This is a genomic window from Algicella marina (assembly GCF_009931615.1).
Lineage (GTDB): Bacteria > Pseudomonadota > Alphaproteobacteria > Rhodobacterales > Rhodobacteraceae > Algicella > Algicella marina.
On record NZ_CP046620.1, the window covers coordinates 1,880,966 to 1,996,308 of the forward strand.

Genomic DNA, 115,343 nt, shown 5'->3' on the forward strand with positions numbered 1-115,343 from the left:
GGCGGCCATCTGCAGGTTGGGGAAGAAGTCGTCAACGAGGCTCAGGGTGCGGCGGATCTCGACCCTTTCACCATCGGGCAGGATCAATTCGTGATGGGTCAGAACGCCGCCCACTTGAATGGTGGTTTCAGGCTCGCGACCCGCAAGACGCCAATTGAGGCACGGATGCGCGCCAATGGTTTCGTTCCCGATCACACGCGCCTGCCGCGTGACCTTGTCGCGGTGCGGGATATCGTCGGAATCATGGAAAGTGATCGCGTCCGCCGTACTCAGCGCGATGCCTACATTCTTAGCCTGCGCGGTGCCGACATTCTCGGCGAGACTGACACCAACAAAGCGCGGATGCTTTGCGTAGCGCGCGATTATTGACCCGGTTTCGTCGCGCGATCCATCGTCAACAACCATGACCGTGGTTTGAGGATGCGACTGGCCCAGCGCTGCATCGATGGCCTGAGGCAGAATGTGGGCGCGATTATAGGTCGGAATGACGATCGTCACGCTCGGTATCATTTGGGCTCTCCTCATGCAGGGTAAAGGGCGGTGCGGTAGGCAACCAGGCGTCGCCGTGTGGCAAGTGTCAGCGGATAAGGCAGGGCGATAAGGACGGCGCCGAGGGTGCCAGCGGCCGGCATTTGCGGGACGATCAGCAGAGCGGTGCCGGCAAGAGCGAGTGCAGGCAGCATAAGTCCGACAGCATCCGTGGCCTGGTTCACATCCTTGGAAGTCCGCTGGAAACTGCCGGACCGGCCGAGAAGCGCGTCCACTGTCCCAAGCGCCGAAGGTAGGATCATCGCAACCCGCGCCGTCAGAGCTACGTGCAGTGCCTTCAGTGGCGGGCGACCGCTGATGACCATTCCAACGACCATGGGCAGGCAGACTGACAAGTAGACCAAGACCAAGCCGATACCAGACAGTGTCACCAGATGGCGGCTAGCCTCCTCCTGATGGCTCAGAGCAAGCGCGACTCCGCCGCCGATCAGCCCGGCGGCACAGGGGAGTGCTAGGTTCGCCCAAGCAGTGAGCTGCGCGAAAACCTGGAGCGTCGCACGGGCCGGAAGGCCGTCCAGATTACCGCAGACCGTGTCCGTGTTGCCCGCAGCCCAACGGTACCGCTGCAGGCTGAGACCGCCAAGGTCGAGAGGCAGCAAGCCGCGTCCAACGATCCGGTCCACGAACCGCCCGCGATAGCCCATTTGACAAAGGCGCAAACCAAGCTCCGCATCCTCGGTGATGGTCCGACCGCTCCAGCCGCCGGCGGCTTCGAGCGCGTTTCGACTGATTACGCTGAGCGTACCGGTCAACAGCATCGCGCCCGCCAAGTCCGCATGCCGAGCGTGGCGCAGGAAATAGTCCGCCAATTCAAGTGACAACCCCTGCGCCGCCCCCCCGTCGCCGCGGTAGGCCTGCGGGAACTGGACGAAGTCCGCATTGTCGCGTCGAAGTTCGTGCTCCGCAATGGCGAGGAAATCCGGCGCAACCTCATAGTCGGCATCTACAACGACGACATGGGTCACCGCAGGAGCGGTCCGTGCAAGTGCGATATTGAGCGCTCCAGCTTTAGCCCCAGTGACGCCCTCTTCATGATAGAACCGAAATTTTGGGCCGAGCGCGTCGCAGAGCGCCGCAATCGGGCGCCAGAGGACCGGATCGGAGGTGTTGTTGTCGAGCACGATGACCTCAAACTCCGGGGCGCCAACCTGCGACGCGAGGGCCCGCAGCGTCCGCTCTACAACAGCGGGTGGCTCATCATGGGTCGCCACGTGGACCGAGAACTGCAGCCGACGCCGCACAGCCAGCGACGGCACGACGGAGTGACTAGCTCTGAGGCCTAGTCCAGCATGGAGGTTGATCGCCCCTAGTATGGCCTGAATCACCGCGGCAAGTGCGATCGCCGGTATTGCAAAGGCGGGCAGCAGGACGGCCAGCGCTGTCATTGCGATGAATACGCCTCGGCCATCGGGTCTTAACATGGGTAGCTTCCTTACCTGACAAGTCGCTCTCCGGACTGCATGTCAGGAGAACCACGAGCTCGAGTCTTTGGTTCCCGCAACATTTGTTATCCCGCGCGACCATTTCGGCGCGCCCAACGCCTCCGGAACAGTCAACGCAGAACGCCAGCTGAACCCGCCGTTCGTGCTATGCGACGCGCGAAAAGACGAAACTGTGGATACGGGGACTGCGGTGGGGAGGCTTTAATTTTGAGCCGACAGTGGCAGTGTCCTCCCGGATGCGGTCCGGGTTGTTTTCGATGACCGAAATCCGCGCGCCCCGCGCCAGCAGTATTTGCAGGGCCGTCTGACCAAACCGCCCAAAGCCGATCATCAGGACCTGCCCGTGCAAGCCGTTTGGCGGCGATCAGGATGAGTGCCGTGAACGCATGAACAGGATCACGACAGTCGAGAAGATCGCATTTTCGCGCGCATCGATGACGTCTACCGCCACCGCCGCCGTGTAGAGCGCGAAGGCAAACTCGCCGCCCTGCGCGAAAATGTAGGTGCGGCGCAAGGCGGGCAGATTGGCCCCGTCGAAGGTCCGTGCCGTGGCATAGATAGCCATCGCCTTGACCAGCACATAGACCACCAGCACGAGTACGATCAAGAGATCCTCGAATTGCAGGATCGAGACGGACTTCTGACTTTCATGGCTTGCGATCTCGCCGCCCTCCAGCAAGGTCGACATGATGATGGAGGTGGAGGACAGCACGAAACGGCCGCGGCGATGGCGGCCGTCAGCGGCGGCAGACTGAACACCACCACGCCCGCCAGCGTTGGTAAGGCAATCGCAAGGCTCACCTGCACCAGCCCCAGTCCGAAGATCTGCCCCCCGCATCGCCCAGAGCTTCCGCGTTCGCAATGCCAGCCCGATGACGAACAGGAACATCACTACACCAAGCTCGGCCAAAAGCAGGATCGTGTCAGGGTCGGTAAACAGACCCAACACCGATGGCCCGACCAGAGGCCCGGCAGCGAAATACTCCAGCAAAGACCCCTGCCCCAGCCGCTGGAAGAGCGGCGCAGCAATCACCGCGTCCCCCATCAACGCGACCGCCGGGTCAATAACGAGCCCATAACGCTCTGAGGCCGTTGGCTCTTCCTTCTATAATTGCGTCGTGGGCGGGCCGTATCGCCGGGCGTCGTTTCCATTGTGCTGCCTGCCGCCGGAGCAATTCGGCAGCGGGCGATGGTAGCTCTGGTCCCGGCGGTTTCCGCCGATTGCCAAGGGTCGTCAGGTCTTGGGCTGGCGCAACACGTCGTGCCATTCCGGATGGCGGTCGAACTGCGCCTTCGCAAATGGACAAAGCGGTATGAGGATGACGCTGTCCCGCCGCGCATCCTCGACCGCTTGGCGCACGAGCCGTTCTCCCACCTTGCGTCCCCGCAAGGCGGCGGGTACTTCGGTGTGGTCGATGATGATCTGGCTTTTGCCGACGCGGCTGTAAGTCATCTCGGCCTCGACGCCATCGACGACAAGCTTGTATCGCCCCTTCGAGGGCCCGTCTTCCTGCTCGACCGTGCCATCCGCAATCGAGGCCGCAAGCGTCGGTGCGGCTGTCGGCGCGCGCACTTGGCGCGGTTGCCCCTGCGCACATTCCAGAAGATCGCGGTCCCATTTGCCGAGGTCGGCGGCGGCCTCATAGGTGGAGGTAAGGAAAGCCATCAAAGCCTCGTCGGGATCGGCCGCAGCCTGCACGGCATCGTAGGGCAGCATGAACTCCGACAGATCCTCATGCCAAAACGCGGCCTCGGGCCGGACCGTCGCGGCACGATATGCCGCCGGGGTCGGGTAGGCGTAGGCATAGAAGGCAGGATAGTCGATACCGTTCCCCCCCGGCCAAAACCCCGCCGAAGAGACTTCGCGGTCATAGGCTTCCTGCGCCACGTTGTCTGGCAGCGACGGGATCCCGGCAGGGTGGAGAGGCGCGCGCCGCCCCGAAAAACGGGTCACGGCGAGATCAAGCGCGCCCCAGAAGAGGTGAACGGGGCTGGCCTTGCCCAGGAACCCGGTGCGGAACCTGTTCATGACCCTGTCCATTGCCACCAGCGCCTGATGGTATCGCTGCACAGCATCCCGGTCATAGGGGCGGTCGCGATGATCCTCGCTGAACGGGACGGGGTGCGGTACCTCGTTCGGGGTGTCGTTGAAGGTCGGTGTGCCACCGAGATCGGCAATCATTCGCACGAAGCTCGTGCGAAACTCTGCAACCGTCGACGGTCCCAGCGCGAACCTCGCTTCGCGGCCGTTTCCGCAGCTGCCGATGATCTTATGTTCGCGGAAATCGAACCTGATCTCCATGCCCGCACCATCGGGGATGGGCGAGGAGGTCAGCCCGGTCGGCGTGACATAAAAGGTCGCGTTCCAAGAGTGGTTGAGCCAGGGCGTATGTGCCAGCCGGTACTTTCCGACGATCTGCAGATATAGGTGCAGGGCGGAACAAGTCTCGCGCCATCCGAGGTAGTCCAGTCGGGGCCAATCGGTGCTCATTTCGGCTCGCCTCCATCCAGCATCGCTCCCCTGGCAGAGCGGGTCATGGGGTTGGGAGCCCCCCTTTTGCGTCCCAGCATTACCGATCAGCCCGGCAGCGGAATATGTTCATCGCGGTCGTCGACCGGGAGGTCGAAGCGCCCCTGCCCCCAGTTTGCGGCGCGCCATTCGGCCTTTGCCGCTTCGATGCGCTCCTGCGATGAGGCGACAAAGTTCCACCAGATGTAGCGAGGGCCATTGAAGGTGGCGCCGCCAAGGATCATCAGACGTGCGCCCCGATCGCCGGCGGCCACCGTGATCTTGTCGCCCGGTCGGAAGACCATCATCCGGCCCGCTTCAAAATCCTGCCCAGCCACCGATATGGAGCCATCGACGATGTAGATGCCCCGGTCCTCGTGGTTGTTCGGCATCGGCAGGCGGCTTCCAGGCTCAAGCTTCACATCGGCATAGAACGTCTCCGAGAGCATCTTCGCCGGCGCGGTGGCGCCATAGGCGCTGCCGAGGATCAGCCGGACGGACGCACCGTCATCCTCAATCATTGGCAAGGTCTCCTTGCCATGATGTTCGAAGCTGGGTGCCACATCTTCGTGGCTGTCAGGTAGGGCCAACCAAGTCTGGATTCCGAACAATCCGTTAGGACCGCTGCGCGCTTCCGCCGAAGTGCGCTCGGAATGGGTAACGCCGCGCCCGGCGACCATCCAGTTCAGCGCACCGGGTTTGATCACCTGATCGGCGCCTGTGCTGTCGCGGTGGTGGAAGTCGCCGCGGTAGAGATAGGTCACAGTGCCAAGCCCGATATGCGGATGCGGTCTCACATCGATGCCCTGGCCGGTCAAAAGTTCGGCCGGCCCGGCCTGATCAAAAAAGATGAACGGCCCGACCATCTGCCGTTTGGGCGCGGGCAATGCACGCCGAACCTCGAAGCCGCCCAGATCACGAGCCCGCGGAATGATGAGCGTTTCAATGGCGTCGATACCCACCTCATCGGGGCAGCCAGGGTCGAGTGCGGGGTTCCAGCTCATGCGCTTAATCCTCTCTGATGCTCGCGGACGGGCAAGTGGTTGCCGATGCGAGTGTCTGATCTCGATGCAACCGGATGGCCCGGGTTGTCTGGGCAATACCGTCGCGTTCGAAGCGAAGTTAGGGGACACGCCACGCCGGCGACTAGTCGTGACGCGCACAAAGCTGTGTCGCGGATAGCGGAACGCGCACACCATCTCGCAGGTCGTAGGCCTGCAGGGGCATCTCGACCTTCTAGCCTCACCCGTCGCCGCCGATGGTGTCGGGATTTCGTTCGAAATACTCGATCAGGGTTTCGGTGAGAACCCTGATCTTTCGCGCAGGATGCAGGCCCGGCGGGCGGACGACATAGGTGCCCGCCGGAGGCGGGGGATAACCCGTCATGATCCGGACAAGAGCGCCGCTCGCCAGATACTCATGCAGGATGCAATCGGGGAGCCGGGCGATGCCGAGCCCCGCCGCAGCAGCGGCCGCGAGCGCCGCACCGCTGTCGGCCTTGAACCTGCCATGCGGCTGCACGGTGAGGATCCTGTTGCCGTCCAGGAACTGCCAGGGTTCGGTTCCCTGCATGAGCGCCTGATGGGTGACGACCTCGTCCGGCGTCCGGGGCGCGCCGTGCTCCTTGATGTAGTCCGGGCTGGCAACGAAAGATCCAAGGACCGCACCGATACGCTTTGCGATCAGATTGGAATCCGGAAGCGTTCCAACCCGGATCGCGCAATCAAACCCCTCCGCGATGAGATCGACGAAACGATCGCTATAAGAGGCTGAGATCTGGAGCAGCGGGTGGCGATGTGCCAATTCCGCGAGGGCGGGGGCAAAGCGGGTCGGGCCGGAGGTGAGCGGCACCGCGACCCTCAGGCGACCACGCAGACCGCCCGTCGGCAGGATCGCCTCCCGCGCCGTGTCGATCTCGGCGCTGGCCCGCGCGGCATGGTCGCGGAAGGTCGAGCCCGCTTCCGTTAGCGCGGCGCCGCGGGTCGTCCGCGAGAGGAGCTGGGTGCCGAGTTCCGCTTCGATCCGAAAGAGCCGGCGACTCACGATCGACTTGGAAACGCCGAGTCGCCGCGCTGCGGCTGAAACTCCCCCGGCATCGGCCACGACCACGAATGTTTGAAGATCCTCGATGTTCATTCCGGCGTTCCCCGTTTAGCGACACAGATTGCCCCACTCTGGCACTATCGTGCAGCTCAAGGGAACGACAAGTTGCGAACAACCTCCATGTCAGTGTCGAAGGACAGGAAAATGGAACTCCCAGCCTACCTGACCTTTCTGCTCGTCAGCGCCACCCAGGCCGCGACGCCCGGTCCCTCCACGGTGTTCATCGTGAACAACGCCATTGCCCACGGATGGCGCCGCGCTCTCGCCGCCCTCAGCGGCGATCTGGTTGCGATCGCGTTGCTGGCCACAGCGTCCATCATCGGGCTCGGCGCCCTGCTCATGGCCTACCCGGTCGCCTTCCTCGTCCTGCGTCTTGGGGGAGCGGCCTACGTCATCTGGCTGGGATGGACGTTTCTTCGCCCGTCCGCGCCAGAGGCGGACCACATGACCCCAACGGCAGATCTTGGACAAAGCGGGTTGGGACTCTGGCTCCGTTCCTTCAGTGTAGGGATCAGCAACCCCAAAGCAATCCTGTTCTTCGCTGCACTGTTCCCCCAGTTCCTGCCCGTAGGGAGCGGACCGTCCGTCCTCGCGCTTCTTGTTGCGACCTTCCTTGGCGTGAAGCTCATCATTCTCGGCAGCTACGCCTTCGGCGCCAGACACCTCGCCCGACGGCTCCGCAACCCAAAGCATGCGAGGCGCGGACGCGTGCTGACCGGCCTCATCTTCGTGGCGTTCGGTGCCCTGATGATCTGGTCCGCCCTGGGCGCCACGCAGGGCGCCGCGATGTAACGAACCTCGACCCAAGACCATCCAGAAGGAGAACCCACCATGGGCTTTACCACCACCAACGACGACGTGCAGATCTTCTACAAGGACTGGGGCCCAAAGGACGCCCAGCCCATCGTCTTCCACCATGGCTGGCCGCTCAGCTCCGACGACTGGGACGCGCAGATGCTGTTCTTCCTGTCGAAGGGCTACCGCGTCGTCGCCCATGACCGGCGCGGCCACGGCCGTTCGAGCCAGATCGACAGTGGCCACGACATCGACCACTACGCGGCCGACGCTTTTGCCGTCGCCGAGGCGCTGGATCTGCGGAACGCAGTTCACATCGGTCATTCCACGGGGGGGGGCGAGGTCGCGGCTTACGTCGCGCGGCATGGGCAGGATGCGGGCCGGGTGGCGAAAGCCGTCCTCGTCGCCGCCATCCCACCGCTGATGCTGAAGACCGACGCCAACCCCGAGGGCACGCCGATGGAGGTCTTCGACGGCTTCCGCTCGGCACTCGCCGGCAACCGAGCGCAATTCTTCCGCGATGTTCCCGCTGGCCCGTTCTACGGTTTCAACCGCGACGGTGCGGCTGTCCATGAAGGCGTGGTTCAGAACTGGTGGCGGCAAGGCATGATGGGCAGCGCCAAGGCGCATTACGACGGCATCAAGGCTTTCTCGGAAACCGACCAGACCGGGGACCTCAAGGCGATCACCGTGCCGACGCTGGTCCTGCATGGTGAGGACGATCAGGTCGTTCCGATCGCCGCTTCGGCGCTGAAGGCCATCGAACTGCTACAGGACGGCATGCTGAAGACCTATCCCGGGTTCTCGCACGGCATGCTGACGGTCAATTCCGACGTCCTGAACGCCGACCTTCTGGAGTTCGTGACCAGCTGAGACGCTTGTGGGCCGCGGCGCGCAGCCGCGACCTGCAAAGCCAGTGCCTCCCCCCTCCGCGCTCTGGTCTGTGTTGACGGCACCGTATCTGATAGATCGTGGGGTCACCGGAGATCACCGCCGGCCAAAAAGATGACTGAATGCGCGGTGTATTCGGGCGCAGCAGCAGCAGGCGACCGCTCTGTCCCAACAGGCCGTCCGATCGCTGATCCTGCCGTTTCACCGAAGGAAGATATCATGGCCAACCGTATCCTCGTCCTCTATGGCTCCTACCGCACCGACCGGCTTGGCATCCGCCTCGCGCGGTACGTAGTCCGGGAACTGAACAACCTCGGCGCAGATGCCGAACTGATCGACGCCAAGGCAATCGATCTGCCCATGATCGATCGCATGTACAAGGAGTATCCCGCCGGCGACGCCCCAGCTGCGATGGAAGAGCTTGCGGAAAAGACCCGCACGGCCGATGCGTTCGTCTTTGTCGCCGGCGAATACAACTGGGGTGTCCAGCCGGGGCTGAAAAACCTCACCGACCATTTCCTTGAGGAATGGTTCTGGCGGCCCGCCGCAGTCGCGAGCTATTCCGCAGGCCGTTTCTCCGGGGTTCGGGCCGCCCTCGCCTGGCACGGAACGATCTCCGAAATGGGAATTGTTCCGATTTCCAGCTCACTCGCAGTGGGCGGCATCGGCAGTTCGCTGGATACCGACGCGCAGCCCACGGGCGACGGCGGAGCAGCCCTCGTCCGGGCCTTTCCACGCTTCGCAGCAGATCTCGGCTGGTGGGCCGAAGCGGCCCGAGCGCAGCGACAGAAGGCGGGCACGCCCTACTGATTCAGTCCAACGCGTTCCGGCGACGGCCCTCAACCGCACCCTCCAATCCGGCAGTTGCAGGGGCCCGTCGGCAGGCGGTGTCCCGCCTCACATAAAAGGGTGACCTTAAGGATACTATCGTATGACAACGTATCGAGGCGGCGATCATGTTCGTCACCGCAATCGCCATGTTTGCCAGCGTGGATTATGGCCTCGGGGGTGATGGCGGAAAGCGGTAGTACTCGGCGGTTTGCGTAGACGTGCGAATAGCTGACCGAGAAAATTATCGTGTTTAAAAATACGCCAACCAGCTGAAATGACAGAGATATTGCAAAAACAGTGTTTTTTAGCATACTTTCAAAGAGAATTACAAAATCAGCTAGAACCGCTTCATAGAAGTGACCGCATAATTCATGAAACTCAACGAAATGAAAACCTACCTTGCAGCCCACGGTGCCGAAGAAGGCGTAGCATACTCTCATGGCGGGCTTGGCGGAGGCGAGATCACAGGTATCGAAAAAATTGATGGTGTCTGGCACACCTATTCCAGTGAACGCGGCAAAAAACAGGGATATCGCGCATGGCCCAGTGAAGAAGAGGCTGTGGCTGATGTCATGAAATATGCAGAAAAATTTGCCCGAGCCTATAAGCTTTGGCGAGATTGAACATACATCGCGGTCGGCACTGAGCATGGCCAAGACCGCTGTCCGACGGCACGTATAGGCAAACTTATTACGCCCCCTCAAACGACATATGTGCCGCGTGCGACTATGCAAATTTTGGCGAGGCTGCACACCGGACGGATGAAGCGGACAAGGTGTTTCAGAGAAGCGATTGAGCGGGATCGAAACCGACCATTCAGCGCTCCGAAACACAGCAGCCGCTACAGACGGATCAAGTCACCAGCATCAATCAAATACTGAAAACACGAGAAAACCTGCTGCGTCGCCGCCATTTTGCAAGAATTCACTGATCGCGCAAACTTCGGTATCTTTAGTTTAGCGGTGTGCCGCATATAGTTTCGGCTCTTGGCGCGCAGGCACCGGTACCGCCAATGCGCCAGCATTGCGTTTCCGGCGCCCTTGCCTCCCAGTAATGTTTTCGGGTTTGAGGAGGATAGGATGCATTTTGTTTTCGCAACGAACTATACTCTTCATTCGAAATAGTCTCACGTAGCGGCACCTGTTCTATACTGACAAAAGTAAGTCTGGATACTTCCCCGCGGCTCGTTTTTGACTTATCGCCAAGATAGCAAACGAGCGACTGATCCTTCGCAACGATATCCGACCAATGGTAATCATCTTGTGTCACATGTGGGAGTGGCCATTCGTCGCCGTGCATAAGGATATCCCAGCATACGGATCGTAAAGAGGTGATGTGCATTGCCTCGGGACCAAAGGGAATGCCGAGATTGTCAGGCCCATCAGACATGGTGGTGATCCCAGAAGAGGGCGGGCCGTTGGCGCTGTGCGCAGTAGCAAATCGCTTGCCATAACAGTTCATCACAACCGTCGCCGTATTCCCGCCGAGCATTTCATCAGAGGTCACTTGCACGGTGACCCGCGAGGCGTATCCAGTTTCCCAGTATTCCTGATTCCACATTTTCGCTTCGGTCTGAAGTCGTGCGTATTGGTTCGGGTAAAAAAACGTGAAATCCAAAATGTACCGCGCAACAAATAATATAGACAAAATAATCGGCGTCGAAATCAGAACGAGCACTATTTTCGACAATTTCGACATTCTACTCCTGCAAGACTCTGAATTTTACGAGGGCACTCTTCATTTTAGTTGGATCAGCCAATAAATCAATAATCGGTCCCACGCGCCAAGAAGGGCACTTTTATTCGCGAGAGAGCATAAGAACAACCGAAGTGCATAGTTAAAATGTCGGTTGACTGTGAGTTCTCTTTTGCTGTGATTTTGCAACCGCAGCGGATGGTGGCTTTGACGGTCCGCGCCGCAGCATCGCCGGGGAAGAGAGAACGACGGTTGCGGGCCGAATTCACCTACTCTTGAGATTGAGGGGCCTTTACCTGCCGGGCCGCCGCATGTCCGGTTTGAGCCCCTTTTTGCCAATGTTCTGTGACGCGGCGAAAGTCGGCGATTGGTCGGGCGAACCGAAAACCGACATAGCTGCGCGAGGATCTTCGAATGTTCATCGTGGTGGTTTGCCAACTTTGGCCATCTTGAGATGTATAGCTGGGCCTATGATCGGATCAAGGATCACTAAGCTTGTATTTCCGACCCTAAGAGACTATGTCAGAGATACCAAAGTTGCGGTTCTCTGCGGCATAGGCGCATCAGCCTGTTAGAGCGGACCACAATAGTTAACCACGAAAATTAAGCTGTCGCGTCCTGTATCAAGGATCTGATGTTTGGGAAGGTTGCCGATGTTTTCGCGCACGACCACGTCAGTTGTGCCATTTCTCCATCCGTTTGTGGTCGCGGGACACACCTATGAACTGCCCGCGGCGATAACAAAGTTTTGGCAAACAGCGAAGTCATGCAGAGCCTCAGCTTTAAGGCATACCGACGGACTGTGACGTTTCCATTGATCAATTGGCAAACAGGAAAGTCAGAGCTGCGCGCATTGGATCACCGAGACCTGAAGTTGGCTCTGGCAAGGATCAGACCAACGCAAACACTAACGTAATCAAAAAAGTGCGGCGGCGCTTTCTCCGTCAGAGGATCAAAAATGACAATTCCCGAATGGACGAAACCCGCTGTTTTCGGCGCCCTGGTTGGCGCAGTTGCTGTCTCTATTCTTGGCTTCACTTGGGGCGGCTGGACAACTGCAGGAAGTGCAGACGAGATGGCTCAGAGCTTTGCTGCCGACGAAGTTACTTTAGCGATGGTGCCGGTTTGTTTGAACCTCTCGCAAGTTGATACAGAACGCGCCGCAAAATTGGCCACACTTCAGGAAGCTACTAGTTTTCAGCGGCGCAACGCGATGATGGAAACCGGCTGGGCCACATTGCCGGGCACTGATACTCCAAGCCGGGATCTGGCAGACGCGTGTCTCGCGGGGCTCAAGTTGGATGGATCGTAAATCAGGAACAATGAAACCGCTAGCTCCGCACTCTGTCGCAGCCCCGGCACCCACAAACACATCAACGGTCATGGCCCTGTTAATGGGTTCATTTGTTGCAGCCATGCTGCTTGCGCTCCCTGCATTTTCTCAAACCACCGCTCAGGCAATGCCTGCGAACGCCAGTGCCAAAAGTTACGGTGATGAATGGGAATGCAATATTGGCTTCCGACTAGACGAAAATACCTGCGTCGCTGTTGTTGTGCCGCAAAACGCATACGACACGAACCGGTCCTACGGGTCCGGTTGGGAATGTCTGCATGGATTTCTCAGAACCGATGACGCTGCGTGTGTTGTAGTAGAGGTACCGGAAGGTGGGTTTTTGGACCCGTCGGGCGAACGCTGGCAGTGTTTGCGCGGTTACATCAAGGTCGATGACACGTGTCAGGAGATCGTGCTGCCAGCGAATTCATACTTAGCAGATGCCTCAAATGGCTTCATGTGGACGTGCGAACGCGGGTTTGAAGCAACTGACGGTCAATGTACTGTGATTGCGGTTCCAGCCAACGCCTACCTGAATGGATCAGGATTCGGTCAGCCCTGGACATGTGAGCGCGGCTTCTTTGAACAGGCTGGCCTGTGCGAAGCCGTTGCAATCCCCGCGAATGGATATTTTGACGATGCAACCTTCGGCACAGGGTGGAAGTGTGATCGTGGATATACCGCCTCTGCCGAGACATGCGAATTCATAAACATTCCCGAAAATGCGCATCTGGACAGGTCGGGCAACCGCTGGGAATGCGACAGGAACTTTCAAAATTCAAAGGGGCTGTGCGTGCTTATCAACTAAGCGCAAAGCACGGCTACACGGACTTCAAATTGCGCAGGTAAGGACAGTTCTGTCCTCCGTGCAGATCTTAAAAGGGAACTACAATGGAAACGAGTTTTGAACCTGTCGATACCACCCGCCGTCCCGTCAGAGGCGCGCAAGCGCCACCAATGTCCCGCAGAGAACCCAAACATGCGACTTCATTCACGCAAGTCTCAGCGCCACCATCGGCGGTCGTTTATTGTGAAGGGAACTTCGCTCAGATCGATGGCAAAACTGCAAATGGCCTTGTGCGTCATTCAGAGGCCTATCGCATCCTTTCTGTCATCGACAGCACCTATAGCGGACAAGACAGCGGATCCGTTCTCGACGATACAGTGAACCACACCCCAATCTTTGGTGATCTGGATACTGCAGTTACCCATGAAGCCGCTGTTCCCGATACCTTGATCTATGGGATGGCCCCCTCGACAGGGCGTCTTTCGACTGCGGATCGGGGCGTTGTTCTGCAAGCAATTGAGCTTGGTATGAACATCGTGAGTGGGCTACATGAATATCTGAGCGATGACCGAGAAATAGCCAAAGCTGCTTTGGGGCGAAATGTCACAATCCGCGACATTCGCAAGCCGAAACCCAGCAAGGACATGCGCCTGTTCGATGGCAGTGTCGCTGGTGTCAAAGCCCTGCGCATTGCCATCCTTGGGACAGACTGCGCGATTGGCAAGCGCACAACGGCAACCGTTTTGGCGCGCGCCCTGAATGCGAAGGGCATCAAGACTGTGCTTGTCGGCACGGGCCAGACCGGCTTGATGCAGGGGGCCAAATACGGCATCGCAATGGATGCCGTGCCACCCCAATTCTGCTGCGGCGAACTTGAAGGTGCGATTATTGCGGCTTCTGAAGGTGAACAACCCGATGTTATTTTGATTGAAGGTCAGGGCGCATTAAGCCATCCGGCGTTCTGCACATCCGCGTTTATCCTGCGGGGTAGCCAGCCGGATGCTGTCATCCTTCAGCACGCCCCTAAACGCGCACATCGCTGCGACTTTCCCAATATGCCAATGCCTTCCCCCTCAAGTGAGATTGCCTTGATCGAAGCCTTTGCCGACACAAAGGTCATCGGTGTCACGCTCAATCATGAGGGGATGTCCGAAGCCGAAATCACCGACACGATCGTGGCACAAACACGCAAACTCGGCTTGCCTGTCACCGATGCATTGGCCCGACCGGCTTCACATTTGCTAGCGATGGTGGTCGCCGCATACCCCGGCCTGACGCAAAGGACCTCGGTGGCCGCGATATGAGCTGCCCACGCATCGAAGTGGATCTGAGTAAGATACGTCGCAACACAGAAACTGTCGTTCGGCGGCTGGGTCCGCGTGGTATTGGCGTCACAGGCGTTACCAAGGCTGTCTGCGGTCATCCTGCGATCTCTCAGGCCATGCTCGACGGTGGGGCAGCCGGACTTGCTGATGCACGTGTCCGCAATGTGCAAAGGCTACGTTCGGCAGGCATGACAGGCCCTATCACTCTGATCCGAACGCCGATGTTAAGCCAGGCCGAGCAAGTCGTTCAATCTTGCGAACAGAGCTATAACACAGAGCTCTCGGTCATATCGGCGCTGGCTGCGGCCGCGATCCGCTCCGGCAGGGTTCACGGCATCGTCTTGATGGTCGAGATGGGCGATCAGCGGGACGGGATACTACCGGAGAACTTGGCAGGAATTGCACAGCAAGTCATGCAGATGACTGGGGTTGGGTTGAAAGGTATCAGCGTGAACTTTGCCTGTCTGAGCGGGATTGCCCCGACCACTCGGCAAATGGCCGCTTTTTGCGACCTTGCAAATGAGATTGAGGGGGTATGCAGCCCGTCTCTCAAGATTGTGTCTGGAGGCAACTCTGCGAATTTGCCCTGGGCGCTTGACGAACACGCGACGGGTCGAGTCAATGATCTCCGTCTGGGTGAGGCTATCCTTCTGGGCGTTGAACCGGTGTCTGGTGACCATATTGGCGGAATGCACACAGATGCTTTCACTCTTGTTGCCGAAATTATAGAAATGGCTTCAGTACCTCCACCGATCCCTGTTGCCCTGATCGATCCGACTACGGAACGACTTCGCCTTGTGACAACCAGTGGGGTCTCTTCACGCATGATCCTCGCGATGGGTCATCAGGACACCGACATTCTGGGTCTTTCAATACCTGTTGGAAGCACATTGATCGGGGCGACCAGCGATCATCTTATCATCGGAACGCCTCGATCCCGGTTAAAGGTGGGCTCCGAAGTGAGATTCCAGATGAATTACAATGCGTTGATGCGTGCCATGGCTGCGCCAGACATCGAAGTGAAACTGCTGGGCGATCCACCCACACGACCATCAGGGCGCACCCAAGGCGAGGTCGAACACTTGGCGTTGGTTTGAAAGACCTCGTTTGGTTCGGTCGACGTGCAAAACAAAGGAAACCCAAAATTGACGGAACTCACAAAAACCAATCTGTTTAAAGTGAATGACTCTAAACCGGAAACCCCAATGGATAAGACGACGCGTGTTGTCAGACAAATGGTCGACGAAGAATCGGAACAACGACAAGCCAAGAATTCCCGACTGCGCAATGCTCGCCTCGAAAGAGAAGCAAATACGCCACCTGAAACCAAAGTTTCAGCAGGGTCAAAGCCGCGTCGCTCCAAGGCGGTTTCGACCCAGTAGATGAACTTTGGCGGCGATGTTTGCGTGATATGCGCCGCCGGGCAATGGTCTCTTCAATTAGTCGGAAATCGGCCAGAGTTTCTCCCAGAACTGCCAATCGCCCCTGCCGACCACAAGGAACCATCCATGACAGATGCAGAGCGGTCCCCAGGAAAGACCCACTATATCTGCCAGACTTATGTTGAAACGAAAGCTGGGCGCGACGGGCAAACCGACCTTAAAATTGCCAAGCAATTTGAACACTCCACAGCGTCGGAAGCGCAAAAAAAGCCGAACGAGAGGCCTTATCCGAGAATTGCGCAGGTGCCGACGCCTACATGGTCATCGATGGTCCCGCCAGTGGAGAAGTTGGCGACCCTAGATTCTTTGTAAGGTGTCTGACGTCAGCGCCATGACCGTTTGGGCGCGATTACCGCACTGATGGCACCGGCCAAGCCTGAGGTGGCGTGATGGCAAAGCCAGAAACCCTCCGCGTCCGCATCCCGCTCACCCTGCGCAATCGCGGCGGACGCCCCCTGCATTCTGCCTCCCAAGGAGATCGAGGTGGCCATGGATCGCGGCCAGGATGCCCGCCTCCTGCGCGCCATCGGCCGCGCGTGGGACTGGCGGCGCAGGCTCGAGCGCGGCGACATCAACACCATCGCCGATCTCGCCCGAGAGGAAGGTATCTCTGACCGCTATGTCAGCAGCGTAATCCGGCTGGCATGGCTCTCGCCAGCGGTGCTGGAGCGACTGGTCCTGCTGCGCGAGCCCACGGTGCTATCGATCTTGGACCTCTGCAGCGTGGCCGAACTGCCGTGGGTCGAGCAGCGAGAGAGGGTGTTTGACTGAGGGTCAGCCCCTCTCAAGTCCAGACAAAGATAGAGTGATAGCGATAAAAAATTTGGCTAAAATGCCGCAGAATTCCCATTGAATCCGCGCGGCGAAAGACAGCTCAGGGCCAATTTGTTACAATGGTGAGTAGCGGAGCATGTGACAATTTGGGTGGCTCTGCAACAATTGCTGCGAGTTCTCACGAGTTGTTTTTTAGCCGACACCGCGATGGCTAACTTTCTGTTTGCGCATGACCAAGCGTAGATCTAGGCTTCTGCTCATGATGTTGGATGACTTTTTTGCGGCAGGAAACCGGCCGTAGAGGCAAATTGAATTACAGACATGAAGGGCATCAGGCACTCAACATGCGCCCGCCCGTTCCTGAAACCCTATTAGAGAAACCCCTGATCAGTGGCCCAGACACAGGGGGTTAGACAGTTTGGCGTCCGTCATCGCCAATCCGACAGAGAGCTCGCTCACCTTTTACCTCACACCTTAGCTAAAAAAAACTCCGCCGTTGATGTCCACATTGGCTCCTGTAATAAAGCCAGACGACGCATCTACCGCGAGAAAACAGACCAATTCCGCCACGTCCTTTGGGATTCCCTGACGCCTAACGGGCGCCGAAGATTCAAGTGCACGACGTGCTTCATCCGCCGTATGTACATTGTGAAAATCAGTGTCGATCATTCCGGGGCAGAGTGCATTGACGCGGATTTGCGGCCCGAGTTCCTTAGCGAGTCCGCGCGTCATGGTCATCACTGCACCCTTGGAAGTGGCATAGGCGACGGCACCGGGGCCACCGCCATCGCGACCGGCCTGGCTGGCGAGGTTGACGATGGTGCCGGTCTTCATGTGCGGCAGGCATGCCTTGACCATCAGGAAGGTGCTGGTGAGGTTGAGATCCATCACCGCCTGCCAGTGCTCGAGGCTCATCTCGGCGATGGTCTTGCGCGCGATCAGGCCGCCCGCGTTGTTGACGAGGATGTCGACGCCGCCGAATTCCGCGACCGTGCGGGCCACCAGCGCCTCGACATCCTGCGCGGCATTCAGATCGCCCTGCTGCGCGAAGGCCTTGCCGTCCGCGGCGCGGATATCGGCCACCGTGGCCTCGGCCCCGGCGCTGCTGGCGAAATAGTTGATCGCGACATTCGCGCCCTCGGCCGCCAGCCTGATCGCGCAGGCGCGCCCGATATCGCGGCCGCCGCCGGTGACGATTGCGGTCTTTCCCTGAAGTTTCATTGTCGTTCGTTCCCGTGCTTGCTGGATGCCGTGTCACCGCGCGATGGGGTGCGCGCGCCGCCGCGGCCTAGGTTTCGAGTCTGAGGAAATATTCGAATATTTCCGGGACGTTGCCTTCGCCCATGCCGGCCGCGACGGCGGCCTGAAGGTTGGTGGAGGTGCCTTCGGCAATCTCGGCGCGGGTGCCCAGATCCTCCGTCATCTTCAGGAAGTAGCCCAGATCCTTGTTGGCGTTGTTGATCGAGAAGCCGAGATCGCTGACACCATCCACCGCGTAGTTCTTGCAAAAGCCCATGAAGGGCGAATTGGAGGGGCCGGTGGACATGATCTCGTAGAGCTGCGCCCGGTCCACGCCCGCACGGTCGGCCACGGCGAAGGCCTGGCTCATCGTGCAGACGGTGGTCATGCCCATGAAGTTGTTGATCAGCTTGGTGGTGTGGCCCGCACCCAGCGCGCCGAGATAGAAGACATTCTCGCCCTGCTCGTCGAGCACGGGCTTGACCTTGTCGAACGTGTCCCGGTCGCCGGCGGCCATGATGTTCAGAAGACCGTCTTTCGCGTGCGCGGGCGTGCGGCCGAGCGGCGCGTCGATCATGCCGGCACCGCGTGCCGCGAGATCGGCACCGATCTTGCGGGTGGAGGCCGGGATGGAGGTACCGAAGTCGATCAAGACCGCGCCTTCGCGGATACCGGCGAGGATGCCGTTATCGCCGTAGACGATTTTCTCGACGACCTCGGAAGTGGTGAGGCAGAGCATCACGATATCGCTCGCCTCGGCCAGTTCGCGGGGCGAGGCGGCGGCCCGTGCGTTGCCGCGGGCGAGAACGGCCGCCACGGCATCCTTGTTGAGGTCTATCACGACCAGATCGAAACCCTTCTTCTGAAGGTTCTCGACCATGTTTCCGCCCATGAGGCCGAGGCCGATGAAGCCGATGACGGGTTTGGACATGACGTGTTCTCCCATGTTGAAGTCGTGTGGTGCGTAGGTTCAGAGAAAATCTTCACGGTGCGGCGTGAAGACATCGAGCAGCGTGCCCGCCGCGAGGCAGGTCGCCCCGTGTTCGATGTTGGGCTGCTTGTAGAGCGAGTCCCCCGCCGAGACGATGTAGGTGTCGTCGCCCACGGTGAATTCGAACTTGCCCGAGATCACGTAGGTGATCTGTTCGTGCGGGTGGTGGTGGCGCGCGGCCACGGTGCCGGTCTCGAAATGCACTTCGACGACCATCACGTTGTCGTTGTAGGCGCCGACCTTCCGCGTGAGGCCGCCACCCGCGTCGAACAGCGCATTCTCTTGCGCGGGGAAGTGGTTCTTCGTGGTCATCTTCATACCTCCTGGGGACCGGTGGCTCATGCGTTGGCCAGCTTCTTGAGGACCACCTTGAAGGTGTTCTCGTCGACATCGGTGAAGTAGAGGTCGGCGTCGTAGCCCTGATCGTCCATGAAGTTGAAGATCCGGCGGGGTTCGCCCAGCCGGTAGGGCACGAGCAGCGTGGCGATGCGGTGGCGGGTGGCGGCCGGGTAGCGGGCGTGCAGGCAGGTGCTTTGCGGCAGGCCCTCGTAATCGGCCGGGTCCACGCCGGGAAAGCCGGTTTCCTGCGTCAGGTCCGGCTTTCCGGCCTCGGACCACACGACCTGGCCGTAAAAGCCCGCCCGTTCGCCGCTGTAGCGGAACGTGGTCTTGCCCAGATCGTAGCGCGCGTTGGCGTGCAGCAGCCAATCGACCGTCACGGGGCTGTCGGCGTCGACGCTGTCGACGATCACGAAGTAGCTGTTGCGCACGAAGTAGATCTCACGCTCGGCCAGCGTGACCTCGGGTGAGAGGCTCTGGTAGGCGGGTGTGGCGTCGCCGCGGATGTAGATGTGATCCTCGCGCTGTTCGGCGGCGAGGATGCGGCCGGTGGCGGCCATCGCCTTGGCCTTGTCCTTCTCGGCGTACTGGCCCTTGCCGTTGATCAGGATCGCGTTCTTGGACCGGGTCTGCCGACGCCATTCGCGGTGCATCGTGGAATTGAAGGCGACGTAGTAGCCGGACTGAATCGCCAGATCTTCACCGTAGGCGGCCAGGCAGAAGGCGTTCTGGTCGCCGTGGCTGTGGCTGATCGAGCCGAAGCGGGACGATTTGAAGACGAACTGGATATGCTCGTCCGGATCGGCCATCGCGTGCTGGATGCCGACCCAGCCGATGCCGCGGAAATGGCGGAAGCCGCTGGGCGGTGCTGTGGCCTCGACCTGCGGGAAATCGGTGAGGTAGGTCAGCTCGTCAAAATTGGTGTCCCACCAGCCCCAGTTGTAGAAGGCACCCTCGGTGCCGGGGTTCAGCCGCGCCAGTTCCTCGTGATACCACTGGTAGGCGCCGTTGCCGGTGACGCCCGCGTACTGGCGCAGGTTGGTGCCGGTCTTGATGCAGGGCAGATCGCCTTGCGTGCTGTCGTCACCGAAGGTGGCGCGCCGGGTGTTGGGCGCCTTGCAGTACAGCGGGAAATCGCCGGTGTTGCGGAAGAACGGGCGCTTGTAGAGGTCGAGGCCGGCGAAGCTTTTCAGGCGGTTGGCGGCCTCGATCAGGTAGGCCATGCCCATCATCCAGTAGTTCGTGCCCTCGGCCCAGCCGCCATCGGCATCGCCCCAAGGCGAATAGACCCCGGCGAGAAACTCGATGCAGTAGTTCAGCCACTCGCGCGCCTCGTCGTCCTCGTCGTCGCCCAGAAGCGCGATGCAGGCCGGGATCAGCGTGAGCGAGACGGAGCGGACCGCGTGGCTGTCATACGGGAAGAGGTGGATCTTGGCGTTGACGATGGCGTGCTCGGCGATATCGCGCGTCCGCTCCAGCAGCGCCGCCCGCACGCGGGCGCGTTCGTCCTCGCTCATCTGGTCGTACAGCCAGTCGTAGCCCCATGCCAGCGCGTTGGTAACGCGATAGGCCCATTCGTCGGTATAGGCGCGTGAGGTCACGCCCATCGGATCCCAGCTCGCGGCTTCCAGAAGCCAGTCCTTCGCGCGGTCCAGCATCTGCTGGTCGCCCGTGACCTGCCCGCCGATGGCAAGGTGGCGAATGGCGTAGATGACTTCCTGCAGATCGATGTAGGTCTGCCGCCAGACCGGGGCGACGCGCTTGTGGTCGGGGTAGCCCGCGGGCTCGTGCATGATCTCGCGGTCCGTCCACGGCAGGACGGATTTCTGATAGAACGTGGACCATGTGCAATGATCGGGATCGGCCTTCACCGCCTTGCGGAATTCCTGCAAGCGCTCGGATGTCAGCCAGAGCCGGGGATGCGCGGTGGGCGATGTATCGAAGCGGGTCTTGCGCGGGGGCAACGGTGTTTCGGGCAAGTCTGCGGTGATCGTGAAGCGACGCCTGCTGCTCCATTCGGACGCAGGTTTGCCCGCGGCATCGCAGACCGCGTAGGTCCAGTGGTAGTCTCCCGGCTCCAGCGCCACGTCGGGGGTAAAGAAATTCAGCGGGACGTTGGCGAAGGTTTTCGTGTTGCCGGAGCCGAATTCAGGGTCGGTCGACACGCGAAGCACGTACTCCGCCTCGTCCTCAATGACCGGCAGCCACGTGAAACGCGGCGGATTCTCAGTGATCTCGGTATCCGCATCGGGCGTGTACTGGATCGTCAGTCGGCCTGTCTTCGGTTCATCGAGCGTGGGAAGGGCTGCGGCGCCGGGCATTGGTTTGGTCTTTCTTTGAGGTCGGAGAGGGGGGCGGCCGGGATCGGCCGCACCGGCGTTTTGCTGAGGAGGGGCGTAATCAGCCTCGGTACTGGCGCTCATAGGCCGAATTCATGATTTCGATGACCTCCACGTAGCCCATCTTGTTGAGGGCGGTGATGTAGTCGTCCCAGTCTTCCTGCACGTCGCCCGAACCAAGAATCCATGCCTGCTGACGTTCCAGCATGTAGGTCTGGATGGAGGGGTAGTACTTGTCATAGATCGCTTGCTCGTCCTCGTTGAAGGCCACGCCCAAGAATTGCTCGACCAGAAGATCCTCGGTGTCATAGAGCTCGATCCCTTCACGCGCGGAGTCGCGGGTCCACTGCCACTCATAGCGGTAGTCCTGCGGATAGCCGCGGTAGACCTGCGCGCCTTCGAGGTACATCTGGCTGTTGACCGGCTGGCCCGAGTCCAGCACTTCGGGCTTGTAGACCGGTTCGCCGTCGACCATGTCCCACGTCTTGCCCTCGACACCGAAGTTGGCCAGCAATGCACCCTCTTTGGAGAACCAGAAATCAAAGTATTTGATTGTCTCGACCGGATGCTCGTTGGAATAGGATATGGCCCATCCATCGGGTTTCATGGGAATGCGGCGGTTTTCCTCGATCCGGACCCCGGCGGCCGATTGCGGCGGCAGGAGGGGCACAAAGTTGAAGCCTTCGACTTTGCCTTCCAACGCCACGTTGTATCCGGACGTGGAGGCGAACCAGTCGTGCGTCACGCCGCCGAGGTTCTCGCCCAGCAGGTAATCGCGTGCCGAGGATCCGCGGGTGAAGACTTCGGGATCGATCAGGCCTTCTTCGTACCACTGTGCGATGTTGGCCAGTGCGTCGCGATAGGCTTCCTGTGCGTAGGGGTGCGCCACCTCGCCGTCCTTGAGATAAAACTGATGGTAAACGTCCGCCCCGGTGGAGCGCGCATCCCACAGCGTGACCAAACGGATCATTTCTTCCCAGTCGCGGGCGAAAAAGGGAATTTCATCCTTTTCGCCGTTTCCGTTGGGATCCTGATCACGGAACGCGACCAGCACTTCATAAAGCTCATCCACATTATCGGGGCGTTCGAGGCCCAGCGCGTCCAGCCAATCCTGGCGGACGAACCATGCGCGGGCATACTTACCATCCGGCAGGTAGGGGATATAGTAGACATTGCCGTCATAGGCCGAGATGGCATCCCAGATGTCCGGGTGCTCGTCGAACCACGCTTTGATGTTCGGTGCATGCTCTTCAACCAGATCGTTGAGTGCCACGAAGGCGCCTTGCGGGCCGTATTCATTCACCGGCTGGCGAATGTTGGAACCGCCGACGATGTCCGGGAGGTCGCCCGTGGCCAGAAGAAGGTTCATCGCTTCGGAGTTATCCGTGGTGTTCCGACCGGAGGTCTGGTCCACCAGATGGATGTTGGTCTTCTCGCGCGCCACTTCTTCCACCGGATAGAGCTTTGAGGTATCGCCGCCGGGGCCATAGCCCTGGGCCCGCGCCCAGTGCATGTGGATTGTGAGTTCCAGCGGTTCGTCGACGATCGGTAACTCGATATCCTGAGCGAGGGCCGGGGCCGTAAGGGCCGTCGTTCCAAGGATGGCAGCAGCTGCCAGGTTAAAGGTTCGCATGGTATCCTCCCTGTTGCGAAGCGATTGGTTCTTTCGTCTTGCGGCGCGAGGGCACCGACTATTCCTTCACGCCACCCAGCAAGATGCCTTTGCTGAAGTACTTCTGAAGGAAGGGGTAAATGAGCAGGATCGGAATGATCGAGCAGACGATGATCGCGGCGGTCACAGTCTCGACGGAATAGGCCGCTGTTAGAAGGGACGTGGCAAACTCTTCGTCGTCCGAAAGTTCAACGATGACCTTGCGCAGGTAGACCTGAAGCGGGATCTTCTCTTCATCCTGCAAGAGGACCATCGCCCAGAAGAAGCCGTTCCAGCGCGAAACAATGCAGAACAAAGCCACTGTGGCGATCGCCGGCTTCGAAAGCGGCATGTAGACTTTCCACAAAACCTGGAATTCGTTGGCGCCATCCATCCGTGCAGCTTCCTCAAAGCTCTGGGGGATGCCCTCGAAGAAGTTGCGCAGAAGGATTATGTTGAAGCCGTTGACGGCGAAGCCGATGATGATGCCGAAGTAACTGTCGAGCAGGCCGAGATCGCGCATGTTGAGGAAGAACGGGATCAGGCCGGCGTTGAACCACATGGTGAAGGCCACCACCAGGTTCCAGAAGCGCCGCCCATAAAGCTGGGGCTTTGACAGGGCGTAGGCACCGGGAATGATGAATGCTAGGCTCATCAGCGTGCCAGCTATCGTGTAGATGAAGGTGTTCATGTACGACGTCCAGAAAAGTGGCTCGCTCAGCACCTGCTTGTAGGCTTCCAGAGTGAACCCAACCGGGGTGAGGATCACGTTGCCGGCGCGCGCCTCGAATCCTGTGCTCATCGACAGCGACGCAATGTAGATGAACGGATAGAGCGTCGAGAGGGTGAACAGGCCGATCAGGACCATGTTCAGGATGACGAACATCTTGTCACCGCGCGAGTAGAGGTTCATGTTGGCCATTGCTCGGTCTCCCTCACCACAGCGATGTGCGCGAATAGCGCTTGGAGATTGTGTTGGCCGTCATCACGAGAACGAAGGCCACCACCGCGTTGAATAGGCCCGCCGCGGCGGCAAGGTCGTACTGGCCGCCTTGGATCCCTTGGCGATAGATGAAGGTGTTCACGACATCGGCGGTCTCGTAGGTGGCCGGCTGATAGAGCAGGATGATCATCTCGAAAGAGACCTCCAGCATGTTGCCGATCCGGATGATTAGCATGATGATGATCGTGGGCAGGATCGACGGAAGCGTGATCTTCCACATCATCTGCCAGCGGCTGGCGCCATCGACCACGGCAGACTCGTAGAGCGTCGGTGAGACGCCTGCTATAGCAGCGAGATATACGATGGACTGGAACCCTGCTTCCTGCCAGATGCCGGTGCCGACGAAGATCGGGCGGAACCATTCAGGTTTGGTCAAGAAGTAGATCGGCTCGATCCCCAGCCACCCGAGCATCGTATTCACGATCCCCGCCGAAGGGCTGAATGCCGTGATGACGATGCCCGCTATGATCACCGAAGACACGAAGTGCGGCAGGTAGACGATTGTCTGCGCCGTCTTCTTGAAGGTCTGCCTGAGGATCTCGTTGAACATCAGCGCCAGCAGGATCGGCATCGGAAAGCCAAAAATCAGGCCGTAGAAGCTGATGATGATCGTGTTTCTGAGAGCGCGCAGGAACTGGTCGTTTCCGAAAAGCGTCTGGAAGTGTTCGAATCCGATCCACGGGCTGCCCGCGACGCCTCGGAAGATCGAGTAGTCCTTAAACGCGATCTGCAGGCCGTACATCGGCTTGTAGAGAAAGATCGCGAGCCACAGGATCGTGGGTATTAGCATGAGGTAGAGCTGCCATTCCCGCTTCAGGTGGTCGCCCACACGCTGCATCGTGTTGGGCTTGCGGCGGCGCCGGGCTTCCGTGGCGTCGAAGATCAACTCTTCGGTCGACGGCCCTGAGGCTCCGGTGAAGTTGGGATCGTTGGTCATTGCTCCAGAACCTGACCGGGCAGCGCTTTGCCCGACTGTGCGTCGAAGACCTTCACGAGGTGGGGTTCGATGGTGAACCCCCTGATACCTTCCAGGATGTGCATCTGGCCGACCGTATCTGTGCGGATTACGAATGGCTCGCCTTGAAGGCTGGCGTGAATCAACGCCTCGGACCCAAGCGTTTCAACAAGATCCACGTCGAGGTTGATAAGGTTCGGATCATCCTGTCGGGCGACGGACACGAATTCGGGCCGGATGCCGAGGATGACCTCCTTGCCTACCGTGTCGGCCAGCGCCGGAAACTGCTGGAGATGGATGCGCTGGCCGTCGAATTCGGCGACAGGGCCCTGATCTCCGGCGACGACCGTAGCCCTGACCATATTCATGGGCGGGGAGCCGAGGAAGCCGGCGACGAACGTGTTGGCTGGGTTGAGGAACAGCTCCATCGGCGAGCCGATCTGCTCAATCCGCCCGTCGTGCATCACCACGATGCGGTCGGCCAGCGTCATCGCCTCGACCTGATCATGGGTCACGTAGATCGAGGTTGCGCCGAGGCGCTTGTGCAGGCGCTTGATTTCGGCGCGCATCTGGGTGCGCAACTTGGCATCGAGGTTCGAGAGCGGCTCGTCAAACAGGAAAACCTTGGGGCGGCGCACAATGGCGCGGCCCATGGCGACGCGCTGGCGTTGGCCGCCCGACAGATCGGCGGGGCGGCGATCGAGGTATGGCGTGAGGCCGAGGATGCCGCCGACTTCCTCGACGGATTCGGCAATCTTGTTCTTGGGCTCCTTCCGGATACGAAGGCCGAAGGCGATATTGTCGGCGACGTTGAGGTGCGGGTAGAGCGCATAGTTCTGGAAAACCATCGCCACGTCGCGATCCTTTGGAGCGACGCGATTTACCAATCGCCCGTCGATCATTAGATCACCGTCAGAGATCTCCTCAAGACCGGCAATCATTCGTAATGTCGTGGATTTACCGCATCCTGAAGGTCCGACGAGCACAACGAATTCTTGTTCGTGCACTTCCAGATCGATCCCGTGCACGACTTGAATAGCCCCATAAGCCTTAACAAGGCCCTTTAGAGTTATGCCGGACATGTCTCCTCCCAAGTTTCGGCATCGGTTTTCAGTGATGCATTGCTTTTCGCTCATCGATTCGTTGTCGATCTAAATGGTATACTAGTATTCCTACTGGTATACTAGTCTAAGATTGTGTGGGCAACGAGCTGAGCTTTGTGTTAGAACGCTGTTGCATGCAGCAAGGTGACGCCGCACACAAAGCGCGCCTTGACTGGGGTGAAAGTTGGAGATGAGATATGGTTCAGGTAGTTCAAGCGGGAGATCGGCGAACAAGCGTCGACGACATATTTGATTTTTTGTATGAGCAAATCAGCGACTTGCAACTGCGCCCGGGAGATAAAATTTCTGAAGCCGATATCGCCGCACGTTTTGGCGTGTCACGTCAGCCCGTTCGCGATGCGTTCAGCCGCCTAGCCAACCTTGATCTGTTGCTGATACGCCCACAGCGAGCTACGGAGGTGAAGCGTTTTTCAATGCGCGAAATTTCAAAATCTCGCTTCGTTCGCGCATCTGTTGAAAAGGAAGTTCTACGCCGAGCCGCTGAGCGATGCGACAGGATCAATGCTGCACAACTTGATGAGGCACTTATGCAGCAAGAGGCGGTTGTTGAAGCAGGCGACTACGATGCATTCGGCGCGCTAGACTACGATTTTCATAAGACGTTATGTGCCATCGCACAAACCGAGTTCGCCTTTGATGTTATCAAGGCCGAGAAGTCCAAGGTCGACCGGCTTTGCGTCTTGGGGATGGCCAAAGAGTCTCGCATGCCGGAACTGTTAGCTGATCATCGGATCATCGCTGACGCCGTTAAGGCGCAAAAACCCGAAGAAGCTGTCGCCGCCGGTGTTCTACATCTCTCTCGCCTAGACGAGACGATTGACCGAATTTCAACGAACAACGCCAACTACTTTGAACCCGAGGACCGCTAAGCCATTTTTGTCGTTCCTTGAACTGATCGGATGTAGAAGTGACGAGCGATGAGCCGTTGGCTATGAAAGCCGGCGCACGATATCCTTCTGCCAGACAGGTATTGACTCTGGCCTGGCCCATGACCCTCAAGGCGATCATGCTGCACGGCACTGTCGTGATAGATGCCTATCTGGTCGCAGGGCTGGGGGAGATGTCCCTTGCGGCGATGGGACTGGCGGCGGCGATCGCGGGTTTTGTTTTGGGCGCGATCTTGGCGTTCGCGAACGCGATGCAGATCCGGACGGCACAGGCCGCGGGTTCCGGCGATCCGGTCTATCTCAAGTCCTCGCTCGCCGCGGGACTAACCATCAACCTGATGGTCGGAGCCACCGGCCTCGCTGCGATCACCGTGTCTGGTGACTGGATCGTCGCCGCGATGGCCCCGAGCATCGAGGTCGCTGGGCTCGCCACCCAGTACCTATCGATCTTCTCGTTCGTAATCATCGGCGAGGCCATCGGGCAGTGCCTGTCCAGCTATCTAAACGGCTGCGGGCGGACGCGCTTGCCGCTTTACAGCTTCTGTCTTTCTCTGCCGGTTAACGTCGCTGCCAGCATCGTTCTGATCCACGGCTATCTGGGACTGCCCGCTTTCGGCGTGGGAGGTGCAGCAATGGGCAGCGCCATTGCAGTGGCCGTACAGGTCGCGTTCCTCGCAATCAGCATGAAGCGGACCGACGGATACCTTTTACGGGTTTCCGGTTGGAGACAGGTCCGCTTTGGACCGACGCTGAAACGGCATTTGGCCTTTTCGTTGCCGATTGCCGCCACCTTCTTCAGCGCGACCTTCGCCACCCATGTCTGCACGCTGATCTATGCGAAACTCAGCCTTAACGACTTTGCCGCCATGACCCTGATCGCGCCCTGGATTATGGTGACAGGGACGATCGGCATGCAGTGGGCGCAGGCCGCCGGCATCATCGTGGCCCAACTTTTGGGACAACGGCAGCCGGAGGAGGTGCTCGACGCCTTCCTGTCGAGCGCGTGGCGTGGGGCCTTCGTCGCGGCCGGTCTCGTCTCTGTTCTCCTCGCCGGTGTCTGCCTTTCTGCGAATGCGCTCTACCAGGACCTCGGTATCGAAACCCGCGCAACCCTGTTGGCTTTCCTGCCGATCCTTCTGTTCCTGCCGTTTCCGAAAGGATCGAACGCGATCTGCGGCAATACCCTCCGCGCCAGCGGCGACACAATCTACGTCATGCACATCTTCGTCTGGTCCCAATGGCTGTTCCGTGTGCCTGCGACTGCTCTTGCTGTCGTCTGGCTTGACCTGCCGGCAGAATGGGTGTTGTCGATACTGCTACTCGAAGAACTAGTGAAGTTCCCGGCCTTCCACAGGCGACTTTACAAGGGATGGTGGAAACAGGCTACACTGTCGGAATAAGTTTGACCGGACTGCTAAGAACCCAAGTTGACGGGGCGATGAAATCTACGCCGTTAAGGAGAATTTTCTGCAAGTGCATCGGCAGTTCGCCAATCGCCGATACTTCTATTCTGCGCCGATTTTAGTTTGCCGGATTCGATTTGAGAAACCTTAGCGCCGATGACGCGAAACAGGATTTCTTGGCGTTATCCAGCGGAAGCAGTAAGGAATGCCGTATGCACCAGGGCCGGTCGCCCGACGATGATCGTTGCATCGAGAGGGCCAATGGACTTCTTGTGGCACCAAATGATGTCCTTCCCACTCGCTAGTGCGGCTTTGTCAGATAGGACAGGAAGTTCTCGCAGGACTACCTCTCAATCGTAACTACCGCGCTTGTTTCATCGGGGCGTGCGCGCCTGATCGTCGGGGCACTCATTCAGTAGTTCCACATCGTGCCGTCCTCCAGCCTTACGACTGGATGTGCGCCTGGTAGGTACTCGTAGCGCGCGGCCTGTTTCTCATCAAAGTCGACGCCAAGGCCCGGCGCATCGGAGACGTGGACCATGCCGTTTATCATCCGGTGTTCGGACGGGAACAGTGCATCACATTCCGGGGTGCCAAGCACGAGGTATTCCTGCACGCCGAAATTCGGAGCCCAGGCATTCAAGTGATGTTGCGCGGCCATCGAAACGGGCGAATGGCTGGGAGCGCCGTGGAAGCCGGTCCTGACGTGATGCAGTCCGGCCAGGTCGACGATCCGGCGCGTATGGGTGATACCGCCGCAATAGGTGACAGCCACGCGGATGAAATCGATCAGTTCCTCCTCGATCATCCGGTTGCAGTCCCAGATCGAATTGAATACCTCGCCGATGGCGATGGGTGTGGTTGAATGCTGGCGGATCAGGCGCAGCGCGTCCTGATCCTCGGCCGGGGTCGGGTCCTCCATCCAGAACAGCCGCACCGGTTCCACCGCCTTGGCAAATTCCGCAGCCTCGCGGGGTAGAAGCCGGTGATGAACGTCATGCAGGATATGCAGTTCCGGCCCGAAACGGTCACGGATCTCGGCAAGGGCAGTGGGCATGTATCGGATGTAGCGATCAGAATCCCATAGCTCGACCTTGGGCTGAATCCCAGTGTAGTCGGTGATGTAGTTCCTAACTTCGCCCTTCTTTTCCGGCACGGCGTAGCTGGCGGTGGACATGCCCGGGACGCCGCACTGCACGCGGACTGCCTTGTAGCCCGACTCGACGTAATGGGAGACCGAGTCCTTCAAGTCCTCTAGATCGGTTCCGGTGGCATGCGCATAAACCATAGCGCCACTCCGACTCTTGCCGCCAAGCAGTTGATAAACAGGCATCTTTGCCAATTTTCCCATAATATCCCAAAGCGCCATATCGATGGCTCCGTAGGCTGCCATGGCAACCGGCCCGCGTCGAAAATATGCGCCGCGATAGAAGAACTGCCAAATGTCCTCGACATTGCGCGGATCCTTCCCGATCAGGTTTGGAATCAGGTATTTTTCAAGATAGTTGGCTGGAAGTGTTTCGCGATTGTTCAGTGTTGCATCCCCAAGGCCGTATACGCCCTGGTCTGTAAGAACCTTGAGCGTGACGTAGTTCTTTTGCGGTCCGCCCACAAAAACCTTGGCATCAGTAATCTTCATCCTCTCTCTCCACGAACTAGCTCCGGAATCTCGATTGAGGTTCCACCCGCGCGGATCATGTCGATGATTTGCTGATACTGTGCCCCTTCGCGAAACGTTAGATATGGCGGGACGGCTTCTCCCTGAATGTCTCGAACGAACTCTCGCGCAAGAACATGCCAGCAGAACTCTGTTTCGCCCGCCACGTCCGGGAACGTGCGGGCGAGGTCGTCGGGCAATTTTAGAGCTGTCCAACCGGACTCGCTTGTATAGTGCGAAAGCTCCCCGCTGCCATAGTGACCCTTCAGGTATATCGCTCCTTCCGTGCCATAAAATACAATATGATCGTCGTGAAAACGTGGAACTAGACTTCCGTGCTTGAAAAGGACAGAGACAGGCTTTTGCGACCACGCGCTTTTTATTTGCGCCATGACGGTATAGGACCATTCGACATTGCTTTCGCCCCATCTCAGGGAAGGATCGCTCAGATCTTCGGGGATGTGCTCTCGCCTAGAAGCGAAATTGTGAACGCCTTCTACTATAGGTGCACGGCCTAGATCGTTTCTCACCTCGCCGGTCACTCTGACAATCTCTTCGCCGATCACATCAGTCACGATCGACAGTATGTGAGTAAAGTTGTTGTTTAGCCGTCCGCCACCGTCTTCAGCACGGTGGGACCAGCCGAACGGAATACCCCGTTCAAGGTTAAAATGTGAAATGCACTCGACCTCGGTCGGGGAGCCTATGGCACCCTCTGCGACAAGACGCTTAGCGTGACGAACACTGGGGGTATAACGGAAACTCGCTGCGTATGCCGTTTTGACGCCCTTTCTATCGGCAAGATTACGCAATTCGACAGCAGATACGCCGTCTGTGGTCATGGGTTTGTCGCAAAAGATGTGGCAGCCTTGCGCGATAGCGCGTTTGATCGATTCATGGTGTGCTCCACCTGGAGTAGCGATGGAGACGACGTTCGGCGAACATGCGTCGAGCGCCTGCGACCAATCCGTCCCTGCATAGGGAATACTCTTTTGCGCAGCGATCGCTTGTACTACTTGCTCTGTCCGACCGACTATTCCCACCACCTCTGCACCAGCGGCACGAAATGCATCCACGTGTCCTTGACCAGCAAAGCCAGTGCCATGCACGAGCACTTTAAGATTAGTGTTCATTGAGCTCCTCCAGATGGGAGCGCAGACTAGTATGTCAGCTAACCGAAGGCAATACTAGTATTCCAGTTGGGCGTGGTTGATTGTTTTAAGTAGCTGAGGGTCACATCTGCCTTAGCTAAACCTCTCCACAAGGTTCCGCACATTCGACACATGCCAGCGCCCGCCACGCCGGGTAAGGATGCCCCTGTCGTTGAGCTCCCGAGCAATAGCCCGCAGGCTCGTGTGCCTCTCCGCCCTTCCCAGCCCGCCTCAGCGCCTCTAGGGTTGCCCAGCTTGACCCCACGGGCCCTGGCGACCGCCAGAGCCTCTCTCGTGCGCCGGGAGATAGCCTCGCGCTCACGTTCGGCCACGAGGGCGATGATGCCGACGTTGCGGTCATTGGCCTCGGGCATATCGACCGCCACGAAGCGGAAATTTGAGCCCAGCCGCCATTGCGACTGCTCTGCAGACTTAGCTGTCGTTGGCGGTTGCGTGGTTGACGTCCGCTTGGAAAGCCAGATTACGTTCGGTTATGTCTTAAAAACTGGATATCGCTAAGTGGTCGATTCTTTCATCGAAGACGCAAAGCCGTGCAGTGGTGCCCAGTTCCACTGGTTTTGCGCGCGGCTGCTGTCGTAAACGCGATCAATTCGATCGGGGAGCACCCAGCCAAGACGATCAAACGTTTCGACAAAATATGGGCATCTTTCTTCCAACAGCGCGCGCAAGCTATGGGTCAACCGGGGTTCATCTCCGCGTTGAAACGGCGTTCTGGCAGTAGCGATCATTGGCATTGGGTCAACACCTGTCGCCATGGCCGCATGTAAATGCGCGCGCCCAGAATCGCGTTCATTGATGCCTCGCGAAAGGCGGTAGATGGCCATAAGCCGGGCTGGTTCTGGGAAGCATCGGCCGAGTCTGACGATAGAGGCGGTCAAATGCTGGCCGGTTGCAGCAATCACCAAAGCTTCGGCCTCCAATTTGGTGCTGTGGTAGATTGTTCTTGGCAAGGACGGGCAGGTCTCGTCGATCCAGCGAGCTGGCTCATCGTTTGCCGCCCCCCCCCCATAAACAGCGGTCGTACTCGTCAACACGAAACGATCTGTACCGGCTGTCTCAGCGGCGCGCAGAACGCTTGCTGTCCCATCAATATTGATCGATTTGAACGTATCCTCGGACTGCAGCCCAACATGTGGCGCATGCAGCCCTGCACAATGGAAAACGCACTCAGCGCCTTCGAACAATCTGCTCAACTGGTTTGTGTCTCGCACGTCCGCTTTAACGATTCCGTCGCAAGGAATGGCATCGATGCCGACCACGTGAATGTCGTTCCTGCGCGCTTCGTTACAAATGGCGCGCCCGATCCGGCCAGCCGCGCCCGTTACAGCTATCGAACGAAGACCTTTCATGAGCGCCCCTGTGCAAGTTCTTTCACCAACCAGTTGCGGAAGGCTTCTACCTGTGGGGACCTGTGCCCCCGTTCTGGTTCGACAAACCAATACGCGATGCCTGTTCGGAAACGTCCCGGTAGCGGAGCCACTAGCCGTTTCGCCACCAACGCATCCTGAGCGAGGGTTTCCCATGCAAGAAACACTCCCTGACCGGCAATCGCTGCATCGAGACACAGCGATGCGTCCGAATACATTGGCCCATCGCCAAGCTGGCTTGCCTGCATATCATTCGGGCCCAGCCATACGTCCCAGCCGAACATCGATGTTGGCTCTTGAATGATCGGAATCTTCGTCAAATCTGAAGGGGCCACAATGGCGTCTGCCAGCGACGGGGCGCAGACGGGAAACACCCGCTGGTCGAACAGTTTTTCCGAGTGAACATTTGGCCAATCGCCCCACCCGACACGAATGCAAGCGTCCACAGCGTTTGCGCGTGGATCAATCACGTCGACCGAGGCATCAATCCGCACCCGGATCGACGGATGTACTGCCGAAAAACGGCTCAAGCGCCAAACAAGCCACTTCCCAGCGAAAACCGGCGCGACAGAAATTGTGATTGCATCAGTCGCGTTGGGCCGCGTGACAGTGATGCCTTTCGCGATCTCGCGAAACCCATCGTTCAGGTGCTCTGCCAACTGACGTCCAATGGCGGTTGGAACGAGACCTTTTGGCAGACGTTCGAACAACTGCCGGTCAAGCTGTGCTTCGGCCTTGATGATCTGCTGACTTACAGCCCCTGGCGTGACGCCCAGTTCATCGGCTGCTGCACGCAAGCTGCCAAGACGCGCGACGGCTTCAACCGAACGTAGCATGCCAAGATGGATTCCATTCAGGTCCTTCATATAGCTATGCTATACAAAGACTGACAAAAAAATCGATTCATAATGCGAGTTAAGTCCGATTTAATAAAGTAATGCTATATAAAATCTACACGCTGATCCGCAGACTTTTTGACAGCCATGAAAGGGCTGAGCTGTCCAAATGCGCAGAAGAAAACGCGCGGTGGAGGCGCGACCCACTGTCCCACCCCTGCATTCGCCATATGAGTATGAGAGAGATCGCTGACCTTCCTATCGACCCTCACGCCATTGCCCGTGAGTAGGTTAAAGATGGGCAACCTCTGAGTTCCATAGCTAGACCTGCCGATAGGATCGAACAAGATTACCTGGTCCCGACGTTCGTTGCGAATCAGAAAAAAGCCCTTCGCCGCATCCAGAATGAACTTCAACTTCGTGGGTGCTGATGCGTATTGCAGCTAGCTCGTCAATCTCTCCACCAAGTTCCTGACATTCGACACATGCCACCGCCCACCGCGCCTTGTGAGAATACCCCTGTGATTGAGCTCCCGCGCCATGGCCCTCAGGGTCGTGTGCCCGTCCGCCTGGATCGCCTCGACGACCGGCCGCAGCTCTTCCGCAAATTCGTCGGCATTGCGCGCCACGGTCGCTCTCAGCGCCTCTCCGCCCTTCCCAGCTCTCCTGAGGGCCTCCGCGCCGTTGGGGTTGCCCAGCTTGACCCCACGGGCCTTTGCGGCTGCCAGCGCCTCCCGGGTGCGCCGGGAGATGGCCTCACGTTCCTGCTCCGCGACCAGGGCCATGATGCCGACCGTGAGGTCATTTGCCTCCGGCATGTCGACGGCCACGAAGCGGACGCCGCTGTCTCTGAGGGTGAGCAGGAAGGCGGCATTGCGGGAGAGCCGGTCGAGCTTCGCGATGACGAGCGTTGCGCCCGTCAGTCTCGCAAGCCCCAGGGCTTCCGCGAGTTTTGGCCTGTCCGTCTTGCGTCCGCTCTCGATCTCGGTGAAGCGACCACCCGATGCTGTAGTTGACCTTGCTGTCAATGAAATCATTCCACGTGCAAGAGAGGACCTGCAACGGGACTTTGGAAGCTTCACAGAGAAGCGCCCCTTCACAGGTCTGGTAAAAGCAAACCCACGCAAAGCTTTGTCGGCGCTGTCGGTTGCGGCCAGACGGGACGATTATCCACAGGTGTTTTGGTCAGACATGATTAATGAGCTTCCTGATGACATCGCACCTAGGCTCCGAAGGGTGTTTCTACACCGTCTTAGCCGCCTTCCTCATGCTGTAATCGTGGAGTTGAGACACACAGTCTGTCGGTGGCTGGAACAGAACATCACAAAGCTGATCGAGTTCGATGACGAACTTGCTTGGGCCGTGTTTGATCATGTCGTGGATGGCGTTGTCGGGGGTGGTGACAGCGCGACCGAAAGCGGGATAGGAGAAGTAAGTCGAGGCGGTGAGGTTATCCCCCGGTCGCGTCGCACATATCAACATGCGATTAACGGGCCTCTTGGAATGTGTGCAGAGGCCTTGTTCCATGCCGTACCTGGTGAAAAGCAGGAACAAAATTCACTGATACCAGACCACATCAAGAGCCGTATTGAACGCTTGTTTGCATCGCCGGGTGAGGGTTCCGACCACGCTGTTTCAATCACTTTCAGCAAGCTGAACTGGTTGATGTATGTTGATCCAGAGTGGGTTGAACATCGCCTCATACCCATGTTGGCTTTCGATCATACTGCTGCTGAACCAGCTTGGAATGGGTTCCTGTGTAGCAATCGAGTTCCGAGGTCACCTCTGGCAGTCCTTGTTAAGCCACTTCTGTTGCAAGCCGCGCCATGGGTTGAGAACCAGACATGGGATCGCGATCTGGCAAAGGTCATCACCCAATGGTTGGGATGGATGTACATCTTCAAGCGTGATGAAGACGACGGGCTGACAAAGCAAGAAATGCGACGCGTGTTGCGAGAGATGTCCGATGACACACGCAATCAGTTTATTTGGTGGTTAGGAAAAGTCGGCCAAGGGAACGACGACGGTTGGGAGACGCTAGTAGCGCCCTTCTTGAATGAAGTATGGCCGCGAGAACGCATCTTCCGCACTGCGTCGTCGGTCGAGTCATGGATCAGCTTGCTTGACGATACTGGAAACAGTTTTCCAGTGGTGTACGCCTCCGTTAAGCGTTACTTGGTACCGGTCGAAACTGACCGCCATCCGTTCTACCGATTTACTCGAGAGGTTGGCGAAGACGAACCAATCACTACGCAGTTCCCAGTGGAAACTCTTGATCTTCTCGATTCTGTGACACCAAAGGTTCTGAGCCGAACTCCATACGAATTACCGAAAATACTGGTGTTGGTGAGCGAAGCAGCACCCAATCTAAGGGCGGATCATCGTTACCTAGGACTAATGGATTTGGTTGAGAGGATGTAGGTAGAACCAATGTCTCAATGTCCGCTTCGTGGGGGTTGGCAAAGTGCAGCTGCACCTGCAGCGAAGGTCGGCTTTCCGCCATCTTGTCGTAAAGAATGGCTTGGGAGCTCTGTGATTTGCCACCATCCTTGTGTGCTAGTTGCACCTATCGCGCCGTCCACGTTCGACGCCAGTCGCATCTCAAGCCAACTGCCACTAACCGGCAACCGCGAATAGCGCGCCTAAAAATTATACTATCTCAATGAGTTAAAGCTGAACACCAAATCGGCCCAGTCAACAGCTTTGGAGAACCAAGGCCACAGAGAACGCTTTCGCGCCACCTAGCGTAGAGTGCAATAAACAGCCACTCCGCTACAAGCCTTTAGAATAACGAAAAAATCACGCACTAAGGCGCGGGTGAGAAACGTTTCTTGGGGATTTGTGGCGGAGGGGATGGGCCTGACGTCGAACCTTCTCTCGTTCGCAACTCATTAATTTTATTAGGCACCGCCGTGGTTCGACACGTCAATTGGTGCGAAAGCGACTGAAATCAAACCGGCTCACACACGCTGACGTCGGCATCCATCGCCAACAGACAAGGCGGCTGTTCCGCTATGAACCTCGCGAAATGCGGCCACGACAGCTTCTTGCGAAAGCGACTGAGCCGCCCCGCGCGGCCCCATGCAACTGGAACACATTCTCTGCCAGATCGACGCCGATGATGCTAACTTCTCCTATGGATGCTCTCTCTTTCAGCTTGTGTTTCAACACCGTAAACCGATGCCACCAGAACCGGACGGTTTCGTGGCAGACGTCGACGCCGCGCTCATGGAGCAGGATCCTCTACGTTCCGAAGGGACAGTGGGAACCGAACATACATCATCACCGCAAGGCGGATGATCTCCGGGCTGGTTTTGAAATACCAGAATGGGCTGCGTTTGGTCATCCGCCGAGGCTATGCAACCGCCCTGCCCGTCTCAAGCTGGTTTCCACATGACAAAACCCGCGAGGCGGATGATCTCGGGACTGGTCTTGAACCACTTGAAAGGGCTGGATCGGGTCATAGCGGAACGCTACTCGGCCACCTGCCCCGCCTAAAGCCGGGTTCCTCTGACACTGCCGTCCACTTAGAAGAACACACATTAAGGCATATTGGTTGGATCGCTTTGCAACTTTGGATTGAATCTGCGCGGCTTCAATCCCGCTTGAAACCAGTTCACCAGCGTGACGCAGTCGAACACAGGGAGACCCAATTCTTCAGAGATGTCGGCTGAAAACGGCGCGAGGTTGGTGCATTCGCAGACGATCGCGCCCAGATCAGGATTGTCTGATTTGAACTCTCGGGCCGCTGCCAGAACTTCCTGCCTCAATGTCTCGAAGGCAACCGTCGCATCGCCCTCCTTGATCCAGCGAACAAATTCACTGCCGTGTGGCATCCCCTTCACTGGTGTGTCGAGTGGCACGTTCACCGCCTCGAAGTACGGGCCGTCAAGCACATCACCGTTGTAGGTCATCACCCCGACACGCTTCTTTGAACCTATGATCGTTTGAACCAGCGGCACTTGGAGAAGGGCCGACGTCGCCACCGGGATACCGCAAAAATCTGCGAGCTCCTTCTGGTAAATCGACAGAAACCCGCAAGTCGTGGTGATTCCATCAACTCCTTCATCGATTAGCTCGCGCGCCGATGCCTTGAAAGGTTCGAGAAGGCTCGCGTTGTGCAGATCTGTCATCTTAGCCGGCACGGCGTCATGGACGATCTTGTAGTTTACAGGGAAATCCCATGTGGACGCATTCCCGATATCTCCCGGATATCGAGTGAAATAGGTCCTGACCATGAGAATGCCGACATCGACTCCATAGAAAATCTTCTGCCCAACGCGGTTCGAGTCATAGTCAGCCATTTCAGTTCTCCTGGTTCACGTTTCGTTTGAGGGCTCGACTGGAAAAGCCTTCCCAAAGGTAGGCAAAGGCCAGCAGAACGAAGGCAATGATCGCCCGCGTCTCCATCGGCAGGATCTCGTGGCCGAGGGCACAAAACAGCCCGGCCGCAGTGAAAAACAGCCGTAGCGGTAAATTGAGCCGCCGGACGACATAGCCGATCGATCCAATGGAAAAGAGCGTCACGGACGCACAAAGGCCAGTGAATGTGAGTATGATTTCGAGGAGTGGGGCTTCCAGCGTGAGGCCTGGCGCGAAGAGGAAACTGAAGCCGGCGATGAACCCGCCGATCGCCATCCGGAAGGCTTGTCCGCCCGAGGCGAGGGGGTTGGCCTTCGCTATGGCTGCAGCCGCGTAGGAGGCAGCAGCAACAGGTGGCGTGGCGTCGGCCAGAACCGCGAAATAGAACACGAAGAGGTGTATCTGCAATAGCGAAGCATCCGTCGCTCCGGCAAGGATCGGTGTGCCGATCGCCGAGGTGATGATGTAGGCAGGAGTCGTCGGCACGCCCATGCCGAGTAGCAGGCACAGGGCGGCGAGGATGAGGACAAGCAACATGACCGAATCGCCGGCAAGCTCGGTCACGATCCCGCCAAAGGCGAGGATGAGTCCGGTATTCGTAAGCGACGCCATGATGATACCGGCACATGTAACGGCAACGGCAATGATCGCGATTGTTGCACCCGAATGAACAAGCGCACGGAAGATCGTCGAGGGATACATGCGCGTGTGTGGACGGAGCCACGAGACGATGACGATGGCGATCGTTGAATAGAAGGCCGCATGATAGGCCGAGAACCGCATCGCCATCATCGTGACCAGGATCACAAGCGGGATGGCGAGATGTATGTCCGGCAGAAGATCCTTCCAGTGCGGCATCTCGGACTTCGGCAGTGGCTCGATCCCCAACCGCTTCGACAGGTAGTGAACCGACACGAGGATTCCGAAGAAATAGAGCACCCCGCCCAGAAAGGCGGCGGTGACGATATCCCAGTAAGGGACCTGGATAAGTTCGGCCATGACGAAGGCGGCGGCCCCCATGACGGGCGGCATGATCAGGCCCCCGACGGACGCCGAGGCTTCGGTTCCCGCGGCCAGGCTGCCCTTGAACCCCAGCTTCTTCATCATCGGAATGGTGACGGATCCTGTGACGACCACGTTGGCGACTGACGAGCCCGACGTGCTCCCGAACAAGGCAGAGGTAATAACAGCGACTTTGGCTGGGCCGCCTGACAGACGGCCGGCCAGCAAGTTGCCGAAGGTCATAAATAACTTTCCGATGCCCGATTGCTGCAGGAAGGCACCGAAGATCAGGAAGGTCGCGACAATGGTAGCCGAAATCCCGGTTAGCAACCCGAAAAGCCCACTGCCGTTCATCATGTACATGGTTTCGGCAATATGGCTGAGCGGCATGTTTCGATAGTTCCACATGCCCGGTAACAGATGCGCGATAAACATGTAGAGAATCGTTAGCCCTGCGAGGATCGACAGCGCGATCGAAAGTGCACGGCGGACACCCTCAAGCACGAGGACGACCATAACGCAGGCCAGAACCACCTCGAGATCGGTAAGTGGGCTGATAAAAACGGCCCGGTCGTAGACGCGTTCGGGGTTCAGGTAGGCATAGAGAGGGGGCACGATCGATACCGCAGCAAGGACCCAGTCGAGAATGCTGGGCGGCGGCGCGTTCTCGTCCTCAATATCTTCGGAGAGCGTTGTTCGGTGTGCCGGGAAGAGGATGAAGATCGCCGGCAAGAACAGTGTGAGATGCAGGGTCGCCAGCTTGAGTGGTTCCGGGTAGCCCCACCCCGCATAATAGAAGTGCAACAAGGCGGCGCCGGCCAACCAGAGGTTTCCGATAATGGCAGTGATTCCGGTCAGATGTCGCATGGATCCGGCCCCTTGAAATGGATTTGGCCGCCTCCGGAGCGAAGGCGGCCACGGTCAGGTCGGATCAGTCCATGTATCCCATTTCGCGGTAGGCACGCTCTGCTCCGGGATGCAGCGGGACCGGCTGGTTCTGCCATGCAGTTTCAGGATCGAACCCCGACAGCGCACCCGAGATGTCACCATAGGCTTCCTGGTTCTCGAGGAGAGCGGTGACGATCTGATAGACAAGCTCTTCGTCGAGGCCGGCATCTGCGAGGACGACCGTCGAAAGGTTCGCGGCCATCACGTCTCCCTCAACGCCACTCTGAAGCATGTCATATGTTCCGGCCGGGATGGCCAGGCTTCCGTATCCGTACGTCGCGTTGAGGTGTTCAAGAAGGTCTTGCGGGAAAGGAATAACACGCGCGTCCCGACGGCCCGCCTCAACCTCAAGCGCGATGCCTGTAGGGGCCGCGCCGGCGCCGAGCAGCACGTCGATCTGGTTGTTCTGGAACGCCGCGACCAGACCGGTGTAATCGGCGCTGATGACCGAGCCCCCGGCTTCGCTGACGGTGTCACGGGTCGATCCATAGTAGTCGAGCATCCTCAGCATCGTCAGGTATTCTGAGGTCGCGGGATCGGACGTGCCGATGCGAATGGTCGGATCGGAGAAGATCTCCTCCAGCGATCGCGTTTCGTCGGCACCGACAATGACATGGACCTGAGAATTCATCCAGGTGCTTCCAAGCGATGTGAGATTGGGAGCCGCCGCATCGTAAGGCTCTTCGCCAGCCAAAGCTGCGGCAGCAAGAAAGTCGATGCCCATGCCGAGCTGGCTGATGCCCGCGCCGATCCGGGACGGGTTGTCGCGTCCGCCACCAGGGACGATCCGGATGTTGAGCCCGTCCACTTCGTCCATGACGATGTTTGCCAGACCCGTGGTCACCGTGAACCAGCTCCCGCCGACCGAGCCAGCGGCCCACTCGATGTTCTGCGCCTGTGCCACTCCAACCGACATGGCCGCGGCAACCGCTGTGACGGCCAAGGTCTTTCCGAAATTCGTGATCCTCATCGACTCTCTCCTGTTGCTGGATTGTACTCTTTTATGATGTATTGCATACCATCTTATAAAATTGTTGTAAACTTTTTCTAATGGTGTCACTCAGAGTCCTGATGCAGTTGAGCGATCTCGGTCAATGTGACCGGGTTGAACGGAGACCGAATTGTATAGTGCCCAACCTCGCTCGGGCTCTTCCCGGTCATTGCTGCCATAGTGGAACTCACGATCGGCCCGCAAATCCGCCCTTGGCACGGCCCCATGCCCGAACGTGTGAACGCCTTGAGCTGATTGGGACCGGGGCAACCTTCCGAGACCGCATCGCGGACTGCGCGTCGCGTGACCAGTTCACACCGGCACAGCAAGACGGCGTCGTCGTTCGGCACGAGAAAACGTTCACGCGGCCGGTAAAGCGACTCCAGAAACGGTCGCGCCGCACCGTCTGTTCTCAGCAGTGACTTCAGCTCGGCGGCACGTGTCTGCCGCGCCTCAGCAGCCTTCTCTAGGGTGTCCTCTGCAATTCCGAGGACTGCGAGCTCGCCAGTCAGGCCGGCGCTGGTGGCACCCCGTATTCCGGCACCGTCGCCCGCGACCCTGAGCCAATCAACATCTGTGCGCCCCATCTCGTCGGACATTGGCGTCCAACAGACCTGCGACTCTGACCAGACGTGCGCACACCTGGTCGACAAACTGGCGTGCACCGCTGGAATGACTCCCTGGTGCACAAAGGCAATGTCACAATCCACAGTGGTCGCAACGGAGCCCGCACGGTAAGCGATCGCTTCCAGCTTCGAGGTTCCCTGGAAGGAATAGTCGTCGACACGTTCAATCCGCACACCGGTGCTCCGGATCTCAGAAAGCAGGCCAAGCCCCTTCTTGAGGTAGCGCCATCCCCTCATGGCGCCCAAACCGTGCCGGAGGGCTGCCGCGCGTTGCCTGAGGGGAGTCGTGTCGAGTACGGCCTTTGGCCGCATGCCGGACCGCAAGTACTGGGCCACCACAAGATAGAGCAGCGGCCCGGACCCAACGAAAACAGGAGCCTCGGCGATGATGCCGCCGGACTTGAGCATGACCTGCGCCGCACCAGCCGTCATCACGCCTGGTAACGTCCATCCCAGCGTCGGGACAGGCCGTTCCATGGCGCCGGTTGCAAGAATGACGTGCGATGCCTTAATCTGTCGAGATCCATCAGACCCCGTGTAACAAACGCCGTCATGGTCGATTCTCCACACGCGGGACATCGGTCGATAGTCGGCGTCGCCTGCCAGGAACCGTTCAACCAATGCCCTTCCGTCGACGAAATCGGCCCCAAGGATAGAATCGAGTGTCGAAGAAAGAACGTTTCTGTAGATCTGCCCGCCTGGTGCCTCCTGATCGTCCAGCACTATCACCCTCAGGCCCAGTCCGCGGGCGGCTATGGCGGCCGTCATTCCTGCCGGCCCGGCTCCGACGATAATGACATCGGCACTCATTTGGGGCCGCCTTCTCGTTCGCTCGCACGCAGCAAATCCGCTGCGCCGCCCTGACGCTCGACAATCATACCGCCCCGGACCGGCAGTAGGCAGCTTTGTTGATTGGGCTTTCCGTCCACCGTGACGAGGCATTCGAAACAGACGCCCATCATGCAATAGGGCGCCCGCGATTTCTGGCCATCGATCTCGTGAACCGGGCTCGCCCTGTTCGGAAACTTCCCCCGAAAGAGCAATCCAGCAGCCAGGGAAACTCCTGCTGGCAAGTCAACGACAATGCCGTCGAGCAATATCCGCACGGTCGGCCTTGCATGGCCAGGATCGATCGCCTTAAACATCGAAACGCTCCGCCGCGAATGCCCGTGCAATGTCCGTGTCGAGCTCATGGCCCGCGATCTGCACGGCCATGTCTTCAGCGTGAAATGGGCTTAGGGTCACGCCCGAATGTACGGACACGACCGTGGCCTTGTGAATTGATCCGCGTCCAAACCCCCTCATCTGATACACGGGCGCCCCATCGGGGGTCATGATGCGCAAGGCCCCCCAGGTTCGGACGACCCCCGCGTTCTGCAGGTGCGGAAATGCCCGGATCGCCCGTTCTGCGGTATCTTTGAGAACGTCCACGGTTGTACCGGTGTCGTATCCCGCGTCTTCTGACGACTCCCCGATCACGCAACTCCCTTCAACGGTCTGGCGAATGAAGCTGACATTGAGCGGCAGGAACGGCTGCAGGCGTTCAGTCACCATGATCTGACCACGCACGGGACGCACGTCGCCGAAGAGGTTCAGTTGCGGAGCCAGACGCGCGTTGCCCAAGCCAGCGCAGAGAGCCACATGGTTTGTCCGGAACTCTCCTTGCTCTGTCTGAAGCACGAACCCTCCGGCCTCGGCCCTCAAATCCGAGACGCCACAGGACGCAATGTAGGCACATCCGTTCAGAGTGGCCGACTTGATCAGTGCCCGCAGAAGATACAGCGGGTTCGCCGTTCCGTCCTCGGCGGAATAGCTGCCGCCGAGGACATCTGGGCCGATCATCGGGAACAGCCGCGCAACCCCTGCATGATTGAGCATTTCGTAGCGATTCTCGATCCGCACACCTTGGGCGGATTTCTCCATCGTTGCCGTGCGCTTCTCGAGCTCGGCTTCGGAAAAGCAAAGGAAGACTGCCCCGCGCTTCTCGTAGTGAACGTCGATGCCGGTCTGTTGCCGAAGACGGTCTGCCAGCCCTTGCCAGTCCAACGCACTTTTTCTCGTAAGGTCGGCATAGGGTGGATTGCCCGCACCCTTTCCTTGAACCCAGACATTCCCCAGATTTCCTCGAGCGGCTCGAATGGCCACATCGCCTTCGTCGAGGATGGCGACGTCACACCCCCGGCGCGCCAGACCCTCCGCGACAGCGGCACCCACGATCCCGCCGCCGACAACTATGAAATCATGTGTCCTAGTTGCCATCTAGTTCGCCTAGCGAAACGCAGTAGTTATCGCCTGCTCCAAATCGGCCGTGAGATCGGCCGCTTGTTCCAGGCCTGCGTGCAAACGTACTACGATGCGGTCGTCTTCCCAGCTAGTCGCGGTGCGGCAGCTCCTCGGATCGGAAATCAGGGCCAGGCTTTCATACCCGCCCCACGAAAACCCGAGCCCGAACAGTTCAAGTGCTTCGACAAAGGTGACCGCTTGCGTCTTGTCGCGCGTTTCGAGCTGGATGGCAAAAAGCCCCGACGCGCCGGTGAAATCGCGCTTCCAGAGCAGATGATCGGTGTGGCTAGCCAGCCCGGGATGGAAAACGGTCGCAACCTCAGGTTGCGCCTGGCACCATTCGGCAATCGCGAGCCCGTTTGCTTGGTGCTGCTCAAGACGCACGGGAAGCGTGCGCAGACCTCTCTGCGCCACCCACGTGATGTCAGGGGCAACGCTATAGCCGACCCAATTGGCCGCTTCCTTCAGTTCGCGGTAGGCCTCGATGTTCTTGCAGGTCACGACGCCTAGCGTCGCATCAGAATGGCCGACGATATACTTGGTCGCCGCCTGCATGACGATGTCGGCGCCAAGCTCCAAGGGTCGATGAAAATAACCTGTCGCATAGGTGTTGTCGCAGCACACAAGAGCCTGCCGCGCATGAGCGGCGGTCGAGATGGCCGGAATATCCTGCACCTCGAACGTGAGGGACCCAGGTGATTCCAGAAAAACGAGGGTCGTATTGTCGGTCATGAGGTCAGCAATGCCCTCGCCGATCCTGGGATCGAAGTACACAACCTCCACCCCGATGCGCGCAAAGAACTTGGAGTAACTTCCCCGCGCGGGATCATAGATGTTGTCTGTGACCAGGATGCGCGAGCCAGGCGTCGCGAAGGCGAGTGCCGGCAAGGTGCAAGCCGCCAGACCGGACGGGACTGACAAACTGTAAGATCCTCCCTCAAGTTCAGAGACACCATCTTCGAAGGCGTAACCGTTGCGGGTGCCGAGCCGCCCATAGAAGATGTTCCCGGGCTCGAACCGGCATTTCTTTGCGGCCTCGATGTCGTGCACAGAGTCGAAAAGGAAGGTGGAAGCTCGTTCCAGCGGGGGATTGACGGGCCTGACGCCCGAGTTCTGGTTTCCCGAATGCACGAGCTGCGTCATGAGGCTAGTCATTGTCAGGGTCTCCCGGAGGCTATACCACCGGCCTACCGTATTGCACTCCATCTGTCAATATGGTATGCCATAAGGAAGAACTGGAAACCAGAAATGCTGAGTGGTATCTACTATTAAGGTATTGAGGTTGAGGAAGGCATTAATGAGCTTAACAGAACAACTTGGTATCTTGGAAGCCGACCGCTTGCCTGGGTCGCTGGTTCCAGACGACGGTTCGCTCCCACAGCAGATTGCGGCGGTGATCCGCCACCGGATCATTCACGACGAGATCAAGCCGGGCAAACCGATCCGAGAAAGGCAACTAGCCGAGGAACTGCAGGTATCGCGGACTCCACTTAGAGACGCGCTCAAAATCCTGGCGCTGGAAAAATTGGTGGAGCACATCCCCAACAAGGGCGCCGTGGTTATCGATCATTCGCCCGACGACATCTCAGACATGTTGCTGGTCTACATCGAGCTCGACGGACTCGGGGGGCGGCTCGCATGCAGGGTTGGGACCGAAGCAGATTTCCTGCGCGTCGAGCGCCAAATTCATCGGATGGAATCTGCAACGCGCGACAACGATCGGATTGCGTATTTTCGTGCGAACCAGGCATTTCACCTGGCTATCGTGGCCGCCTCCCGCAGCAGTTGCACCATAGAGTTCCACGCGAACCTCAACCTTCGTCTCCATCGCGTGAGGTATCTTTCAATCCTCAAAAACCATCAGTGGATGGACCGTTCCGATGACCATTCAAAGCTGCTTTCCGCACTGCGCGCCCGCGATGCTGCCGCCTACTCTGAGATCCAGCAGAGACACTTCTCGGTTGCTTGGCACCTGGTCGATGCTTGGACGAACCGTGCTCCCGAAGGCGAATAGATAAGAGTAGTACAATTCATGCTTCCTACACCGCCACGCCGATATCTGGGGACCCACTGGGGCACCTACGAGGCCAACTATACCGAGCAGCGGCTGACCGAACTACTGCCAATCGCGGAAGACCCTGATCCTTCGCCCATAGCACAAGGCATGATTGTGGCACAGGATGCTCCATCAAGGATCGAGCGCCCGGCTCTTCGCGCGGGCTTTTTGGAGCGAGTTCGCAATGGGTCTGCTCCAGAGGCGCAAACGGGCGAACGAGGTCGCGATACGTTCGTTGAACTGCCGTGGGAAGAAGCGCTCGACATCGCCGCTTTGGAAATCGACCGCGTGATCCGTACGTATGGAAACCATGCGATCTTCGGGGGCAGCTACGGCTGGGCTTCCGCCGGCCGCTTCCATCACGCACAAAGCCAAGTGCATCGCTTTCTCAACGGGATCGGTGGCTACACGCGCTCGGTACAGAACTACAGCTACGCGGCCGCGGACGTCATTGTCCCCCATGTCATCGGCGACAAGCGCGGTCTTGTCTCGGGACACACGCCGCTCCACCGGATCGCCCAGGAGACCGACACACTTCTGCTTTTTGGCGGCCTGCCACATAAGAACGCACAGGTGAGCTCCGGAGGCATTTCGCGCCACATCCTTCGCGACTTCCTTGACGAGGTGTCTGCGCGGGACGCGAGGATCGTTTCAGTCTCGCCCATCTCCGACGACACCGAATGTGCAGGCGTCGAATGGTTGCCGATCCGCCCCGGCACCGACACCGCTCTGATGCTCGGCATCGCCCATGTCCTGATTTCTGAAGGCCTGCACGACAAAGGATTCCTCTCAACGCACACCGTGGGTTTCGAGCGACTGGAAGCCTATGTCCTCGGCCACGGCGACAATGTCCCGAAAACCGCCAGCTGGGCCGCCTCGATCACCGATATCCCTGAGACGGACATCGTGGCCCTTGCGCGAACGCTCGCGGCAACCCGCAGCTTCATCATGGTCGCATGGTCGTTGCAGCGCGCCCGCTTCGGCGAGCAGCCTTACTGGATGGCCATCGCCCTTGCGGCGATGCTCGGGCAGATCGGTCTGCCAGGCGGCGGGTTCGGGTTTGGCTACGGGTCGACGAACGGCGTGGGCTTTCCAAACCGCAACACAGGCATGCCTGCACTGTCGCAACTTTCGAACCCGGTTGCGGACTTCATTCCGGTGGCGCGGATTGCCGATTGCCTCGCGCACCCCGGCGAGACCTACGACTACAACGGACAGACACGGACCTACCCCGATCTGCGCCTGATCTATTGGGCGGGTGGAAATCCCTTCCATCACCATCAGGACCTGAACCGGTTCCACGACCTCTGGCAGCGCCCGGAAACGATCATCGTCAACGAGAGTTTCTGGACAGCGACGGCGCGGCGCGCCGACATTGTCTTTCCCGTGGCGACCGCGCTCGAGCGCAACGATATCGTCGCGGCTGGCCGCGACAGTTTCATCACGCCCTCACACGCCCTGAGACCACCCTTCGCCGACAGCCGCACGGATTACGAGATATTTGCGGCGCTCGCCGAACGCCTCGGAACAATTGCGGGATTCACCGAAGGTCGGGATGAGGAAGCGTGGCTTCGCACAATGTATGACGCGGCACTGAGCTCGCATTCCTCAGGCGCTGCGCTCCCGCCGTTTGATGAGTTCTGGAAGGGTGGACCGTTCATTCTGGAACCGACCGAAGAGACACGGAACGCAGAACTTTTTGCCGAGTTCCGAAGAGATCCCGAACGAGCGGCATTGGAGACGCCCTCCGGCAAGATCGAGCTGTATTCAGAAACCATTGCAGCATTCGGATACGATGACTGCCCTGGGCACCCAGTATGGCTCGAGCCCGACGAGTGGCTCGGCTCTGACCGCGGGACGGCCTATCCCCTTCACTTGATCAGCAATCAACCGAAATCCAAGCTGCACAGTCAGTACGACGCCGGACCGCACGCCCGGGCGGACAAGATACAGGGTCGTGAACGATTGCGCTTGAACCCGGCTGACGCTCAGTCCAGGGGTCTGATCGATGGTCAAGTGGTAAAAATTTTCAATCACCGCGGAGCCTGCCTTGCCGGATTGGAAGTCAGCGAGGCAATTCGTCCCGGCGTTGTCCAGCTGTCGACAGGGGCGTGGTTTGATCCCGATTACTCTGATGCTCACCGCCTGTGCCGACATGGCAATCCAAACGTGCTCACGAAGGACATGCCTACGTCGCGCTTGTCACAAGGCGTGGCCGCGATGACCTGCCTTGTCGAAGTTGAAGCTTTTGAAGGCCCGCTCCCCCCAATCACGGTCTTCGAACGACCCTCAATCGACAGCTCTCGGATATACAAGGAAGAGAAATGATACGGATCGGTCACAATGCACGGCGCTCGCGTGCCATCGTCACAAACGGCACCGTCTACATGGGCGGACAGGTTGGAAAAGATCTGGACCGGAACATCGAAGATCAGACGCGCTCGGCGCTGGCAGGGATCGACGAGTTGCTGGAGCAAGCTGGCAGCAGCCGCGACAAGGTGGTGCACGTTACGATCTGGCTGAAGACGATGGACGACTACGATGCCATGAATGCGATCTGGGATGAATGGATCGACAGCAAAAGCCCTCCGACGCGGGCCTGCTGTGCGGTTCCGATGGCCGACCCTCGCATCCTCGTGGAATTTGTCCCGACCGCCGTCTTGTAGTCCAAGGGCAATTGAAGGGGGGCGCTGCCCCCCTTTCCCTTTCAGGGCTGAAGCAGGATCTGACCGGTCGTACGACGCGCCTCGAGATCCGTATGAGCCTCCGAGGCATCGGACAGCGCGTAGATCTTCGAAATGTCCGCGTTGACTGCGCCGGTCCTCACCGCGTCAAAGAGACGGTCAGATGCGCGCAGCAAATCGCTACGGTCCGCGATGTACGGAAAAACCTGGGGCCGCGCGAGCAACAGGCATTTCGGAGCCAGCACCGCAATGTTGACGGGAGGAACCGCGCCAGATGCGTTGCCGAAACTGACAACGCGACCGAACTTCGACGCGACCGCGATTGAAACGTCGAACGTATCCTTTCCAACGCCGTCATAGACAACCGCGCACCCCTTGCCACCGGTGATGGCGGAGACTCGCGCCGGCACGTCTTCCGAGCTCGAAACGATGACATGGTCGGCCCCGAGCGAGGAGATGAGGTCGGCCTTCTCCGGCGTGGACGTTATGCCGATGACCGTGCACCCGAGAGCCTTCGCCCATGTCACTAGCAACTGACCAACTCCACCCGCAGCTGAGTGCACGAGGACAATATCGCCCTGTTCGACCGGGGCGATGCGAAATAGGAGCTGCTCCGCCGTCATCCCCTTCAACATCAGCGCGGCGGCCGTCTCGTCAGTAATATCATCAGGGATCGCGACCATGCGCTCGGCAGGAACAACCCGTTGCTCCGAGTAAGCGCCAGGCTCTGTCATGACGTACGCGACCCGGTCGCCGACGCTCAGATCCTCGACACCGCAGCCAAGTTCTTCGACGATTCCCGCGGCTTCCATCCCAACGACGCCGGGGAATGTCATCATTGGATAGGCGCCAGATCGCACGTAGGTGTCGATGAAGTTCACTCCTATGGCCGTGTGGCGGATCAGAACATCACCCTCGCCTGGCCGACCAGCGTCCCATTCCACCCACTTGAACTCTTCTGGTCCACCCTTGTCGTCCTGAACGATCGCCTTTGACATGCTTTGCCCTTCCCATGCGTGTTTTGGTCACAAATTTTCGTTTTGGTATGCCATATTGACATTTAAAGCACAATAGTGCGAATCTGCAGTTCGAACCGCAAGTGTCTGGGCAACGCTGATGTATGCCTTAACCGGAACTTGCCGCTGGAGGAGACCCCATGAACATCACCCCCCCGATCGAGTACGAAGATGCGACCGCAGAGGTTCGCGCAATCTACGATGACATACGCGCGACGCGCGGCACGGACTACATTAACAACGTCTGGAAATGCTTTGCCCATAATCCAAAGCTGCTGCGACGCACCTGGGAGAGCGTGAAGGAAGTCATGGGGCCTGGCACACTGGACCCTGTCGTGAAGGAAATGATCTATCTTGCGGTCAGCATATCGAACAACTGCGGCTATTGCATTGCAAGCCACAGCGCCGGTGCGCAGAAGGCCGGCATGACCGATGAGATGTTCGGGGAAGTCATGGATATCGTTGGCATGGCGAACGAAAACAACAAGCTTGTCGCGGGTTATCGCGTCCCGATCGACGACGTGTATCTCAAGGTTCGTGGCGCCGACTGAGGCAGCAGGTCCACAGGACGACTGGAAAACGCGAGGGCCCCATGGCGAAACTCGAAAACACCCATCTCAAGACCGTCGAGCAGCGCCTGTTGTGGGTGTCGCACTGGATGATCCATCACGCCAACCACGTCCGGCCCAAGGTGGACGGGATCAAGATCGGCGGGCACCAGGCTTCCTCGGCCTCGATGGTGTCGATCATGACGGCGCTCTATTTCTCCGCGCTCAGGCCCGCCGACCGGGTCGCGGTCAAACCGCATGCCTCCCCGGTGTTCCACGCGATCCAATACCTGATGGGCCAGCAGACACGCGAGCGGATGGAGAATTTCCGCGGGCTTGGCGGCGTGCAGAGTTACCCGTCGCGCACCAAGGATGCGGGCGATGTCGATTTCTCCACCGGGTCGGTGGGTCTTGGCGTGGGCATCACGGCGCTGGCGGCGCTGGTGCAGGATTTCATCGAGGCCAAGGCCTGGGGCCAGGACATCCCGAAGGGCCGCATGGTGGCGCTGATCGGCGACGCCGAGATGGACGAGGGCAACATCTACGAGGTACTGCAGGAGGGCTGGAAGAACGGGCTGCGCAACACCTGGTGGATCATTGACTACAACCGCCAGTCGCTCGACGGGATCGTGCGCGAGGGGCTGTTCGAGCGGATCGAGAAGATCTTCGGCGCCTTCGGCTGGGACGTGGAGCGGGTGAAATACGGCGCGCTGCAGCGTGCGGCCTTCGAGGAGCCCGGCGGCGCGGGCCTGCGCGACTGGATCGACGCCTGCTCCAACGCGCAATACGCGGCGCTGACCTACATGGGCGGTGCGGTCTGGCGCAAGCGCCTGATGGACGACCTTGGGGACCAGGGCGACGTGACCGCGCTTCTCGACCGGCGCAGCGATGCGGAGCTGGCCGCGCTGATGGAGAACCTCGGCGGCAATTGCGTGGAGACGATGGCCGAGACCTTCGCCGCCATCGACCACGACCGCCCGACCTGTTTCCTCGCCTACACGATCAAGGGCTGGGGAACGCCGATCGCAGGCCACAAGGACAACCACGGCGGGTTGATGACCAAGGCTCAGATGGCCGAGTGGCAGGCCCACATGGGTGTGCCCGAGGGCTCGGAATGGGAGCCCTTCGCCGGGGTGGAGGACGTCGACCGGCTCAAGGAGTTCCTCGCGAGTATCCCGTTCTTCGCCGAAGGACCGCGCCGCTTCGCCGACGCGCGGCTCGACGTGCCGCAGATCGGTTTCTCCACCGACCGCGAGATCTCGACCCAGGCCGCCTTCGGCAAGATCCTCGACGAACTCGCCAAGGGAGACAGCGCGCTCGCTGCCCGGATCATGACGACCTCGCCCGACGTGACGGGCACCACCGGGCTCGGCGCCTTCGTGAACCGGCGCCAGCTCTTCGCCCGCCACGCGCTGCCCGACGCCTTCATCGAGCACCGCATCCCCTCAACAGCGAAGTGGAACTTCGCACCCGCAGGCCAGCACATCGAGCTCGGCATCGCCGAGATGAACCTGTTCCTGCTCTTGGGCGCGGCAGGTCTCGCCCACAGCCTCTGGGGCAAGCGGATCATCCCCATCGGCACAGTCTACGACCCCTTCGTCAACCGCGGTCTCGATGCGCTGAACTACGCCTGCTACCAGGATGCGCGGTTCCTGATCGTCGGTACGCCGTCCGGCGTCACGCTCGCGCCCGAGGGCGGCGCGCACCAGTCGATTGGCACCCCGCTCACCGGCATGGCGCAGGACGGGCTGGCGGCCTTCGAGCCGGCCTTCGCCGACGAGCTGGCGGTCATCCTCGAATGGGCCTTCGACTACCTGCAGCGCGACGGCACGGGCGACCAGGACGAGCGCACCTGGCTTCGGGACGAGACCGGCGGCTCGGTCTACCTGCGGCTGACCACCAAGCCGCTGGAGCAGCCCGGCAAGCGCGCCGACGATGCCTTCCGCCAGGGCGCGATCGACGGCGCCTACTGGCTGCGCCCGCCGCAGCCAAATTGCGCGGTCGTCATCGCCTACCAGGGCGCCGTCGCGGACGAGGCCATCGCCGCCGCGGGCCTGATCGCCGAGCACCGCCGCGATGTCGCGGTGCTCGCCGTCACCTCCGCCGACCGTCTCAATGCCGGATGGAGCGCCGCGCAGCGCGAGCGCGCCCGCGGCAACCCCGCCGCTCAAAGCCATATCGAGCGCCTGCTGGGCACCCTGCCCCGCTACTGCGTCCTCGTAACCGTCATCGACGGGCACCCCGCGACGCTGTCTTGGCTCGGCTCCGTCGCAGGCCACCGCACCATCCCCCACGGCGTCGAGCACTTCGGCCAGACCGGCACCGTCGGCGACCTCTACCGCCACTTTCGCATCGACCGCGAGGCGCTGGTGACCTCGATCAGCGAGATGACGGACGGGGCGCGGGCAGCGACCTTGCCGAGGGGGATGTTTATTCTTGGTGGATGAACAGACTGGATCGAAAGCTCCTCGACCGGTGCTGTCAGACGAATTCGAACCAGTCTCATCCTGGACAGTGACGCTGCCCCTTATCCCGCACAAAGGCCGCGCCACTTGGTCAGAGCGGCGGTACGGCTCTGCTTGAAGAGGTTTCTGGCGGAGAGGCTGCGTTCACTGTTGAAGTGGTTGGTGACGGAGGCGTGGACGAAGACGAACTTCTGCAGGCTTCGCATGCGCCGGAACCGGAGCATGGCGCGCTCCCGTCGTCGGAATGGCAGATGGGAGTTTTCTGCTCTGTTTTTTGCCCAGCGACCGGTTTCCAGTTGCGCTCCAGCGCCGATTTCCCTGAATGCGGCGCCGGACGAGCGAAGTTGATCGGTCGCGAAGATCTCGTCGAGATATCAGGGCCAGACGCTCTATCCAGTCACTTCGCCGTTAGTGACCTAAGACATTTGCGATGAGCGTGCCTTGCGAAAAGGCCCCGAGGAGCACATGCTTCATTCAGGAATTTGAAGCGCCAACCTCCCCACCAGGTTCCGCACATTGGACACATGCCACCGCCCGCCACGCCGCGTGAGGATGCCCCTGTCATTGAGCGCCCGCGCAATGGCCCGCAGGCTCGTATGCCCGTCCGTTCGGATCGCCTCGACGACCGGCCGTAGTTCTTCGGCGAAGTCATCAGCGTTCCGCGTGACCACTTCTCTCAGCGCCTCTCCACCCTTCCCAGCCCGCCTGAGTGCCCCTGCGCCGTTCGGGTTGCCCAGCTTGACCCCGCGTGCCTTCGCGGCTGCCAGAGCCTCCCTGGTGCGCCGAGAGATGGCCTCGCGCTCCTGCTCGGAGACTTGGCCTGTGATGCTGGCCATCCTGAAGTCAAGGGAAGGCGCGCTGCGCTGAGAAGAGCGGACCTCCGGGTTCATGCGCACTACGGCTGCACTGCGGACTTAGTGAGCTTTCGCTGCGCTTGCGCCAACGTCTGCTTGGGAAAAGTTATAGTCAGATGCCCTTGACGGCATTTCCGATAATTGCCTTGGGGCGATGCATGGCAAGTTGCCTCCGCGCTTCGTCATGACGCCCCAACCGCAGCAGGACACCGACTGACGCATATTCAATCAAATCACGCTGCGCGCGACTGCCACCTAGCCGTGCGTGATCCCAAAGCGCTTTTGTCAAAAGGTCATTCGCATCCGACCAGTTCTGATCAGCGATGGCACCGAATGCCTCAGCCAGATATCGCACAAGGTCGGCTGCTGGTCCCTTGGCACCTACAATGATCCGTTGCAGCTCCTCGGATCTTCCTGCCATCGCATATCCAAGTGCTGCATGTGCATCCGCAAAACCCAAGCCGGGGTTCGGAAACTTCTCTGCGGCATAGTCGCAAACGATCTGCCACCGTTCTTGAGGAACCTCAACACCCGAGAGCTCTGCCCGATATAGAACCGCTGCCAGATCAACCATAACATTTAACGGAGGCCCCCATGCCCCGCGCGGATCGATATCCCGGTCGACAATGCGCCACATCTCATCCGTATCGCCACGCGCCAATGCCCAGAGCGCAATATGCCAAGCGATATGGCAATGCATTTGGCCCTCTTTTTGATAGGAACGTTGCCAGTCCGTGATGAATGCATAACCCGCTTCTGTCTGGCCTGTTTCATAATAGAGATGTGATCGAAAATGCGCACCATGCGCATTCCGCGGATTGGCCGTTAGTGATTTATCAATGCTCTTTTCGGCACGGTGGAATTGGCCGACTTCGGCTTGCGCGAACCCCAACAGACCTTGGAGCCACCAGTCATCGCCATAATGGGGTTCAAGGATCTCAGCCAGCGCTAGGTTCTCGGCTTCGCGTCCCGGCTCGCCACTGAATCCGATCAGACTCAGGACGCCCAGACAGGCTTGTGCGACAATCACATCACGGGGATATTCTTGCAATTGATCACGCGCGGCCTGATATCCAGCGGCGTTTTTGCCGTCGATCAAAAGGCCGATGATCTTGATCTGCCGCGCTTCTCGTTCCGTCAGCGGCCCGTCGCATTGTTTGGCGAGATGAAGTGATTGTTGCGCACCAGCCCTATTTCCGACGAGCTGCCGATAACGCGCCAATACGATATGTGGGAGGGCGAAGCCTTCGTCTTCTTGGGTCGCCAGTTTGAGCGCGGCTTCAACGCCGACCTCGGCACCGAGGAACCGATCAAGGCCAAGAACATACGCATCTCTGGCCTTTTGCGAGTTCGTAGAAAGCGAACATCCGTATCTGTCTTTCATCCCCAGCACCATGTTTGAGCCAATGCTACAACAAACCGCACGAAATGTCTGTGACTTCGCAAAAGCGGTCGCTGATCAGTCGCACAGCATTCAGAACAATGGGCTCAGTGCTGACGTTCGCCGCATCCAGAATGAACTTCAACTTCGTGGGTGCTGATGCGTATTGCAGCTAGCTCGTCAATCTCTCCACCAAGTTCCTGACATTCGACACATGCCACCGCCCACCGCGCCTTGTGAGAATACCCCTGTGATTGAGCTCCCGCGCCATGGCCCTCAGGGTCGTGTGCCCGTCCGCCTGGATCGCCTCGACGACCGGCCGCAGCTCTTCCGCAAATTCGTCGGCATTGCGCGCCACGGTCGCTCTCAGCGCCTCTCCGCCCTTCCCAGCTCTCCTGAGGGCCTCCGCGCCGTTGGGGTTGCCCAGCTTGACCCCACGGGCCTTTGCGGCTGCCAGCGCCTCCCGGGTGCGCCGGGAGATGGCCTCACGTTCCTGCTCCGCGACCAGGGCCATGATGCCGACCGTGAGGTCATTTGCCTCCGGCATGTCGACGGCCACGAAGCGGACGCCGCTGTCTCTGAGGGTGAGCAGGAAGGCGGCATTGCGGGAGAGCCGGTCGAGCTTCGCGATGACGAGCGTTGCGCCCGTCAGTCTCGCAAGCCCCAGGGCTTCCGCGAGTTTTGGCCTGTCCGTCTTGCGTCCGCTCTCGATCTCGGTGAAGCGGCCAAGGATGGTTGCGGTGCGGGCGACGGCGAAGTCCTCGATGGCCTTTCTCTGCGCGTCCAGCCCCAGTCCCGACTTCCCCTGCCGTGCGGTCGAGACCCGCTCGTAGGCGACGAACTTCGGAACCGGCTTCTGGATCATCGGGTGTACAAACCTGCCTGACGTTGGTTGCGCAGGTCTGTACATCGCTCAGATGCCGTCGATGTCGTAGTCGTTTCTGCCCATGGGCGTCAGTTGACCGGGCGCTTGCCATTGTCCGGGACAACATTGCCCTTGATGTCCCGCTCGGAGCCATCGGCGTACTCGTAGACGGTCTTGAAGATGATCGTGCCGTCGCCGATCTCCTGGTCCCGGACGGATACACGGGTGCGGGCCGAAGGGGTCAGACCCATCTCGGTCATGTAGCGGCCCATCAGTTCAATCTGCTTGTTGGCGATCGAGAGCCACGGCGATTGCTGGACGTAGCCCGAGGGCATCCGGATCAGCATTGGAGTGGTCTGCAGCTTCTCCTCGGCCTCGACCCAGCGGGCCCAGGCCTGGCAATAGGCGGCGAAGGCGCCACGGTCGCAGGTCGTCAGAACACCCATCCCGTGGAGGGTCTTCGCCAGCCGCCGCCACTCCGCTCTTGCTGCCTTCGAGAGATGCCCAGGGCAGCGGGGCATACCATCGGGCGGTATTGGTGCATCCGGACCAGCGCGGTCGCGCAGCGCCACCGGCTTCGGCTTGCGTCCGGGCTTCATCCCCGCTCCTCAATGGCGACGCTCTCCGTCTCCAGAAGTCCGGGCTCTGCCGCCCGCGTCACCCGCACCGGTCCCTCGGCCTCGCGCCCGACGATGTTGATCGTCAGCGATTGCGGCACCTCATCGTCCCGATCGTTCTGCCAGCGCGTGTCCTTCTGCCCCAGCCACTGCTTGCCGAGCCAGATCAGCATCGTCGGGTTGCCACCCTGCGCCGTTACCCACTGTGCGCGCCGGAGCGAGGCTTTGCCCTCCGCAGAGTGTTTCTTGTAGAACTCCGCACATCCCCCCTCCCCCGCTTCCTTCAGCCGCCGGTCGATCGTATCCGAGGAGACCCCGAAGAAGGCCGCGCATTCCTCTGCCGTGCAATGGATGCGGGCGAGGTTGACGAGCTGATCGAAGTCGATCTCCTTGCGGGGACGGGCCATCAGGACGCCTCCCCTGCCCGCTCTGCCGCAACCTCTGCAAAGCATTTGCCATCCCCCTCAAGCACTGCCTCCTTCCCGGTAAACACCTCCCAGCGGCGCACGGCCACATCGACATAGGCCGGATCGAGTTCAACGGCATGGGCCAGCCGCCCGCAGGTCTCCGCCGCGATGATCGTGCTTCCCGAGCCGGCGAAGGGCTCATAGACGGCATGTCCGCGGCTGCTGTTGTTCAGCATCGGCCGGCGCATGCACTCGACGGGCTTCTGCGTGCCATGCACCGTTGCGGTATCCTGGTCCCGGCTCGCGATGCTCCAGAGCGTTGACTGCTTCCGATCCCCCGACCAGTGGCCCTTGGAGCGGACAGCATACCAGCACGGTTCATGCTGCCAGTGATAATGGCCGCGGCTGAGGACCAGGCGCTCCTTGGCCCAGATGATCTGCGACCGGATCTCGAAGCCCGACGCGACGAGGCTCTCGGCCACGGTTCCCGCATGCAGCCCGCCATGCCAGACATAAGCGACATCGCCCGGAAAGAGCGCCCAGGCCTCGCGCCAGTCGGCCCGGTCGTCGTTCAGCACCTTGCCCGTGCGCTTCGTCTCTGCGGCTCCCACAGCGTTCCGCCAGGCAGGATCATAGTTCACCCCATAGGGTGGGTCCGTGACCATCAGCGACGGCACGACACCGTTCAGCACGCGGGAGACTGTCGCGGCATTCGTGGCATCTCCGCAGATCAGCCGGTGGCCCCCGAGCAGCCAGAGATCGCCAAGCCGGGAGACGGGCGTTTCGGGAACCTCCGGTGTTTCCTCCTCGCGCGGATCGGCCCCCTCCAGTCCCAGAAGATCATCCAGCTCCTTCGCGTCAAATCCGAGGTCCCCAAGCTCCACACCCAGATCCCCGAGATCTCCCAGTTCCAGCGACAGCAGTTCCCGGTCCCAGCCCGCAGCTTCCGCGAGCCTGTTGTCGGCGAGGATATACGCCCGCTTCTGCGTCTCGTTGAGATGGGCCAGCTCGATGACAGGCACCTTCGCAAGCCCCAGCTTCTCAGCCGCCAGCACGCGACCATGCCCAGCGATGATCCCGTTCGCCCCATCAACCAGCACAGGGTTGTTGAAGCCGAACTCCCGGATCGAGCCCGCGATCAGCCCGACCTGGGCCTCGGAATGGGTCCGCGCGTTGTTGGCATAGGGCACCAGCGACGCCAGTTCCCTGAGTTCCACCGCCCGCGCGCCCGCAATGTCCGTTTCCTTACCCATGACCACCCGTCTGCCAAATCCGCGGCGCTTCGTGTGGCCGCACGGACATTGTACATCAGCGTCAAGTCATTGTAATCATGATAAAATTCGACATGGAGCGACAGGAAAGGACAATTTGGATGGGGTGGCTAAATAGTGGGTTAGTAACTCCGATTATGGCATGTACGCACTCTCGGCGGGCGACCTTGAAAAGACGGTTCACGGCTTAGCACCACTTCAGGAGATAAGTGCGTTGACGCTTTAATTGGCGAGTGACATGGGTTGTCGCATGAGAAATGCACAGGCAAATCGAACCGCTTTTGAAATTATTGAAAGACACTTGGTCGGAAAATCTGACGACCAAGACCTTTGCGAGGATGCTGTCTTTGTGGGGTCTTCTATTGTGGCAGTGCTCGATGGGGCGACAAGCAAATCTGGTCAGCGCCTGAATGGAAAGACGGGCGGAAAATGTGTAGTGGACGCGTTGATACATTATTTGCAAGAAATGCCGGTCGGATTGGATGGCAGAGCTTTGGTTGACGGACTAAGTGCCGCGGTCCGAGAGGCACTGGAAACAACCGTGCTTTGGGCGGATAGGCCGAATGCTGCGATTGCAGTTCTTGATCTGGAGTCGATGCGCGTAACGAGGGTAGGTGACATCGGCCTTATGATCGGCGACAGGAAATATGCCGCGACCAAAAAAATAGATGTTATCGCATCGCAGGCGCGTGCTGCATTTACCCATGCGCTTTTATGCCAACGTGAAGCTGATGCCACCGACATTTCAGTAGAAGATCCGGGGCGAGAGTTCATACTGCCGCTCTTGAAACTGCAGAGCGTGTTCCAGAACGATGCAGGAAGCCCATATGGCTTTGGCGCAATCGACGGCCGAACTGTCCCAGAAGCTTTCATTGATACTTTCGAGCTGCCGTTGGAGGGCGAGGTGGTGATGTGTACAGATGGGTATCCAATACTCTGCCCGCAGCTTGAAGCAGCCGAACATGTGCTGCATGAGAGCCTTGCGAATGACCCAATGCGAATAGGCATGTTCGCTGGTACGAAGGGATATGATGCCAAGAGTCAGAATTCCTTCGACGATCGTGCTTACGTGCGCTTGTCGATAAATGCCAACGCCTAGCGATCAAGCACTCTTTGAAAGTGATGAGCGACAGGATCTAGCCCAAGTAACTCATAGATTATCAACACCTGATCTGAGGGGCTCCTGTCGACTTCACCGTTCAGATAGATCTTCTTCAGATACTCACGGTATTGCTCGACCGATTTGATTTCCGTCAGTGGCAGATCGACGTCAATCTTTGTTTCCATTGGTGCCGGCATGAACCAGATCTTACTGGGTCTTCGATCCTGGATCACGGCAAACGACGCTTCCATCTTACAAAAACCGACGAAAATCGGGAAAGCTCCCCGCTTTAGATCTCGATAGTATCCAGCGAGTTGAATGTTCTTTGCGTAACGCCTCAGGCGTTCCCGGTCATAGGCTCGATGGCTGTCTTGTGGTATGCCGCCAGTTTCCTCAAGCAATTCGCGGGCCATGCCGAAACGGATCGCATCATCAAGGTTACCTGTCTTGTCGGCGCCAGAATGAAAGAAATCCATATACTCAAGCGAGCCTGAGCCCGACATCACGGAACGACCTGCATTGATGTTTGCACTCATTCTCTGAAAGCAAAGGACCGGAATCCCATCCGATGAGACCGCCGCGACAACAGATCCGATGTGGTTCGAAAGGCCATGCGTCTCTGTGATCGATTGCAGGCGAAATGTACGTTTGGAAGGTGTTTCACCCTCAATCCCGATCACTGGATACATTTTTAGGAGACTATCGCTGTGTATCTTGTTGTTCTCGTGGACGATGATCTTGGATGCGGCATCGTTGGTCACCATCGAGCAAAAATAGGTCGTCCTACCCAACTCTGCCGTCAGTTCACCGTCCTTGAGGTCAAGCGCACCAAGTGACATCTTTTCGGCATCAAAAAAGGAGCGCCCGTTGGTTACAGCCTCGCGACTAAGGATATCGAGCACTTCAATCTGGTCGTCGCGGAAGACCTCCTTTCTCGCGTTAAGGATATCTTGAGTGTCAAAGTGGAAGAATTCGTTCTTTGCCGTAGGGCGGCATTTGATGTGTCCGTCTAGCAAATGCCGCGAGACCCTCTGATCGAATTCAACCCAATTTGCCGTTTCCAAATCGTTGAACTGACGAACCCTAATGATTGGTACATCGGGATCCAGGCTTACAATCTTATTGAAGTGTAGCTCGCCGCCTTTTGCGTACGGTGACTTGGGGTCCGTCAAACGAGTTTTGCGAATTTTTAGGTCGCTGAACTCTCCTCCAAACGCGCGAGGTTTGTGAAGAAATAGGAGTTTGTAGATAAGCGTGCCTATCGCAACCAGAAGGCTGCCAACCGCCACGTAAAGCGTCCAGATAGAAGCGTCTTCCGAGAAGACCCTATACAAAGCTGAGGCCATCGCAAGTGCGGCGGAAACGACAGTAATCAGAAAAAACCTTCTACGCCAATGCTTGGCAACAAAGCGCATTACCGACCATCGTGTGTAGAGTTTGTTGGCAAACTTGCCTTCGGAAAACGTCTTCAAACTGAAAAATGTCTTTAGGACGTGTTGAGCATTGTCCCAGAACGTGGGTTCGCCAAGCGGGTTTGTCTTCCCAGTTTCAGCCATTTTGATTCACCTAAAAAAAGCATCAATGGTTACCAGTCAGTCGATGCTGGCCGGGTTGACGTATTTACGACCAGTTAAAGTGACTATCGGATTTTCGATTCAATTTCTGCGTAGGTACAGCGGAAACGGAACAATTCACGGATGATCAGACTCATTCGGAAATTCTCCTTGGAAACTCCAATATAACGGCTTCTTCTTCAATCTATGTGCTATCTGGAAGAATAACAACGTGGGCGCTTTCAGGCTTGGACTGGTACTTCGGTAGTGTCTCGGGAAGCCCCGATCAGTCCAGGCACGGCCTCCAGACTAGCCCTAGCTTGCTCAGCCGAACCCTCGACCCAGCACACACTTTCCAGCCGGGCCCTCGTCCTGACACCCGGTATCGCGCGATTTAAGGTACATTTCCCTACATGGGATTTTCCTTTGAACGACCCGCCATCCAGTGCCGTTCGCGCTTATGTTTCGTTCCTGAACAACCCCGGATGCAACGCCACCGTATCCTTTCGGCTGGTTGCTGTCAGGCCGTAGACCCACCATAGCTCTAGTCCTCTAAAAACTGGCAAATCGCTGAAGACGCTTTACCGAAAGTCTGCATCTTGCGACACTGATGGCGCCATGATTACACGCATTCGGTCTATGCTATCGAGACCTGCAACCCACCTTGTGGCCGGATTACTGCTGGCTGCTACGGGGTTTGTTTGGTGGTCGACTCCGCTCAAGGTCGTTGATGGGAGTTTGTCCGGTTCAGTCTCAAACTACTCAGCATTAGGGTGCGTTGGGTGTGGTTCCGTAATTGCAGAATTGGAGTTAGATGGCCAACCCATTCAAGCCACTGCCGGAATTCCGTTCATACTTGAACTAGGGGTCAAGCGAGTTCCAACGAGTGAAATCTTCGCGCAGATGAGTGAACCTGGGAGTTTTATCGGTCGTTCGAGAATTAACCTCGTCGGATCCAGAGTTAGGCTGCACATCGCGGGAGCCGAGATTTCACCTTCTGACCCCATTCAAGTTCAGGAAGGCAACAAATTAAGATGGTCGGTTAGGATTAGTGAGGTCGGAGATGTCGTTGGGTTTGTAGAGGTCCAAAGCGAGGTGTTCCCGAAAAGCTGGTCGCGCGCGCCGAAGTCTGACCTGGCCCCGGATGTCATTCGATTTGATGTGGCTCCGAACCATGCGAATTTCACATTGCAACAGATGTATGGTACGCCGGTGGCCTTCATTTTGGGCCTCCTTATTTCCGCATCAAGCGTCGTCCGCTTCTATTGGGCATGGATCGACCGCCGAAAAGCTCGCCAGACTGAAGCTGAAGAACGAGAGGCGAAGCGTGAGGCGGAGAAACCGAAAATCATTATGTGAACGACTTTTATGTTCATTGTCCGCGCACTTTCATCGCGCGCTCAATTTCGATCAACACAACATGCGGAACTCTCTCTGGTCGAATTGCGCATGCGGAGAACTTAGGTGAAGGAAACCTCAAAGTGGTGCTCCTTCGCCTGGAAGCTTATGCATGCCACACCTCTGTGCGATCATTTCCGAGGTTTTCGCCGAGTGAGCAGGAAGCCACCGACGTCAAAAAGCCCTCCGGGTTGGACGCACCGTGACAGATGTGTCGGATGTGACGGATAACTTCATTAGTTCCCCACGCGCGCGCGTGAGAGACAAACGATTTCACCTGTCACATCCGACACAATGCGGTGCTTCAGGGCGACGCTTCCGCTTCGGCCGGTTTTTGCTCTTCGCCGGTTTTCATCTCCGTACACCTTGTCGTGTCCCCTTTTCCGTCTTCGCCTTCACCCTGTTCTCTTTCGCTCTAACCCTGATGTGTCAGTTGGAGAGTCCCTGAGCAAAAGGCATAGGACGACCAGCCCCGGACTTTGCCGAGGTTGGTCCCGCTGCCTTCGCGTACGTGTCAGCCGGAGCCGCCCGTCGCGTCAGGCCCCCGAGGTCGCCAGGATCCCAGCCTCGGAGTTGGCCGCTACTTACGGCACCGGATCTGGTGCCGGGGGACGCGCTTCGGCCTTTCGGACTGCGCCTGACTCCTGTCCCCGCCCCGTGGTGAGCCCTACTCGGATCGGTGCCACGGTCATTAAACCCTCCGCCGATCAAGGCAGGTAGTGGCAGCTCTCGGCTGCAAATTACCCGCCCCAAATTTTAATTCCGGCGTAACACATTGAATAGGTTGACAATTAAAGCCAATCGACGACAGGAGGCGACACCTTCCCCCGACGTCCGGCGTCTGGGCTGGAATTCACATCCGATCAGACAAGGTGAGTCGTTGTGGTGATCCGGAACGTTGAGGTGGCGGCGGAGCTCAGCAGGGAGGTTGTGCCTGTTGTCCGGCAGCTCACGGTCGATCATCGGCTCATGCAGAGCCTAAGGATGTTTGCCCTAGGAGAGTTTGGTCAAGGAGTTCGACGAATTCAGCGAATACTTCTATCGCCGAGACTGGCGGGAGAACAAGAGCAACCACAGAAAACCTGTTTCTGCCAATATTAGGTCTTTAACGTCTGTGCCATTTCGTCAGGGCGCTGAAAGAACGCTAAAGTTTCTATTTTCACGTTCTTGGAAAAACGCGAATGCCAAGGGGTTGCCCCCTTTTACGTTCTGCATATCCTAGATGCAGAACAAAAGCTGAACGAGCAGTATTGATATGGTTAGAATGTCTTCAGGTCGGCAGGCAGAACTACCGGCAATGGTGTCCGAAACCAGGCTCGCGGACTATTGGGATATCTCTCAGCGTACTCTGCAGAGGTGGCGTTCCAAGGGGTGCGGTCCGGAGTTTGTCCGTATTGGTGGTGTCATCAGGTATCCGCTGGAACGGATCCAAGAGTACGAGCAAGAACATCGCGGCAGTGCTGGCACGCCATGAACCCTCTCCACCCCCGCCACATGACACCCCGCGAGCGCCGAGCGGAGCTCTGCCGCATCCTCGGTCTCGGGCTCATCCGGCTGGCGCAGTCAAGCGAACTACCGGGGCGAATGGGAGAAAGTTCGCTTCCAATCTCCGCCGACCAGAGCGGTCATGCAACTCCCTCGAACAGGAGACACGCATGACCAAGGATGGAATACCGGCCCGGCTGGCAGCGCTGAAGACGATGCCGACGGCAGACCTTAAGGCGGAATGGCAGGACCTCTTCGATGGCCCCGCGCCGCCCTTCAACCGCCGCTACCTCGAAAGTCGTCTCGCCTACCGCATTCAGGAACTGGCCTATGGCGGACTGAAGCCCGAGACCCTCCGGCGTCTGGAAGAGATCGGCGAAGAGCTCGATGGCGGCGACCGGCGGAAGCGGAGCAGGCGGGCCGATCAGGGGCGGCCCATCGTGGGCACGCGGCTCCTTCGCGAGTGGCAGGGGGTCGAGCATGTCGTGACGGTCACCGCGGACGGCTTCGACTGGCAGGGGCGGCCCTACAAGTCGCTCTCGGCGATCGCACGGGCCATCACCGGGACGCGGTGGAACGGCTGGGTATTCTTTGGCCTCAAACGGCAGGGAGGCCGATCATGACCTCCGCCACCATTCGAAAGCGCCGCTGCGCCGTCTACACCCGCAAGAGTAGCGAGGAAGGGCTGGAGCAGGCGTTCAACTCCCTCGATGCCCAGAGAGAGGCCTGCGAGGCCTACATCACCTCCCAGCGCTCCGAAGGCTGGGTGCTCGTGCGTGACCGCTACGACGACGGCGGGACCTCCGGCGGCACGCTCGATCGCCCTGCCCTGCAGCGGCTCATCGAAGACGTGGAGGATGGGCTCGTCGATGTGGTCGTCGTCTACAAGATCGACCGGCTCTCCCGCTCCCTGGCCGACTTCTCGAAGCTCGTCGATGTCTTTGACCGCAATGACGTGACCTTCGTGAGTGTCACCCAGTCCTTCAACACCACCACCTCTATGGGACGGCTGACGCTGAACATCCTCCTCAGCTTCGCCCAGTTCGAACGGGAGGTGACCGCCGAGCACATCCGGGACAAGTTCGCCGCCAGCCGCCGCAAGGGCATGTGGATGGGGGGATATGCACCGCTCGGCTACCGGGTCGAGAACCGCAAGCTCGTCATTGACGACGAGAAGGCACCCCACGTTCGCTGGATCTTCAACCGGTTCCTCGACGTGGGATCGGCCACCACGCTGGCCCGCGAGGCGTCTGCACGAGGCCTCACCACCCAGCACGGCAATCCCGTCGACAAGAAGGTCGTCTACCGGATGCTGAACAATCGGCGAGGCCGTCCACAAGGGCGAGAGCTATCCCGGTGAGCACGATGCCATCATCGACCGGGAGACATGGGACAAGGTCCATACCATCCTGAAGGAGAGCCCCCGCAAGCGCGCCGCCAATACCCGCGCCGACACGCCTGCGCTTCTGAAAGGTCTGCTCTTCGGTCCCGATGGCGCGGCCTTCTCCCCAAGCCACACCCGCAAGGGTGGCAGGCTCTACCGCTACTATGTCAGCCAGACAGTTCTCAAACACGGCAAGGGCACCTGTTCCGTCGGTCGCATCCCTGCCAACGAGATCGAGAAGGCCGTCATCGATCAGCTGCGCGCCGTCTTCCGCCAACCCGAGATCATCCTTGGCGCCAGCAGGACCACAGCGCGGCAGGGAGCGCCCCTGGACGAGGCTCAGGCCCGTCAGGCCCTCACGGAGCTCGATCCCCTCTGGGACGAGCTCTTCCCCGCAGAACAGGCGCGCATCGCCCAGCTTCTGATCGAACGGATCGACCTCGGGACAGAGGGTTTTGATCTGCGGCTCCGGGTGGATGGGCTGCAGGGGCTCGTTGCGCAGTTCTCCGACGTGGAGGATGCCGCATGAAGCACGCAGCCCCGGACACCATCACGCTGCATGTGCCGTTCCGCCTGCAGAAGAAGGGCGGGCGCAAGGAAGTCGTCTTGCCCCCGGAAGCACCGCTTCCCGCCGTCGTCGACACCACGCTCCTCAAGGCGCTCGGTCGGGCCTTCCGCTGGAAACGGATGCTGGAGAGCGGGGACTTCGCCACCATCGGGGATCTCGCCCGTCATGAGAGGATCACACATTCGTACATGACGCGGGTGCTCAGGCTGACATTGCTCGCACCGGAGATCGTGGAAGTGGTGCTGGAGGGAAGGCAGGGAGAGGAGCTCACTCTGGCCGCTGTGATGGATGGATTTTCGGTGCAGTGGGAGCGTCAACTGGCTTCCTTCACGTCGGCCCATCATCCGACTTCAAGTCCTCCCCCGACTGAACGATCCGCATCTGATCCTCCGGGAAGGGCCGCACAAGCCGATACGCTTCGTCGCCAGAGCCATCCAGCCAGGTGGCATGGTCAGCGGGATCTAGGATCACCGGCATGCGGTCGGGATGGATCTTCCGCACGAGATCATTGGGTTTTGTCGTCAGGATCGTGAACGTATCGATCTCGACCAACTCATCCCGGTAATTGCCGCGGAATTGCCGCCACATGCCTGCAAATGCGAAGGGCGGCCGTTCGTCGTCTCCCTGCACCCCGAACCAGTAATAAGTTGCCGGTGCCTTGCCCTTGGCTTCACAGAACGACGTTGCCGGCACGAGGCAGCGCCGCTCGGCAAAGCTCGATCTCCAAAAGGACGACGACCGCACCTTGTCGTCGCGGGCATTGTTGACGGCTTTCGGCAGGATCGGCTTGCCTGTCTTCTTCGAGACCTGCGGCATGAGAAAGCCCCGGTGCATTCGCACGAGCTCCCGTTGACCATCCCCACTCTGGCGCATGACCGGCGCCTCGTAGCGCGGGAAGATCGCCGGCAGCGGCGGCTGGTTGCCGAGATGGTCGTTGCCAGCGTCCACACCGAACAGGTTCCGCATGGCGTCCACGGGCATCGTGTTGCTGAAGAGGTTGCACATGGCCAGAAGATGAAGTCCCAAACCAAACTTGGCAAGCGCGCCGACTTTGCAAGCGATCCTGGGCTCAGGTCGTAGCTACCCCGCGCTCCTGATAGACTGCCATTGTAGGCCCTGCGATTTCCCGGCATGAACATGTCCCATGAACCGCCCAGTCCTGGATAACCAGCGCGCCCGCCGCCTGTTTCTCGACCGCCACCTGTTGCTTCGCCCGACTGGCGGAACCGGCCGGGGCGCCGATCTCGAAGGTGTGCTCGACAAGCTGGGCTTCGTTCAGGTCGACAGCATCAACACTCTGGCACGCGCGCATGATCTGATCCTCTGGTCGCGCCGTGGCCAGTACCGCCCGCGGGCGCTTGAACACCTGGTCGCGCGCGACCGCTCCGCGTTCGAGCACTGGACACATGATGCCGCCATCATCCCGATGCAGTTCTACCCGATGTGGCGGCTCAAGTTCTCGCGGGAGGAAGCGCGTGCCCGGGAACGCTGGCCGGCATGGCGTCGGGATGGATGGGAAGACGAGATCGATAGCGTGCTGCGCCATATCTCGGATACGGGGCCGGCCTGCTCTCTCGATGTCGGCACAGACGAGCAGAAGACGTCGTCCGGTTGGTGGGATTGGCACCCTTCGAAGACGGCTCTCGAATTCCTCTGGCGTTCCGGACAGCTCGCAATTTGTCACCGGCGCGGCTTTCGGAAGTTCTACGATCTGGCCGACCGCGTGATCCCCGCTGAACGCCTCCACCAAAGACTGGATGAGGAGGAAATCATCCACCGCGCGATGAGCCATGCACTCTACCGGCTCGGCTTCGGTACCAGCGGCGAACTTGCCGCGTTCTTCGACATCGCAACGAAGAGTGAGGCGAAAGCCTGGTGCGCCGCGCAACTTGCCGCGGGAGGGATCATCGAGGTCGATATAGAACTGGCCGACGGCTCCCGCCGACGCAGTTTCACAACCGTTGAAACTCTGGATTCAGCTGCCTCTCAGCCCGATCCTTCGTCCCGGATACGACTTCTCTCTCCCTTCGATCCTGCCCTGAGGGACCGCGCGCGAACCGAACGCCTCTTCGGATTTCACTACAGGATCGAGATCTTCGTGCCGGAAGCCAAACGCAAGTACGGCTATTACATCTTTCCCGTCCTCCAGGGCGACCGGTTGATCGGGCGGCTCGATACCAGCCGCAAAGGCAGTACTCTGCTCGTGCGCGCCTTCTGGCCCGAAGCCGGCGTTCGCATGGCAAAAGCGCGCATCGCCGGATTGGAAGCGGAGCTTGAAAGGGTCAGGGCCATCGCCGGTGTTGATGGCGTTGCATTCTCGGATGATTGGTTGCGGGCGTGAGAAGTCAAGGTCCTGAAGCGAACGGCCCGAAGCCGACATTCGGAGCCGGCTCTGATGCCGCACTGCGGCTTCCCGAGACCAGCCATTCATACATCGTTTAGCATTCTCAACTGGTGAAAGTCAGCTGTGCGGACGAAGCTGCCGTTTGGAAGCAAAGCGCAAAGGTCTCGAGTGGAGCTGGATGCGAACGGTTCGGTTGTGGTTAGGAGACGTGGAAAGTCGACATTCGGTATCCGACCCAACTCAGTCTTTCAGCTTAATCGCCACAACGGTCTTGCGTTTGTCTTCGTCAGGTTCATCCTGCGGGCCGTTGGGATAAAACTCGACACGACTGGCGAAGTGGTCACCGTCTGGCGCGGGATGCATGTCGAAAACCAGATCGTTTTCCCGCGACCAGTCGATCAGGACGCCATTCACCTTCGTCAGATGGCGGTACGGTCCGACATAGGTCAGTTCCGCATAACGCCCGGCTGGCAGGATGCCGCTTTTCAGCGCACCGGTCGCCGATTGCGCTGAACTCGTCTCGAACCCGAATTCCATTTCCAGTTCCGGCATCTTGACGATGTTATACTTGAAGATCGCAGCGCCCGTTCCCGCGATGCCTTGCCTGTCGATCTCAACGACCAGCTTGTCCAGGGTTTCGGTCGCAACCTGACCGATAGGCATCACCACCTGACGCCGTAACGAGACGTAGTGTCGGGCGGCGTAGTCAACGACCTTAGGTGTGCCGATGTTCATGTATTTCTTCGTCGATTTCTTGCGCCTGACGCGCTTTGGCTGCTGCAAAATCCGCCGCTACCCCGTCTATGCGGGGGCTGCCTTTTGGCCGCCAGTCCTCCAGACCGAACAGCAAGAGATAGGCATCGAGCAGATCGAAACTGCTGCTCCAGCCCCGGCTGTGACCGTCCCGCTCCGCACGGTTGAGGAACGGTGTTTGTTTGAACAGCATCCGCGTGGTACCGTCTGGCTGCGCGATGAAGTCCATCTTCACAACTGTCTCAAAGCCGTCGCCTGCGTTTGTGTAGGTAAAGCTTAGCCGGCGCGGTTCATCGATCTCGATGAACTCCCCGAAGATCACATGTGCATGGCCGGGGCCAGCTGTCATCGTGCGTCGCCATTTTCCGCCCGGGCGAAAGTCCTGCTGGCACTCGCTTAGCGCGCAACCTTCGGGGCCATGCCAGCGCACCAGATGGTCTGGGTCTTTCCACAAGCTCCAGACCAGCTCCCGCGGTGCTGCAAACACCCTGTCGATATCGAGCGTCAGCGCGCGTTGCTCTGGTGTCGCATCAGTTTTCGGCATCTGAGTCACCTTTCTGTAGCTCGGCCAGGTAGTCATCCATACGGTCGAAAGCTCCTTCCCAATGCTTGCGATAGCTCTCCACCCAATTGGCGATCTCGGCCAAAGGCGCTGCATTGAGTTGCACCGGTCGCCATTGCGCATTCCGGGTGCGTTGGACGAGGCCCGCACGCTCCAACACCTTCAGATGCCGAGAAATCGCTGGCATGGAAATATCGAAGGGTTCGGTCAACTCCCCGACCGACGCCTCTCCCTCGCTCAGCTGCTGCAGGATGGCCCTGCGGGTCGGGTCGCCGAGTGCAGAGAATGTGAGAGATAGGGAATCTGCCTGCATTTAACGACTCCATTACTTAACATATATGTTAAATACGATTTTTCCGAAGGCGTCAAGATGCAGTGGCGCGTATTGAGCGTTTGGTCACTGACTGCGTCGAGAGGGAAAACGATGACGAGAGCCGCAGACACGATCACTCGGTTCTAACGTTCCCGTATCTCGCAAGTCGAAAGTTGAGCAGGAAGTTTTCTTAGAAGGCAGTCTTGGCTTTGAGATTTCAGTGCCCGCATTCTACGATTGTCTCAAGAACTCTCGTGTGTGCGGTGAACTTCCGCTTACCGCCATTCTTGTCGTAAAGAATGGCTTGGGATCTCTGTGATTTGTCATCATCCTGGTAAGCTAGTTGCATCTTTCGCCTAGTCTAATTTCGACGCCGGTCGCATCTCCAACCAAAGATCCCTGACGGGCAACGCCTAAAACCCCCTCAAAAAGCCATTGTGTATCAACGGGTTAAAGCTGAACACCAAAATGTGGCAGTCAACAGCTTTGGAGAACTTGGACCGGAGAGAGCGCTTTCGGGCCTCTTAGCGCAGAAAGCAGTGAACAGCCTTTCGGCTACAAGTCTTTAAAATAACGGAAAAATCACGCAGTCAGGCGCGGGAGAGAAACGGTTATCGGGGATTTGTGGCGGAGAGACAGGGATTCGAACCCTGGATACGGTCTCCCGTATACACACTTTCCAGGCGTGCGCCTTCGACCACTCGGCCACCTCTCCGCTGGAGCCTGCGTTATACAAAAACGAAACCGGAAGGCAAGGGGCGACGGCCGTTAAATTGAGATGTCGCCGAGACGACCCAGCGAAACGTCGTATCGCCGCCGCTCACTCACCGGCCGCTTCCCGGCCGCCCATGGATTTCGCCAGTTCTTCGGGGTTACGCAGCCAAAGGTCGCGCTGTGCGAACGGGATCTCTATGCCTTCCTCCGTGAACTTCTCGTAGATCTGATAATTCATCTGGCTCTTCACGGAGAGCATGTTGTTCACATCCCGCAGGATCGCGCGGATCTCGAAATCGAGGCTGTCGGCACCAAAGCCCATGAAGAGCACCGCTGGTGGCGGCGTACGGATCACGAGCGGGTGGTTTTCGGCGATATCCTTAAGCAGAGCCTCCACTTTCTTAACATCGGTTCCGTACGCCACCCCGACAGGCACGATAACCCGGCCGTTCATCGACCCATGCGTGTAATTCAGAACCGTTCCGGCGATCAGCTCCTGGTTCGGAACGATGACATTCGACCGGTCGAAAGTTTCGATCTCGGTCGATCGTACAGAAATCTTTCGGACGTAACCCGAATAGCCGGCGACCTCGATCCAGTCACCCTGCTTGATCGGGCGTTCGATCAGAAGGATGATGCCTGACACGAAATTCGACACGATGGTCTGCAAACCGAAACCGACGCCGACGGAAAGCGCCCCGGCTACGATGGCGAGGTTCGAGAGGTCGAGGCCGGTAGCTGTTATGGCGACGACTGCCGCGACAAATATGCCAAGATATCCCACACCGGTGGAAACTGCATTTTGGCCGCCAACGTCCAGCTTGGTGCGCGGCAGCACCGTGCGGCGCAAAGCCGATTGCAGCGCTCGGGTCAACGTGTAACCGATGCCGAATACTACGATCAATGCCAAGAGGTCCGTCAAAGAGATACGGCTGCCACCGATGCTGATACCGTCGCGCAGCCAGACCCACGCCTCCAGCAGGTCGCTTTGCCGCGCCCCCCAGATGAGGGCGAGCACCGGCAGGCAGGCAAGAGCAATCAGGAAACCGGCAAAAACGGGCAAGAGGCCAAAGCTGTCTCCACTTTGGCCATCGCTGTCGTCCGACGTCTTCATTACAGCTTCCAGCAACCGCAGGAAGGTGGCGAAAAACACGTAAGCCGCGCCGAAAACGCCAGCGCTCATTACAAAAGAGAAAAATACATAGTCGGAAAGGGCCGTGTAGCCGATGGCTGCGAGCAACGGACTGACGATAGCCACGAACACAGCCAACTTACGCAAGACCCGTACAGAACCGGTGCCAAAGGCATCCATTACCTGCTCATCACCTTCGCTTTCAACCTTGCCGGCCGTCAACGCCTTGGAGAACAGAGCCGCAAGTCGCCAGAGTGAAAGCGCGGCGAGCAGCAGGACCGGGAACTTCAGCACCGCCGCTATTGTCTCGTCGGCTTGCTGTTGTTCAAGGATCGCAGCCAGGAGGAATTGCAGCGCGGCGAACAAGCCGAGAATCTGCGTCCAGAATGAGCCAGCATGGGCATCTTCATCGTTCAGCGTCACCAACCTGTATCGTTCTATCGCCGGAGCAAAGATGGAATGTCCGATCCAGTAGGAGAGGATCACGAAGGCCGCAAACTGCGGCAGCGCCGCTACCACGGCGTCTCCAGCGGGGCCGAACAGGTCCAATGTCTTCAGGCCAACAATGAAGAGAGCAGCCCCGACTGACGGCACGATCAGCCGGGCGAGATTCAGTACCGTTCCACCCCAGGCAGAGGCCTTGCTGGCGGAACTGCGTTCGAGGTATGCCAAAACCCAACCGACAATGCGCCTGCGCACCACGAACAATAGCAACAGACCGAGCACCATCATGACGCCCGCGAACGGCAATCGCTGCAATGTGCGTTCGCGCTCAAAACGGTTATCGAGCGTAGACAGCACTTCACCCTGAAGTTCCTGGAAATACGAGACCACTGCAATCGCCGCGCCAGGCCAGTTCTGCGGCAGGACCGGTGATGGCCCGAGAGAGATCAGACGATTGGAAAACTGTGTGCGCATGCGGGAATCGATCCGCGCGAGTATTTCGGCCGTGTCTTCGCGCGCGGCGCGGGCCGCAAGGAGGTTGGCCTGTGCCTCCTGAAGGCGCTGGTTGAGGTTGACCCGTTCGGCGGCCACGGTTTCCGCTTCGGTTTGCCCTTCCGCGGGCTTCGGACCCAGACTTTCGAGCGTTGCCCGGATGCTCGCCAGTTCGGCCTGTGCAGATTCCTCAGCGCTCAGCGCATCGCTGCGCTGCTCGGCGAGATCGGAACGTACGGCATCGAGTTCGGCCACCGTCGCCTCTTCGGAAGCAATCAGCGTCTCGCCCCGCTGCACCAGGCGCGACCATGTCGCGGTCTGCGCGGCGATGCTCGTATCTTCCTCGGACTGCGCGTGAAGCTGCGGTGCGGCCACCAGCAGGCAAAGCGTTAGGATTCCAGACAGGCACAGGTTGGCGAGGCGGGCATAGGTCGCTAATTTCTGATCAGTCATTCTCGAACACGGTTGGGAGTTCTAGTGGGTCCCGTTGCAGGAACAGCGGCACAGGCAGGTCCTTGCTGCGCAAGAACTCCGGGTTATAGAGTTTGGATTGGTAACGGGTTCCGTAGTCGCAAAGCACCGTCACGATGGTCTTGCCCGGCCCCAGATCACCGGCCATGCGCACCGCACCGGCGATATTTACACCGGACGACGCGCCGAGGCACAGCCCCTCGGTCTCCAGAAGGTCGAAGATATAGGGCAAGGCTTCGGCGTCGGAGATGTTGTAGGCGTAATCCACTTCCAGACCTTCGAGGTTCGCGGTAATACGCCCCTGCCCGATACCCTCTGCGATCGAGGAGCCTTCGGATTTCAGTTCGCCCTCTGTGTAATAGCTGTAAAGTGCCGCGCCGTCCGGATCCGCTATGCCGATCTTGACGTCCGGGTTCTCGGCCCGCAGGCCCGCCGCCACTCCGGCAAGCGTCCCGCCGGAGCCCACGGCACAGATGAAGCCGTCCACCTTCCCGGCCGTCTGCTGCCAGATTTCCGGCGCCGTCGTCTCGACATGCGCATCGCGGTTGGCGGTATTATCGAACTGATTGGCCCAGATCGCGCCATTGGGCTGCGTTTCGTTCAGCTTTTTTGCAAGACGCTCGGAATAGCGGACAAAGTTGTTTGGGTTGCGATAGGGAGCTGCCGGAACCTCGACCAGGTCGGCTCCGGCTATCCGGATCATGTCCTTCTTTTCCTGACTCTGCGTCTCGGGAATGACGATCACCGTCCGAAACCCCATGGAAGAGCCGACAAGAGCCAGGCCGATGCCAGTATTGCCGGCGGTGCCCTCGACTATCATGCCTCCCGGCTGCAATTCACCGGCCTCGATGGCCTTGCGGACGATACTCAGCGCCGCCCGGTCCTTCACAGATTGGCCGGGGTTCATGAACTCCGCCTTGCCTAGAATTTCGCAGCCAGTGAGGTCAGAAACCTTGTTCAACCGGATCAGTGGCGTGTTGCCGATGGCGTCGGCAAGATTGCGGCGCAGGGTCATTGAAGGTCTCTTTCGGTCAGTGGCGCTCGGGTCCAGAACCTAGTGCGCCACCCAGTTGCCTGCAAGCGATTAACCCCAGAGCGCCTCTAACCGCTCCTTCCGCGCCGCCAGCGCCATCAGCGAAACAACGATGGGCGCGTTCGCCGCTTCGCCACTTTCCAGCGCTGCCATGGCGGTCGCAAAAGGCACAATCATGCTGCGAATATCCTCTGCCTCGCTGGCCAATCCATGAATGCCACCTTCGCCGCTCAGGTCGGCCTCTGCCAGGAAACAGGTCATGTTCTCGGTAAGCGCTCCCGGTGAACTGTAGAAAGAGGTGATCTTCTCCATCCGCCCCAGTTCCAATCCCGCCTCTTCCTGTGCCTCGCGTCGCGCCGCATCTTCCGGGGTCTCCATCCGGTCCAGCAGTCCAGCAATCACCTCGAGGCTCCATGGATTGCTGTCGCCCCGCGCGACCGGTGCGGCCCGAACCTGCTCGATCAGTAACACCGTATCGCGCACCGGATCCCATGGCAGCACGGACACTGCGTCACCGGTTACCATGACTTCTCTGTCCACAGTCTCCGACAAACCACCGCCAAACGTGCGAAAGCGGAAGTTCAGCGTTTCTGCCGCGAAGAAGCCGGTAAAGTTCCGACGGCGATGGAGCTGATGAATGCCGTCCCTGCCGAACTCGGAACGAAGGTCCGCAGGCTGAACGCCCGCGGCCCGCAGCGACGCCACCGCCCGTCGCATAGCCCCCATACGCAGGATCATTGGCCCCTTGTGTCCACCATCGGGATACACGGCCATTACATCCCTTGCCATCGCCAGAAACAATGGCTTCTCTGACTGCTGCCAATCCTCCAACCTCCAGTCCTCCGCCGACAGATCGACTTCATCATTTGGCCAGAAGATTTCCGCGCGGAACATCTCGCCCGCACAATCAACTTCAACCTCGATCAGATCGAATGAAAAACAGGCTTCGAAATAGACCAGCCTCGCTACGGCCTCATCAGACATATTGCGAAGTAAAAGACCGGGTGCGGCGGCATCTGCGTCTTTCACCAGACCGGGATAAGGTCCTGCTGCGGTCTTCGCCGCCCGAACCCCGCGCGCCGTGCCTACCCGGACATCCGCATCGGAAAACTCCGGCCCCAGCGCTGTCATCAGGATATCCTGATCGCGTAAGGTCCCGTAGACAAAAATATTCGTCGCACCGCTCATCGCTTGTCCTCCAGCCTCTCCGGCCACCGCATATCCGCGGCAGCACAAGAATAAAAGCGTGACGGGGTGATCCGCTGCGTGTTGATCTGCGTAACAAGATCAGTAACGAACAACGGTAGAAAAATGACAAATTGGCATCCCCATGCCGAGCATCTGGCAGGTTACGCAAGCGGCACTCTGTCCGATGGCATGAGTCTTCTGGTCAGCGCCCACCTGACCTACTGTCCCGCTTGTCGGAGGCAGGTTTCTCAGCTCGAAGCCCTGGCGGCTAATCAGTTCCATGACGACGTCACAGGAATAGATGCGCCGCGGCTAGATTTGGCACTGGCGGCCCTCGACGAACAATCAACAGATTTGCCACTCCAAACACCCAGAGCCGCACCCGGCAGTCCCCTGCCCGCTCCTCTTAGACACGCCCTCGGCGCCGATATCGACGAACTTCGCTGGGGTATGCGTCTACCCGGTGTGAGCGAGTATGTGCTCGGCGGATACGAAGGTGAGAAGGTCAGTCTGATGCGAGTTCGTCCCGGTCGCAGAATGCCACACCACACCCACGATGGTGAGGAGGCGACCCTCATTCTCTCGGGCGTCATGGAGGATGATGGCAAGACTTTCCAAACGGGAGACCTGGCCATCGCCGACCATCGTGATGATCATCAGCCGCATGTGACCGGGGACGAAACTTGCTACTGTCTGATTGTCCTGTCCGGCACACTGCGCTTCACTGGGCCTTTCAGCCGATTCCTGAACGTTCTCCCTGGCTGAATTGGTGCCTTCTTTGATTTTACGTGTGGTTAAAGGGCCGAACCATGAGCGTCTTTGATCAGATCGCCCGTCCCAAGGACGGCTCTGTCTGGATCACCGGCGCCAGTTCTGGCATCGGTCGCGCCGTAGCGTTGCGCCTCGCACAAGATGGCTGGACGGTCTATGCCACAGCAAGAAGTGCGGGGAAACTTGCCGAACTCGAAATTGAAGCGGAATCGCGCCCCGGAAGGATCATCGCCCTGCCCGGAGACGTCACCGACCCGACGCGCATGGCCATTTGTCTCGCCGAGATCACGGCCAGCGGCCCCTTGGCAATGGCGATTCTCAACGCAGGTGTCTACACACCGATGCGGGCGACGAACTTCAAGGCCGAAACAGCCCGTACCATGCTCCGCGTCAACCTCGAAGGCGTTGCCAACGCGCTGGATCCGCTGCTGCGCTACTTCATTCCGAGAGGGACCGGCGTAATTGCCGTAACAGCATCTGTCGCCGGCTATCGCGGCCTTCCCGACGCGGCAATTTACTCCGCCACCAAGGCTGGACTGATTGCGATGTGCGAGTCACTTGCCATGGACGTGGTCGACCTCGGCATCCGCCTGTCCGTAATCAATCCGGGGTTCGTGCGAACAGAAGCCACCGCCGTCAATGATTTCGAAATGCCATTTCTGATGGAACCGAAAAACGCAGCTGATCGAATTGTCGACGGTCTTGCGCGCCCGGGTTTCGCGATCACCTTTCCGCGTCGTTTCTCACTGCTCCTGCGCCTCATCGGTTTGCTACCGAACAGAAGCTATATTGCCGCGATCAGAACGATGCTCGGTTGGCGTGCCAAACCCTGAACCTGCGTAGGCTCAGTCCCAACGCTTGGCGGCATTTCTGGCCAGAACACCACAGATGATGCCGGTAATCGCGAAGATGATCAAAAGCTTCGGCTGTGCAAGCAACAGGAAGAAATACTCTCCGAAGGCGGCAAACATGTTCTTGATCGCCTCCATTGGGTTCGCCCCCGCAAGTTTCGAATCGAGGATATCGTCGATGACCTTGGAAATCGCGCACATGAAAAGAATTGCGACCGTCACGGTAATGGCGGAGCGAAGTCCCAGAAACACGCCGCTGCCAGTCTCAACGGTCGCCTTCTTCCCCAGACCGTACCATCCGTGATATAATCCGTATATCCCGAACACCCAAAGAAGCCGTGTCTCATATCGCTCCAGCCGTTCCTCCGGCAGGTACGCTGTCACCACGTAGACCATGATCAGAAGCGAGAAACTCACACATATCGCAGCCACCAGCCTTGCCGCTGTCGGCATCCCCAGCGCATTCTCTATGCCCATTGCCCGTTCCGTTCTTCAATTCGTCCTGAACCGCGCCCCGCCTTTTCAGCTTGGCCGCGACACGCTGATCTGCGTGACATCAGTTGTGCCAGACAAGAAGCACGACGCACAAGAGGCCAGATAGTAATTCCACATCCTTCGAAAGCGTTCATCGAAGCCAAGTGGTGCGATGTCGTCCCACTTTTCATTGAAACGGGCATTCCACCGCCGCAGGGTGTCGGAATAGCTTTGGCCGAACTCATGACTGCCGCCAAATAGCAATCCCGCCTTCTTCACCTCTGCCTGCAAGACGGACGGGCTGGGCAGCATGCCTCCCGGAAAGATATATTTCTGGATGAAATCGACGCCCTTGCGATAGCCGTCGAATAGGCGGTCCTCTATGGTGATGATCTGGAAAGATGCCCGTCCGCCCGGTTTCAACCTTTCCCGTACGGTATCGAAATAGACTGGCCAGTATTTCTCTCCGACGGCCTCGAACATCTCTATTGAAGCAATGCCGTCGAAGCTGCCGCGCTCATCGCGGTAATCGCGCATGACGATGTCGACCCGCTCGCTTAATCCGGCCTCGAAGATCCGCTTCTGCGCAAAGTCCATCTGCTCACGGCTGATGGTCAGACCCGTGACCTTCGCACCGCGCTTTCCCGCCGCATACTCGGCAAACCCTCCCCAACCACAGCCGATTTCCAGGAGATGGCCACCCTCGGTCACGCCAATCTTGTCGCATATTGCTGCGTATTTCCGTTCCTGTGCCAGAGAAAGGTCTTCGGAATCCTGCTCGAACAGCGCGGAGGAATAGGTCATGGAACTGTCCAGCCATTGGCTGTAGAAAGCGTTGCCCAGATCGTAGTGATGGGAAATGTTCCGTCGCGCCTGTCGGCGGGAGTTTGAACGCAGCCAATGCCGCGCGCGCTCATAGCTGCGCACCACGCCCGTTCCCGGAACCGCCCGTGCGACTTCCGAATTGGACAGAAGCAGCACGTCGAGCAATGCCTGAAGGTCGGGAGAGTCCCACCAGCCATCCATGTATGCCTCTGCGAACCCGACATCGCCATCCCGCAGTATGCGCCCGAACAAACCATTGTTGCGAATGAACATAAGCCCCTCCGGCCCGGGCTCTCCGCCCGTTGCACGGAAAACCCTGCCGTCCGGCAGCACGGCGTCCACACGTCCGCACTTTATCCTGCATAGCGCCGCAAATGCCGGCTGAAACCAGCGCGGCAGGTCGGTCTCGCCGCGTGTTGACGTCAGAACCTGATGCGTCATTTCTCACCCCCTAATCAGCCCCGTCTCAGCGTGGCTTTACCTCGACGATCGCTTTCCCCTTCCGCTCCCGCAGGAACGGCACCCCTTTCAGCACCAACCGCGCCGCATGCCAGTGGATCTTGACGATGACCATCACCGTCATCAACGGATAGGCCACTAGTGCCCGCGCAAGCGCCCCGGTCGTCAACGTCTCAGCCCTGCCGGTAAGCGTCGCAATTAGCGTCTCTCCCTCCTGCCCAGCCTGTCGGATCCGCACGGCAAGTTTTTCCCCCGGACTGTTGAGGGCAAACCGGTAGACTTGATCTGGACCGATGAAGGGCGAGACATACATTTTCTTGTCCTGACGCTGACGATACATACCACCCGCCGCCTCCCCAGCCGACAGAACGTAGGCCACCTGCCCGCCAAACGTGTTCTTGACCTCGTATATCAGGCTCTTCAGTCGGTCGTCCCGATCATAACAATAGTAGATCGACAGCGGATTGAATCCATAGCCGAACATCCGGGGAAAGCTCAGCAACTCGATCCGCGCCGGGTGCGGCAGTCCTTTCTGTTGCAACCTTTTCTCTACCCATGGGCGCAGCGGGCTGCCGTCTCGGGCGCCATGATCGCGATCCATGATCGAGAAAACACCGAAACCATTGTGTCGCAATAGCGCGTTGTTCGCGGCGATCTCTGGCAGACGGTCGAGATCAACAAGCGTCGTAAACACACTCATCCGTAGCCGGTGCCGTTTCGGGATCAGCCGCATGTGCATAACATCGCCGCGATACAGGCGCGCTACCGGTGAACCCGTCACTCGGCCGCCTCCGATAGAAGAACACGCGCAGGCTCCGGCATGTCCCGCGCCCAGGCCGGCGTTGCTCCCAGCGCCGCGGCCACCTGCAAACCGCTCCGCAAGCCATCTTCGTGGAAACCGTATCCGAGCCATGCACCAGCATACCAGACACCGCCGTTGCCCTGAATGCCGGCGATTTCGGCTTGTGCGGCAAAGCTGTCGCGGTCGAAAACCGGATGGGCGTACTCGAAAGAACCGTGAACTCGCTCCTGCGCGATCTCGACCGCTGGATTGAGGCTGACAAAAAGCGGATACCGTTCGTCGATCCCCTGCAGGCGGTTCATCCAGTAGGTCACGGGTGCTGGCCGGTCGAGGTCCGCCGCGCCGCCATCCGAAAGGAAATTCCAACTCGACCAAACTTTGCGCCGACGCGGCATCAGCCGCTCATCGGAGTGCAGAACGGCACGGTTCGGACTCGTTCGGAACCTCGAGAGCAGATTCTCCTCCGTCACATCGCGATCCGACAGCAGCAGCCGCGCCTGCGGCCCGTGGCAAGCCAGCACAACGGCGTCAAACACCGCCTCGGACCCATCGCGGAACCGGAGTTGCGGGGCTCCCCGTCGAACGACTTCCACCACTTCCGCGCCGCTTCGCGCCCTCGTGCCAAGTGCCGCGATCACTCTGCGCACATATTCACGGGACCCGCCGTCGACTGTTCGCCAGCGCTGCATCGGCGCCATGCCATTCATCAGATCGTGGTTGCGAAAGAAGGAAACAAAGTTTTTTGCCGGAAAATCCAGCATGTCCCGCGTGGGCGTAGACCAGATTGCACCGCCGAACGGCAGCACGAAACAATCCCTGAACCAGCGCGAATACCGCTCTTGTGTCAGCCAGTCTCCGAGCGAAAGCCCGTCCAACTGACCTTTGGCAAGTTGTGCTGGCGCTTCCCGGTTAAACCGCAATATCTGCATCAGACCGGTAACATGCGCCGGGTTCAACAGGTTCCGCCGCTGAGCGAACAACTGGTCAAAGTTGTCACATGCATATTCTACCCGCCCGCCTCTCACTGAAATGCCGAAGGACATGTCGGACCACTTGGTAGGTACACCCAGGTGCTCGAACAGTCCGGTCAGGTTGGGATAATTGCGATAATTGTAGACGATGAAGCCGGTATCCACCGGTACCTTCACGTCTCCGAAAGCCGCATCTACCGTATTGGCATGTCCGCCGAACCGGTGGGACGCCTCGAACAACGACACGTCATGGGTGTCCTTCAGCGCCATTGCAGCGCCCATACCTGCGATGCCGGATCCGACGACGGCGACCCTCATGCGCCGTTCCTGAATGGCAAGGCTTCACCAATTACAACGTTCATCCCTTGTACTTCCCGTATGCCGCCAGCGCCTTCTCCCGGCCCTCCTTCAGGCCGACAATCGGCTGCGGGTAATCGTCATCCGGCGACATATTCCAGCTCTTCGGAATTGCCTCGAAAAAGCTCAACGCCGTCTCCGTTGGCGCGTCGTTCCCCTCCGCAAGCCACGCAGCCCGATACGTACCTTCCGGATCGAATTTCTCGCCCTGAAGCGCCGGATTGAAAACGCGAAAATAGGGCGCGGCGTCCGGACCGGATCCGGCTGTCCATTGCCAGCCAAGCGCATTCGAGGCCGGATCCCAGTCGATCAGGCACTCTTCGAACCAGCGTTGGCCCACACGCCAGTCCGTCATCAGGTGCTTGGTCAGGTAGCTTGCAACCAGCATCCGCGCTCGGTTGTGCATGGTGCCGGTAACATACAATTCGCGCATGGCGCCATCTATCATCGGCTCTCCGGTCATGCCGCGCCGCCACCGCTCCGCTGCATCATTGTCTTGCTGCCAGGGAAATCCACCCCACTCTTCCCGCCAGTTGGCGTCGATAATGTGCGGAGTGTGGAACAGCAGGTGGTAGGCAAATTCACGCCACACCAGCTCTTTCATGAAGGTCTCAGCTCCGGTCTTGCCTTCCTGCCGAGCGCGGTCCGCCGCGTGCCAGCACACGCGGGCAGATATCTCGCCAAGTGAAAGATTCTGCGAAAGACCGGAGGTGCCATCACGGTCCAGTCGGTCACGATCCGCCTTGTAGGTATCGATTCCATGAGCAATGAACGAGCCGAGCCGGCCCGCCGCGGCAGCAGCGCCGATCCGCGCATGCCGCCCGACGATTTCGGCGCCCCGCTGCATGGCCTGCCCGAGTTGCCAATCCTCCAGAACATCACTGTCCGGCCAGTCCGCTGGCGCGTCGAAATCCGGAGGAGACAGCGGCTCCGCCGGTTCCCGTTTGCTCACAGCCCGCCAGAAAGGGCTGAACACCTTGTAAAACTCGCCTTCGCCCGTCTCCACGGTCCATGGTTCATACAAGAGGTGACCGGCATGGCTGCACGCCTCGATGCCAGCCCCCTTCAGCGCGGATTTTACGGCGCTGTCCCGGTCTCGCGCTGCGGGATCGTAGAGTCGCGACCAATGCACCGCCTCGGCACCGGTTTCACGAACCAACGCCTCCAGCACGTCCAGTGCCAGGCCCCGCCGCAAGATCAGGCGGCTGCCACGTTCTTCCAGAGTTTTCGCAAAGCACGCAATCGCCCGCTCCAGCCGCCATCGCGGTGCCGCCCCCAGCGCTTCGGTCTCCGGGTCGAGAATGCATACGGGAATTAGGGGACGCCCGGTCTCCGCCGCCGCCACGAGTCCGGGATGATCCGACAGTCTGAAGTCACGGCGAAACCAGAAGATCAGTGGGGCAGTCATGAAAAGTCACGGTCTTTCGGGCAGTTGCATCTCAAGCATATACGCCGCAACCCTCCGACCGGATCATGTCTCGCGTGATATTCGTTCAGCCCCTCTGGCCCAGCACCTTATCCAGCGCCGTTAGCAACCGCTCGACCTCGGCCGCATCTGTATAATGCACGAAACTCAGCCGCAGCACACCATGCTCCGGATCTTCTCCCATCGCTTCCAGAACCCGCGTTGCATAGAAATCGCCGCCGCCGGCAATAATCCCTTCCGAGGCAAGGGCCTCCGCCAGCACATCCCCGCGCGATGCATGGCGAAACGCCACGGTCGGAACCTTGCCCTCGCCGCTGGCGGGGCCCAGCAGGCGTATGTCGTTTCGCCCCCGCAAATAGCTCAGCAACGGCGCCAGCCGCACAGCTTCCGCACTGGCCTGCAAGCCCAGCACACGGCGCGCCCGTTCCGCCGGTTCGGCATCTGCGCCGAAATGATGCGCATGCACGGCATCCACGTAGTCGGCCATCCCGGCGCAGGCAGCGACCTGCGCATGATCCGGTCCAGCCGGGGTGAAACGCTTGTAGCGAACGTCTCCGTTGAAAAAATGCGCTTGGTTGGGCAACCTGTCCGCCAGTTCCCGCCGCAACACCATGATCCCCTGATGCGGACCATAGGTTTTGTAGCTGGAAAACAGGTAGATATCCGCCCCCAACCCACCGACATCCGGCAGCCCATGCGGCGCGAAACTGACCCCGTCAACACAAGCCACGGCCCCTGCGGAATGGACATCCTCCACCCAGTTCGCAACCGGATTGACCTGTCCGACGATGTTCGAACAATGCGGAAAGCATACCAGTTGAACCTTTTTGTCCAGCAACCGCAGCAAATCGCCGCGATCCAAGGCGCCGGTATCACGGTTCACCGGCCAGACGCGCACATCTATGCCGTCCGCAGCCAACCGCCGCCAAGGACCGGAGTTAGCCTCATGATCCTGATCAGTGACAATGATTGCATCACCTGCAGACAGCATCTGACGGAAAGCCTGCGCCAGCACATAGGTGTTCTGCGTCGTCGATGGCCCGAAGGAAAGCTCATCCGATTCAACGTTCAGCAGCGCTGCCAGCCGCTCGCGTGCCTCGTCCATTTCCTCGCCGCCTGCCTTAGTCGGCGCCGCCGGACCGTAAGGCTGCATCTTGCGTTCATGATAGAAGCGGGTCAGACGATCGATCACCTGTCGGCACGTATAGGAACCGCCGGCGTTTTCGAAAAACGCCAAGTCTTGTAGATCTGGTTGGGAAAAGGCCGGAAACTGCGAACGTATGAATTCTATGTCTAAATCGGGCATTCGCATCTTTCCGCTTGGCCCGGCCCCGGGCGTTACACCCGGAGCCGGAAATTGAGTGTCTCAGGCCTTTTCTTGCATCAATCCGCGCAAAATTGCCCAGCACATCAACAGCAAAACCAGCGTGAATGGCAAGCCCGTGGAAATCACCATGGCCTGCAAGGCGCCGAGGCCACCCCCGATCAGCAGCACAATCGCAACCGCGCCCTCGAACACGCACCAGAACACCCGCTGTGGAACCGGCGCATCGACCTTGCCGCCCGCCGTAATCGTATCGATCACAAGTGAGCCGGAGTCAGACGAGGTGACGAAGAAGACGATCACCAGCACGATACCGATCAGGCTGGTGATCGACGCCAGCGGCAGCCCTTCCAGCATCGCGAACAGCGACAGTTCCGGGCTGTAACTGTCGATGACGGTTGCCTTCACCGCACTTGTCGCAGGGTCCGTCAGCACCTGGTCAATGGCGGTGCCGCCAAAAACGGCCATCCACAGAACACAGACGAGGCTGGGAATGATCAACACGCAGGTGATGAATTCGCGCACGGATCGGCCACGGCTGACACGTGCGATGAACATGCCCACGAACGGCGACCAAGAAATCCACCATGCCCAGTAGAAAGCCGTCCAACCCTGCATGTAGGCAGTATCTTCCCGACCGATCGGGTTCGAGAGACTAACAAGGTTGGTTGCGTAAGCACCAAGACCAGCCGCGAAATCGGAGAAGATCGTCAGCGTCGGGCCGGCCAGCAGCACGAACACGAGCAGCAACAGCGCCACGCCCATGTTGATCTCGGAGAGAACCTTGACGCCCCCATCCAGTCCCCGCAGCACCGACACCAGCGCAATCGCTGTGATCCCGCTTATCAGCAGTACCTGCACGGTCGTGCTTACAGGGATCCCGAATATGTGTTCCAGTCCCGCATTCGCCTGTTGCGCCCCAAAGCCGAGCGAGGTCGCCAGCCCGAACAATGTCGCGAACACCGCCAGCGTGTCGATGATATGGCCTGTCCAGCCCCATACCCGCTCACCGAAAATAGGATAGAACGCAGAACGGATCGTCAGCGGCAGCCCCTTGTTGTAGGTGAACAACGCCAGCGCGAGCGCGACGATCGCATAAATCGCCCAGGGATGGAGACCCCAGTGATAGATCGTCGCCGCCAGGCCCATCTGCCGCGCCGCATCAACGTTCGCCGCGATGATACTGCCGTCCTCGGCAATGGGCGAAGGCACACCCAGCGGTTCCGAGATCGCCATGTGATAGACCGGCTCCAACACACCGAAAAACATCAGGCCGATGCCCATGCCCGCCGCAAACAGCATCGCGAACCAGCCGATATAGCTGTAATCTGGCGTCGCATCCGCACCACCCAATCGGACGCTGCCCCACGGGCTGACAATGAGGAACAGACAGAACAGAACGAAGATGTTCGCCGCCCCGAGGAAGAACCAATCGAAGGTGCTGGTCAGCCACGGCCGCAGCCAACCGAACATTGCCGATGCATGCTCCGGCAGGACCAGCGCATAGAAAACGAACGCTACGATAGAAAGCCCCGATATCATGAAAACCGGGTTGTGAATGTCGAAACCGAAAGGCCCGACCGCACCCTCGACGTTGTGTTGACCTATCTCGTATTCGGTCTCGATCAGCGCGGATGCGCCGTCAGGGGCAGGAATGCCCTGCCCCGTCGTGTCGTCTGCCATGACTTGTCCCCTGTATTCATTTTCTGTGTAACGAAAGCATGCGTCAGCATCGACACCGCTCCGTTACAAAAGCGACACAGTGTATGACACTACCGGCGAAAGGCGGTGCTGAGGCCGCCTCGGAAGACCGTTCAGGCGTTCACGTCAACGACAACCCTGCCCTTGACCTGACCCTTCAGGATATCCCGCCCGAGTTTGGGCAAATCCGCCAAGGTTGCCGGCTGAACCATCTCGTCCAGCTTGCTCATAGGCAGATGTCTGGCGATCTCACCCCATGCCCGCACGCGGTTTTCATAGGGCTGCATCACACTGTCGATGCCGAGAAGGTTGATCCCCCGCAAGAGAAACGGGATGACCGTCGCCGGTAATGCTGCGCCCCCGGCCAGACCTACGGCAGCGACGGACGCTCCGTATTTCATCTGGCCAAGCACACGGGCAAGCATAGCACCACCGACTGCATCGACACAACCCGACCAGCTTTCGCTTTCCAGCGGGCGCTTGTTTGTCTCGTTGATTTCCTCACGTGGCACGATCTGGCTTGCGCCCAATGATTTCAAATAGTTCTCGGTCTCCGGCCGTCCGGTCACCCCCGCAACCTCGTAGCCCTTCGCCGCGAGTATGGCAGTGGCAACCGACCCGACACCACCAGCCGCGCCCGTCACCAGCACCGGCCCGTTTCCGGTCTTCAGCCCATGATCCTCCAACGCCATTACCGCCAGCATCGCCGTAAAACCCGCGGTGCCCACAGCCATGGCCTGCCGCGTCGTCAGTCCCTCCGGCAGCGGTACCAGCCAGTCGGCCTTCACACGTGCCTTCTGGGCATACCCACCCCAGTGAGCCTCACCCACGCGCCAGCCGGTCAACACCACCTTGTCGCCAGGCTTGTACCGGTCGTCAGAGGACGCCTCCACAGTTCCCGCAAAATCGATGCCCGGCACATGCGGATACGCCCGCACGAGCCCGCCACCGGGCCCCACGCACAGACCATCCTTGTAGTTCACTGTCGAGAAATCCACCGCGACGGTGACATCGCCCGCCGGCAGCCTGTCCTCGGTGATCTCCTGAACGGACGCGGACGTCTTGCCCTCCTCGTCCTTTTCCACGATCAGCGCATTGAATCCCATGCCTGTGTCTCCCTTGCTCAAGCTGTTACCTGTCCGGTCCGCGCCAGTCGATCGGGCAGATCTCGGCCGATTTTCCGCCGAAGTCCCAGACCCGCCCCTTGTCCCGCAGCCGACTCTTTGTGCCGCGTGCAACGAATATGTCGGGCCCCATCCAGTAGCGCGTGTTCTTCACCACCACCGGTTGGCCCTCGTGCCCCAGCACCTGCTCGATTTCGCCCTGTAACTTTCGCCCGACCGTGATCCGCCGCGTCCCGCCGTCCCGCTCGATGACAACCGATGTTCGCTCTGCCCCGATGACCTCACCGATCAGCATAGACAATAGCCCGGTCGTTCCGCCGGCCTTTCCGGAAAGGATCTGCGCGACGGCGTCGAAAGCCGCAAAACTCGCCGTGTCATCGACATAGAGCGCCACCTTCCAGTTTCCTTCGCCCATCCGTCCGGGAATGTCCGCCAGCAAGCCGATATTGATGCCCGAGAGGTCCACCGTCCCATAATGGCCGCTGTCTACGGCAATGGCCATCCACGCATGGCAGTGACCTTCTGTCGGCGGATGCGCCCCGAGGCTGATGACACAGGGGCAGAACACCTCGCAGGAACAGTTGAGGAACAACTCGCCCTTTATCGCCCACTCTGTTCCGGGGCCCTGCTCCGGCCGCGTTCCCGGCAGGCGGCTGTCTATTCGTGTCCGCGCTCTCAGCCTCTCGGTCATGTCTGCCCCCTCATACCAGCTGTATCAGATACCACATCGCCGCCAAAAGAAAGCCCAGCCCAAGCGGTCGCGTTAGCCAGCGGCCGATGTCCGGCAGCTTCTCCAGCGTCATGATCAGCGTGGCGATGCCCATCCACAAAAGGTTCATTGCCCCACCCACAAAGCCGATCATCATGATCGCCCAGCAGCAACCGATACAAAACAAACCAATCCTGGCACCCATCCACGCGCCTCCACCAAACCCTGGCCTCCAGTCCGCCAACAGGTGCATCAATGGGCTGCGACAGTGGGCAAGGCACCGCTCCTTTGCGGAGGTGAATTGATACCCGCCCGCCACTGCCAGCAGCACCGCCGAGAACAGGACGGATTGGCTGCGTCCCATCGCGCTCAACCATCCGGCCTGAAGAAAACCGTGATGCGCCACAGCAACCAAGGCGCCGAAACCGAACCAGGAGAAGAGGTAGCCCGAAATCAACCCGACAAACCCGGCCCGCGTCCCCGCTCCGGTGCTGATCAGATCTTCATAGGTTCGCGCCGTCGGTACGAATGTCGGCCCCATCATTGCGGCCATCATTATGATCCACATCGGCATCAGGACCGTCAGTGCCATCATGGCCGCACCGTCCATGGCCATGCTCCCGGATCCGGCCATACCGGGCGACATGGTCATGTTGCCCAGCAGCGTCATACCCATATCCCGGGCCATCGCATACATCACGGCCCAAGCCAGCAGGATCAAGCCGAAGAAACTCAGCCACGCAAGGTTGCGCAATGGCGCTAAGGCTATCCGCATTCATCCTCCCGTTTTGACCGAACCGTCTCAAATCCGGGCGGAAAGTCAATGGCTTGTATGGACTGGAGGCATCGGCCATTCCCGAGAGGCAATTACTTTTCCTTGCCCAGAAGACGGGAAAGGCTGAAACCACCGCCGGCTTTTGCCTCCGGTTTCTCCTTGCGGTTCTGCCTTTGCGCCTGGCGCTCGGCGACGGACTCTTGCAGCTTCGAAATTTCCTGCAGCATCTCGCAGGCGCGCTCCTTCACCGGCTCGAAAGCGGCGGCGGCCTGAATCTTCTTGTCTGCCTGTGCAACCTGCCATTTCACAGCCTTGAACTCACGGTTGCGCAGTGCCAGCCGCGCCTTCTGGATATCCGTCTGCGCCCGCGCCAGCGCCAGGTCGGCATTGAACTTCTGCACGACGTAGCGCAACGCCGGCCCAAGATCGCACTCATCCAACTGCTCGATCGTCCCCTGTTCGGGATACCGCTCCCAGTCCGGCGTCAGGTCCTCTTCTGTGATCGACGCCCACCGCGCAGCGATCTCGGCGTTCAGCGGCTGAAACCGCTCGTGTATCCGTTGCGCGGCGTGGCGGCTCAGCGTCAAAGGTTTCTCGAAAGGAATTTCTTCCATGAAAAACTGACGGTTCGGGTTCAGCGAACCGTCATCGAAAAACCGTGGCAGGTTCAACTGGTTGGACAGAGCGACAGCCCGGTAGTCCAGGGCTGCATTCAGCCGCACTTCCGGTTGATAGTCGGTACGCTCCAGCCCCAGCTTACGGCGGAAGAACTCCACCGTGTTCTTGTTGCGCTTGAAGGCAACCGGAGTAACATTTTCCGCGCCGAAGGCGTTCGCCCAACGGTCCAGCAGGTCCTTGAAATTGTAGTAGTGCCCCTGCGCCTGCAATCCCTCGAACTGCTTGATGGAAATGCGGTTACCGACCCGGGCGCCGGTGGAGGCCAGCGAGATCGCGGTGTCAAGCTGAGGCCGCAGGAAACAGACTACCTCAATCTCATCGAAGTGCCGTTTGACGATTTCGGCAACCCTGTCCACCATTTGCTGGGAGAACAACCTGCTCTGCAGATGTTCGTTGCTGATCAGATAGACGCGCATGCCGGCGGCCTTCGCCTCTGCGACATCCTTCTTCAACGCACCACTCCGGTTCCTTACAAAATTGGCGTGGTCTTCCGGCGTGCGGATGTTGAACTGGTTGAAACCGTCTTCCGGCTTGTCGGGATCACGCGCCATTACCGCCAGCGCCCGGTTGTCCGGCAGGGCGATTGTCTGGGCATGCCACACGCCCTCGCTCCGCAACGTCTCGTTGTTGCTGTCGACCCACCGTTGGAAAGAGGTCGTACCCGTCTTCTCGGTACCGATATGCAGAAGCAGTTTCATGCCGTCAGCGCAGACCAGCCGTTGCGGCGTCCGCTCCCATCCATCCGGTTGTCAATGTGTCCAGGCCATGCGCCGCTGGTGGGCGAAATTGTCGCCATAGCCACCCGGCCGAATGATGTGGCTGCGCTTGTTAGGATCGTCCAGCCGGTAGATGATCCCGTTCTTCTCTGCATAGGAAATCGCGGCTTCCTTGCTGTCGAACCGCAGGCGCACCTGCGTCTGCGTGTCGCCCGAACTGGTCCACCCCATCAGGGGGTCAATCTGCCGGGCTTCATCCGGCACGAATTCCAGAGTCCAGCCACGTGTCTTGGCGGTGCCGGACTGCATGGCCGTCTTGGCTGGCTGAAAGATGCGGGCGATCATGGGGCGGAACTCCATCTGCGGCTTTCGAACCTTATCGAAGAACTGCCGCATCTGCGCAAGCCCCGAGGCGGAAAATGGCACATCCCGGATCATCTGCAATTTTACTAAAGCGCTTTGGGAAAGGGTACCGCCAACCGGGCGCAAGGGAGTGAGGGGTGGGGTGGGTGGTGTTGCACCCGGTTGGCGGTGGTCTTGCTGCTTGCCATTACTTGGTAGCGCGACACGAATGTCGTCACAACAATTTTATATCTAAAAAGGCGAATTATATTTTCCCCAATCAACCCCCGGTGTTAACGAAATATTAACCTTGAAATCCTTTGGCGACTGCGCACCTAGTGAGGAACACCGGAGGGGAACATGTCGGGAACAGCACCACTCGTCGCCGAAAGCCGCAGCAAGGTAGACAAGCTCGATGGCGGCAAGCGCTTCAGGCTAAGTACGGAGTTTGAGCCGGCGGGCGACCAGCCCACCGCAATCCGCGAACTTGTGGAGGGCATCAACGCCGATGAGCAGAATCAGGTGCTGCTGGGAGCGACGGGAACGGGCAAGACGTTCACCATGGCTCAGATCATAGAACACACCCAGCGCCCGGCTATCATCCTCGCACCCAACAAGACCCTTGCCGCCCAGCTCTTCGGAGAGTTCAAGGGTTTCTTTCCCGACAACGCCGTCGAATACTTCGTCAGCTACTATGATTACTACCAGCCAGAGGCGTATGTCCCTCGCTCCGATACATATATCGAAAAGGAGAGCCAGATAAACGAGCAGATCGACCGGATGCGCCACTCCGCCACCCGCGCCCTGCTCGAGCGCGATGATGTCATCATCGTCGCCTCCGTCTCCTGCATCTACGGCATCGGCTCCGTGGAAACCTACACTGCCATGACGCAAGACGTGGAAACCGGGAAAAGTTACGACCAGCGCGCGATCATGGCCGATCTCGTCACCCAGCAATACCGTCGCAACGACAACGCCTTCCAGCGCGGTGCCTTTCGCGTGCGCGGCGACGTGCTTGAAGTCTGGCCCGCCCACCTGGAGGATCGTGGCTGGCGCCTGTCCTTCTTCGGTGATGAACTCGAAGGCATCTCGGAGTTCGATACGCTGACCGGCCAGAAAACGGGTGAGCTGGAAAAAGTGCGCATCTACGCCAATTCCCACTACGTCACTCCGCGCCCGACCCTCCAGCAGGCCGTGAAGAACATCAAGGCGGAACTGAAACTGCGTCTCGACCAGCTCGTCGCAGAAGGCAAGCTGCTGGAGGCGCAGCGTCTGGAGCAACGCACGACTTTCGACATCGAGATGATCGAAGCCACCGGTTCCTGCAACGGCATCGAGAACTATTCACGTTACCTCACCGGCCGCGCGCCCGGCGAACCGCCTCCCACCCTCTTCGAATACATCCCCGACAACGCCATCGTCTTCGCCGACGAAAGTCACGTCTCCGTCCCGCAGATCGGCGGCATGTACCGGGGAGATTACCGGCGGAAGTTCACGCTGGCCGAGCATGGCTTCCGCCTGCCCTCCTGCATGGACAACCGCCCGCTGAAGTTCGAGGAATGGGACGCGATGCGCCCCCAGTCGATCTTCGTCTCCGCCACGCCGTCGGCTTGGGAGCTGGAGCAAGCGGGCGGTGTCTTCGCCGAACAGGTTATCCGTCCCACTGGCTTGCTCGATCCACCGGTGGAAATCCGCCCCGTCGAAACGCAGGTGGACGATCTGCTGGACGAAATTCGCCGTGTCGCCAAACTCGGCCTGCGCGTCCTGTGCACCGTCCTGACGAAACGCATGGCGGAAGACCTGACCGAATACCTGCACGAACAGGGCATCCGCGTCCGCTACATGCACTCCGACATCGACACCATCGAGCGTATTGAAATCCTGCGCGATCTCCGTCTCGGCGCCTTCGACGTCCTTATCGGCATCAACCTGCTGCGGGAGGGACTCGATATTCCCGAATGCGGCCTCGTCGCCATTCTCGATGCCGACAAGGAAGGCTTCCTCCGTTCGGAGACCTCACTTGTTCAGACGATCGGTCGTGCCGCGCGTAATGCCGACGGTAAGGTCATCATGTACGCCGACCGAATAACAGGGTCGATGGAGCGGGCAATCGGTGAAACCAACCGCCGCCGCGCCAAGCAGATGGCGCATAACGAGAAACACGGCATCACGCCCGCAACCGTGCGCAAGAACATTCAGGATGTGCTCGAAGGTACTTTCAAAGGCGACACCGACATGAGTCGCGTCACCGCCAAGGTCGACAAGGTCGCCTTCGGCAACAACCTGCAGGCCCACCTGGAAGCCCTGCGAACGGAAATGCGCAAGGCCGCCGAGAACCTGGAGTTCGAGGAAGCAGCCCGCCTGCGTGATGAAGTCAAGCGGCTGGAAGAAGTCGATCTCGCCATCGCCGATGACCCGATGGCCCGCCAGTCGGCCATCGAGAAGGCGGTGGACGAAGCCCAGAAATCCTCCGGGCGCTCGACAGCTGGCAAGGCTGGCAGCCGTCCGGTCCGGGGCAAGGCCAAACGCCGTTAGCGCACGACGTGAACCGAACATTCCGCGTGCCGTACGACCCGCGCGGCTGTGGACCCAAGCAGGAAATCCTGCATCGCCGGTGCATGGCTGGCGATAACAATGCAATCGCAGCCCTTGTTCTTTGCGAAGTCCAGGATGGTCAGCGCCGCATGGCCCGTCACCACTGCCACCTGTGTGTCTTCGCGACCGGCCACAGCTTCCTCCAGCTTCTCCTCCATTCGGAGGGATGTCGCTGCAAGCTGACCCGGAGGAAAGTGATCCTGAACATAAGGGGGAAGCTCCTCAATGACATGCAGTGCAGTGATGCTGCCGCCTTCAGCCAGCAGCCGCTCCGCAACCTTCAGGGCTGTGTCGCTATCTCGGCCGTTTCCGGGGGCGATGGGAACCAGAATGTGTTTGTACATGGGTCAGGCCCTCCTTTCCCCTGCACTTTCCCAGACCTCACGATCCGTTCCCTTGATCCAGATCAGCCTTCCTGTCGAACAACCCGTGCCACGATCCGCCGCACCAGCGGCGCCACCACCAGCACTGTCGGAAATGCGATTGCCCAGGCAAATACCCACGCCGACAACCACGTTCCCAGAAAGCCCGGAATAAAGCCGACAGCGTGCCACGTGGACAGGCCCGACACCACGAAGGACATCAGACCGGACAGAAGCAGACCGAAAAGGTAGGGGGCATAACGCGGGTGCATGGCGACAGGACTCCTCGGCGCAGAATACAGCGCAACCCTCCGGCCTTCGCAAGCGAAACCAACGGCAACAGCGGGACGCGCATTGCCGCATCCCGCCATCTCGTATCAGTCGCCGGGCGCGTCGCAGCGGCCACGCACCTGCACCACGCCGGTGCAGCCGGCGGACCAGTGCAGCCGTACGCGATTGCTGTTGCCGCCCTGCCGCGTCTCCGCCCATGGCATGTCGTACAAAGTTGCACCGCCGTTCGCCTGCACCGGCCCGTGGGCGACGACACCGTCCACACCCAGCAATTCACCGCCAAATGGCAGGAACCGGTCAAACTGAACGGTCCAGCTACTGTTCACGTTTGTCTGCTCATGGCGTACGGTCACCGGGCTCTCGGCCTTGTCGCGAACCTTTTCGAAACTGTTTCCCGTGAAGATCACGTCGCGCGTCGCGGTGTGGTCAAGTGTGCCGAAGGCATCGTCATACTCGTCGATCCGGTCGATTATCGAGGCGCCAAATACCTTGAACGCGTTGTTGGCCACCGTGATCCCGTTCATGAACCAGTTGTTGCCGCGCGGCCGTATCTTTATGAAAGTGAACCAGTCGGGCACCTTCTGCGCAGTGAAAATGTTGCCGGTGATCGTGATCTTGCCGAATCCGTTGCCGTAGACATCTCCGTTCGGGTCATGCTCATTTGCCAGTTCAATCGACATGTTGTCGATGTAATTGCCCACCACCGCCGACTTGTTGCTCGTCCGCGTGAACACAAGGCCCGCGGTATTCTCGCCGTCGATATCATCGTCAAGTTGCCAGAAGTGGTTGCCAAGCACGAGACTGCCACCGCCGTTTATGATCGCGAAGTGTTTGAACTGGACGCAGCGATTGTTTCGGATCTTGGCATCGTCGCCGTTGATGTTGAACGCTGTCGAGTTGCGCTGCGGCACCGGCACGTCATCATCCGGAGCAATGAACTGGTTGCGATCTATTGATATTCCCTGACACGCAGTACCCTTGGACGATATTGCACGCGTCCGCGGCCGGCTGAACCAGCAGTCCCGGATGCTCCACGCAATCCCGCGATCCGGCAACATCACACCGTTGGCCCGCCGGTTGCACAGGAATTCGATGTCAGAGATGTTGAAGGCGTTGACGTTCTCCATGCCGCCGAAGTCCAGCAGATACTTGTAGCGCGTGAACGTATAACTCTGTTGCGAATTCGCCCGCCCCAGCGGCTGACTCAGCGTCAGCGTCTGCGCACCGATATTGCGGTCGCGGACATAGACGTCCCTGCCGACGCCGAAACCGGTGATCAGCGATCCCACCTCGATGGAAGCAACAGCCGAGACATTGGTCAGCTCCAGCGGGTTGGCATCGCTGTAGCTGCCCTGCGTCGTCACCATGTCCGGATCCCAGCCAGCACTGTCAGTCGCTTCCAGTTGGCCATTGCGAATGGCGCGGCGGTTCCCGAACGTGGTGATAGAGGGTGCTGCGGCCGCCACATCGATGGGCGCGCTCAACTGAATGCGCCGGCCCTTCAGGTCCAGTGACTCGTGATCGGAGAAATTGAACAGCGTCTGCAGCGCCTTCGTCAACGCCGTGCGCTCATCGCCGAATGCGTCGACATAGGTCGGAAAATCGAAACTCGCCCTCAGAATGAAGCGGTGTTCGGCAGCCTGTGTCACCGTTCCTTCGAACCGGACCCGCGACAACAGCGTCACGTTTTTGCCCAGGTAGTACGTGCCCGCCGGCACGATCAGATCGCGCCCGTTCGCAGCCGCATCGGCCGTCTCGAACGCAGCAGCGTCATCGGCAATACCGTCGCCGATTGCCCCGTAATCGCGCACGTCCACCCAATCCATGAGCTTGCGGTGAAACACGTCCGTACGGTCATGGATCTGGATACTTTCAACACGGACGACAGCGCCATTGCTGCCCTCGATATCAATGCCGAAATGGCCGTAAACGGGCTCCGTCCCCCATACCATGTCCACACCGGTGCGGTTGCCGGAACCGACGATGGCCCGAACGGTGTAGATCCGTCCGTATTCATCCAGCGAAATCGCGGGGCCCTGTCCGGTCAGTGAGCCGCCGATCCAGTTGCCGTTGACGTCGCCTGCAAATCCTGAGGCCCGCACCGTCGGAAATGGTCCGCTCACCAGTTTAACCCTTGCCGATATTTCCAGATAGCACCCCGGCAGCAGCGGTGTCTCGCCGGTGTAGCGCAACCGCTGCGGGCTGTCGGCCTTCACGATCTCGATGCACGGCCCGAAATCAGGATCGGAAGCCACCAGCGTGCCGTTGGGGTCGTTGCTGTAGCGGGGAGAGCCGGGCGTCCCGGCACCGCTCGACCAGACGCCAAGCCCGTCAATGAAGGCGGGCGGCATGAAGTCCAGCCCTTCGGTAATCGCCTTGTTCATCGCATCAAATCCCTTCTGGCACAAAGCATCGCCTGAGCGGGCGCAAAATGAGCGCTCGCCCGATCCCGTCCACGGACAGGACACAACTGGCAAATTCTCGGAGAACACTGGGCGCGGGGACGCGCCGTCGCACGAGGCTTCAATCTAGATGGGCGGCATTAACTGTTTGCTAAGCAGGCGAACGCTGTCCGGTTCAGGCACCAAGACAGGTCGGTTGCCGAAACAGCACACCGTTGATCCGCCACTCGCCCTCGGTCTCGATCATTTCGTAGTCGATGCTGTGCCTCTGACCGTTGAGATCGACGATCTGGATGGATTGAAAGAACTGCCCATCCAGCTCCGTCAGACAGAGGAAAGACACGGACTTTGGCCGCCAGACCATCGGATATCCGGTGCGCACCATCTGTCCGAAGCGCTCGGGAGAGCCGAACATCCCCCGGATCATCGGCGAGGCATAGTCGAATGCCCGGGCGAAATCATCATCGCGAAAGGCATCAAACTGGCTGTCGATCACCGCCTCGATCTCTTCGCCCGTGCTTTGCGCAACGGCAAAGGTTGCAAGGAATGAAAGACAGGTCGCTGCGAAAATCCGCTTCATGAACACTACTCCCGATAGTGAGTATTCATGGAAATAGTGCGGGCGGCAAAAAAAGAAACTCCGCCCGCAACACGCTCAGCCAGCCTTGTCGAACACCAGCCGGAACGTCACCGGCGCCACCCGCGTGATACCGGGCAGGTCTGCCAGCCCCATCAGCGTGTCGATGGCGCCGTCTATGGCCAGTTCCTCGGTGCCGAGCATGATCATCCCGTCAGTAGTCACCAGCGCCTTGCCGTCGGCCAATCGTGCCACGAAAGCCTCGGTATAGATTTCCACCTCCGCAGAAACGAACGCCAGCATGCCATCCACATCGACGATCGCCGTATCGCCCGGTGCCATCGCTTCCAACGCCTCAAGGTCGATCTGAGATGTCAGCACGGCCACCGGCGTGGCTCCGAACACATGCTCCCGCATCCGCTCGTTGCGGATGTCCACATATGTCTCCACCGAAGCCAGATCGATCTCCACCCTCACCAAGCCGGTGTCATCAACAGTTCCGGCAAGTGTCCCGAAATGGTTCACCTCGCCGATACGGTCCTTCTTGATGGATCCGTAGGCCACCTTGGATGTCTCTGCATCCAGCACCCACGCAGGCTCGGCCATCACCGGCCCGCACAAAATGAGGGCCGCAAGACCCGCTGCAAAAATCTTCATTTGATATCCCCACTCCATAAAATACGCATGACCGGCCGGTAAACCCGACCGATTCATGCCAGAGTTAGCATATCATATGTTTGGCGATGTTTCGGAAGGAACAGCCGTAATCACGATTTGGGCAGGTGGGCAAACCGCGCCCGCGCACCGCGCTCGATGGCCGCGGCATGCAACCGGTCAATGTTCAACTCGAACCGCACCTCCTCCAGCAACCGCAACTCCTCGTTCTGGGCATCGCCATCGGCGGCAACCACATCGCAGGCCAGTGCGTAGGAGGTCTCGTAAAGCGTTTCCGGCAGCGCCTCGCGCACCAGCCCGAACAGGGCATCCAGTCCCTCTTCTTCCTCGAACAGGTCAAAGACGGTGCGAGACACCGCTGCCACGCGGTGGCTGTCATACCCGTCAAAGATCGGCAGACTCTCGACGATCCGCGCGATCGACAGCAATTCAGGCGTCGTCATCGTCTCGTCCGAGGCCGAAGCCGCCACCATCACGGCGACAAGTGCGTCCTGCGGGGTAAACGATGCGGGAAGATCGTCTTTGTCCGTCATCTCTCAGTCCTCAAAATCCCTGTGATGCCGGCGATATATTGACGCCGCCTCCGCCCCACAATAGGAGGGGCGACATTCTCTGACCAGAAGCGAGTGACCAGATGTCCGATCTCCGTGAAGCCGCCCTTGCGTCCAAAGCCTGGCCGTTCGAGGAAGCGCGCAAGCTGGTCAAACGCTATCAGAAGGCACCGCCGGAAAAGGGCCACGTACTGTTCGAGACAGGCTACGGCCCGTCGGGCCTGCCGCATATCGGCACTTTCGGTGAGGTTGCGCGTACCACCATGGTCCGCCGCGCGTTCGAACTGATCTCGGATATCCCCACGCGTCTGATCTGCTTCTCGGACGATATGGACGGGATGCGCAAGGTGCCCGACAACGTGCCGAACAACGAGATGCTGCACGAGCACCTCCAGAAGCCGCTCACCTCCGTGCCCGACCCGTTCGGCGAGTTTGAGAGCTTCGGCCACCACAACAATGCCATGCTGCGCCGCTTCCTCGACAGTTTCGGCTTCGAGTACGAGTTTGCCTCCGCCACTGACTATTACAACGAAGGCAAGCTCGACGAAGTCCTCCTCCGCGCCTGTGAGAAGTACGACGCCATCATGGAAGTCATGCTCAAGAGCCTGAGGGAGGAACGCCAGCAGACCTATTCCTGCTTCCTGCCGATCCACCCTGAAACCGGCCGCGTTCTCTACGTGCCGATGAAGCATGTCGATGCGAAGGAAGGCACCGTTACCTTCGATGACGAGACGGGCCGCGAGTGGACCCTCCCCGTCACCGGCGGCAAGGTCAAGTTCCAGTGGAAGCCGGATTTCGGCGCCCGCTGGGCCGCGCTCGACGTCGATTACGAGATGTACGGCAAGGATCATTCCACCAACGGCCCGATCTACGACCAGATCTGCCGCATCCTCGGTGGCCGTGCACCGGAGCATTTTGTCTTCGAACTCTTCCTGGACGAAAACGGCCAGAAAATCTCCAAATCCAAGGGCAACGGCATCTCCATCGACGATTGGCTGACCTACGCGACGCCGGAGAGCCTGTCGCTGTTCATGTACCAGAAACCGCGCACCGCCAAGCGGCTGCACTTCGACGTGATACCGAAAATGGTCGATGAGTATCACCAGCACCTGCGCGCCTACGAGGGGCAGGATACCGCTGCACGGCTGAACAACCCCGGCCACCACATCCACGGCCACAACGTGCCCGCCTCCGACATGGAGGTGCCGTTCGCCATGCTGCTCAACCTCGCCTCCGCCGCCGGTGCCGAGAGCAAGGACGTGCTCTGGGGCTTCATCCGCAAATACGCCGACGCCACGCCGGAAACCCACCCCGGCCTGGACGCCGCAGCGGCATATGCCGTGCGCTACTATCAGGATCGTGTCAAACCGGCCAAAACCTACCGCGCTCCTACCGAACAAGAGCGTGCGGCGCTGGACGACCTTTCTACCCGCCTGCGGGGCTGGGATGGTGCTGTCGATGCCGAAGAATTGCAATCCATGATTTTTGCCGTCGGCAAGGAGCATGGCTTCGAACCGCTGCGGGATTGGTTCACCGCGATCTACGAAGTCCTGCTCGGCGCCAGCCAGGGCCCACGCTTCGGCGGCTTCGCAGCCCTCTTCGGTGTCACTGAGACGGCGGACCTCATCGACGCCGCCCTCGCTCGCGAGGCGTAGGACTTCTCCTCGCACAGGCGGCACTGCATCCCTTAATCTTGCTTTAACAGGGCACGCGGATACTTCCCGGATCACCGTCCGGGAGATTATCGTTATGCAAAACGCCCAGGTCCGCGAAATCCGCCCTGCCTGCACTCCTTTTGCGCCGCGGCGCATCCTCGTTGTCGAGGATGATCGCCACGATCAGGAACGCATTCGCCGGCTGTTTCGATACCTGACAACGGAGGTCATTCTCGACTTCGCGACAGCCATCGCGGATGCGCGGCAACGTCTCCAAAAAGTTCCGCCACAGGCAATCGTGCTGGACAATGGGCTGCCGGATGGCCTCGGCATAGACTTGGCTCTGGAATTGTCCCGCTCTCCCGCGTCCGCCGAAACTCCGACATTCATCATCAGCGACTGGCCCAGCCCGTTCATGCATGAAAAGGCGGAAGCAGCCGGTGTGCACGCCGTTTTCTGCAAGAGCGAGTTCGGGGCACGACAGGCATTCGAGATCCTGCGCAGGATGAACTGCAGCGATCTCCAGCTTGCACGATCTGTCCGGCAAAAAGAGAAGCGGCCGACACAGGCATCCGTTATCTCACGGGAATGGGCCGGCCCGGAGAGTTGACGCTCAACACAATTCCCAATCTCGCTTCCGCCCATTTTCCTCCGAAAGACTGAAAGATGACCAAACGACTCGCCGCCGCCGTTCCTCAGCAAGCCACCGACCATCAGGCCGATCCCTGCATTCTCATTCTCGAAGATGACCGGAAGGACAGGCAGCTACTCCAAAGGCTCATCCTTTCGGTCGAGAGCAATGCGCGGATCTACTGCGCGGAAACGATTTCCGCCGCAAAGCAGTTGGCTTCCGAGCATTTTTTTGACGCCGTGGTATTCGACTATTCCCTGCCGGATGGCTTCGGCACGGCCTTCGCGGCCGACCTGCGCAAGTCTGATCAGGAAAACCGAATACTCCTTTTCCTGATCAGCGGCTGGCCCAGTTCATTTCTCAGCATCGAAGCCCGCAAAGCCCAAATCGACAAAACCTTTTTCAAGCAGGAATTCGGTCTGAGACAGGTCGCGCTTATGATCCGCGCCATACGGATGCGGCACAAACTTCTCGCCAAATCGCAGGTCTCGGCCGAAATCCTGACATTCCCCAATCAACGCCACGATTGAACCATTTAGAGGTAGGTCTGGGCCCACGTCCTCAACAAGTCCATCTCCTGCCGCAGCGCCCGGTTGCGCCAGCTTTTCGCACCGCGCGGCACCTCACCTTCCACGGCTCCGGCCCGCGCCGCCAGATCGGCGGTGAAGATCGCGAAGGCCAGCCGCCGCCCATTGCTCCCCTCCAGGTATCCCGCCAGCCCGCGGGTGAAGTTCAACGTTCCCGTCTTCGCGAAGACCCGCACGCCGGGCAGCCTCTCGCGGCTGCCCGGGGCCACACTCACCGCCGTTTCCTTCAGCAGGCCGGGCAAAGGGCCAGCCGCGGCGATGTCCAGCACCTGAACCATCTCCGCTGCCGTCATCCGCGTCCGGTCGGTCAGACCGGAGTGGTTCAGGAAATCGGCACGATGCACGCCGAACCGCTCCCGCAACCAGCCTGTCATGGCCGCACCGGAAGCTGCCACCGATTTCGGCGCCATGCCCCGCGCCTGGCTCGTCCGCAGCCCGATCACCTCTGCCGTCAGGTTGGTCGAGTATTTCAGCATATCCCTCAGCAGTCGGCTGCTGTCTCCGCTCTCCACCTCTGCCAGCACGGTCCCCGCAGGCACACTCTCCGCCACGCGGAACGCTGGCAGCACGATCCCGAACCCGTGTGCCAGTTCCCGAAAGACTTCGCCCGCGTAGTCGCCCGGCCTGCGCACCGGCAGCCACCGGCTGCCTTCCCGGCCCAACGCTCCGGACGCCACGCTCCACGTGTCCCGGCCACCATCACCTCGATAGATGAACACCGGCGCATTGCGCCGCGCCACTGCCATTTCGATACTTGCCACCGCCGGATCATAGCGGCGCCCCCGCGCTGTCATCTGCACGGCGTAGCCCTGCCCGGCCCGGCTCCACTGGAAATGCACCCGATTGAAATTGAGGTTGAGGCCGGAAATTGCCGGGTTGTAGCCGACGTGTTCCGGCTGCGTCGGGTCAATGCTGCGCTGATACGGCAAGGCACTGTCCACCACGAAGGCCCGTCCGGCGACGGAGCGGATGCCCCGGTCCTTCAACTGCGCCGCCAGCGCCGCCAACCCATCCGTATCCAATGTCGGGTCGCCATCGCCGATCAGGTACAGATCTCCCTCCAGACGTCCGCCTGAAACCGCTCCAGTGGCCAGAACCTGTGTCCGGAACCGGTAGTTGCTGCCCAGCGCCTCCAGTGCATAAAGCGAAGTGACCGCCTTGGCGACCGACGCCGGTGGCAGGCTCAGCAGCGGCTGATGCGCTGCCAGCATCCTCCCGTCCGAAAGATCACGCAACGCAAAGCCGGTGACAGCAGCCAGAGGTCCTTCCTGCACCACGTCAACGGAGGTTCGCTCCCGCAACCCGTCCCTGCGCAGCATCGGCCGACCGGCCCGCTCCAGCGCCATGGCCCCGCCCGGCAGGCTTGCGCCCAGCCCGGCCAGCACCGCCCGCCGGTTCCACTCCGCCATTCGCGTTCGGTTCATCGGGTCTGCCTCTTTATCGTTGTTCCCGTACCTTCCGGCCAGTGAATCACAGAATGTCGGCAATTTTAAGGATTACGTGATCAACATTGCCGTGACTGTCGCGCCTTCACCTATCTCCGCCCTTACCGCAGCCATGCGCCGGTCGCCCTGATCTCAGTCGACGACCGCTCCACCATCGGACCGGTCATCAGGCACCATGCCGGGGCCTTGGCCACCGGCAGCTGGCGCCCGGCTCGCGCCGGCAGTCGCGCCTGCGCATACAATCTCGCCGCGGGCGAAAGCGCCGCCCGCAACTGCTCCCCGGGCCGCGACAGAACACCCACCGGAACCGTGTCCATTATCGTCTGCCAACGGTCCCAACGGTGAAACCCGGCCAGGTTGTCCGCTCCCATCAGCCAGACGAAGTTCACACCGGGATAGATCAGCCGCAGCCGCGCCACCGTTTCCGCCGTGAACCGCGTGCCCAGCCGTGTCTCGACATCGGTCACCAGCACCCGCGGATGCCGAACCAGCGCATTCGCCGCCGCCATCCGCCGCTCCAGCGCAGCCGGTGGATCGGCCTTGAGGGGGTTGCCCGGCGAGACGAGCCACCACACCGCATCGAGGCCGAACCGGCGCAGCGCCCGCCGCGTGATCAGCACATGCCCCTCGTGCGGAGGATCGAAGGAACCGCCCAGAAGCCCGATCTTCAGGCCCGGCGGCGCATAAGGAAAACCCTGCAAGTTCTACTTTCCAAGCGGCAATTCGGCCACGGCCCGTTCTGTCGCTTGTCCCCCATCGCCCGCGGCATTGTCAATCGCGTTGGCTCCCGCCTCCAGCATGTCCGCGTTAACCCGCCCTTCGTGTTTCACTGGCAAAAGACATCGTCGATGCACTTCGGAGAGAGAGGGCCCAATGCCAACACTGACGGCTGCGCTTCTGATTCTGTGCGCAGGCGTCCTGCTCGGGTGCACCGTCACGCACCTCGGCCATCGTACACTTCGTCGATGGAAAGCGCGCCGTGTCCACCCTGTCGACCCCGGCGATGCCCTCCAGATCGCCGCCCGATACGCCAAGGACGGTATTGTCATCCAGGATATGGAAGGCCGGGTAGAATGGATAAATCCCGGCTTCACCGATATGACCGGCCGTCATCTGGACGAATTGCAGGGCCGCACACTGGAGAGCATCATCCTGCCAGTGCAGCAGGCCGCGCAGCCGGGTCGCCACCGTCCCACGCCTCCCGATCCACACTGCATTGGAACCGGGAAACTGAAGATCCGCCGTTGCCGGCGCAGCGACGGCTCGGAGTTCTGGGTCCAGACCCGCACCTCCCTGACCGATGCCAGCGAGACCATGCAGAAAAAGGCAGTCGTGGTCTGCCGCGACGTGTCGGAGCAGGTTACCCGCGAACACGCCCTTCTGCGGGCCGAACGTGAGTTGAAAGAACAGACCGAAAGGGATTTCCTCACGGGAACGGCGAACCGCTCCAAGCTCAATACCTTTCTCGGTGCCTCCCTCAAGCAGGCGGCGACAGACGGCAACCGCGTTGGCCTCATCGCCCTCGACCTTGACCGCTTCAAGATCATCAATGACGAAATCGGCCACGCTGCTGGTGATGCCGTTCTCGTTCACGCCGCCGCCATCATGCACGATGCCGTGTCCATGGATGATGTCGTCTGTCGCACAGGTGGTGACGAATTCATTCTTGTCTGCCCGGCCGTCCGCGGCTTCGACGATCTCGTACAGGTGGGCCGGACCATCCTCGAAAACGTCTCCCGCTCTTTCACATGGGAGGGCCAGGAAATAGATTTCGGCGTCAGCATCGGCATCGCCCTGTCCGACGAAGGCTACAACGACATCGACGTGCTCCTGCGCAAGGTCGACATGGCACTCTACTCTGCCAAGGAAAACGGCCGCGGGCGGATCGTCTGTTTTGATGAGGCATTTCGCAAGCAGTTCAATTCCCTCCAGCGCCAGAAACTGGATTTCGTGAAGTCCGTTCGGTCACAGTCTTTCGAGATGATGTTTCAGCCTCTGGTTGATGCCCAAACCATGAGGCCAGTGGGGTTCGAAACCTTGATCCGCTGGCGCCATCCCACCCGCGGGCTGGTGGAGCCGGGCAATTTTCTCGGGCTGGCCGACGAACTCGACCTCACCGAAAAGATGGACCGGATCGCCATCGGCCTCGCCCTCGATGGTGCAGTGCGCCTGCGCGACCACTGGCCGGAAAAATTCGGCATCGGCATCAACATATCGCCAGCCATGCTCTCCCGCGCCGACTTCGTCGACATCCTCAAATGGGAAATCGATCTGCGAAACCTCAGCCCTTCGCAGGTCGTCATTGAAGTCCTCGAAACCACCATCATCGGTCAGGAAAACGAAGGCGCCATGCGCACGATCGCGGCCTTGAAGGATGCCGGGATTGCCGTTGCGCTGGACGATTTCGGCACCGGCTACGCCGGCCTTGCCCACCTCGCCCATCTCAGCTTCCGCTACGTGAAAATCGACAAGTCCCTCGTCTTCGACATCACCACCAATGAGAAGAGCCGCGTCATCACCGAGGCCATCGTCGGGCTCTGCCATCAGTTGGATCGCAAGATGGTCGCCGAAGGCGTCGAGACGGAGGAACAGGCCGACCTCCTTCGCCACCTGAAGGCCGATCTGCTGCAAGGTTTCGGCATCGCCCGCCCGATGCCGCTCGATCGTGCGGTGGAATGGCTGGAAGCGCAGAAGGCGACGCGCGCCGCGCCTCCGGCAGAAGACAGCCTCGGGCGCAGCGCCTGACCGTCAGTGCTTCAGAACAGGAAGTCGCCCGCGTCCAGCGCCCCACCACGCCCTGAGACCGTAAGCAAACCTTCACCACCCAGGGCCGTCAGGTCGACGGTCGCATCGTCGCCCGAAACGCCGATCGCACTCTCCAGCGCCGTCGCCGTCACTCCGAACGACCGGATATCGATCAAGTCGATATCCTGACGAAAGTCACCGATCACATCGGCCCCGGTCGCCCCGGCAAACCGAAACACGTCCGCACCGCCGTTGCCGAACATCCCGTCCGCCCCCGCGCCACCAACGATGATGTCATCGCCCGCGCCGCCGCGCAATGTGTCGGCACCGGCACCGCCGAACAGCATGTCCGCTCCCGCGCCGCCGTTCAGATCGTCGCTGCCGCCCCCGGCCTGCAACCGGTCCGCACCACCGTCACCGATCAGCGCGTCGCCTCCGCCACCGCCCACCAGCCGGTCATCCCCGCCGAACCCGCGCAGCCTGTCCGCACCGTTGCCACCGTTCAGGCGATCGACGCCGTCGCCGCCGGTCAACCCGTCATCGCCGTTGCCGCCGTAAACGACTCCATTCACGCTGCCACCTTCGCCGCGATATACATCGTTGCCTCCGGCCAGCCTTAAATCGCCGATGATCGTCCCGGCATTTTCCACCACATCGCGGTTGCCACTACCCTGCACCGCGACGGAGCCACTGCCCGTCTCGAAAATCGTGCCGCTGTTCTGCAGCACGTTCTGGCCCCGTGTCGCCACGAACTCCACCCCTGCACTGCCGCCGGAAATGCTGCCCGCGTTGTCCACAAGGTTGTTGCGCCCGCCGATCACCACGCCGCTCTCACCGCCGAAGGCCACCCCGGTGGTGGCCACCGTCAGCACATTGCCATAGCTCAGCCGTCCGAAGGCCACCCCGGCCCCGGCTGTGCCGGTCACGCTGCCACCCAGAGCATAGGCACCGCCGTCGAAATCCCCGAAATCGAAGCCGATGCCGCTGTCGGTCACGCTCGTGCCCGGCAGTGTCACCCAGTCCTCGTTGTTGCCGGAAACGACAACGCCCTCGGTCAGGTCTCCGGTGATCTGCGCGCCGCCGAGGATCACGTCGAGGCTGTCCAGCATCGGCTCGAGCAGCTCGATCGCGTTCTGGCGCAGCGTTGTCCAGCCGTCGTTCAGGATGCCGCCGGTATCGCCGGAATTCGGGTTCCAGGACCACCAGGCGAAACTCATGCCCGCCTCACCCGCGCCGATATCCGGTGTGCCATCGCCGTCGAAGTCGCCCTCCAGATAGGCCACGATCGCCTCAGCCCAGGCCCGGTCCGCCGCTGTTTCCAGGCGCGACCCGAATTCCCCGATCAGGATCGGCGCAATCCCTTCCTCGTAGATGAACCCCCAGTGCTCGCGGAAAACCTCGAACAGATCGGAGCCGTCGCTGAACCATGGCTGGTCAAAGACCGATGCCGGATAATCATGCGGCGAATAGACAAGCCGCCCGGCCACATCCAGCTCGATCGGCCGGTCGCGCACGCCCTCCAACTGACCTCCCCACCAGTAGCTGTCTCCCTGGTAGCTGCCGACACCCTCTATGATGATCAGCCAGTCCGCCGCCACTGCCAGCACGGCGTTACCCGCCGCTTCCGCAGCCCGCGCCCAGTCATTGGCACCGCCTCCGCCCCAGACACCGGAATGCGGCTCGTTGTGGAGGTCCGCACCAATCACCGCGGGGTGGTCGCCGTAACGCGCCGCGAGAAACTCCCACATCTCGATCCAGTCGGCCTCGGAATAGGCATCGGTGTACCAAAGGCCATTGTCGTTCGGCCCGGCACCCTGCCCACTGCGGTGATGATCGAGTATCACCCGCAGCCCGATCTCGTCGGCATAGTCGAGAATTTCGTCGATGATCTGTAGCGGCGTCAGGCCCTGCAAATCCGGATTCTGCCCGTAATCCACGCCGTTGCCCGGTCGGCTCGCGGCATCTATCGCCTCGTGGCTGAACGGCAGCCGGATGGTGTTGAACCCCACATCCACCATCTCGTTCATCATGTCCTGCCAGTTCCGCGCCCAGAGCCCGTGCGGCACCATGATGTCGCTCTCCAGTCCGAACCAGTTCACCGCCCGGATTTCCACGGCGTCCCCGTTCACGTCCAGTATCTGGTTGCCAGAAGTGCTCAGCGGTCCATCCGCAAAATCCGCCCCGTCACCGCTCATGCGCCTGCCCTCTCATTTTTCATTCAGCCGCAAGCAGTATCGAAGCCGTCGCCCCGATCAACCCCGTTGCAGCAATTGCCGGAAACTTCAGCAAAAGGGCGCCGTGCCGCCATCGAAACCTGACCTCGCCCGTCTTTGTGGCCCTGCCTAACGGGCCGGGATCGTTAATGAGTTCGAAGAAATCGCCAAACGTTTACTTTCGCAACACCCTGAGTCAGGCGAAGAATTTAAACCTTGTCTTAACGACCCGTATTCTTAGATAAGAAACAGGCGTAGATCCGTACAATGCGGGAGGCGAGAGAGCCTTGGAGAGCCTACCTCACAGCCGGACTTCCATAGTGCTGATCTTGCTGGCGCTTGTCGCGCTGTTCGCGATCGGTGGGTCCACCTACGCCCGACTTCATTCAGCCCAGACCCGTATCGAGGCCGCAGGAATTTCTCTGCCCTCACGGATTGCGGCTCTGGAGCACGCCATCGGCTATGGCGGCATGATCCATGATTTCAAGAACTATGTCCTCCGCCCAACGGAAGACAATTACCGCACCGGCGCCCTCAACGGCATCCGCGAGGCCCGCCTGATCCTGACGGAGGTGGAGCAGATCGCAGCCGACTTCGGCGTGTCGATTTCGACGGACGCACAACGTGCCGTGATCGCCGAATATTCAGACGTCATCCCTCAGGTCCGTGCCCTCCACGAACAGGGCATGACCGCACGGGAAATCGACCAGCTTGTCCGGATCAGCGATTCAGCTGCACTGGACGAGATCTCTGACGTTCACGCACAGATCGGCCAGGCGCTGGCACAGCAGTTGACTGTCGTGCACCGGGGTATCAACACGCTGTTCACGCTGACAGTCTTTGCCTCGGCTGTCACCGCGTTCCTTCTGTTTGCATTGTACCGCAGGGAGGTAGGCCGCCAGATATCCGTCCTCGATACCCGCAAGCAGCAACTGGAACTCTTTACCGGCATCGCCGCGCATGATCTGCGCACGCCGCTCCGCCAGATAACCTCTCTTGCGGATTTCGCGCGCGAAGATCTTGCAGAACTGAGCGTCGACACCGGTGAGATTCCCGAATTTCTGGAGGATATCGCGTCCCGTGCCCGACGTATGGAACACCTTGTCCAGGAAACACTCTATTTCACCCAGGGCAAGGGCACGGCCGACCCGATCGAGGATCTGGATCTGGAAGAGATCGTGCGCGAGATCGGTGCGCTCCACATGCCGGCGCAGGGATCCCTGATCGTCGACACGCCGCTGGCTCGCATCCCCGCCCGCAGAATCGAGTTGGAAATCGTCCTGCGCAACCTCATCGACAACGCAGTGAAACATCATGGCGGCGGCAGCCCCACGGTGCGGGTGCGGCACCACCAGGTAAACGGCTACCACCTGATCGAGGTGGAGGATGACGGCCCCGGCATACCAGACGGCATCAAGGCCCGCATGTTGGCCCGCCCGCACTCGGACCGGCCCGGGCAGGAAGAACTCGGCGGCATCGGCCTCTCCGCTACCCGTCGCATCCTCGCCAATCTCGGCGGCAACATCTCCGTCCATGACGCCGGGCGGCGCGGCTCCGTGTTCGAGATCACCATCCCCGCCCGTGCGACCCACGTTGCAGAGCCGGAAACAACCCGCTAAATCACGTCCCAACCAGCGACCCCGAATGAAAGGTGCCCACATGGCGGCCTACCAGTACGTCTACTTCATGGACGGTGTTTCCAAGACCTACCCCGGCGGCAAGAAGTGCTTTGAGAACATCCGCCTGAACTTCCTGCCGGGCGTGAAGATCGGCGTAGTCGGCGTCAACGGCGCCGGCAAGTCCACCCTCATGCGCATCATGGCCGGACAGGACAAGGACTTCACCGGCGAGGCCTGGGCCGCAGAAGGCGCACGCGTCGGCTACCTCCCGCAGGAGCCGAAACTCGACGAGAGCAAGACCGTCCGCGAGAACGTCATGGAAGGCGTCGCCGCCAAGAAAGCCCTGCTCGACGAATTCAACGAAGTGGCCATGCAGATCGCAGAGGATCCGGATCTGATGGACCGGATGACCGAGTTGCAGGACCAGATCGACGCCCAGAACCTCTGGGATCTCGACAGCCAGATCGACATCGCACTGGAAGCGCTGCGTTGCCCACCGGATGACGCCGACGTCTCCACCCTCTCGGGCGGGGAGCGCCGCCGCGTCGCCCTCTGCAAGCTTCTGCTCGAAGCGCCCGAAATGCTGCTGCTCGACGAGCCGACCAACCACCTCGACGCCGAGACCATCGCCTGGCTGCAAAAGCACCTCATCGAGTACAAGGGCACGATCCTCATCGTCACCCACGACCGATACTTCCTCGACGACATCACGGGCTGGATCCTCGAACTGGATCGCGGCCGCGGCATCCCTTATGAGGGCAATTACTCCGCCTGGCTGGAACAGAAGGCCAAACGGCTGGAGCAGGAGGCCCGCGAGGACAAGACCCGCCAGAAAACGCTGGAACGCGAGCTGGAGTGGATCCGGCAAGGCGCCAAGGCCCGACAGGCCAAGCAGAAGGCCCGTATCAACGCCTACAACGATCTCGCCAACCAGTCGGAGCGTGAGAAAGTCGGCCGCGCCCAGATCGTCATCCCCAACGGCCCCCGTCTCGGCGGCAAGGTCATCGAGGTCGAGAACCTGCAAAAGGGGTTCGGCGACAAACTCCTGATCGACGGCCTCTCCTTTTCCCTGCCCCCCGGCGGCATCGTCGGCGTCATCGGCCCCAACGGCGCCGGCAAATCGACGCTCTTCCGCATGCTTACCGGCCAGGAACAGCCCGACGGCGGCACCATCGAGTTCGGCGATACGGTGCAACTCTCCTACGTCGACCAATCCCGCGACGCGCTCGACGACAAGAAGAACGTGTGGGAAGAAATTTCCGACGGGCTCGACATCATCAAACTCGGCGACGCGGAGGTGAACTCGCGCGCCTACGTCTCCGCCTTTAACTTCAAGGGCGGCGACCAGCAGAAGAAGGTCAACCTCCTGTCAGGCGGCGAACGCAACCGCGTCCACATGGCCAAGCTCCTGCGCGCCGGCGGCAACGTCCTGCTCCTCGACGAACCCACCAACGACCTCGACGTCGAAACACTCCGCGCCCTCGAAGATGCCATCGCCGACTTCGCCGGCTGCGCCGTCATCATCAGCCACGACCGCTTCTTCCTCGACCGCCTCTGCACCCACATCCTCGCCTTTGAGGGCGAGGCCCACGTGGAATGGTTCGAAGGCAACTTCGAGGACTACGAGGCCGACAAGATCAGGCGTCTCGGGCCTGATGCCGTGGAGCCGAAGCGGATCAAGTACAAGAAATTCGCGAGGTAGGATTGTAGCCAATTCTGCTCGGCTGCGGTGGCTCGAACTCGAGAAAGAAGCGATCCTGACTGCCGGACGGGATTGCCCGGCAAGTTATCGCAGGGTCGGAAGACGAGACTGGCACTCTGAAAGAGAGCCTCGGCCAAACCTGAAATTCTGGGTGGGCCGGCGCGGTCGTGCGCCTGTAGCAACGATTGTATCAAACCAGCCCCATTCCAACGGCAGAAGCAAGCTCCCGGCCCGGAACAAGGCGCTTTAGCGCCGCCGGGCCAGCGCCGGCCCGTCCCGGCGGGCTGGCGCTTTGGCTGACCTGGGGTCGGATATCGAAGGTCAAAGACATTGGGCAGGCATAAAGCGCATGGCGTCGAAGTTTGAAGCGCCACCCCACGGTCCGGCGCTGGCCCTCCGTTTCAAATGGCTTTGTGTGAAGCGCTCAATCTAGCCACACCAAAAAAAGTCATTCTCGCGTCATCAAACAGCATCCCCATTTCCTGCCGCCAAACCCACGCTCGAGCGCTGGAATCGCGCCCCGACACCGCAACTCTGGTGAATCCTACCTTCCCGCCACCGCCTCGATCCGCGCCAGCCGGTCCGCCGAGGGCGGGTGCGTGGCAAGAAAGGCGTTGGAGCCGGTCTCGAACCGAGCAAAGGGTGCCGCGCCCCGGATCGGATCGTAGCCCGCCGCGCGGGCGATACGCACCGCCAAGGCATCCGCTTCGAATTCGAACTGTTTGGAATAGGCCCGCCGCCCGAGAAACGCACCGAAGCCCGCCGCCGCCCGCACCGACTCGTCGCTTGCAGTCCCCGAAGCCGCCGCCAGCGTGCCCAGCAGTGTCGCCCCCAGCCGCTGCTGCGCCGAGGCGCGCAGCACATGGCGCCGCACCTGATGCGCCGCCTCGTGGGCCAGCACGAAGGCCACCTCGTCGTCATTACGCATCACCTGCAACAGGCTCAGCGTGAACACGACCTGTGGCCGCCCGTCCTCGCCGATCGTCTGGAAGGCATTCTGCCCCAGCCGCGGATCGGTGCTCATCTGGAAGCGGTAGTCGCAGCCCCGCACCCCGAAATCGGGGTTGCGGGTGCGGCACACCTGCTCGGCCACCGGCTCGATCCGACCCGCTGCCCGGCGAAAAGATGCCTCCGCCGCACGGGCCGACCGCGCCACCTCGGGCGCATCGCGCTGCGGATCAGGCGAGGGCCCCACAACGACCTCCCCGCAGCCCGCCAGCAACAGGACTATTGCAAACCTCCACATCATGCCCCGATCCTACACAGCCGCGTAGCCACGGCCAATCACTCCGGCGTGAAACGGCACTACCCGCGCGAGCGCGGAACCTTCCCCCACTTGCGGCGTTCTTCTTCCACATCGCAACATGGAGGCACCAATGAAGGGCATTCTCGCGTGGGCCATCGGTATTCCGATCCCGATCATTATCATCCTCTACCTGCTCGACGTATTCTGATCATCCCGGCCACCGAAGCAGCGCCCGGTGGCCGGCAGCTCCCCCACATTCCGATTTTCCTTGCTATTCTGCCACAAATGGCCCACAAGGCGCGGGCTTACGTTATCTACATCGACAAACTGTTCTCCTGAAAATGGCCCCAGTCTCGATCCTGCTGACTGACGCCACGGCTGCCGCACCCTGCGGGCAGCACCACACAGGAGTAAACACGATGGCCAATGGCACCGTGAAATGGTTCAACGCAACTAAAGGCTTCGGCTTCATCCAGCCCGACAATGGCGGCAAGGACGTTTTCGTCCACATCTCCGCTGTCGAGCGTGCTGGTCTGTCCGGCCTCGATGACAACCAGAAGGTCACTTTCGACCTCGAATCCGGCCGTGACGGCCGCGAATCGGCAAGCAATCTCGCACTCGCAGATTGATTTCGGAGCGCCGGGGCACCCGCCCCGGCACTTTTCCGCCCACCAAACCTCCGACTCCGCCCATTTTGCGCGGAGCGCGCATGCCGTGCCCGGACCCATCAACACAATGTTGATTTTTTCCCGCAGAGGCTGCACAATCCCCATGCTACGTTATACTATCGACCCACTGTCTCCCTAACCGGCCTCAGTCTCGATCAGCTGACAGATGCCAGGCCGCCGCACAATGCGGGCGGCACCACTAAGGGAGATCACCAATGGCCACAGGCACGGTGAAATGGTTCAATTCAACCAAGGGGTTCGGCTTCATCGCACCCGATGAGGGCGGCAAGGACGTTTTCGTCCACATTTCCGCTGTCGAACGCGCGGGTCTGACCGGGCTCGCCGACAACCAGAAAGTAACCTACGATCTGGAATCCGGCCGGGATGGCCGCCAGTCCGCCGGCAACATCGCGCTGGCTGATTGATCACGGGCCAACCGGCTCCTGCGCATTCCGGCGCGGCGGACAACGCCGCGCCTCTCAGATCGGGTCGCCCTTCCAGTCGCGTTCCGTCCGGCTCTCCACCTCGCGTGAGATCAGCGCCAGCATGTAGCTCCGCAACACCGCGTTGATCCTCCCCTGATAGCCACGCCCCATCGCCCGGAACCAGCGCACCACCCGGCTGTCCAGCGCGATGGTGATCTTGGTCTTCGCCGGCGCCACCGGTGCGGTCTCCTCCAACTCCCCCCAGTCCTCGGGAATGAAGGCCTCCTTCAGCCGGAACTGCTGCATCCAGATTTCCATCTGTGCCAGTTCGATCAGCAATTCCGAATGCGCCCGTTCTTCCGTCTTGCCGCGCTTGCGATCCATCGCCATGACTTGCCCCAAAAAGCCCAGTTTCAGCGCGTCTGGTAAAGAACCGGTTGCCGTACCGAACCCATACCAAAACCATACCAAATCCATACTGGTCTCATGGCTCTTCGACGGCCTCTATTGTCAGCAATCCCACAGCCGCCGGTCGCAATACCTCCGGCCCCGCCATCCCCGTAAGCCAGCCTCGCGCCTCACCGGGCGACAACAGCGCCGGCATCCGATGGTGGATTTTTTCCACCTCCGTGTTCGGCGCCACCGTCAGCGTCGCGAACTGCGCCACCTCCACACCACCGGGCCCATGCCAAACGTCGAAAATTGCCGCAATCAGTAGGGTTTGCCCCGGCACACTCATCCGCCAGCGCTGTTTCCGCCGGGTCTTGCCCGTCCACTCGTACCACCCCGAAACCGGCAACACCGCCCGCCGGACACCCTCGAAGGCAGATTTCTCGAACACGGTCTCCGACCGGGCATTGACGATTGTTTCCATCACCGGCCGCCCCCGGGCATTTCGCCGCCCACTCATAACCATACCCCAGCGCATCGGCTGCAATAGTTCTGGCGAACTATCTGAAAGTAATAGAAACTCTTCGCCCGGCGCAGCATCCTTTCGCGCCGTTTCCACGCCGCTTCCTCCGGCCAGTCCCGGCACGTGAAACGGTACATCGATAAACACCCGCCCCGGCATGCAGCCAGCGTAACACGGGTCTGCGGTCAAAGCATCTTGCACAAGCGCCGGGCAATGATCATGTTCCAGTTCAAGCCGAAACTCAGGAGGAAGACATGGCACTTCGCATCAACGACACGGCCCCCGATTTTACCGCCGACACCACGGACGGAGAGATTTCCTTCCATGATTGGGTAGGCGACGGCTACGCCGTCCTCTTCTCCCACCCGAAAGACTTCACCCCCGTCTGCACAACAGAACTGGGTGTCATGGCCGGAATGGAGCAGGAGTTCGCCAAGCGAAATACCAAGATCCTCGGCATCTCCGTTGATCCCGTGGAAGACCATCTGAAGTGGAAGGCGGATATCCAGAAATACTCAGGCAATTCAGTCGATTACCCCATGATCGGCGACCCGGACATGAAGGTGGCCAAGCTCTACGACATGCTGCCCGCCGAAGCCTCCGGCGATCCGTCAGTCCGCACCCCCGCGGACAACCAGACGGTCCGTTCGGTCTTCGTCGTCGGTCCGGACAAGAAAGTGAAATTGTCGCTTACTTACCCGATGACGACCGGGCGCAATTTCGATGAAATCCTGCGGGCAATCGACAGCATCCAGATGACTGCCACTCACAAGGTCGCCACTCCGGCAAACTGGAAACAGGGTGACGACGTCATTGTCACCGGTGCAGTGTCCGACGAGGAAGCGCAGGAGAAGTTCGGCGGGTTTGAAAAAGTTCTTCCGTATCTGCGCAAAACCAAACAACCGGTCTAACCTGTTGCTGCGCCGCGCCTTTTTATTATCATTAGGCGCGGCGCTGGTCCCTGTGAGGCGTGGTCCGCGACTCTGGCCGACGCAATTTTTAACGCCACCAATCGGGCACGGGCCACTGCCGGTCTGCGCCCATTCATCGCCTCCGCCACGCTGGCAGGCTTGGCCGATGGCTACGCGCAAAGGCTCCTGCACGGGGGGCAACTCTCTCACACTCTCGGCAATACCACGCTCTCCAGTCGTCTTGCCGGTGCCGGCTATGCATTCTCCGCCGCAGCCGAGAACATCGCCTACCAAAGAGGCCGCGAGGACAGCGCTCTGTCCGTGCTCTTCATGCAAAGCTGGATGGCATCGGCCGGCCACCGCAGAAACATTCTGAACGCACGCCTCACCGAATTGGGTGTCGGCACGGCGAGCGGCGATGGCGCAACCTACGCCGTTCAGGTCTTCGCCACACCGCGCTAACGAAAATTGGTAAAGTCAGTATCACGGCGCCCTGTTGCCCACGTCCCGGCAGCATCGCCGCCACCGCCCGCGCCTACTCCGGCGCTTTCACAACCTGCAACAACGGCATCAACGCACTCATGTCCGGTCCATGCGCCCGGCCGGTCAGCGCCTTGCGAAGCGGCATGAACAAGGCACGTCCCTTCCGCCCGGTGCTGTCCTTCAGGCCAGATGTCCATGCTCCCCACGTCCCCTCATCCCATGGGCGGGGCGGCAGGGCGGCAAGGGCTTTGGCAACAAACTCTTCGTCCTCAGCCTCGACAATCGGCTCTGCGCCGTCTCGGCAGAGAGCCCACCACTCGGCGGCATCCGCCATACGCTCTATGTTTTCCCGAATTGCCAGCCAGAACGCCTCCGCCAACGTCTCTGGCACGCCGATTGCCTCCAGTTCTCCAGCGACATCGCCATAGCTCCGTCCATGCAGAATTCGTGCCGTCAAAGGCCGCAAGTCCTCTACGTCGAACTTGGTGGGGGCGGCACCAAAGTGAGACAGGTCGAAACCGTCAATCACCTCACCGATATGCTCGCGCAACTCCACAGGCTGAGAGGATCCCAGCCGCGCCATCAGTGACAGAACGGCCATGGGCGCGATGCCCTGATCTCTCAGATCACGGAGCGCCAGCGTCCCCAAGCGCTTGGAAAGTGCTTCCCCCTGCGGGCCTGTCAGCAGTGAATGATGCGCAAAGACGGGTGCAGAGCCGCCCAGCGCTGCGATGATCTGGATCTGCGTTGCTGTGTTCGTCACATGATCGGAGCCGCGGACAACGTCCGTCACGCCCATTTCAACATCGTCGACTACCGACGCCAGAGTATAAAGCATTTGCCCGTCGCCCCGGATCAGAACGGGGTCGGAGACGGATGCCGCGTCGATACTCTGCGGGCCGAGAATTCCGTCGTTCCAGGCAATCCGCTCGCGCTCCAGCAGGAACCGCCAGTGGCCGTCCCGCGATTCGCGCAGTTGTTCCTTATCCGCGTCGGAAAGCGTCAGCGCCGAACGGTCGTAAACCGGCGGACGCCCCATGTTGAGTTGTTTCTTGCGTTTGAGGTCGAGCTCGGTCGGCGTCTCGAAGGCCTCATATAGCCTTCCGTCGCTCCGGAGTTTTTCCGCTGCCGCCTCGTAGGCGCCAAGGCGCGCCGACTGCCGTTCCACCCGGTCCCACGTCAGTCCCAGCCATTCGAGGTCTTCGCGGATTGCATCGACATAATGTTCTTCGGATCGTGCGGCATCCGTATCGTCAATTCGCAGAATAAACGTGCCACCGGCCTTGCGCGCAATCAGCCAATTGAACAAGGCCGTGCGCAGATTGCCGACATGCAGGTATCCCGTGGGCGAAGGGGCGAAACGTGTGGTGGTCATGAGGGGCTCCGTAGATGCCCTCTTTCCCTTCCACAGCATTCCGGCTTTGTCCACCGGTCGGCGCTGCTCAGAAAATCAGAACAGCAATCCGTTTTCCTCGAGCGAGCCCACCGTCGCGGGATGCGACGGCAGTTCCGCCATCGCCAGTCGCTTCAGGGCTACCCGATAATCCGAACGCTCCTGTGCGGTAAACCGCGACGGTGCATCCGATGCCTC

At 59.9% G+C, this 115,343-nt stretch carries 106 protein-coding genes, 1 tRNA gene and 4 pseudogenes (2 of these 111 running past the window's edge); 36 read left to right on the forward strand and 75 right to left on the reverse strand.

What is annotated here, in order from left to right:
* From GO499_RS09395 to GO499_RS09420, 7 genes are all read right to left on the reverse strand, one after another.
* On the reverse strand, window positions 1-510 hold the 5' portion of the coding sequence (locus tag GO499_RS09395; RefSeq protein ID WP_161861955.1) for a glycosyltransferase family 2 protein. The gene continues 402 nt to the left of window position 1, outside the view; 510 of the gene's 912 nt are visible here — the first part of the coding sequence; it begins with the start codon at window positions 508-510; its stop codon lies off the left edge, out of view.
* An 11-nt stretch (window positions 511-521) separates the two neighbouring features.
* Entirely contained in the window at window positions 522-1,970 is a 1,449-nt protein-coding gene (locus tag GO499_RS09400; protein ID WP_161861956.1) for a glycosyltransferase family 2 protein, read from the reverse strand.
* A 166-nt stretch (window positions 1,971-2,136) separates the two neighbouring features.
* Window positions 2,137-2,322 (reverse strand): NAD-binding protein, encoded by a 186-nt coding sequence (locus GO499_RS19890; protein ID WP_431309890.1) that lies wholly within the window; start codon window positions 2,320-2,322, stop codon window positions 2,137-2,139.
* A 33-nt stretch (window positions 2,323-2,355) separates the two neighbouring features.
* Window positions 2,356-3,036, reverse strand: a complete 681-nt coding sequence (locus GO499_RS09405) for a cation:proton antiporter domain-containing protein (RefSeq protein ID WP_284154955.1) — start codon at window positions 3,034-3,036, stop codon at window positions 2,356-2,358.
* 189 nt (window positions 3,037-3,225) lie between these two features.
* Complete coding sequence (locus GO499_RS09410; RefSeq protein ID WP_161861957.1) at window positions 3,226-4,482, reverse strand: DUF5996 family protein; 1,257 nt, start codon at window positions 4,480-4,482, stop codon at window positions 3,226-3,228.
* 86 nt (window positions 4,483-4,568) lie between these two features.
* On the reverse strand, window positions 4,569-5,504 hold the full coding sequence (locus GO499_RS09415; RefSeq protein ID WP_161861958.1) for a pirin family protein: 936 nt from the start codon (window positions 5,502-5,504) through the stop codon (window positions 4,569-4,571).
* A gap of 238 nt (window positions 5,505-5,742) precedes the next feature.
* Window positions 5,743-6,636, reverse strand: a complete 894-nt coding sequence (locus GO499_RS09420) for a LysR family transcriptional regulator (protein WP_161861959.1) — start codon at window positions 6,634-6,636, stop codon at window positions 5,743-5,745.
* Between the two features lie 111 nt (window positions 6,637-6,747).
* Here GO499_RS09420 and GO499_RS09425 point away from each other — a divergent pair, with 111 nt between their 5' ends.
* The 4 genes from GO499_RS09425 (at window position 6,748) to GO499_RS09440 (ending at window position 9,743) form a co-directional block, all read left to right on the forward strand.
* Complete coding sequence (locus GO499_RS09425; protein WP_161861960.1) at window positions 6,748-7,395, forward strand: LysE family translocator; 648 nt, start codon at window positions 6,748-6,750, stop codon at window positions 7,393-7,395.
* Window positions 7,396-7,434: 39 nt separating this feature from the next.
* On the forward strand, window positions 7,435-8,271 hold the full coding sequence (locus GO499_RS09430; protein ID WP_161861961.1) for an alpha/beta fold hydrolase: 837 nt from the start codon (window positions 7,435-7,437) through the stop codon (window positions 8,269-8,271).
* Between the two features lie 237 nt (window positions 8,272-8,508).
* A complete protein-coding gene (locus tag GO499_RS09435) occupies window positions 8,509-9,099 on the forward strand; it encodes an NADPH-dependent FMN reductase (RefSeq protein ID WP_161861962.1) in 591 nt (196 codons plus the stop codon).
* Window positions 9,100-9,491: 392 nt separating this feature from the next.
* Complete coding sequence (locus tag GO499_RS09440; RefSeq protein ID WP_161861963.1) at window positions 9,492-9,743, forward strand: hypothetical protein; 252 nt, start codon at window positions 9,492-9,494, stop codon at window positions 9,741-9,743.
* A 328-nt stretch (window positions 9,744-10,071) separates the two neighbouring features.
* Here GO499_RS09440 and GO499_RS09445 read toward each other — a convergent pair whose 3' ends face one another.
* A complete protein-coding gene (locus GO499_RS09445) occupies window positions 10,072-10,818 on the reverse strand; it encodes a hypothetical protein (RefSeq protein ID WP_161861964.1) in 747 nt (248 codons plus the stop codon).
* Between the two features lie 955 nt (window positions 10,819-11,773).
* On the opposite strand from GO499_RS09445, the gene GO499_RS09450 reads away from it, so the two are divergent.
* The 6 genes from GO499_RS09450 (at window position 11,774) to GO499_RS09475 (ending at window position 16,473) form a co-directional block, all read left to right on the forward strand.
* Window positions 11,774-12,127: a hypothetical protein gene (locus GO499_RS09450; protein WP_161861965.1), complete on the forward strand. Its 354-nt coding sequence runs from the start codon at window positions 11,774-11,776 to the stop codon at window positions 12,125-12,127.
* A 70-nt stretch (window positions 12,128-12,197) separates the two neighbouring features.
* On the forward strand, window positions 12,198-12,956 hold the full coding sequence (locus GO499_RS09455) for a hypothetical protein (protein WP_161861966.1): 759 nt from the start codon (window positions 12,198-12,200) through the stop codon (window positions 12,954-12,956).
* 83 nt (window positions 12,957-13,039) lie between these two features.
* Window positions 13,040-14,239: an N-acetyltransferase DgcN family protein gene (locus GO499_RS09460; protein WP_284154956.1), complete on the forward strand. Its 1,200-nt coding sequence runs from the start codon at window positions 13,040-13,042 to the stop codon at window positions 14,237-14,239.
* Window positions 14,236-15,357, forward strand: coding sequence for an alanine/ornithine racemase family PLP-dependent enzyme (locus GO499_RS09465; RefSeq protein WP_161861967.1), 1,122 nt, complete (start codon window positions 14,236-14,238; stop codon window positions 15,355-15,357). The genes GO499_RS09460 and GO499_RS09465 overlap by 4 nt, the downstream gene beginning before the upstream one ends.
* 48 nt (window positions 15,358-15,405) lie before the next feature.
* Complete coding sequence (locus GO499_RS09470) at window positions 15,406-15,642, forward strand: hypothetical protein (protein ID WP_161861968.1); 237 nt, start codon at window positions 15,406-15,408, stop codon at window positions 15,640-15,642.
* A 543-nt stretch (window positions 15,643-16,185) separates the two neighbouring features.
* Window positions 16,186-16,473 carry a hypothetical protein gene (locus tag GO499_RS09475; RefSeq protein WP_284154957.1) on the forward strand — a complete coding sequence of 96 codons (288 nt, stop codon included), beginning with the start codon at window positions 16,186-16,188 and terminating at the stop codon, window positions 16,471-16,473.
* Window positions 16,474-16,950: 477 nt separating this feature from the next.
* On the opposite strand, the gene GO499_RS09480 is transcribed toward GO499_RS09475, so the two are convergent.
* The 8 genes from GO499_RS09480 to GO499_RS09515 form a co-directional block, all read right to left on the reverse strand.
* Window positions 16,951-17,697, reverse strand: coding sequence for an SDR family NAD(P)-dependent oxidoreductase (locus GO499_RS09480; RefSeq protein ID WP_161861969.1), 747 nt, complete (start codon window positions 17,695-17,697; stop codon window positions 16,951-16,953).
* A 67-nt stretch (window positions 17,698-17,764) separates the two neighbouring features.
* On the reverse strand, window positions 17,765-18,646 hold the full coding sequence (locus GO499_RS09485) for an NAD(P)-dependent oxidoreductase (RefSeq protein ID WP_161861970.1): 882 nt from the start codon (window positions 18,644-18,646) through the stop codon (window positions 17,765-17,767).
* Between the two features lie 39 nt (window positions 18,647-18,685).
* Window positions 18,686-19,018 (reverse strand): cupin domain-containing protein, encoded by a 333-nt coding sequence (locus GO499_RS09490; RefSeq protein ID WP_161861971.1) that lies wholly within the window; start codon window positions 19,016-19,018, stop codon window positions 18,686-18,688.
* A 26-nt stretch (window positions 19,019-19,044) separates the two neighbouring features.
* Window positions 19,045-21,366: a heparinase II/III domain-containing protein gene (locus GO499_RS09495; protein ID WP_161861972.1), complete on the reverse strand. Its 2,322-nt coding sequence runs from the start codon at window positions 21,364-21,366 to the stop codon at window positions 19,045-19,047.
* A 79-nt stretch (window positions 21,367-21,445) separates the two neighbouring features.
* The gene (locus tag GO499_RS09500; protein WP_284154958.1) at window positions 21,446-23,017 is read right to left on the reverse strand and encodes an extracellular solute-binding protein; all 1,572 of its coding nucleotides are present in this window, start codon (window positions 23,015-23,017) and stop codon (window positions 21,446-21,448) included.
* A 58-nt stretch (window positions 23,018-23,075) separates the two neighbouring features.
* Window positions 23,076-23,957, reverse strand: a complete 882-nt coding sequence (locus tag GO499_RS09505; RefSeq protein ID WP_161861973.1) for a carbohydrate ABC transporter permease — start codon at window positions 23,955-23,957, stop codon at window positions 23,076-23,078.
* Window positions 23,958-23,970: 13 nt separating this feature from the next.
* The gene (locus tag GO499_RS09510) at window positions 23,971-24,975 is read right to left on the reverse strand and encodes an ABC transporter permease (RefSeq protein ID WP_161861974.1); all 1,005 of its coding nucleotides are present in this window, start codon (window positions 24,973-24,975) and stop codon (window positions 23,971-23,973) included.
* Window positions 24,972-26,075: an ABC transporter ATP-binding protein gene (locus GO499_RS09515; RefSeq protein WP_161861975.1), complete on the reverse strand. Its 1,104-nt coding sequence runs from the start codon at window positions 26,073-26,075 to the stop codon at window positions 24,972-24,974. The genes GO499_RS09510 and GO499_RS09515 overlap by 4 nt, the downstream gene beginning before the upstream one ends.
* Before the next feature lie 218 nt (window positions 26,076-26,293).
* Between GO499_RS09515 and GO499_RS09520 the strand changes: the two genes are divergently transcribed.
* The gene (locus tag GO499_RS09520) at window positions 26,294-26,986 is read left to right on the forward strand and encodes a GntR family transcriptional regulator (protein WP_161861976.1); all 693 of its coding nucleotides are present in this window, start codon (window positions 26,294-26,296) and stop codon (window positions 26,984-26,986) included.
* Between the two features lie 119 nt (window positions 26,987-27,105).
* Window positions 27,106-28,404, forward strand: coding sequence for an MATE family efflux transporter (locus GO499_RS09525; protein WP_161861977.1), 1,299 nt, complete (start codon window positions 27,106-27,108; stop codon window positions 28,402-28,404).
* A gap of 415 nt (window positions 28,405-28,819) precedes the next feature.
* Here GO499_RS09525 and manD read toward each other — a convergent pair whose 3' ends face one another.
* The 7 genes from manD to GO499_RS19720 all read right to left on the reverse strand — a co-directional run bounded on the left by manD (window position 28,820) and on the right by GO499_RS19720 (window position 34,921).
* On the reverse strand, window positions 28,820-30,046 hold the full coding sequence (gene manD, locus GO499_RS09530) for a D-mannonate dehydratase ManD (protein WP_161861978.1): 1,227 nt from the start codon (window positions 30,044-30,046) through the stop codon (window positions 28,820-28,822).
* Window positions 30,043-31,197: a Gfo/Idh/MocA family protein gene (locus tag GO499_RS09535; protein WP_161861979.1), complete on the reverse strand. Its 1,155-nt coding sequence runs from the start codon at window positions 31,195-31,197 to the stop codon at window positions 30,043-30,045. The genes manD and GO499_RS09535 overlap by 4 nt, the downstream gene beginning before the upstream one ends.
* A 111-nt stretch (window positions 31,198-31,308) precedes the next feature.
* Window positions 31,309-31,440, reverse strand: coding sequence for a recombinase family protein (locus GO499_RS19855; protein WP_348520809.1), 132 nt, complete (start codon window positions 31,438-31,440; stop codon window positions 31,309-31,311).
* A 290-nt stretch (window positions 31,441-31,730) separates the two neighbouring features.
* Window positions 31,731-32,585 carry an NAD-dependent epimerase/dehydratase family protein gene (locus GO499_RS09545; RefSeq protein ID WP_161861980.1) on the reverse strand — a complete coding sequence of 285 codons (855 nt, stop codon included), beginning with the start codon at window positions 32,583-32,585 and terminating at the stop codon, window positions 31,731-31,733.
* The gene (locus GO499_RS09550) at window positions 32,582-33,469 is read right to left on the reverse strand and encodes a LysR substrate-binding domain-containing protein (RefSeq protein WP_161861981.1); all 888 of its coding nucleotides are present in this window, start codon (window positions 33,467-33,469) and stop codon (window positions 32,582-32,584) included. The genes GO499_RS09545 and GO499_RS09550 overlap by 4 nt, the downstream gene beginning before the upstream one ends.
* A 413-nt stretch (window positions 33,470-33,882) precedes the next feature.
* Window positions 33,883-34,467 (reverse strand): recombinase family protein, encoded by a 585-nt coding sequence (locus tag GO499_RS09555; RefSeq protein ID WP_284154959.1) that lies wholly within the window; start codon window positions 34,465-34,467, stop codon window positions 33,883-33,885.
* Window positions 34,468-34,681: 214 nt separating this feature from the next.
* Window positions 34,682-34,921 carry a hypothetical protein gene (locus GO499_RS19720; protein ID WP_284154960.1) on the reverse strand — a complete coding sequence of 80 codons (240 nt, stop codon included), beginning with the start codon at window positions 34,919-34,921 and terminating at the stop codon, window positions 34,682-34,684.
* Window positions 34,922-34,957: 36 nt separating this feature from the next.
* On the opposite strand from GO499_RS19720, the gene GO499_RS19725 reads away from it, so the two are divergent.
* Window positions 34,958-35,860, forward strand: coding sequence for a hypothetical protein (locus GO499_RS19725; protein WP_284154961.1), 903 nt, complete (start codon window positions 34,958-34,960; stop codon window positions 35,858-35,860).
* A 556-nt stretch (window positions 35,861-36,416) separates the two neighbouring features.
* Here the strand turns inward: GO499_RS19725 and GO499_RS19895 are convergent.
* The 9 genes and pseudogenes from GO499_RS19895 to metC form a co-directional block, all read right to left on the reverse strand.
* Window positions 36,417-36,577 (reverse strand): annotated as a pseudogene (locus GO499_RS19895) (IS110 family transposase); the annotation flags it as partial.
* 36 nt (window positions 36,578-36,613) lie between these two features.
* A pseudogene (locus GO499_RS09565) lies at window positions 36,614-36,785 on the reverse strand (IS6 family transposase); the annotation flags it as partial.
* 196 nt (window positions 36,786-36,981) lie between these two features.
* Entirely contained in the window at window positions 36,982-37,743 is a 762-nt protein-coding gene (locus GO499_RS09570; protein WP_161861983.1) for an aspartate/glutamate racemase family protein, read from the reverse strand.
* 1 nt (window position 37,744) lies between these two features.
* Window positions 37,745-39,670 carry a TRAP transporter permease gene (locus tag GO499_RS09575; protein WP_161861984.1) on the reverse strand — a complete coding sequence of 642 codons (1,926 nt, stop codon included), beginning with the start codon at window positions 39,668-39,670 and terminating at the stop codon, window positions 37,745-37,747.
* Window positions 39,671-39,734: 64 nt separating this feature from the next.
* Window positions 39,735-40,721 carry a TAXI family TRAP transporter solute-binding subunit gene (locus GO499_RS09580; protein ID WP_161861985.1) on the reverse strand — a complete coding sequence of 329 codons (987 nt, stop codon included), beginning with the start codon at window positions 40,719-40,721 and terminating at the stop codon, window positions 39,735-39,737.
* Between the two features lie 86 nt (window positions 40,722-40,807).
* Window positions 40,808-42,178, reverse strand: a complete 1,371-nt coding sequence (locus GO499_RS09585; protein ID WP_161861986.1) for an NAD(P)/FAD-dependent oxidoreductase — start codon at window positions 42,176-42,178, stop codon at window positions 40,808-40,810.
* Window positions 42,175-42,513, reverse strand: coding sequence for a (2Fe-2S)-binding protein (locus GO499_RS09590; protein WP_161861987.1), 339 nt, complete (start codon window positions 42,511-42,513; stop codon window positions 42,175-42,177). Before GO499_RS09590 ends, GO499_RS09585 begins: the two co-directional genes overlap by 4 nt.
* Window positions 42,506-43,627 (reverse strand): NAD(P)/FAD-dependent oxidoreductase, encoded by a 1,122-nt coding sequence (locus tag GO499_RS09595; RefSeq protein ID WP_161861988.1) that lies wholly within the window; start codon window positions 43,625-43,627, stop codon window positions 42,506-42,508. Before GO499_RS09595 ends, GO499_RS09590 begins: the two co-directional genes overlap by 8 nt.
* Window positions 43,628-43,636: 9 nt before the next feature.
* Entirely contained in the window at window positions 43,637-44,806 is a 1,170-nt protein-coding gene (gene metC / locus GO499_RS09600; protein WP_161861989.1) for a cystathionine beta-lyase, read from the reverse strand.
* A 142-nt stretch (window positions 44,807-44,948) separates the two neighbouring features.
* On the opposite strand from metC, the gene GO499_RS09605 reads away from it, so the two are divergent.
* The 3 genes from GO499_RS09605 to GO499_RS09615 are packed head-to-tail and all read left to right on the forward strand — an operon-like array spanning window position 44,949 to window position 48,373.
* Window positions 44,949-45,665, forward strand: coding sequence for a GntR family transcriptional regulator (locus GO499_RS09605; protein WP_161861990.1), 717 nt, complete (start codon window positions 44,949-44,951; stop codon window positions 45,663-45,665).
* 18 nt (window positions 45,666-45,683) lie between these two features.
* Window positions 45,684-48,035, forward strand: coding sequence for a molybdopterin-dependent oxidoreductase (locus GO499_RS09610; protein WP_161861991.1), 2,352 nt, complete (start codon window positions 45,684-45,686; stop codon window positions 48,033-48,035).
* Window positions 48,032-48,373: a RidA family protein gene (locus GO499_RS09615; protein ID WP_161861992.1), complete on the forward strand. Its 342-nt coding sequence runs from the start codon at window positions 48,032-48,034 to the stop codon at window positions 48,371-48,373. The genes GO499_RS09610 and GO499_RS09615 overlap by 4 nt, the downstream gene beginning before the upstream one ends.
* Before the next feature lie 41 nt (window positions 48,374-48,414).
* Here the strand turns inward: GO499_RS09615 and GO499_RS09620 are convergent, their stop codons facing one another.
* Window positions 48,415-49,389, reverse strand: a complete 975-nt coding sequence (locus tag GO499_RS09620; RefSeq protein WP_161861993.1) for a quinone oxidoreductase family protein — start codon at window positions 49,387-49,389, stop codon at window positions 48,415-48,417.
* A gap of 158 nt (window positions 49,390-49,547) precedes the next feature.
* Between GO499_RS09620 and GO499_RS09625 the strand changes: the two genes are divergently transcribed.
* Both GO499_RS09625 and GO499_RS09630 read left to right on the forward strand, forming a co-directional pair.
* On the forward strand, window positions 49,548-49,958 hold the full coding sequence (locus GO499_RS09625; protein ID WP_284154962.1) for a carboxymuconolactone decarboxylase family protein: 411 nt from the start codon (window positions 49,548-49,550) through the stop codon (window positions 49,956-49,958).
* 41 nt (window positions 49,959-49,999) lie between these two features.
* Window positions 50,000-52,402, forward strand: a complete 2,403-nt coding sequence (locus tag GO499_RS09630; RefSeq protein WP_161861994.1) for a transketolase — start codon at window positions 50,000-50,002, stop codon at window positions 52,400-52,402.
* 80 nt (window positions 52,403-52,482) lie between these two features.
* Here the strand turns inward: GO499_RS09630 and GO499_RS09635 are convergent.
* The 7 genes and pseudogenes from GO499_RS09635 to GO499_RS09665 form a co-directional block, all read right to left on the reverse strand.
* Window positions 52,483-52,785, reverse strand: a pseudogene (locus tag GO499_RS09635) (DDE-type integrase/transposase/recombinase); the annotation flags it as partial.
* 105 nt (window positions 52,786-52,890) lie between these two features.
* A complete protein-coding gene (locus GO499_RS09640) occupies window positions 52,891-53,256 on the reverse strand; it encodes a recombinase family protein (RefSeq protein WP_284154963.1) in 366 nt (121 codons plus the stop codon).
* Window positions 53,257-53,386: 130 nt separating this feature from the next.
* Window positions 53,387-54,658, reverse strand: a complete 1,272-nt coding sequence (locus GO499_RS09645; RefSeq protein ID WP_161861996.1) for a tetratricopeptide repeat protein — start codon at window positions 54,656-54,658, stop codon at window positions 53,387-53,389.
* A 169-nt stretch (window positions 54,659-54,827) separates the two neighbouring features.
* Window positions 54,828-55,520 (reverse strand): recombinase family protein, encoded by a 693-nt coding sequence (locus GO499_RS09650; RefSeq protein WP_161861997.1) that lies wholly within the window; start codon window positions 55,518-55,520, stop codon window positions 54,828-54,830.
* An 89-nt stretch (window positions 55,521-55,609) separates the two neighbouring features.
* A complete protein-coding gene (locus tag GO499_RS09655) occupies window positions 55,610-56,119 on the reverse strand; it encodes a phage terminase small subunit P27 family (RefSeq protein WP_161861998.1) in 510 nt (169 codons plus the stop codon).
* Window positions 56,116-56,544: a hypothetical protein gene (locus tag GO499_RS09660; protein ID WP_161861999.1), complete on the reverse strand. Its 429-nt coding sequence runs from the start codon at window positions 56,542-56,544 to the stop codon at window positions 56,116-56,118. The genes GO499_RS09655 and GO499_RS09660 overlap by 4 nt, the downstream gene beginning before the upstream one ends.
* A complete protein-coding gene (locus GO499_RS09665) occupies window positions 56,544-57,797 on the reverse strand; it encodes a site-specific DNA-methyltransferase (RefSeq protein ID WP_161862000.1) in 1,254 nt (417 codons plus the stop codon). The genes GO499_RS09660 and GO499_RS09665 overlap by 1 nt, the downstream gene beginning before the upstream one ends.
* Window positions 57,798-58,065: 268 nt before the next feature.
* On the opposite strand from GO499_RS09665, the gene GO499_RS09670 reads away from it, so the two are divergent.
* On the forward strand, window positions 58,066-58,914 hold the full coding sequence (locus GO499_RS09670; RefSeq protein ID WP_161862001.1) for a PP2C family serine/threonine-protein phosphatase: 849 nt from the start codon (window positions 58,066-58,068) through the stop codon (window positions 58,912-58,914).
* Here GO499_RS09670 and GO499_RS09675 read toward each other — a convergent pair.
* Window positions 58,911-60,473 (reverse strand): hypothetical protein, encoded by a 1,563-nt coding sequence (locus GO499_RS09675; protein ID WP_161862002.1) that lies wholly within the window; start codon window positions 60,471-60,473, stop codon window positions 58,911-58,913. The genes GO499_RS09670 and GO499_RS09675 overlap by 4 nt on opposite strands.
* A gap of 615 nt (window positions 60,474-61,088) precedes the next feature.
* Here GO499_RS09675 and GO499_RS09680 point away from each other — a divergent pair.
* The 3 genes and pseudogenes from GO499_RS09680 to GO499_RS09695 all read left to right on the forward strand — a co-directional run bounded on the left by GO499_RS09680 (window position 61,089) and on the right by GO499_RS09695 (window position 65,266).
* Window positions 61,089-61,829 carry a hypothetical protein gene (locus tag GO499_RS09680; RefSeq protein ID WP_161862003.1) on the forward strand — a complete coding sequence of 247 codons (741 nt, stop codon included), beginning with the start codon at window positions 61,089-61,091 and terminating at the stop codon, window positions 61,827-61,829.
* Window positions 61,830-63,523: 1,694 nt separating this feature from the next.
* Window positions 63,524-63,976 carry a DUF2924 domain-containing protein gene (locus GO499_RS09690; protein ID WP_161862005.1) on the forward strand — a complete coding sequence of 151 codons (453 nt, stop codon included), beginning with the start codon at window positions 63,524-63,526 and terminating at the stop codon, window positions 63,974-63,976.
* A pseudogene (locus GO499_RS09695) lies at window positions 63,973-65,266 on the forward strand (recombinase family protein). Before GO499_RS09690 ends, GO499_RS09695 begins: the two are co-directional and overlap by 4 nt.
* A gap of 366 nt (window positions 65,267-65,632) precedes the next feature.
* Here GO499_RS09695 and GO499_RS09700 read toward each other — a convergent pair.
* Window positions 65,633-66,331: an SOS response-associated peptidase gene (locus GO499_RS09700; RefSeq protein WP_284154964.1), complete on the reverse strand. Its 699-nt coding sequence runs from the start codon at window positions 66,329-66,331 to the stop codon at window positions 65,633-65,635.
* A 118-nt stretch (window positions 66,332-66,449) separates the two neighbouring features.
* Between GO499_RS09700 and GO499_RS09705 the strand changes: the two genes are divergently transcribed.
* Window positions 66,450-67,646 (forward strand): winged helix-turn-helix domain-containing protein, encoded by a 1,197-nt coding sequence (locus GO499_RS09705; RefSeq protein ID WP_161862006.1) that lies wholly within the window; start codon window positions 66,450-66,452, stop codon window positions 67,644-67,646.
* Window positions 67,647-67,889: 243 nt separating this feature from the next.
* On the opposite strand, the gene GO499_RS09710 is transcribed toward GO499_RS09705, so the two are convergent.
* From GO499_RS09710 to GO499_RS09740, 7 genes are all read right to left on the reverse strand, one after another.
* Entirely contained in the window at window positions 67,890-68,384 is a 495-nt protein-coding gene (locus GO499_RS09710; protein ID WP_161862007.1) for a GyrI-like domain-containing protein, read from the reverse strand.
* Window positions 68,365-68,946, reverse strand: a complete 582-nt coding sequence (locus GO499_RS09715; protein ID WP_161862008.1) for an SRPBCC family protein — start codon at window positions 68,944-68,946, stop codon at window positions 68,365-68,367. Before GO499_RS09715 ends, GO499_RS09710 begins: the two co-directional genes overlap by 20 nt.
* Window positions 68,933-69,277, reverse strand: a complete 345-nt coding sequence (locus GO499_RS09720; protein ID WP_161862009.1) for an ArsR/SmtB family transcription factor — start codon at window positions 69,275-69,277, stop codon at window positions 68,933-68,935. The genes GO499_RS09715 and GO499_RS09720 overlap by 14 nt, the downstream gene beginning before the upstream one ends.
* 625 nt (window positions 69,278-69,902) lie before the next feature.
* Window positions 69,903-69,992 (reverse strand) — tRNA-Ser (locus GO499_RS09725).
* Between the two features lie 105 nt (window positions 69,993-70,097).
* The gene (locus GO499_RS09730) at window positions 70,098-72,512 is read right to left on the reverse strand and encodes a DUF3772 domain-containing protein (protein WP_161862010.1); all 2,415 of its coding nucleotides are present in this window, start codon (window positions 72,510-72,512) and stop codon (window positions 70,098-70,100) included.
* Complete coding sequence (locus GO499_RS09735) at window positions 72,505-73,545, reverse strand: cysteine synthase A (RefSeq protein ID WP_161862011.1); 1,041 nt, start codon at window positions 73,543-73,545, stop codon at window positions 72,505-72,507. Before GO499_RS09735 ends, GO499_RS09730 begins: the two co-directional genes overlap by 8 nt.
* Before the next feature lie 69 nt (window positions 73,546-73,614).
* Window positions 73,615-74,751: an NUDIX domain-containing protein gene (locus tag GO499_RS09740; RefSeq protein WP_161862012.1), complete on the reverse strand. Its 1,137-nt coding sequence runs from the start codon at window positions 74,749-74,751 to the stop codon at window positions 73,615-73,617.
* Window positions 74,752-74,874: 123 nt separating this feature from the next.
* Here GO499_RS09740 and GO499_RS09745 point away from each other — a divergent pair, with 123 nt between their 5' ends.
* Together GO499_RS09745 and GO499_RS09750 are read left to right on the forward strand one after the other, a co-directional pair.
* Window positions 74,875-75,516, forward strand: coding sequence for a ChrR family anti-sigma-E factor (locus GO499_RS09745; protein ID WP_161862013.1), 642 nt, complete (start codon window positions 74,875-74,877; stop codon window positions 75,514-75,516).
* A gap of 44 nt (window positions 75,517-75,560) precedes the next feature.
* Window positions 75,561-76,355 (forward strand): SDR family NAD(P)-dependent oxidoreductase, encoded by a 795-nt coding sequence (locus GO499_RS09750; RefSeq protein ID WP_161862014.1) that lies wholly within the window; start codon window positions 75,561-75,563, stop codon window positions 76,353-76,355.
* A 12-nt stretch (window positions 76,356-76,367) separates the two neighbouring features.
* Here GO499_RS09750 and GO499_RS09755 read toward each other — a convergent pair whose 3' ends face one another.
* The 12 genes from GO499_RS09755 to GO499_RS09810 all read right to left on the reverse strand — a co-directional run bounded on the left by GO499_RS09755 (window position 76,368) and on the right by GO499_RS09810 (window position 89,059).
* Entirely contained in the window at window positions 76,368-76,850 is a 483-nt protein-coding gene (locus GO499_RS09755) for a TrgA family protein (protein WP_161862015.1), read from the reverse strand.
* Between the two features lie 45 nt (window positions 76,851-76,895).
* A complete protein-coding gene (locus GO499_RS09760; protein ID WP_161862016.1) occupies window positions 76,896-78,113 on the reverse strand; it encodes an SAM-dependent methyltransferase in 1,218 nt (405 codons plus the stop codon).
* Between the two features lie 25 nt (window positions 78,114-78,138).
* Window positions 78,139-78,912: a DUF1365 domain-containing protein gene (locus GO499_RS09765; protein ID WP_284154965.1), complete on the reverse strand. Its 774-nt coding sequence runs from the start codon at window positions 78,910-78,912 to the stop codon at window positions 78,139-78,141.
* Complete coding sequence (locus GO499_RS09770) at window positions 78,909-80,222, reverse strand: NAD(P)/FAD-dependent oxidoreductase (protein ID WP_161862017.1); 1,314 nt, start codon at window positions 80,220-80,222, stop codon at window positions 78,909-78,911. Before GO499_RS09770 ends, GO499_RS09765 begins: the two co-directional genes overlap by 4 nt.
* Before the next feature lie 40 nt (window positions 80,223-80,262).
* Complete coding sequence (locus GO499_RS09775) at window positions 80,263-81,669, reverse strand: cryptochrome/photolyase family protein (protein ID WP_161862018.1); 1,407 nt, start codon at window positions 81,667-81,669, stop codon at window positions 80,263-80,265.
* A gap of 85 nt (window positions 81,670-81,754) precedes the next feature.
* The gene (locus tag GO499_RS09780) at window positions 81,755-82,993 is read right to left on the reverse strand and encodes an aminotransferase class V-fold PLP-dependent enzyme (RefSeq protein ID WP_161862019.1); all 1,239 of its coding nucleotides are present in this window, start codon (window positions 82,991-82,993) and stop codon (window positions 81,755-81,757) included.
* A gap of 60 nt (window positions 82,994-83,053) precedes the next feature.
* Window positions 83,054-84,694: a BCCT family transporter gene (locus GO499_RS09785; RefSeq protein ID WP_161862020.1), complete on the reverse strand. Its 1,641-nt coding sequence runs from the start codon at window positions 84,692-84,694 to the stop codon at window positions 83,054-83,056.
* A 131-nt stretch (window positions 84,695-84,825) separates the two neighbouring features.
* A complete protein-coding gene (gene acuI / locus GO499_RS09790; RefSeq protein ID WP_161862021.1) occupies window positions 84,826-85,818 on the reverse strand; it encodes an acryloyl-CoA reductase in 993 nt (330 codons plus the stop codon).
* Window positions 85,819-85,843: 25 nt separating this feature from the next.
* Window positions 85,844-86,527 carry a DUF1326 domain-containing protein gene (locus GO499_RS09795; protein ID WP_161862022.1) on the reverse strand — a complete coding sequence of 228 codons (684 nt, stop codon included), beginning with the start codon at window positions 86,525-86,527 and terminating at the stop codon, window positions 85,844-85,846.
* Between the two features lie 10 nt (window positions 86,528-86,537).
* A complete protein-coding gene (locus GO499_RS09800; protein ID WP_161862023.1) occupies window positions 86,538-87,320 on the reverse strand; it encodes a DUF2182 domain-containing protein in 783 nt (260 codons plus the stop codon).
* A gap of 92 nt (window positions 87,321-87,412) precedes the next feature.
* Window positions 87,413-88,696, reverse strand: coding sequence for a hypothetical protein (locus GO499_RS09805; RefSeq protein WP_161862024.1), 1,284 nt, complete (start codon window positions 88,694-88,696; stop codon window positions 87,413-87,415).
* 51 nt (window positions 88,697-88,747) lie between these two features.
* Window positions 88,748-89,059, reverse strand: a complete 312-nt coding sequence (locus GO499_RS09810; protein ID WP_161863907.1) for an ETC complex I subunit — start codon at window positions 89,057-89,059, stop codon at window positions 88,748-88,750.
* A 357-nt stretch (window positions 89,060-89,416) separates the two neighbouring features.
* Between GO499_RS09810 and uvrB the strand changes: the two genes are divergently transcribed.
* Entirely contained in the window at window positions 89,417-91,591 is a 2,175-nt protein-coding gene (uvrB, locus tag GO499_RS09815) for an excinuclease ABC subunit UvrB (RefSeq protein ID WP_161862025.1), read from the forward strand.
* Here uvrB and GO499_RS09820 read toward each other — a convergent pair.
* The 6 genes from GO499_RS09820 to GO499_RS09845 all read right to left on the reverse strand — a co-directional run bounded on the left by GO499_RS09820 (window position 91,588) and on the right by GO499_RS09845 (window position 96,491).
* Entirely contained in the window at window positions 91,588-91,995 is a 408-nt protein-coding gene (locus GO499_RS09820) for a universal stress protein (protein ID WP_161862026.1), read from the reverse strand. The two genes, uvrB and GO499_RS09820, sit on opposite strands and share 4 nt — an antisense overlap.
* Window positions 91,996-92,057: 62 nt before the next feature.
* Window positions 92,058-92,285 (reverse strand): DUF2798 domain-containing protein, encoded by a 228-nt coding sequence (locus GO499_RS09825; RefSeq protein ID WP_161862027.1) that lies wholly within the window; start codon window positions 92,283-92,285, stop codon window positions 92,058-92,060.
* Between the two features lie 105 nt (window positions 92,286-92,390).
* The gene (locus GO499_RS09830; protein WP_161862028.1) at window positions 92,391-94,688 is read right to left on the reverse strand and encodes a glycosyl hydrolase family 28-related protein; all 2,298 of its coding nucleotides are present in this window, start codon (window positions 94,686-94,688) and stop codon (window positions 92,391-92,393) included.
* 193 nt (window positions 94,689-94,881) lie between these two features.
* Complete coding sequence (locus GO499_RS09835) at window positions 94,882-95,286, reverse strand: DUF4864 domain-containing protein (RefSeq protein WP_161862029.1); 405 nt, start codon at window positions 95,284-95,286, stop codon at window positions 94,882-94,884.
* Window positions 95,287-95,361: 75 nt separating this feature from the next.
* Complete coding sequence (locus tag GO499_RS09840) at window positions 95,362-95,940, reverse strand: YceI family protein (protein ID WP_161862030.1); 579 nt, start codon at window positions 95,938-95,940, stop codon at window positions 95,362-95,364.
* A 110-nt stretch (window positions 95,941-96,050) separates the two neighbouring features.
* On the reverse strand, window positions 96,051-96,491 hold the full coding sequence (locus GO499_RS09845; RefSeq protein ID WP_161862031.1) for a tellurite resistance TerB family protein: 441 nt from the start codon (window positions 96,489-96,491) through the stop codon (window positions 96,051-96,053).
* 101 nt (window positions 96,492-96,592) lie between these two features.
* Here GO499_RS09845 and GO499_RS09850 point away from each other — a divergent pair, with 101 nt between their 5' ends.
* From GO499_RS09850 to GO499_RS09860, 3 genes are all read left to right on the forward strand, one after another.
* Entirely contained in the window at window positions 96,593-98,164 is a 1,572-nt protein-coding gene (locus tag GO499_RS09850; protein WP_161862032.1) for a lysine--tRNA ligase, read from the forward strand.
* 94 nt (window positions 98,165-98,258) lie between these two features.
* Complete coding sequence (locus tag GO499_RS09855; RefSeq protein WP_161862033.1) at window positions 98,259-98,774, forward strand: response regulator; 516 nt, start codon at window positions 98,259-98,261, stop codon at window positions 98,772-98,774.
* Window positions 98,775-98,830: 56 nt separating this feature from the next.
* Complete coding sequence (locus GO499_RS09860; RefSeq protein WP_161862034.1) at window positions 98,831-99,325, forward strand: response regulator; 495 nt, start codon at window positions 98,831-98,833, stop codon at window positions 99,323-99,325.
* Between the two features lie 5 nt (window positions 99,326-99,330).
* Here GO499_RS09860 and dacB read toward each other — a convergent pair whose 3' ends face one another.
* A complete protein-coding gene (gene dacB / locus GO499_RS09865; RefSeq protein WP_161862035.1) occupies window positions 99,331-100,806 on the reverse strand; it encodes a D-alanyl-D-alanine carboxypeptidase/D-alanyl-D-alanine endopeptidase in 1,476 nt (491 codons plus the stop codon).
* Window positions 100,807-100,928: 122 nt separating this feature from the next.
* Window positions 100,929-101,528 (reverse strand): nicotinate-nucleotide adenylyltransferase, encoded by a 600-nt coding sequence (locus GO499_RS09870; RefSeq protein ID WP_161862036.1) that lies wholly within the window; start codon window positions 101,526-101,528, stop codon window positions 100,929-100,931.
* A 172-nt stretch (window positions 101,529-101,700) separates the two neighbouring features.
* Between GO499_RS09870 and GO499_RS09875 the strand changes: the two genes are divergently transcribed.
* Window positions 101,701-103,572, forward strand: coding sequence for a putative bifunctional diguanylate cyclase/phosphodiesterase (locus GO499_RS09875; RefSeq protein ID WP_161862037.1), 1,872 nt, complete (start codon window positions 101,701-101,703; stop codon window positions 103,570-103,572).
* A gap of 11 nt (window positions 103,573-103,583) precedes the next feature.
* Here the strand turns inward: GO499_RS09875 and GO499_RS09880 are convergent, their stop codons facing one another.
* Window positions 103,584-105,767, reverse strand: coding sequence for a cellulase family glycosylhydrolase (locus GO499_RS09880; RefSeq protein ID WP_161862038.1), 2,184 nt, complete (start codon window positions 105,765-105,767; stop codon window positions 103,584-103,586).
* A 338-nt stretch (window positions 105,768-106,105) separates the two neighbouring features.
* Here GO499_RS09880 and GO499_RS09885 point away from each other — a divergent pair, with 338 nt between their 5' ends.
* Both GO499_RS09885 and ettA read left to right on the forward strand, forming a co-directional pair.
* Window positions 106,106-107,404: a sensor histidine kinase gene (locus GO499_RS09885; protein ID WP_161862039.1), complete on the forward strand. Its 1,299-nt coding sequence runs from the start codon at window positions 106,106-106,108 to the stop codon at window positions 107,402-107,404.
* Between the two features lie 40 nt (window positions 107,405-107,444).
* Window positions 107,445-109,106 (forward strand): energy-dependent translational throttle protein EttA, encoded by a 1,662-nt coding sequence (gene ettA / locus GO499_RS09890; RefSeq protein ID WP_161863908.1) that lies wholly within the window; start codon window positions 107,445-107,447, stop codon window positions 109,104-109,106.
* A 544-nt stretch (window positions 109,107-109,650) separates the two neighbouring features.
* On the opposite strand, the gene GO499_RS09895 is transcribed toward ettA, so the two are convergent.
* Complete coding sequence (locus GO499_RS09895; protein WP_161862040.1) at window positions 109,651-110,355, reverse strand: M48 family metalloprotease; 705 nt, start codon at window positions 110,353-110,355, stop codon at window positions 109,651-109,653.
* A gap of 416 nt (window positions 110,356-110,771) precedes the next feature.
* Here GO499_RS09895 and GO499_RS09900 point away from each other — a divergent pair, with 416 nt between their 5' ends.
* Together GO499_RS09900 and GO499_RS09905 are read left to right on the forward strand one after the other, a co-directional pair.
* Window positions 110,772-110,981, forward strand: coding sequence for a cold-shock protein (locus tag GO499_RS09900; RefSeq protein ID WP_161862041.1), 210 nt, complete (start codon window positions 110,772-110,774; stop codon window positions 110,979-110,981).
* 254 nt (window positions 110,982-111,235) lie between these two features.
* Complete coding sequence (locus tag GO499_RS09905; protein ID WP_161862042.1) at window positions 111,236-111,445, forward strand: cold-shock protein; 210 nt, start codon at window positions 111,236-111,238, stop codon at window positions 111,443-111,445.
* Window positions 111,446-111,499: 54 nt separating this feature from the next.
* On the opposite strand, the gene GO499_RS09910 is transcribed toward GO499_RS09905, so the two are convergent.
* Window positions 111,500-111,922 (reverse strand): BrnA antitoxin family protein, encoded by a 423-nt coding sequence (locus GO499_RS09910; RefSeq protein WP_161862043.1) that lies wholly within the window; start codon window positions 111,920-111,922, stop codon window positions 111,500-111,502.
* A gap of 7 nt (window positions 111,923-111,929) precedes the next feature.
* Window positions 111,930-112,454, reverse strand: coding sequence for an SOS response-associated peptidase (locus tag GO499_RS09915; RefSeq protein ID WP_284154966.1), 525 nt, complete (start codon window positions 112,452-112,454; stop codon window positions 111,930-111,932).
* A 158-nt stretch (window positions 112,455-112,612) separates the two neighbouring features.
* Here GO499_RS09915 and GO499_RS09920 point away from each other — a divergent pair, with 158 nt between their 5' ends.
* Both GO499_RS09920 and GO499_RS09925 read left to right on the forward strand, forming a co-directional pair.
* Entirely contained in the window at window positions 112,613-113,269 is a 657-nt protein-coding gene (locus GO499_RS09920) for a peroxiredoxin (RefSeq protein ID WP_161862044.1), read from the forward strand.
* Between the two features lie 135 nt (window positions 113,270-113,404).
* Window positions 113,405-113,731 carry a CAP domain-containing protein gene (locus GO499_RS09925; RefSeq protein ID WP_284154987.1) on the forward strand — a complete coding sequence of 109 codons (327 nt, stop codon included), beginning with the start codon at window positions 113,405-113,407 and terminating at the stop codon, window positions 113,729-113,731.
* A gap of 73 nt (window positions 113,732-113,804) precedes the next feature.
* Here GO499_RS09925 and gltX read toward each other — a convergent pair whose 3' ends face one another.
* Window positions 113,805-115,127, reverse strand: coding sequence for a glutamate--tRNA ligase (gene gltX / locus GO499_RS09930; RefSeq protein WP_161862045.1), 1,323 nt, complete (start codon window positions 115,125-115,127; stop codon window positions 113,805-113,807).
* Window positions 115,128-115,202: 75 nt separating this feature from the next.
* Window positions 115,203-115,343: the 3' portion of a hypothetical protein gene (locus GO499_RS09935; RefSeq protein ID WP_161862046.1), read on the reverse strand. It continues 33 nt past the right edge of the window; the window shows 141 of its 174 coding nt (coding positions 34-174); its start codon lies off the right edge, out of view; its stop codon occupies window positions 115,203-115,205.

Coding starts and splice junctions, on each gene's coding strand:
- GO499_RS09670 (WP_161862001.1), top strand. CDS start 58,066: ATGAGAAATGCACAGGCAAATCGAACCGCTTTTGAAATTATTGAAAGA.
- GO499_RS09575 (WP_161861984.1), bottom strand. CDS start 39,670: ATGCGACATCTGACCGGAATCACTGCCATTATCGGAAACCTCTGGTTG.
- GO499_RS09740 (WP_161862012.1), bottom strand. CDS start 74,751: ATGAGCGGTGCGACGAATATTTTTGTCTACGGGACCTTACGCGATCAG.
- GO499_RS09605 (WP_161861990.1), top strand. CDS start 44,949: ATGAGCTTAACAGAACAACTTGGTATCTTGGAAGCCGACCGCTTGCCT.
- GO499_RS09500 (WP_284154958.1), bottom strand. CDS start 23,017: ATGCGAACCTTTAACCTGGCAGCTGCTGCCATCCTTGGAACGACGGCC.
- GO499_RS09505 (WP_161861973.1), bottom strand. CDS start 23,957: ATGGCCAACATGAACCTCTACTCGCGCGGTGACAAGATGTTCGTCATC.
- GO499_RS09800 (WP_161862023.1), bottom strand. CDS start 87,320: ATGCGGATAGCCTTAGCGCCATTGCGCAACCTTGCGTGGCTGAGTTTC.
- GO499_RS09440 (WP_161861963.1), top strand. CDS start 9,492: ATGAAACTCAACGAAATGAAAACCTACCTTGCAGCCCACGGTGCCGAA.
- GO499_RS09690 (WP_161862005.1), top strand. CDS start 63,524: ATGACCAAGGATGGAATACCGGCCCGGCTGGCAGCGCTGAAGACGATG.
- GO499_RS09855 (WP_161862033.1), top strand. CDS start 98,259: ATGCAAAACGCCCAGGTCCGCGAAATCCGCCCTGCCTGCACTCCTTTT.
- GO499_RS09460 (WP_284154956.1), top strand. CDS start 13,040: ATGGAAACGAGTTTTGAACCTGTCGATACCACCCGCCGTCCCGTCAGA.
- GO499_RS09495 (WP_161861972.1), bottom strand. CDS start 21,366: ATGCCCGGCGCCGCAGCCCTTCCCACGCTCGATGAACCGAAGACAGGC.
- GO499_RS09510 (WP_161861974.1), bottom strand. CDS start 24,975: ATGACCAACGATCCCAACTTCACCGGAGCCTCAGGGCCGTCGACCGAA.
- GO499_RS09795 (WP_161862022.1), bottom strand. CDS start 86,527: ATGACCGAGAGGCTGAGAGCGCGGACACGAATAGACAGCCGCCTGCCG.
- GO499_RS09525 (WP_161861977.1), top strand. CDS start 27,106: ATGACCCTCAAGGCGATCATGCTGCACGGCACTGTCGTGATAGATGCC.
- GO499_RS09830 (WP_161862028.1), bottom strand. CDS start 94,688: ATGAACAAGGCGATTACCGAAGGGCTGGACTTCATGCCGCCCGCCTTC.
- GO499_RS09785 (WP_161862020.1), bottom strand. CDS start 84,694: ATGGCAGACGACACGACGGGGCAGGGCATTCCTGCCCCTGACGGCGCA.
- GO499_RS09425 (WP_161861960.1), top strand. CDS start 6,748: ATGGAACTCCCAGCCTACCTGACCTTTCTGCTCGTCAGCGCCACCCAG.
- GO499_RS09615 (WP_161861992.1), top strand. CDS start 48,032: ATGATACGGATCGGTCACAATGCACGGCGCTCGCGTGCCATCGTCACA.
- manD (WP_161861978.1), bottom strand. CDS start 30,046: ATGAAGATTACTGATGCCAAGGTTTTTGTGGGCGGACCGCAAAAGAAC.
- GO499_RS09745 (WP_161862013.1), top strand. CDS start 74,875: ATGACAAATTGGCATCCCCATGCCGAGCATCTGGCAGGTTACGCAAGC.
- GO499_RS09850 (WP_161862032.1), top strand. CDS start 96,593: ATGTCCGATCTCCGTGAAGCCGCCCTTGCGTCCAAAGCCTGGCCGTTC.
- GO499_RS09835 (WP_161862029.1), bottom strand. CDS start 95,286: ATGAAGCGGATTTTCGCAGCGACCTGTCTTTCATTCCTTGCAACCTTT.
- GO499_RS09720 (WP_161862009.1), bottom strand. CDS start 69,277: ATGCAGGCAGATTCCCTATCTCTCACATTCTCTGCACTCGGCGACCCG.
- GO499_RS09665 (WP_161862000.1), bottom strand. CDS start 57,797: ATGGGTAAGGAAACGGACATTGCGGGCGCGCGGGCGGTGGAACTCAGG.
- GO499_RS09910 (WP_161862043.1), bottom strand. CDS start 111,922: ATGGATTTGGTATGGTTTTGGTATGGGTTCGGTACGGCAACCGGTTCT.
- GO499_RS09755 (WP_161862015.1), bottom strand. CDS start 76,850: ATGGGCATAGAGAATGCGCTGGGGATGCCGACAGCGGCAAGGCTGGTG.
- GO499_RS09735 (WP_161862011.1), bottom strand. CDS start 73,545: ATGACCCTGCGCCGCAATCTTGCCGACGCCATCGGCAACACGCCACTG.
- ettA (WP_161863908.1), top strand. CDS start 107,445: ATGGCGGCCTACCAGTACGTCTACTTCATGGACGGTGTTTCCAAGACC.
- GO499_RS09845 (WP_161862031.1), bottom strand. CDS start 96,491: ATGACGGACAAAGACGATCTTCCCGCATCGTTTACCCCGCAGGACGCA.
- GO499_RS09550 (WP_161861981.1), bottom strand. CDS start 33,469: ATGAAGGACCTGAATGGAATCCATCTTGGCATGCTACGTTCGGTTGAA.
- GO499_RS09640 (WP_284154963.1), bottom strand. CDS start 53,256: ATGGCCAGCATCACAGGCCAAGTCTCCGAGCAGGAGCGCGAGGCCATC.
- GO499_RS09630 (WP_161861994.1), top strand. CDS start 50,000: ATGGCGAAACTCGAAAACACCCATCTCAAGACCGTCGAGCAGCGCCTG.
- GO499_RS09625 (WP_284154962.1), top strand. CDS start 49,548: ATGAACATCACCCCCCCGATCGAGTACGAAGATGCGACCGCAGAGGTT.
- GO499_RS09645 (WP_161861996.1), bottom strand. CDS start 54,658: ATGAAAGACAGATACGGATGTTCGCTTTCTACGAACTCGCAAAAGGCC.
- GO499_RS09705 (WP_161862006.1), top strand. CDS start 66,450: ATGAACCGCCCAGTCCTGGATAACCAGCGCGCCCGCCGCCTGTTTCTC.
- GO499_RS09480 (WP_161861969.1), bottom strand. CDS start 17,697: ATGAAACTTCAGGGAAAGACCGCAATCGTCACCGGCGGCGGCCGCGAT.
- GO499_RS09545 (WP_161861980.1), bottom strand. CDS start 32,585: ATGAAAGGTCTTCGTTCGATAGCTGTAACGGGCGCGGCTGGCCGGATC.
- GO499_RS09820 (WP_161862026.1), bottom strand. CDS start 91,995: ATGTACAAACACATTCTGGTTCCCATCGCCCCCGGAAACGGCCGAGAT.
- GO499_RS09750 (WP_161862014.1), top strand. CDS start 75,561: ATGAGCGTCTTTGATCAGATCGCCCGTCCCAAGGACGGCTCTGTCTGG.
- GO499_RS09920 (WP_161862044.1), top strand. CDS start 112,613: ATGGCACTTCGCATCAACGACACGGCCCCCGATTTTACCGCCGACACC.
- acuI (WP_161862021.1), bottom strand. CDS start 85,818: ATGGGATTCAATGCGCTGATCGTGGAAAAGGACGAGGAGGGCAAGACG.
- GO499_RS09760 (WP_161862016.1), bottom strand. CDS start 78,113: ATGACGCATCAGGTTCTGACGTCAACACGCGGCGAGACCGACCTGCCG.
- GO499_RS09570 (WP_161861983.1), bottom strand. CDS start 37,743: ATGGCTGACTATGACTCGAACCGCGTTGGGCAGAAGATTTTCTATGGA.
- GO499_RS09655 (WP_161861998.1), bottom strand. CDS start 56,119: ATGAAGCCCGGACGCAAGCCGAAGCCGGTGGCGCTGCGCGACCGCGCT.
- GO499_RS09900 (WP_161862041.1), top strand. CDS start 110,772: ATGGCCAATGGCACCGTGAAATGGTTCAACGCAACTAAAGGCTTCGGC.
- GO499_RS09410 (WP_161861957.1), bottom strand. CDS start 4,482: ATGAGCACCGATTGGCCCCGACTGGACTACCTCGGATGGCGCGAGACT.
- GO499_RS09485 (WP_161861970.1), bottom strand. CDS start 18,646: ATGTCCAAACCCGTCATCGGCTTCATCGGCCTCGGCCTCATGGGCGGA.
- GO499_RS09515 (WP_161861975.1), bottom strand. CDS start 26,075: ATGTCCGGCATAACTCTAAAGGGCCTTGTTAAGGCTTATGGGGCTATT.
- GO499_RS09895 (WP_161862040.1), bottom strand. CDS start 110,355: ATGATGTGGAGGTTTGCAATAGTCCTGTTGCTGGCGGGCTGCGGGGAG.
- GO499_RS09520 (WP_161861976.1), top strand. CDS start 26,294: ATGGTTCAGGTAGTTCAAGCGGGAGATCGGCGAACAAGCGTCGACGAC.
- GO499_RS09730 (WP_161862010.1), bottom strand. CDS start 72,512: ATGACTGATCAGAAATTAGCGACCTATGCCCGCCTCGCCAACCTGTGC.
- GO499_RS09450 (WP_161861965.1), top strand. CDS start 11,774: ATGACAATTCCCGAATGGACGAAACCCGCTGTTTTCGGCGCCCTGGTT.
- GO499_RS09650 (WP_161861997.1), bottom strand. CDS start 55,520: ATGATCCAGAAGCCGGTTCCGAAGTTCGTCGCCTACGAGCGGGTCTCG.
- GO499_RS19890 (WP_431309890.1), bottom strand. CDS start 2,322: ATGATCGGCTTTGGGCGGTTTGGTCAGACGGCCCTGCAAATACTGCTG.
- GO499_RS09775 (WP_161862018.1), bottom strand. CDS start 81,669: ATGACTGCCCCACTGATCTTCTGGTTTCGCCGTGACTTCAGACTGTCG.
- GO499_RS09770 (WP_161862017.1), bottom strand. CDS start 80,222: ATGAGGGTCGCCGTCGTCGGATCCGGCATCGCAGGTATGGGCGCTGCA.
- GO499_RS09840 (WP_161862030.1), bottom strand. CDS start 95,940: ATGAAGATTTTTGCAGCGGGTCTTGCGGCCCTCATTTTGTGCGGGCCG.
- GO499_RS09435 (WP_161861962.1), top strand. CDS start 8,509: ATGGCCAACCGTATCCTCGTCCTCTATGGCTCCTACCGCACCGACCGG.
- GO499_RS09860 (WP_161862034.1), top strand. CDS start 98,831: ATGACCAAACGACTCGCCGCCGCCGTTCCTCAGCAAGCCACCGACCAT.
- GO499_RS09580 (WP_161861985.1), bottom strand. CDS start 40,721: ATGAGGATCACGAATTTCGGAAAGACCTTGGCCGTCACAGCGGTTGCC.
- GO499_RS09535 (WP_161861979.1), bottom strand. CDS start 31,197: ATGAACACTAATCTTAAAGTGCTCGTGCATGGCACTGGCTTTGCTGGT.
- GO499_RS09430 (WP_161861961.1), top strand. CDS start 7,435: ATGGGCTTTACCACCACCAACGACGACGTGCAGATCTTCTACAAGGAC.
- GO499_RS09595 (WP_161861988.1), bottom strand. CDS start 43,627: ATGGCAACTAGGACACATGATTTCATAGTTGTCGGCGGCGGGATCGTG.
- GO499_RS09415 (WP_161861958.1), bottom strand. CDS start 5,504: ATGAGCTGGAACCCCGCACTCGACCCTGGCTGCCCCGATGAGGTGGGT.
- uvrB (WP_161862025.1), top strand. CDS start 89,417: ATGTCGGGAACAGCACCACTCGTCGCCGAAAGCCGCAGCAAGGTAGAC.
- GO499_RS09805 (WP_161862024.1), bottom strand. CDS start 88,696: ATGAAACTGCTTCTGCATATCGGTACCGAGAAGACGGGTACGACCTCT.
- GO499_RS09445 (WP_161861964.1), bottom strand. CDS start 10,818: ATGTCGAAATTGTCGAAAATAGTGCTCGTTCTGATTTCGACGCCGATT.
- GO499_RS09585 (WP_161861986.1), bottom strand. CDS start 42,178: ATGAGTGCCGATGTCATTATCGTCGGAGCCGGGCCGGCAGGAATGACG.
- metC (WP_161861989.1), bottom strand. CDS start 44,806: ATGACTAGCCTCATGACGCAGCTCGTGCATTCGGGAAACCAGAACTCG.
- GO499_RS09780 (WP_161862019.1), bottom strand. CDS start 82,993: ATGCCCGATTTAGACATAGAATTCATACGTTCGCAGTTTCCGGCCTTT.
- GO499_RS09400 (WP_161861956.1), bottom strand. CDS start 1,970: ATGTTAAGACCCGATGGCCGAGGCGTATTCATCGCAATGACAGCGCTG.
- GO499_RS09610 (WP_161861991.1), top strand. CDS start 45,684: ATGCTTCCTACACCGCCACGCCGATATCTGGGGACCCACTGGGGCACC.
- GO499_RS09620 (WP_161861993.1), bottom strand. CDS start 49,389: ATGTCAAAGGCGATCGTTCAGGACGACAAGGGTGGACCAGAAGAGTTC.
- GO499_RS09680 (WP_161862003.1), top strand. CDS start 61,089: ATGATTACACGCATTCGGTCTATGCTATCGAGACCTGCAACCCACCTT.
- GO499_RS19720 (WP_284154960.1), bottom strand. CDS start 34,921: ATGTTGATATGTGCGACGCGACCGGGGGATAACCTCACCGCCTCGACT.
- GO499_RS09420 (WP_161861959.1), bottom strand. CDS start 6,636: ATGAACATCGAGGATCTTCAAACATTCGTGGTCGTGGCCGATGCCGGG.
- GO499_RS09405 (WP_284154955.1), bottom strand. CDS start 3,036: ATGGGGGACGCGGTGATTGCTGCGCCGCTCTTCCAGCGGCTGGGGCAG.
- GO499_RS09660 (WP_161861999.1), bottom strand. CDS start 56,544: ATGGCCCGTCCCCGCAAGGAGATCGACTTCGATCAGCTCGTCAACCTC.
- GO499_RS09905 (WP_161862042.1), top strand. CDS start 111,236: ATGGCCACAGGCACGGTGAAATGGTTCAATTCAACCAAGGGGTTCGGC.
- GO499_RS09875 (WP_161862037.1), top strand. CDS start 101,701: ATGCCAACACTGACGGCTGCGCTTCTGATTCTGTGCGCAGGCGTCCTG.
- GO499_RS09465 (WP_161861967.1), top strand. CDS start 14,236: ATGAGCTGCCCACGCATCGAAGTGGATCTGAGTAAGATACGTCGCAAC.
- dacB (WP_161862035.1), bottom strand. CDS start 100,806: ATGAACCGAACGCGAATGGCGGAGTGGAACCGGCGGGCGGTGCTGGCC.
- GO499_RS09710 (WP_161862007.1), bottom strand. CDS start 68,384: ATGAACATCGGCACACCTAAGGTCGTTGACTACGCCGCCCGACACTAC.
- GO499_RS09455 (WP_161861966.1), top strand. CDS start 12,198: ATGGCCCTGTTAATGGGTTCATTTGTTGCAGCCATGCTGCTTGCGCTC.
- GO499_RS09490 (WP_161861971.1), bottom strand. CDS start 19,018: ATGACCACGAAGAACCACTTCCCCGCGCAAGAGAATGCGCTGTTCGAC.
- GO499_RS09825 (WP_161862027.1), bottom strand. CDS start 92,285: ATGCACCCGCGTTATGCCCCCTACCTTTTCGGTCTGCTTCTGTCCGGT.
- gltX (WP_161862045.1), bottom strand. CDS start 115,127: ATGACCACCACACGTTTCGCCCCTTCGCCCACGGGATACCTGCATGTC.
- GO499_RS09880 (WP_161862038.1), bottom strand. CDS start 105,767: ATGAGCGGTGACGGGGCGGATTTTGCGGATGGACCGCTGAGCACTTCT.
- GO499_RS09810 (WP_161863907.1), bottom strand. CDS start 89,059: ATGATCGCCCGCATCTTTCAGCCAGCCAAGACGGCCATGCAGTCCGGC.
- GO499_RS09675 (WP_161862002.1), bottom strand. CDS start 60,473: ATGGCTGAAACTGGGAAGACAAACCCGCTTGGCGAACCCACGTTCTGG.
- GO499_RS09590 (WP_161861987.1), bottom strand. CDS start 42,513: ATGTTTAAGGCGATCGATCCTGGCCATGCAAGGCCGACCGTGCGGATA.
- GO499_RS09715 (WP_161862008.1), bottom strand. CDS start 68,946: ATGCCGAAAACTGATGCGACACCAGAGCAACGCGCGCTGACGCTCGAT.